Origin of the sequence: Microbulbifer sp. A4B17 (assembly GCF_003076275.1) — a bacterium.
Taxonomy (GTDB): domain Bacteria; phylum Pseudomonadota; class Gammaproteobacteria; order Pseudomonadales; family Cellvibrionaceae; genus Microbulbifer.
In genome coordinates, this window is the sequence record NZ_CP029064.1 from 2,536,443 (window position 1) to 2,651,785 (window position 115,343).

111 protein-coding genes and 2 pseudogenes (1 of these 113 only partly in view) are annotated in these 115,343 nt (G+C 47.1%); 48 read left to right on the top strand and 65 right to left on the bottom strand.

What is annotated here, in order from left to right:
* The first annotated feature begins 539 nt into the window (after window positions 1–539).
* On the top strand, window positions 540–1,826 hold the full coding sequence (locus BTJ40_RS11270; RefSeq protein ID WP_108733180.1) for a site-specific integrase: 1,287 nt from the start codon (window positions 540–542) through the stop codon (window positions 1,824–1,826).
* Window positions 1,827–1,954: 128 nt separating this feature from the next.
* On the opposite strand, the gene BTJ40_RS22305 is transcribed toward BTJ40_RS11270, so the two are convergent.
* Window positions 1,955–2,158, bottom strand: a complete 204-nt coding sequence (locus BTJ40_RS22305; protein ID WP_157954031.1) for a hypothetical protein — start codon at window positions 2,156–2,158, stop codon at window positions 1,955–1,957.
* Window positions 2,159–2,470: 312 nt separating this feature from the next.
* Window positions 2,471–3,208, bottom strand: coding sequence for an SDR family oxidoreductase (locus tag BTJ40_RS11275; RefSeq protein WP_202862798.1), 738 nt, complete (start codon window positions 3,206–3,208; stop codon window positions 2,471–2,473).
* A 109-nt stretch (window positions 3,209–3,317) separates the two neighbouring features.
* Between BTJ40_RS11275 and BTJ40_RS11280 the strand changes: the two genes are divergently transcribed.
* The gene (locus BTJ40_RS11280) at window positions 3,318–4,223 is read left to right on the top strand and encodes an AraC family transcriptional regulator (protein WP_108735247.1); all 906 of its coding nucleotides are present in this window, start codon (window positions 3,318–3,320) and stop codon (window positions 4,221–4,223) included.
* Between the two features lie 307 nt (window positions 4,224–4,530).
* On the opposite strand, the gene BTJ40_RS11285 is transcribed toward BTJ40_RS11280, so the two are convergent.
* Together BTJ40_RS11285 and BTJ40_RS11290 are read right to left on the bottom strand one after the other, a co-directional pair.
* Window positions 4,531–5,097, bottom strand: coding sequence for a carboxymuconolactone decarboxylase family protein (locus tag BTJ40_RS11285; protein WP_108733182.1), 567 nt, complete (start codon window positions 5,095–5,097; stop codon window positions 4,531–4,533).
* Window positions 5,098–5,233: 136 nt separating this feature from the next.
* On the bottom strand, window positions 5,234–5,896 hold the full coding sequence (locus tag BTJ40_RS11290; protein WP_108733183.1) for a peroxiredoxin-like family protein: 663 nt from the start codon (window positions 5,894–5,896) through the stop codon (window positions 5,234–5,236).
* Window positions 5,897–6,098: 202 nt separating this feature from the next.
* Here BTJ40_RS11290 and BTJ40_RS11295 point away from each other — a divergent pair, with 202 nt between their 5' ends.
* Window positions 6,099–6,992, top strand: coding sequence for a LysR family transcriptional regulator (locus BTJ40_RS11295; RefSeq protein WP_192879327.1), 894 nt, complete (start codon window positions 6,099–6,101; stop codon window positions 6,990–6,992).
* 118 nt (window positions 6,993–7,110) lie between these two features.
* On the opposite strand, the gene BTJ40_RS11300 is transcribed toward BTJ40_RS11295, so the two are convergent.
* The 3 genes from BTJ40_RS11300 to BTJ40_RS11310 form a co-directional block, all read right to left on the bottom strand.
* Window positions 7,111–8,007 carry a peroxiredoxin gene (locus BTJ40_RS11300; RefSeq protein WP_108733185.1) on the bottom strand — a complete coding sequence of 299 codons (897 nt, stop codon included), beginning with the start codon at window positions 8,005–8,007 and terminating at the stop codon, window positions 7,111–7,113.
* 381 nt (window positions 8,008–8,388) lie between these two features.
* Window positions 8,389–9,024 (bottom strand): hypothetical protein, encoded by a 636-nt coding sequence (locus BTJ40_RS11305; RefSeq protein WP_108733186.1) that lies wholly within the window; start codon window positions 9,022–9,024, stop codon window positions 8,389–8,391.
* A 536-nt stretch (window positions 9,025–9,560) separates the two neighbouring features.
* The gene (locus BTJ40_RS11310; protein ID WP_108733187.1) at window positions 9,561–10,460 is read right to left on the bottom strand and encodes an NmrA family NAD(P)-binding protein; all 900 of its coding nucleotides are present in this window, start codon (window positions 10,458–10,460) and stop codon (window positions 9,561–9,563) included.
* Window positions 10,461–10,874: 414 nt separating this feature from the next.
* On the opposite strand from BTJ40_RS11310, the gene BTJ40_RS11315 reads away from it, so the two are divergent.
* From BTJ40_RS11315 to BTJ40_RS11325, 3 genes are all read left to right on the top strand, one after another.
* Window positions 10,875–12,299, top strand: a complete 1,425-nt coding sequence (locus tag BTJ40_RS11315; protein WP_108733188.1) for a serine hydrolase — start codon at window positions 10,875–10,877, stop codon at window positions 12,297–12,299.
* A 600-nt stretch (window positions 12,300–12,899) separates the two neighbouring features.
* On the top strand, window positions 12,900–13,889 hold the full coding sequence (locus tag BTJ40_RS11320) for a hypothetical protein (RefSeq protein WP_108733189.1): 990 nt from the start codon (window positions 12,900–12,902) through the stop codon (window positions 13,887–13,889).
* Window positions 13,890–14,404: 515 nt separating this feature from the next.
* On the top strand, window positions 14,405–14,812 hold the full coding sequence (locus BTJ40_RS11325; RefSeq protein WP_108733190.1) for a DUF427 domain-containing protein: 408 nt from the start codon (window positions 14,405–14,407) through the stop codon (window positions 14,810–14,812).
* A 76-nt stretch (window positions 14,813–14,888) separates the two neighbouring features.
* Here the strand turns inward: BTJ40_RS11325 and BTJ40_RS11330 are convergent, their stop codons facing one another.
* The 7 genes and pseudogenes from BTJ40_RS11330 to BTJ40_RS22790 form a co-directional block, all read right to left on the bottom strand.
* Entirely contained in the window at window positions 14,889–15,440 is a 552-nt protein-coding gene (locus BTJ40_RS11330) for a dihydrofolate reductase family protein (protein WP_108735248.1), read from the bottom strand.
* A 158-nt stretch (window positions 15,441–15,598) separates the two neighbouring features.
* Entirely contained in the window at window positions 15,599–16,075 is a 477-nt protein-coding gene (locus tag BTJ40_RS11335) for a VOC family protein (RefSeq protein WP_108733191.1), read from the bottom strand.
* Window positions 16,076–16,317: 242 nt separating this feature from the next.
* Window positions 16,318–16,968 (bottom strand): dihydrofolate reductase family protein, encoded by a 651-nt coding sequence (locus BTJ40_RS11340; RefSeq protein ID WP_108733192.1) that lies wholly within the window; start codon window positions 16,966–16,968, stop codon window positions 16,318–16,320.
* Window positions 16,969–17,073: 105 nt separating this feature from the next.
* Entirely contained in the window at window positions 17,074–17,547 is a 474-nt protein-coding gene (locus BTJ40_RS11345) for an SRPBCC family protein (RefSeq protein WP_108733193.1), read from the bottom strand.
* Between the two features lie 221 nt (window positions 17,548–17,768).
* Complete coding sequence (locus BTJ40_RS11350) at window positions 17,769–18,113, bottom strand: helix-turn-helix transcriptional regulator (protein WP_108733194.1); 345 nt, start codon at window positions 18,111–18,113, stop codon at window positions 17,769–17,771.
* A 270-nt stretch (window positions 18,114–18,383) separates the two neighbouring features.
* Window positions 18,384–18,779, bottom strand: coding sequence for an NAD(+)--rifampin ADP-ribosyltransferase (arr, locus tag BTJ40_RS22785; protein WP_255422911.1), 396 nt, complete (start codon window positions 18,777–18,779; stop codon window positions 18,384–18,386).
* Window positions 18,780–19,202 (bottom strand): annotated as a pseudogene (locus tag BTJ40_RS22790) (NAD(+)--rifampin ADP-ribosyltransferase); the annotation flags it as partial.
* A 451-nt stretch (window positions 19,203–19,653) separates the two neighbouring features.
* Here BTJ40_RS22790 and BTJ40_RS11360 point away from each other — a divergent pair.
* The gene (locus BTJ40_RS11360) at window positions 19,654–20,142 is read left to right on the top strand and encodes an SRPBCC domain-containing protein (RefSeq protein ID WP_108733196.1); all 489 of its coding nucleotides are present in this window, start codon (window positions 19,654–19,656) and stop codon (window positions 20,140–20,142) included.
* Between the two features lie 184 nt (window positions 20,143–20,326).
* Here the strand turns inward: BTJ40_RS11360 and BTJ40_RS11365 are convergent, their stop codons facing one another.
* Both BTJ40_RS11365 and BTJ40_RS11370 read right to left on the bottom strand, forming a co-directional pair.
* A complete protein-coding gene (locus BTJ40_RS11365; protein ID WP_108733197.1) occupies window positions 20,327–21,151 on the bottom strand; it encodes an alpha/beta fold hydrolase in 825 nt (274 codons plus the stop codon).
* Between the two features lie 620 nt (window positions 21,152–21,771).
* Entirely contained in the window at window positions 21,772–22,629 is an 858-nt protein-coding gene (locus BTJ40_RS11370) for an urea transporter (RefSeq protein WP_108733198.1), read from the bottom strand.
* 434 nt (window positions 22,630–23,063) lie between these two features.
* On the opposite strand from BTJ40_RS11370, the gene BTJ40_RS11375 reads away from it, so the two are divergent.
* On the top strand, window positions 23,064–23,432 hold the full coding sequence (locus BTJ40_RS11375; protein ID WP_108733199.1) for a putative quinol monooxygenase: 369 nt from the start codon (window positions 23,064–23,066) through the stop codon (window positions 23,430–23,432).
* Between the two features lie 120 nt (window positions 23,433–23,552).
* Here BTJ40_RS11375 and BTJ40_RS22310 read toward each other — a convergent pair whose 3' ends face one another.
* Window positions 23,553–24,161: a hypothetical protein gene (locus BTJ40_RS22310; protein WP_157954032.1), complete on the bottom strand. Its 609-nt coding sequence runs from the start codon at window positions 24,159–24,161 to the stop codon at window positions 23,553–23,555.
* A gap of 402 nt (window positions 24,162–24,563) precedes the next feature.
* On the opposite strand from BTJ40_RS22310, the gene BTJ40_RS11385 reads away from it, so the two are divergent.
* The 4 genes from BTJ40_RS11385 to BTJ40_RS11400 all read left to right on the top strand — a co-directional run bounded on the left by BTJ40_RS11385 (window position 24,564) and on the right by BTJ40_RS11400 (window position 27,434).
* Complete coding sequence (locus BTJ40_RS11385) at window positions 24,564–24,974, top strand: thioredoxin family protein (RefSeq protein ID WP_238151981.1); 411 nt, start codon at window positions 24,564–24,566, stop codon at window positions 24,972–24,974.
* Entirely contained in the window at window positions 24,967–25,668 is a 702-nt protein-coding gene (locus BTJ40_RS11390) for a cytochrome c biogenesis CcdA family protein (protein WP_108733201.1), read from the top strand. The genes BTJ40_RS11385 and BTJ40_RS11390 overlap by 8 nt, the downstream gene beginning before the upstream one ends.
* A 169-nt stretch (window positions 25,669–25,837) precedes the next feature.
* Window positions 25,838–26,752, top strand: coding sequence for an SMP-30/gluconolactonase/LRE family protein (locus BTJ40_RS11395; RefSeq protein WP_108733202.1), 915 nt, complete (start codon window positions 25,838–25,840; stop codon window positions 26,750–26,752).
* A gap of 112 nt (window positions 26,753–26,864) precedes the next feature.
* Window positions 26,865–27,434 carry a carboxymuconolactone decarboxylase family protein gene (locus BTJ40_RS11400; RefSeq protein WP_108733203.1) on the top strand — a complete coding sequence of 190 codons (570 nt, stop codon included), beginning with the start codon at window positions 26,865–26,867 and terminating at the stop codon, window positions 27,432–27,434.
* Between the two features lie 256 nt (window positions 27,435–27,690).
* Here BTJ40_RS11400 and BTJ40_RS11405 read toward each other — a convergent pair whose 3' ends face one another.
* From BTJ40_RS11405 to BTJ40_RS11415, 3 genes are read right to left on the bottom strand one after another with little or no spacing between them, the layout of a single operon-like run.
* Entirely contained in the window at window positions 27,691–29,274 is a 1,584-nt protein-coding gene (locus BTJ40_RS11405) for a PepSY domain-containing protein (protein WP_108733204.1), read from the bottom strand.
* A 21-nt stretch (window positions 29,275–29,295) separates the two neighbouring features.
* The gene (locus BTJ40_RS11410) at window positions 29,296–29,568 is read right to left on the bottom strand and encodes a hypothetical protein (protein WP_108733205.1); all 273 of its coding nucleotides are present in this window, start codon (window positions 29,566–29,568) and stop codon (window positions 29,296–29,298) included.
* Between the two features lie 4 nt (window positions 29,569–29,572).
* A complete protein-coding gene (locus BTJ40_RS11415; RefSeq protein ID WP_108733206.1) occupies window positions 29,573–29,890 on the bottom strand; it encodes a DUF3325 family protein in 318 nt (105 codons plus the stop codon).
* 196 nt (window positions 29,891–30,086) lie between these two features.
* On the opposite strand from BTJ40_RS11415, the gene BTJ40_RS11420 reads away from it, so the two are divergent.
* Window positions 30,087–30,662: a hypothetical protein gene (locus BTJ40_RS11420; RefSeq protein ID WP_108733207.1), complete on the top strand. Its 576-nt coding sequence runs from the start codon at window positions 30,087–30,089 to the stop codon at window positions 30,660–30,662.
* Window positions 30,663–30,764: 102 nt separating this feature from the next.
* Here the strand turns inward: BTJ40_RS11420 and BTJ40_RS11425 are convergent, their stop codons facing one another.
* The 13 genes from BTJ40_RS11425 to BTJ40_RS11485 form a co-directional block, all read right to left on the bottom strand.
* Entirely contained in the window at window positions 30,765–31,397 is a 633-nt protein-coding gene (locus tag BTJ40_RS11425) for a LysE family translocator (RefSeq protein WP_108733208.1), read from the bottom strand.
* A 97-nt stretch (window positions 31,398–31,494) separates the two neighbouring features.
* On the bottom strand, window positions 31,495–32,532 hold the full coding sequence (gene hypE, locus BTJ40_RS11430; RefSeq protein WP_108733209.1) for a hydrogenase expression/formation protein HypE: 1,038 nt from the start codon (window positions 32,530–32,532) through the stop codon (window positions 31,495–31,497).
* Window positions 32,498–33,625 carry a hydrogenase formation protein HypD gene (hypD, locus tag BTJ40_RS11435; protein WP_108735250.1) on the bottom strand — a complete coding sequence of 376 codons (1,128 nt, stop codon included), beginning with the start codon at window positions 33,623–33,625 and terminating at the stop codon, window positions 32,498–32,500. The genes hypE and hypD overlap by 35 nt, the downstream gene beginning before the upstream one ends.
* An 11-nt stretch (window positions 33,626–33,636) precedes the next feature.
* Entirely contained in the window at window positions 33,637–33,861 is a 225-nt protein-coding gene (locus tag BTJ40_RS11440) for a HypC/HybG/HupF family hydrogenase formation chaperone (protein ID WP_108733210.1), read from the bottom strand.
* Entirely contained in the window at window positions 33,861–36,176 is a 2,316-nt protein-coding gene (gene hypF / locus BTJ40_RS11445) for a carbamoyltransferase HypF (protein WP_108733211.1), read from the bottom strand. Before hypF ends, BTJ40_RS11440 begins: the two co-directional genes overlap by 1 nt.
* The gene (locus tag BTJ40_RS11450) at window positions 36,166–36,438 is read right to left on the bottom strand and encodes a hydrogenase/urease maturation nickel metallochaperone HypA (protein WP_108733212.1); all 273 of its coding nucleotides are present in this window, start codon (window positions 36,436–36,438) and stop codon (window positions 36,166–36,168) included. The genes hypF and BTJ40_RS11450 overlap by 11 nt, the downstream gene beginning before the upstream one ends.
* Window positions 36,401–36,922, bottom strand: coding sequence for a hydrogenase maturation protease (locus tag BTJ40_RS11455; RefSeq protein ID WP_108733213.1), 522 nt, complete (start codon window positions 36,920–36,922; stop codon window positions 36,401–36,403). Before BTJ40_RS11455 ends, BTJ40_RS11450 begins: the two co-directional genes overlap by 38 nt.
* A complete protein-coding gene (locus BTJ40_RS11460; RefSeq protein WP_108733214.1) occupies window positions 36,900–38,222 on the bottom strand; it encodes a Ni/Fe hydrogenase subunit alpha in 1,323 nt (440 codons plus the stop codon). Before BTJ40_RS11460 ends, BTJ40_RS11455 begins: the two co-directional genes overlap by 23 nt.
* A gap of 43 nt (window positions 38,223–38,265) precedes the next feature.
* A complete protein-coding gene (locus tag BTJ40_RS11465; RefSeq protein ID WP_108733215.1) occupies window positions 38,266–39,084 on the bottom strand; it encodes an oxidoreductase in 819 nt (272 codons plus the stop codon).
* Window positions 39,060–39,869 (bottom strand): FAD/NAD(P)-binding protein, encoded by an 810-nt coding sequence (locus tag BTJ40_RS11470; protein ID WP_238151982.1) that lies wholly within the window; start codon window positions 39,867–39,869, stop codon window positions 39,060–39,062. The genes BTJ40_RS11465 and BTJ40_RS11470 overlap by 25 nt, the downstream gene beginning before the upstream one ends.
* Window positions 39,866–40,348 (bottom strand): cyclic nucleotide-binding domain-containing protein, encoded by a 483-nt coding sequence (locus BTJ40_RS11475; protein ID WP_108733217.1) that lies wholly within the window; start codon window positions 40,346–40,348, stop codon window positions 39,866–39,868. The genes BTJ40_RS11470 and BTJ40_RS11475 overlap by 4 nt, the downstream gene beginning before the upstream one ends.
* Entirely contained in the window at window positions 40,345–41,466 is a 1,122-nt protein-coding gene (locus tag BTJ40_RS11480; protein WP_238151983.1) for a 4Fe-4S dicluster domain-containing protein, read from the bottom strand. Before BTJ40_RS11480 ends, BTJ40_RS11475 begins: the two co-directional genes overlap by 4 nt.
* A 30-nt stretch (window positions 41,467–41,496) precedes the next feature.
* Window positions 41,497–42,423 (bottom strand): hypothetical protein, encoded by a 927-nt coding sequence (locus tag BTJ40_RS11485; protein WP_157954033.1) that lies wholly within the window; start codon window positions 42,421–42,423, stop codon window positions 41,497–41,499.
* 401 nt (window positions 42,424–42,824) lie between these two features.
* Between BTJ40_RS11485 and BTJ40_RS11490 the strand changes: the two genes are divergently transcribed.
* Window positions 42,825–44,168, top strand: a complete 1,344-nt coding sequence (locus BTJ40_RS11490) for an MFS transporter (protein WP_108733220.1) — start codon at window positions 42,825–42,827, stop codon at window positions 44,166–44,168.
* A 19-nt stretch (window positions 44,169–44,187) separates the two neighbouring features.
* Here the strand turns inward: BTJ40_RS11490 and BTJ40_RS11495 are convergent, their stop codons facing one another.
* On the bottom strand, window positions 44,188–44,742 hold the full coding sequence (locus BTJ40_RS11495) for a hypothetical protein (RefSeq protein WP_108733221.1): 555 nt from the start codon (window positions 44,740–44,742) through the stop codon (window positions 44,188–44,190).
* 584 nt (window positions 44,743–45,326) lie between these two features.
* Between BTJ40_RS11495 and BTJ40_RS11500 the strand changes: the two genes are divergently transcribed.
* Window positions 45,327–45,746 (top strand): hypothetical protein, encoded by a 420-nt coding sequence (locus tag BTJ40_RS11500; protein WP_238151984.1) that lies wholly within the window; start codon window positions 45,327–45,329, stop codon window positions 45,744–45,746.
* Window positions 45,747–45,754: 8 nt separating this feature from the next.
* On the opposite strand, the gene BTJ40_RS11505 is transcribed toward BTJ40_RS11500, so the two are convergent.
* Window positions 45,755–46,192: a hypothetical protein gene (locus BTJ40_RS11505; RefSeq protein WP_108733223.1), complete on the bottom strand. Its 438-nt coding sequence runs from the start codon at window positions 46,190–46,192 to the stop codon at window positions 45,755–45,757.
* 256 nt (window positions 46,193–46,448) lie between these two features.
* Between BTJ40_RS11505 and BTJ40_RS11510 the strand changes: the two genes are divergently transcribed.
* Together BTJ40_RS11510 and BTJ40_RS11515 are read left to right on the top strand one after the other, a co-directional pair.
* Entirely contained in the window at window positions 46,449–48,110 is a 1,662-nt protein-coding gene (locus tag BTJ40_RS11510; RefSeq protein WP_108733224.1) for a VRR-NUC domain-containing protein, read from the top strand.
* A gap of 2 nt (window positions 48,111–48,112) precedes the next feature.
* Window positions 48,113–50,545: an ATP-dependent DNA helicase gene (locus BTJ40_RS11515; RefSeq protein ID WP_238151985.1), complete on the top strand. Its 2,433-nt coding sequence runs from the start codon at window positions 48,113–48,115 to the stop codon at window positions 50,543–50,545.
* 9 nt (window positions 50,546–50,554) lie between these two features.
* Here BTJ40_RS11515 and BTJ40_RS11520 read toward each other — a convergent pair whose 3' ends face one another.
* From BTJ40_RS11520 to BTJ40_RS11535, 3 genes are all read right to left on the bottom strand, one after another.
* Complete coding sequence (locus BTJ40_RS11520; protein WP_202862799.1) at window positions 50,555–50,926, bottom strand: hypothetical protein; 372 nt, start codon at window positions 50,924–50,926, stop codon at window positions 50,555–50,557.
* Window positions 50,927–50,946: 20 nt separating this feature from the next.
* Window positions 50,947–51,555: a hypothetical protein gene (locus BTJ40_RS11525; protein ID WP_108733226.1), complete on the bottom strand. Its 609-nt coding sequence runs from the start codon at window positions 51,553–51,555 to the stop codon at window positions 50,947–50,949.
* A 563-nt stretch (window positions 51,556–52,118) separates the two neighbouring features.
* Window positions 52,119–52,811, bottom strand: coding sequence for an FMN-dependent NADH-azoreductase (locus tag BTJ40_RS11535; RefSeq protein WP_108733228.1), 693 nt, complete (start codon window positions 52,809–52,811; stop codon window positions 52,119–52,121).
* A gap of 122 nt (window positions 52,812–52,933) precedes the next feature.
* Between BTJ40_RS11535 and BTJ40_RS11540 the strand changes: the two genes are divergently transcribed.
* The 5 genes and pseudogenes from BTJ40_RS11540 to BTJ40_RS11565 all read left to right on the top strand — a co-directional run bounded on the left by BTJ40_RS11540 (window position 52,934) and on the right by BTJ40_RS11565 (window position 58,398).
* The gene (locus BTJ40_RS11540) at window positions 52,934–53,824 is read left to right on the top strand and encodes a LysR substrate-binding domain-containing protein (protein ID WP_108733229.1); all 891 of its coding nucleotides are present in this window, start codon (window positions 52,934–52,936) and stop codon (window positions 53,822–53,824) included.
* 188 nt (window positions 53,825–54,012) lie between these two features.
* A pseudogene (locus BTJ40_RS11545) lies at window positions 54,013–56,286 on the top strand (ribonucleoside triphosphate reductase).
* Window positions 56,279–56,908 carry an anaerobic ribonucleoside-triphosphate reductase activating protein gene (locus BTJ40_RS11555; RefSeq protein ID WP_108733232.1) on the top strand — a complete coding sequence of 210 codons (630 nt, stop codon included), beginning with the start codon at window positions 56,279–56,281 and terminating at the stop codon, window positions 56,906–56,908. Before BTJ40_RS11545 ends, BTJ40_RS11555 begins: the two are co-directional and overlap by 8 nt.
* A 334-nt stretch (window positions 56,909–57,242) precedes the next feature.
* Window positions 57,243–57,839, top strand: coding sequence for a ComF family protein (locus BTJ40_RS11560; RefSeq protein ID WP_108733233.1), 597 nt, complete (start codon window positions 57,243–57,245; stop codon window positions 57,837–57,839).
* Between the two features lies 1 nt (window position 57,840).
* Window positions 57,841–58,398, top strand: coding sequence for a hypothetical protein (locus BTJ40_RS11565; protein ID WP_108733234.1), 558 nt, complete (start codon window positions 57,841–57,843; stop codon window positions 58,396–58,398).
* A gap of 84 nt (window positions 58,399–58,482) precedes the next feature.
* On the opposite strand, the gene BTJ40_RS11570 is transcribed toward BTJ40_RS11565, so the two are convergent.
* Together BTJ40_RS11570 and BTJ40_RS11575 are read right to left on the bottom strand one after the other, a co-directional pair.
* The gene (locus BTJ40_RS11570; RefSeq protein WP_108733235.1) at window positions 58,483–59,118 is read right to left on the bottom strand and encodes an SDR family oxidoreductase; all 636 of its coding nucleotides are present in this window, start codon (window positions 59,116–59,118) and stop codon (window positions 58,483–58,485) included.
* Window positions 59,119–59,169: 51 nt separating this feature from the next.
* Entirely contained in the window at window positions 59,170–60,543 is a 1,374-nt protein-coding gene (locus tag BTJ40_RS11575; RefSeq protein ID WP_108733236.1) for an NAD-dependent succinate-semialdehyde dehydrogenase, read from the bottom strand.
* Window positions 60,544–61,071: 528 nt separating this feature from the next.
* Between BTJ40_RS11575 and BTJ40_RS11580 the strand changes: the two genes are divergently transcribed.
* From BTJ40_RS11580 to BTJ40_RS11590, 3 genes are all read left to right on the top strand, one after another.
* Window positions 61,072–62,385: an acetyl-CoA hydrolase/transferase family protein gene (locus BTJ40_RS11580; protein ID WP_108733237.1), complete on the top strand. Its 1,314-nt coding sequence runs from the start codon at window positions 61,072–61,074 to the stop codon at window positions 62,383–62,385.
* Window positions 62,382–63,242 carry a CoA ester lyase gene (locus BTJ40_RS11585; RefSeq protein ID WP_108733238.1) on the top strand — a complete coding sequence of 287 codons (861 nt, stop codon included), beginning with the start codon at window positions 62,382–62,384 and terminating at the stop codon, window positions 63,240–63,242. Before BTJ40_RS11580 ends, BTJ40_RS11585 begins: the two co-directional genes overlap by 4 nt.
* A gap of 82 nt (window positions 63,243–63,324) precedes the next feature.
* On the top strand, window positions 63,325–63,846 hold the full coding sequence (locus tag BTJ40_RS11590; protein WP_108733239.1) for a MaoC/PaaZ C-terminal domain-containing protein: 522 nt from the start codon (window positions 63,325–63,327) through the stop codon (window positions 63,844–63,846).
* Window positions 63,847–63,985: 139 nt separating this feature from the next.
* Here BTJ40_RS11590 and BTJ40_RS11595 read toward each other — a convergent pair whose 3' ends face one another.
* The 3 genes from BTJ40_RS11595 to BTJ40_RS11605 form a co-directional block, all read right to left on the bottom strand.
* On the bottom strand, window positions 63,986–64,285 hold the full coding sequence (locus BTJ40_RS11595; protein WP_108733240.1) for a putative quinol monooxygenase: 300 nt from the start codon (window positions 64,283–64,285) through the stop codon (window positions 63,986–63,988).
* 301 nt (window positions 64,286–64,586) lie between these two features.
* A complete protein-coding gene (locus BTJ40_RS11600; protein ID WP_108733241.1) occupies window positions 64,587–65,039 on the bottom strand; it encodes a DMT family transporter in 453 nt (150 codons plus the stop codon).
* A 60-nt stretch (window positions 65,040–65,099) separates the two neighbouring features.
* Entirely contained in the window at window positions 65,100–65,774 is a 675-nt protein-coding gene (locus BTJ40_RS11605) for a type 1 glutamine amidotransferase domain-containing protein (protein ID WP_108733242.1), read from the bottom strand.
* Between the two features lie 122 nt (window positions 65,775–65,896).
* Here BTJ40_RS11605 and BTJ40_RS11610 point away from each other — a divergent pair, with 122 nt between their 5' ends.
* From BTJ40_RS11610 to BTJ40_RS11640, 7 genes are all read left to right on the top strand, one after another.
* Window positions 65,897–66,778: a LysR family transcriptional regulator gene (locus BTJ40_RS11610; RefSeq protein WP_108733243.1), complete on the top strand. Its 882-nt coding sequence runs from the start codon at window positions 65,897–65,899 to the stop codon at window positions 66,776–66,778.
* 105 nt (window positions 66,779–66,883) lie between these two features.
* Window positions 66,884–67,687, top strand: a complete 804-nt coding sequence (locus BTJ40_RS11615) for a CLCA_X family protein (RefSeq protein ID WP_108733244.1) — start codon at window positions 66,884–66,886, stop codon at window positions 67,685–67,687.
* A 49-nt stretch (window positions 67,688–67,736) separates the two neighbouring features.
* The gene (locus BTJ40_RS11620) at window positions 67,737–68,093 is read left to right on the top strand and encodes a hypothetical protein (RefSeq protein WP_108733245.1); all 357 of its coding nucleotides are present in this window, start codon (window positions 67,737–67,739) and stop codon (window positions 68,091–68,093) included.
* Window positions 68,094–68,183: 90 nt separating this feature from the next.
* Entirely contained in the window at window positions 68,184–68,882 is a 699-nt protein-coding gene (locus BTJ40_RS11625) for a response regulator transcription factor (protein ID WP_108733246.1), read from the top strand.
* Window positions 68,879–70,237, top strand: a complete 1,359-nt coding sequence (locus BTJ40_RS11630) for a histidine kinase sensor domain-containing protein (RefSeq protein ID WP_108733247.1) — start codon at window positions 68,879–68,881, stop codon at window positions 70,235–70,237. Before BTJ40_RS11625 ends, BTJ40_RS11630 begins: the two co-directional genes overlap by 4 nt.
* Window positions 70,238–70,355: 118 nt before the next feature.
* Complete coding sequence (locus BTJ40_RS11635; protein ID WP_108733248.1) at window positions 70,356–72,347, top strand: TonB-dependent receptor; 1,992 nt, start codon at window positions 70,356–70,358, stop codon at window positions 72,345–72,347.
* Window positions 72,348–72,407: 60 nt separating this feature from the next.
* Window positions 72,408–72,968 (top strand): hypothetical protein, encoded by a 561-nt coding sequence (locus BTJ40_RS11640; protein ID WP_108733249.1) that lies wholly within the window; start codon window positions 72,408–72,410, stop codon window positions 72,966–72,968.
* Window positions 72,969–73,093: 125 nt separating this feature from the next.
* Here BTJ40_RS11640 and BTJ40_RS11645 read toward each other — a convergent pair whose 3' ends face one another.
* The 7 genes from BTJ40_RS11645 to BTJ40_RS11675 form a co-directional block, all read right to left on the bottom strand.
* Complete coding sequence (locus tag BTJ40_RS11645; RefSeq protein WP_108733250.1) at window positions 73,094–73,903, bottom strand: MipA/OmpV family protein; 810 nt, start codon at window positions 73,901–73,903, stop codon at window positions 73,094–73,096.
* Between the two features lie 86 nt (window positions 73,904–73,989).
* Window positions 73,990–75,243, bottom strand: coding sequence for a HAMP domain-containing sensor histidine kinase (locus BTJ40_RS11650; protein WP_157954034.1), 1,254 nt, complete (start codon window positions 75,241–75,243; stop codon window positions 73,990–73,992).
* Window positions 75,230–75,943, bottom strand: a complete 714-nt coding sequence (locus BTJ40_RS11655; protein WP_157954035.1) for a response regulator transcription factor — start codon at window positions 75,941–75,943, stop codon at window positions 75,230–75,232. Before BTJ40_RS11655 ends, BTJ40_RS11650 begins: the two co-directional genes overlap by 14 nt.
* 364 nt (window positions 75,944–76,307) lie before the next feature.
* Window positions 76,308–77,336, bottom strand: a complete 1,029-nt coding sequence (locus BTJ40_RS11660; RefSeq protein WP_108733253.1) for a serine hydrolase — start codon at window positions 77,334–77,336, stop codon at window positions 76,308–76,310.
* A 248-nt stretch (window positions 77,337–77,584) separates the two neighbouring features.
* Window positions 77,585–77,794 (bottom strand): cold-shock protein, encoded by a 210-nt coding sequence (locus BTJ40_RS11665; RefSeq protein ID WP_108733254.1) that lies wholly within the window; start codon window positions 77,792–77,794, stop codon window positions 77,585–77,587.
* 210 nt (window positions 77,795–78,004) lie between these two features.
* Window positions 78,005–79,126, bottom strand: a complete 1,122-nt coding sequence (locus tag BTJ40_RS11670; protein WP_157954036.1) for an NAD(P)/FAD-dependent oxidoreductase — start codon at window positions 79,124–79,126, stop codon at window positions 78,005–78,007.
* Window positions 79,127–79,237: 111 nt separating this feature from the next.
* Window positions 79,238–79,789 (bottom strand): MarR family winged helix-turn-helix transcriptional regulator, encoded by a 552-nt coding sequence (locus tag BTJ40_RS11675; protein WP_238151986.1) that lies wholly within the window; start codon window positions 79,787–79,789, stop codon window positions 79,238–79,240.
* A 1,071-nt stretch (window positions 79,790–80,860) separates the two neighbouring features.
* On the opposite strand from BTJ40_RS11675, the gene BTJ40_RS11685 reads away from it, so the two are divergent.
* The 6 genes from BTJ40_RS11685 to BTJ40_RS11710 all read left to right on the top strand — a co-directional run bounded on the left by BTJ40_RS11685 (window position 80,861) and on the right by BTJ40_RS11710 (window position 88,986).
* Window positions 80,861–82,291 (top strand): aspartate kinase, encoded by a 1,431-nt coding sequence (locus BTJ40_RS11685; RefSeq protein WP_108733257.1) that lies wholly within the window; start codon window positions 80,861–80,863, stop codon window positions 82,289–82,291.
* Between the two features lie 650 nt (window positions 82,292–82,941).
* The gene (locus tag BTJ40_RS22795; protein ID WP_238151987.1) at window positions 82,942–83,184 is read left to right on the top strand and encodes a tetratricopeptide repeat protein; all 243 of its coding nucleotides are present in this window, start codon (window positions 82,942–82,944) and stop codon (window positions 83,182–83,184) included.
* A gap of 534 nt (window positions 83,185–83,718) precedes the next feature.
* Window positions 83,719–85,182 carry a betaine-aldehyde dehydrogenase gene (gene betB / locus BTJ40_RS11695; protein WP_108733258.1) on the top strand — a complete coding sequence of 488 codons (1,464 nt, stop codon included), beginning with the start codon at window positions 83,719–83,721 and terminating at the stop codon, window positions 85,180–85,182.
* A gap of 12 nt (window positions 85,183–85,194) precedes the next feature.
* Window positions 85,195–86,868 (top strand): choline dehydrogenase, encoded by a 1,674-nt coding sequence (gene betA, locus BTJ40_RS11700; RefSeq protein WP_108733259.1) that lies wholly within the window; start codon window positions 85,195–85,197, stop codon window positions 86,866–86,868.
* Window positions 86,869–86,991: 123 nt separating this feature from the next.
* Entirely contained in the window at window positions 86,992–88,209 is a 1,218-nt protein-coding gene (locus tag BTJ40_RS11705) for a choline transporter (protein WP_108733260.1), read from the top strand.
* Window positions 88,210–88,272: 63 nt separating this feature from the next.
* Window positions 88,273–88,986: a TorF family putative porin gene (locus tag BTJ40_RS11710; protein ID WP_108733261.1), complete on the top strand. Its 714-nt coding sequence runs from the start codon at window positions 88,273–88,275 to the stop codon at window positions 88,984–88,986.
* Between the two features lie 55 nt (window positions 88,987–89,041).
* Here the strand turns inward: BTJ40_RS11710 and BTJ40_RS11715 are convergent, their stop codons facing one another.
* Window positions 89,042–90,709, bottom strand: coding sequence for a BCCT family transporter (locus BTJ40_RS11715; RefSeq protein WP_108733262.1), 1,668 nt, complete (start codon window positions 90,707–90,709; stop codon window positions 89,042–89,044).
* 290 nt (window positions 90,710–90,999) lie between these two features.
* On the opposite strand from BTJ40_RS11715, the gene BTJ40_RS11720 reads away from it, so the two are divergent.
* Entirely contained in the window at window positions 91,000–91,911 is a 912-nt protein-coding gene (locus tag BTJ40_RS11720; RefSeq protein WP_157954037.1) for a M15 family metallopeptidase, read from the top strand.
* Between the two features lie 27 nt (window positions 91,912–91,938).
* Here the strand turns inward: BTJ40_RS11720 and BTJ40_RS11725 are convergent, their stop codons facing one another.
* Together BTJ40_RS11725 and BTJ40_RS11730 are read right to left on the bottom strand one after the other, a co-directional pair.
* On the bottom strand, window positions 91,939–93,633 hold the full coding sequence (locus BTJ40_RS11725) for a BCCT family transporter (protein WP_108735253.1): 1,695 nt from the start codon (window positions 93,631–93,633) through the stop codon (window positions 91,939–91,941).
* Window positions 93,634–93,897: 264 nt separating this feature from the next.
* A complete protein-coding gene (locus BTJ40_RS11730) occupies window positions 93,898–94,956 on the bottom strand; it encodes a DNA-binding protein (RefSeq protein WP_108733264.1) in 1,059 nt (352 codons plus the stop codon).
* Window positions 94,957–95,148: 192 nt separating this feature from the next.
* On the opposite strand from BTJ40_RS11730, the gene BTJ40_RS11735 reads away from it, so the two are divergent.
* On the top strand, window positions 95,149–96,159 hold the full coding sequence (locus BTJ40_RS11735; protein WP_108733265.1) for a site-specific integrase: 1,011 nt from the start codon (window positions 95,149–95,151) through the stop codon (window positions 96,157–96,159).
* Between the two features lie 250 nt (window positions 96,160–96,409).
* Here BTJ40_RS11735 and BTJ40_RS11740 read toward each other — a convergent pair whose 3' ends face one another.
* The 5 genes from BTJ40_RS11740 to BTJ40_RS11760 form a co-directional block, all read right to left on the bottom strand.
* Entirely contained in the window at window positions 96,410–97,096 is a 687-nt protein-coding gene (locus BTJ40_RS11740; protein ID WP_108733266.1) for a hypothetical protein, read from the bottom strand.
* 717 nt (window positions 97,097–97,813) lie between these two features.
* Window positions 97,814–98,161, bottom strand: coding sequence for a low molecular weight protein tyrosine phosphatase family protein (locus BTJ40_RS11745; protein WP_108733267.1), 348 nt, complete (start codon window positions 98,159–98,161; stop codon window positions 97,814–97,816).
* Window positions 98,162–98,209: 48 nt separating this feature from the next.
* Window positions 98,210–98,713 (bottom strand): GNAT family N-acetyltransferase, encoded by a 504-nt coding sequence (locus tag BTJ40_RS11750; protein ID WP_108735254.1) that lies wholly within the window; start codon window positions 98,711–98,713, stop codon window positions 98,210–98,212.
* A gap of 649 nt (window positions 98,714–99,362) precedes the next feature.
* Window positions 99,363–99,953, bottom strand: coding sequence for a hypothetical protein (locus BTJ40_RS11755; protein ID WP_108733268.1), 591 nt, complete (start codon window positions 99,951–99,953; stop codon window positions 99,363–99,365).
* 186 nt (window positions 99,954–100,139) lie between these two features.
* Window positions 100,140–100,994: a NosD domain-containing protein gene (locus tag BTJ40_RS11760; protein ID WP_157954038.1), complete on the bottom strand. Its 855-nt coding sequence runs from the start codon at window positions 100,992–100,994 to the stop codon at window positions 100,140–100,142.
* Between the two features lie 458 nt (window positions 100,995–101,452).
* Between BTJ40_RS11760 and BTJ40_RS11765 the strand changes: the two genes are divergently transcribed.
* The 3 genes from BTJ40_RS11765 to BTJ40_RS11775 all read left to right on the top strand — a co-directional run bounded on the left by BTJ40_RS11765 (window position 101,453) and on the right by BTJ40_RS11775 (window position 105,215).
* The gene (locus tag BTJ40_RS11765; protein WP_108733270.1) at window positions 101,453–102,199 is read left to right on the top strand and encodes a flavodoxin family protein; all 747 of its coding nucleotides are present in this window, start codon (window positions 101,453–101,455) and stop codon (window positions 102,197–102,199) included.
* Between the two features lie 785 nt (window positions 102,200–102,984).
* The gene (locus BTJ40_RS11770) at window positions 102,985–103,686 is read left to right on the top strand and encodes an SDR family NAD(P)-dependent oxidoreductase (RefSeq protein WP_108733271.1); all 702 of its coding nucleotides are present in this window, start codon (window positions 102,985–102,987) and stop codon (window positions 103,684–103,686) included.
* A gap of 683 nt (window positions 103,687–104,369) precedes the next feature.
* A complete protein-coding gene (locus BTJ40_RS11775) occupies window positions 104,370–105,215 on the top strand; it encodes a mechanosensitive ion channel family protein (protein ID WP_108733272.1) in 846 nt (281 codons plus the stop codon).
* Window positions 105,216–105,295: 80 nt separating this feature from the next.
* On the opposite strand, the gene BTJ40_RS11780 is transcribed toward BTJ40_RS11775, so the two are convergent.
* Both BTJ40_RS11780 and BTJ40_RS11785 read right to left on the bottom strand, forming a co-directional pair.
* Window positions 105,296–106,489: a M12 family metallo-peptidase gene (locus BTJ40_RS11780; protein WP_108733273.1), complete on the bottom strand. Its 1,194-nt coding sequence runs from the start codon at window positions 106,487–106,489 to the stop codon at window positions 105,296–105,298.
* 278 nt (window positions 106,490–106,767) lie between these two features.
* Window positions 106,768–107,655, bottom strand: coding sequence for a LysR family transcriptional regulator (locus tag BTJ40_RS11785; RefSeq protein WP_108733274.1), 888 nt, complete (start codon window positions 107,653–107,655; stop codon window positions 106,768–106,770).
* 137 nt (window positions 107,656–107,792) lie between these two features.
* Here BTJ40_RS11785 and BTJ40_RS11790 point away from each other — a divergent pair, with 137 nt between their 5' ends.
* Window positions 107,793–108,521 carry an SDR family oxidoreductase gene (locus tag BTJ40_RS11790; protein WP_108733275.1) on the top strand — a complete coding sequence of 243 codons (729 nt, stop codon included), beginning with the start codon at window positions 107,793–107,795 and terminating at the stop codon, window positions 108,519–108,521.
* 76 nt (window positions 108,522–108,597) lie between these two features.
* On the top strand, window positions 108,598–109,095 hold the full coding sequence (locus BTJ40_RS11795; protein ID WP_108733276.1) for a DUF1097 domain-containing protein: 498 nt from the start codon (window positions 108,598–108,600) through the stop codon (window positions 109,093–109,095).
* Between the two features lie 347 nt (window positions 109,096–109,442).
* On the opposite strand, the gene BTJ40_RS11800 is transcribed toward BTJ40_RS11795, so the two are convergent.
* Window positions 109,443–110,270 (bottom strand): alpha/beta hydrolase, encoded by an 828-nt coding sequence (locus tag BTJ40_RS11800; RefSeq protein ID WP_108733277.1) that lies wholly within the window; start codon window positions 110,268–110,270, stop codon window positions 109,443–109,445.
* A gap of 405 nt (window positions 110,271–110,675) precedes the next feature.
* Here BTJ40_RS11800 and BTJ40_RS11805 point away from each other — a divergent pair, with 405 nt between their 5' ends.
* Window positions 110,676–111,140: a PhnD/SsuA/transferrin family substrate-binding protein gene (locus BTJ40_RS11805; protein WP_108733278.1), complete on the top strand. Its 465-nt coding sequence runs from the start codon at window positions 110,676–110,678 to the stop codon at window positions 111,138–111,140.
* 66 nt (window positions 111,141–111,206) lie between these two features.
* Here the strand turns inward: BTJ40_RS11805 and BTJ40_RS11810 are convergent, their stop codons facing one another.
* Window positions 111,207–112,130, bottom strand: coding sequence for a LysR family transcriptional regulator (locus tag BTJ40_RS11810; RefSeq protein ID WP_108733279.1), 924 nt, complete (start codon window positions 112,128–112,130; stop codon window positions 111,207–111,209).
* A 101-nt stretch (window positions 112,131–112,231) separates the two neighbouring features.
* Between BTJ40_RS11810 and BTJ40_RS11815 the strand changes: the two genes are divergently transcribed.
* Window positions 112,232–112,699, top strand: coding sequence for an FMN-dependent NADH-azoreductase (locus tag BTJ40_RS11815; RefSeq protein ID WP_108733280.1), 468 nt, complete (start codon window positions 112,232–112,234; stop codon window positions 112,697–112,699).
* Window positions 112,700–113,004: 305 nt separating this feature from the next.
* Here BTJ40_RS11815 and BTJ40_RS11820 read toward each other — a convergent pair whose 3' ends face one another.
* Window positions 113,005–113,277, bottom strand: a complete 273-nt coding sequence (locus BTJ40_RS11820; protein ID WP_108733281.1) for a hypothetical protein — start codon at window positions 113,275–113,277, stop codon at window positions 113,005–113,007.
* Here BTJ40_RS11820 and BTJ40_RS22590 point away from each other — a divergent pair.
* On the top strand, window positions 113,276–113,470 hold the full coding sequence (locus tag BTJ40_RS22590; RefSeq protein ID WP_202862800.1) for a helix-turn-helix domain-containing protein: 195 nt from the start codon (window positions 113,276–113,278) through the stop codon (window positions 113,468–113,470). The two genes, BTJ40_RS11820 and BTJ40_RS22590, sit on opposite strands and share 2 nt — an antisense overlap.
* A 286-nt stretch (window positions 113,471–113,756) precedes the next feature.
* Here the strand turns inward: BTJ40_RS22590 and BTJ40_RS11830 are convergent, their stop codons facing one another.
* Both BTJ40_RS11830 and BTJ40_RS11835 read right to left on the bottom strand, forming a co-directional pair.
* On the bottom strand, window positions 113,757–114,095 hold the full coding sequence (locus BTJ40_RS11830; RefSeq protein ID WP_108733282.1) for an urea transporter: 339 nt from the start codon (window positions 114,093–114,095) through the stop codon (window positions 113,757–113,759).
* A gap of 521 nt (window positions 114,096–114,616) precedes the next feature.
* Window positions 114,617–115,343, bottom strand: the 3' portion of a protein-coding gene (locus BTJ40_RS11835) for a hypothetical protein (RefSeq protein WP_108733283.1). It continues 467 nt past the right edge of the window; 727 of the gene's 1,194 nt are visible here — the last part of the coding sequence; its start codon lies beyond the right edge, outside the window — the gene reads right to left on this strand; the stop codon is at window positions 114,617–114,619.

Sequence of the window (115,343 nt, forward strand, 5' to 3'; positions counted from 1 at the left end):
CTAAAAAGCTAGATCTATAAGTGGCTATTCGAACGAAAGCCATAAGTGTACTTAGCTATAGGTGCTTTTTTGATCAGCTTCATCCACGTGAAGTTGCCAATGCATTTCATAGGTAGATTCACTTATAAACCTATTAGCACGGTTCTTTTTCGGCTCACTTGTCCAAATGTTTTTCAGAGTTGCGTGAGTAATTTGGTCTTAGGAAAAGGCTTTGATGCACTCCGATGATTGTATGCGAAAACACCTGGAATCCTGGAACCTTAGAGCGCTGTAACTTTGGAACGGTGGAACCTTAGAACACAGGAACACAGGAACACAAAATGGAGATTACTCGGCCGGAACTAGAGTAGATGGACGCACGATTAAGTGTTTTAGTTGGCAAAAATTAAGTACTTTAGTTGGACGTCCAAATAGACTCAAGAAGACGAGACCCAGGGTGGCTAAAATTTCCAATAGTGTCTACTATTGGAAATTAATATATAGTACAATTCCTTACTATATCTAAATCAATAAATTGGTTTTTGGTAACCAGGTTCTTTATGTCACAGCGCTTTGATGCGATACCACTATTTGATTCCTACCGTCCGTTCTACGCTATTGATCGAGGGGATCTATTCTCAGAAGACACTCCTGCAGTTAAAAGTTTCGTGCACTCAATCACAAATGCCGTGCCCGAGGCCATTACTGATTACCGACACGTAAAGGACTTTCTTTGGAGTAAATGTCGGCGCTCAGAAGCGACTTACAACGCGTTCAGGAGCGAATCTGAGCGTTTTTTGTTATGGGCCTGGTGCATACACGGCAAATCAGTTGCCATGATGAAAAAGCGAGACATTGAGGCTTACATTGATTTTGTAGTCACCCCTCCAAGAAGTTGGATTGGAACTCAGGTATGCCGAAGATTCTTGGTCAATAATGGTTTAAAAGAAACTAACAAGGATTGGAGACCCTTCGTAGCGAAGCTCAGTAAGGCGGAACGGAAAGAATCTCTTAGAAGTGCTTCCGTTTCAGATATCAAACCAGATATTGGTGATTATGCTCTAGCGCAGAAGTCTCTAAGAGAAGTCTTCTCAAACCTGAGTGTACTTTACAACCACTTAGTTGAAGAAGACTATGCTTTCGGAAATGTAATTGCAGCCGTCAAGAAGGCCTCCCCCCATCTAATTATCGATGTATCAAACGATTCAGTTAAACGTTTGTCTGCACTACAGTGGGAGTATGTTTTGGAAAGTACTCGGGCCAAAGCTGATGAAGATCCAACTTGGGAGCGACACCTTTTTATCGTTGCCAGCATGAAAAGTCTTTATTTGCGTGTTAGTGAGTTGTCATGCCGGCCGAAATGGAGTCCCAAAATGGGGGATTTTTACCGGGAGGAAGATGACTGGTGGTTTACTGCGTTTGGAAAAGGCAATAAAAAGAGAAAGGTCAGCGTACCGGTTGATTTTTTAGACTATTTACGGAGATATCGTATTAGTCGTGGGCTGGACGGGTTGCCAGCAGTTGGCGAGTCATCCCCCCTACTCCACCCAATTCGAAAACATAATCCGGGGCTAAGATCACGAACAATCGCGATATTAACTCAGGAAGCGTTTGACCTAGCCAGTGAAAAGATGGTGCAGGATGGCTTTGAAGATGATGCAAAAGTCCTCTTGGCTACTTCTACTCATTGGCTTCGTCACACAGGTGCATCAATGGATGTAGAAACTAGAGCTCTTAAAGACCTGTCGGCAGACCTAGGACATGGGAGGTTGAGTACTACCGATAAAGAATATGTCCATGCGGATGATAAAGAGCGGGCAGCGTCTGGGAGAACGAGGCAAGTTTGACCGACGAGTTGATGATTGCTTACTTTGTACTTTTGTATACTTATCCGTCAACGGGAAAGAAGCTCCGTTCGCAATCGTCGCAGCTGATATTCAAATTGGCTTTCCCATAAAGTATTACCCCACAGCCATCACAGACATATTTCTGTGCGTGTTGGCTTCTTGGCAGCTTCCTGCAAAACAAAAGTATCAGGTGCGAGAGAGGATAAGGTTTTCTGCCCTTCTTGATCGTTGTAGTACTCTGTCAACGAAACAATGCCGGATTGAGCAAAGGTTCGAAATAGAAATATGGAGTTGTTGTTGGAATGCGGCAAATTAAACGGGAAATAGCTCATTTATAAAATATCCGATATTCACAAATATCGGAAATAGTGGGAGCCCTGGTGGGATATAGGTTTGAACTTTTTTCTTGGCGGTTTTTTCCGATATCCATGTCTCGCCTTGGCCTGAGTATGAACGGTTTTTGTGTTCAGGTCGAACCTGGATGCAATCCAGCTCTCAAGATCCCAGCTCCTGCACATCCGTCGCAAACTCTACACTGTCGATCTATGCCTATCCCTGCAAAAGCCTCATTTCCATATATACATATTTTCTCATAAATGAAGACGACCCTGGCAAGCCAGTGCGGCCTGACTGGGTCTGTATATTCACACTGTCAGTGCGACGGCATCTTTACCCGCAGGAATGTGTATTGCGCTGTTGGTATCAGTTACAGCATTCCAGATTGCCTGTACGACATCGTCAGGTTCGGTAAAATCCTTGCCCAACGGATCCCTAAAGGCCTCCATGATACCCGTAACATAAGCCTGGTAGTCCTCTGGAGTGCAGTTGGATTCAGCCATCAGGGCCATTGCGTTCTGTCCGAAGCTCGTTTTCGGCGCTTGGCCAGGCAGCACGATATGAGTTCGGATACCCAAGGGTGCCAGCTCAAGCGCTAGACACTCTGTAAAGGCGTTCACAGCCGCTTTACTGGCCGTATAGATCGATGCAAGCGGTAAAGACTTAAGTGTCACGCTTGAGGAGATGTTGATAATCACACCAGCTCTTTTTGCACGCATTTGCGGTAATACGGCGCGGATCATTTCGAATGTGCCTAGTGTGTTGGTCTCGAAAACCCTACGAAGGTTGTCGTCGGAAGTACCTTCAAAAGGCGCCAGCCAGCCAACACCTGCGTTGTTGACTAACACATCAATAGGTCCTGCGTCCTCGATCGCGTTGGCGATGCTGTCCCGATTTGATATATCCAGTTGAATAATGTGCAAATGGTCAGAGCTGGGTAACTGTGCTGGGTCCGGTTTCCTCATGGTGGCGATGACCGTCCATCCTTTGTCCAGAAAGTGGCGGGCTGTCTGCAGTCCAAACCCCGAGGAACATCCAGTAATCATCACGGTATTCATAGGGAAGTCTCCTTTTTATTACGAGTAGTCAAAGATAGACTTGCAAGCAAGGACTTTCTATAATCTTGAGTCCAAAATTCTTTACTTAAAGTCCAAAATGTGTGACCCCTACTCCGAAATAATTTCCCTTCTCCAACCTCAGGCGTCCTATTCAAAGCTCGTCCATGCTTCGGGGGCATTTCGGGTACGACGGGATGATATGGACGATACATTCTATTGTTCGCTCTTATCTGGACAGGCATGTTTGAAGATCGACGGCAAGGAACCATTGATTTTGGTAGCCGGGGATTTCGTCCTTATCCCTGCAGCCAAGTCCTTCACTTTTTCCAGTGTTGACCCCCCACCATCTAAAGGACTGCTTAGTCAGCCTGTTGAAGGCGAAGACGGCATCTTCAGGCTTGGACCGCCTGATACAGAACCGAGCGTGCAGCAGCTAATCGGCCATTGCACCTTTGCAAGTCCGGATGCGGAGCTACTGGTTTCGCTTTTACCGGATATGGTTGTGGTTCACGGTGAAGGGAGACTCGCGGCATTAACTGGCTTTCTACGCGATGAAGCGCGCTCGGACCGCCCGGCGCGAAGTGCTGTCGTTGAGCACTTGTTACAAATTCTTCTGATCGAAGCATTTCGGTCTGCCGCTGAGCCCTGTGCAACGGCAGGCCTATTGCGAGGCTTGGCAGATTTACGCATTGGTCCAATATTGCGAGCCATGCATGCTGCACCCGACCGTTCCTGGACGGTGCCTGAACTCGCAAGAGAGGCAGGGTTATCGCGCTCCGCCTTTTTTGCACGTTTTAACCAGATTGTAGGGGTAGCTCCGATGTCTTACCTGCTGAATTGGCGAATGACGCTCGCAAAGCATATGCTACGTTCGGGTCAGCAAAGCATCTCCGAAATTGCCAACAGGATTGGCTATGGTTCTCCTAGCGCATTCAGCACTGCATTCACTCGATACGTTGGTTCTCCGCCCGCACGATACTCAAAAGCTATTGAGTGTGAGTGATTCCTGGGCCAATTTTTGATGGTACCGACTAACTCAATAGTATTCGCCTGACCAGAAGAATTTCCTGAACCTCTTTCGTAAGTACCGACGGAAGTTCGATCATCTAAACTGCAACTCTGCATGAAACCTTCCGGTCGCAGATGAATAAACCTAAATCCCTGCTTCTCTATGTAAGCTTCAATAGCAAGAAAATTCTCTAGATCATCAGTTTGATCCTTTTCACAACGAAGCTGCTACCTGTATCCAGAAAATTTTCTTTATAATGTGAAGATGGTGCGTGATGGTTTGTTTACTCTCAGATTATATCTTAGCCGGATGAATCCATATCCTTACTCCAAGCCATTGATGAAAATGCATCATCAAGACTGACATTTAGATTGTGAGTAGAATAATTAGAGAGTACTTTTAGACTGGTTCCAACTATCACCTCTAGAACCGTCTCTTTCGTATAACCCGCTGCAAGAAACGCCTCAACTTCCTCTTCTGTAGCCCATCCACGTTTCTCATTAATAATGACACTGAATTTTCGTAGTGCTTCGAGCTTAGGGTCATCAATTGTTTTTCCACTGCGCAGGGCCTTGATTACATCTTCATTTACACCGGCCATTTTGCAAACTGCAGTATGCGCAGCCATGCAGTAGGTGCAACCATTTAGGCGACTGTTTGTCATCAGAATTATCTCTCGCTCTGTTTCACTCAAGCGAGATTTATCAAATAGTCCCATAAGTGTTAGGTAGCTCTCTACCATTACGGGTGATTCGGCCATGGTTGCCATTAGATTGGGTACAAATCCCATTTTCTTTTTAGCGGCTTCTAGAGTTTTTTTAGAGGCTTCTGGAGCTGTTTCAATTGTGTAACGTGTAAAATTAACCATGAGTCTTACCATATAAGTTGGGTTTTACTGTGCTCGATATCGATTTACATTGAGTGTCTGCATCAAACTACTTTCACATTAGGCCTTGCACCTCTTTGGCACTTGCTTGTGTTAAAGAGGTGGAGGCGTTTACGAACTATGCAGTTGTAGACTGACTCAGCTTTTCAAGTACGGGAAATAAGTCGCTGGGTTCGGGGCGACGCGTGTAGTCAGGATTCACCTCTGCATATGCGATTGTTCCATCCGTATCTATGACATATCTTGCTGGCATAGGTAAGTTCCACGCGCCGTCACGATGGATGGTCGGGAGTTCGACTTTGAATACCTTGTGGAACTCAATTACATAAGATTGCAATGTCCAGCGGATACCAAACTTTTCAGCAAGCTTTCCACTTTGATCAGTCAGAATTGGGAAGCTTAGCTTGTTATCTCTCTGAGATTTGCGGCTTTCGGCGGGCCCTTGCATGGAAATAGCAACCAGGGTTGCGCCACGCGCTTTGATCTCTGCAGCAACTTCTTCTAACGCTTGCAGCTCAATATTGCAGTAAGGGCACCACACGCCTCGATAGAACGTTAGAATAACGGGTCCTTTGGCAAGGAGTTCTTCCAGGACAACGTCGTTACCTTCTGAATCTGGCAATGTAAAGTATGGGACTTTCTCTCCTACTTTAATCGAACGTTCAACTTGGCCACTAGCAGCCAATTCCTTGGATGATCTGGCAAAGGCTTCAAATGCTCCTTCCGGGGCCTGTTGCTTAAATACTTCTTTGAAAGCATCTAGTTTGTCTTGAAGAGACATAACCTATTCCTCTAATGGTTTAAAGTTTGGAAGCGCGAGCTTTGGGTAAGCCTTCGATGGACCAAGAGGCGACGTGCTTAACTCTCCAATTGGCCTCTATGCAGGTACTTACGCCAAACCACTATTGGGAAGATTAGTTACTTTGATTCGCGCTATAAACATGCTATTTTGAAACTCATTGTATCCATTAGGGACACAATCTGTGTTTCAGCAAGCCCATTTGAACGAAATAGTCGTATTTATTGCCGTAGCCGAACACGGCAGCTTTACAAAGGCGGCGGCATCATTGAACTCAACCAAATCAGGCGCTGGTAAGGCAGTTAAGAAGCTTGAGGAGGAATTGGGTCTTAAGCTATTCAACAGAACCACACGAAGTATCAGGCTTACAGAAGAAGGCAAAATATTTCTAGATGCCGCAAAACATGCGTTAGAAACAATTAATGAGGCCAGGCTTTTGCTGCATGCCAGGAAGGATGAGCCTGCTGGACGATTGCGTATCAATTTGCCAATAGGCATAGGCCGAAATATTGTCAGTGCTTTGAAGGGGTTCACGCAATTGCATCCCAAGGTTACGGTCGAGGTCTCTCTTTCAGATAGCCTGGAGGACGCTATTAAAGGTGAATGGGATGTCGTTGTTAGAATTGGCGAACTAGAGGATAGTTCTTTTATCGCAAAAACATTATGCGGATCCAGGCGTATCTTATGTGCTTCGCCTGAATATCTTTCACAGAAAGGTAAACCTAAGACTTTAGAAGAGTTGAGAGAGCATGATGCTCTTGTTTTCAGAGCGCCCACTGGAAAAGTAAGGGCCTGGTCATTTCGAGAAAATGATGACTCAATTACTGAATTCTCCCCTTCCCCACTGGCGATTTTTAGAGATGGGCGAACATTAATCGATGCAGTGGTCGCTGGTATGGGTATTGCTCAGGTATATGATACAGCTCTCGGTTCTTCTATTCAGAATGGCGAGGTTATTGAGTTGTTTCCTGAGAAAGTAGTATCTGGTCCACCCGTTAGCGCACTGATTCCCAGCGGTAGAGCGATGCCTGCGAAAACGAGAGTTTTTATCGATTTTCTACAAAGCGTGCTGAGTTAGGATTTAGGATGTCAGGTGGAATTGCAGGGTAATTTGATAGAAAGAACCCCCTTTCTAGAACTAGAGAGGGGGAGATTGGTTGACGAAAACCTTCTGATTGCTAAGTTTAGGCCTTTCGCTAAGCAATACTTTTAAGGGTTGGCTTGCCCTTTTCAAGCTGTGGTGATGAGTCTTCAAAAATATGCAAGAAAGTCGTAGGATTTGGGCGTCTGCGATAATTGTCGGTCTCGTCACCGAACAGAACCTTGCCACCTTTATCCAGTGCTATCACCGTAGCCATAACAGTATCCTTAGGGTACCCAGGCATTCCTGCAGGGGAACCGCCAATATCTTCAATACCTAGAGCTTTAGCCCCCATTAGGTTGTCATCTTGAAGAATTTCAAAATGACCAGGCAAGTCAAGTTTATCGGCTAGCTTTCTTGAGTTGTCGTAGCCTTGGTTAGAAATAAACTTTACTTTCACATCATGTTGCTTAAGTGTCTCTGCATACTTCTTCACTTCTTTTAACTGGTTCATACAAAATGGGCACCAGTTGGCTCGAAAGAAAACCAGTAGTGTTTTAGATTCGTCAAAAGAAGAGGAAGACACACCTGATTTATCTAACCGATTAAAGTGTATTTCAGGCAGTTTTTGGCCTTTTGATATGGCTTTACTCTTTTTACGGTTGTAGACGGAGAATGACCAGATATACCAGTGAAGGGATACGAAGCCCAGGGCAGCAGCTGCAATAGGAATGTACTGAGGCAAGGATATTGGAGCCTGGTTCGAATAAGTTGAATAAGCAACCAGTGCAACTCCTATAAAGTTAACGGCTTGAATAACTGGTAATCTTTCTGACGTTCTTGAAATGCTGAACACATTTGTTAAGACCATCAAGAAAAATGGTAAAGGCAGGGTCGCTAAAAGTGCGCCGACCCAAACCGGATCACCGCCAGATATATAGATCATGATGCCGGACCCTACTCCGCCAAGCATGTTTAATAGAATCATTGGTAAAATAAGTTTTGCTTTCATTTCAAGCTCCTGAAGCGTTGGGTTAATGTCCAAAACTTGCGATCTATCCTAGTACATCACATTGACTCAATAATCAGTTCAAATAGAGAAACAATGTTGCGAAAACGGATACAATTGAATTTATTTTATCGATCTATTAGTTGTGGCTGGCATGAGTAACTTACACTCAGTTCTAGCAGGAATTTAGTATTTCTTAACAAATAAAGGAGCTAGTAAGCTGGAAGAAGGTGTAAAGATGTAGACAAGATCAGACCACGATCTGACAGATCGTCTTGAATAAGAAGGGTTTACCGGTTTTGATGAAAGTGCCTAAACCTAAAAGCAAAACCAAGGATAAACCCCATGATCCATACTAATGATCGCATCATCAAACATTAAGTGCTAGGTGATTTCGATTGCAATACCACTCCAAACATAACTATGCCTTCCAGCGTTTTGATGACGCAACGTTCGCCATCCAATATCAGCCCTCCAAACTGGTTGATCTTCATTCGGGTTATAATATTTGACTGTGGACCCATCCTTGGCAACCAGGATATTATGGAAACCCATTTCATGAGCAGACCCAGGGGAAGGGCCTCGAAACATCATAAAAGCGCAATTGTAATAGGTGTCGGTAAGCAAGTTCCTCGGCATTCCCCCATTACTAGCTGGCTGTATGAGATTTGTAAACAACGCATTATAATCAACTCTATTGGCCGGCTGCGCGAATTGAAGGCACATGTCTTTCTGAGTCGCGTCATATAAAATCCGACCGGTACGCCCAGGGCACTGGGTATTCACATAGTTTCGCACACGCATCGGCGAACTATTGTTGGCCGCCACTAAGGGATGGTCAACACCGTTTGGCATAGGAGGTAGGTCCGCATTCTGCCATTTGATAGCGCGCCACAGAGTGTCTTCCACAAAACTCTGTGGCCTTGGCGCACGGATATCAAATCCTGATACTGCGATCTCGGTGCAGTGAGCGGCGCAAGAATTTCCATTCTGACTCGGTAAAGTTTTAAGATTCAACATCAAAATTTCCTTTTTTCGTTGTGCTTGACAGAGAGAGTAGTGAGTCCAATGTACCAATTTGATAGGCAGTAATATATAAAATGGAGTGTAAAATAATATTACGAGTTATTACGTAACCATCAGTAAAACCACGTACTTCCCTTTCCTGATTTAAAGACTTTTTTCAATGCGACTTTTAAGGGAGCTTGAAGCTTAAAAAGTTCTATCTGAGCAGCTATAAGGAGATGTGAGCTCTTGAATCAATCGCTATTGCAGCTTTAAGTTACGTTAGTAACCATAGGGATTTTATTAAGAAAAAAGGGTAATGTTTCCAGTCATCATTTTAATCTCTATATCCTCGGCATAATCGTATAAATTTAATAATGTGATTCAGGTTGTTTTTAAGCGGGTTTTATTGATGTAAAAAGATCGGTTATCCCTTGAGCCTCTTTATTCAGCATCACAGGTTATTGGCAGTAGTTCTTACAGCCTTTGTTGCCTTAGAAATCTAATATCCTTTTTTAGAGGCTCGAGCAACGGTATCTTTATTTAACGTTTTATGAGGATGCTGCGCTCTTCAAATCGTCAGAATTTCGTTGGATGAACTCTTTCCAAGTCGAGGGTAATCGCCCAACTGCTGCTTCAAAAGTTGTCTTGTCAAATGTTTCATCAGCATTGGGAATAGCACCCGCTGCATTCAGTCGAAACTGATCGCGAATACACGCCATGTAAGCTGGGTCAGCACCTGCAGCCACAGCTCTTTCAAAGAAAATTTGAGGATCTAACTGTTCTAACTTAACTGGTTGCTCCACCAGCTCACTAATCATCTCAGCAACTTCGATCATAGTGGCTGCGTCATAGCCAAGGCGCCAGGTTTGACCGCTGAACTTATCAGGGTGTTTTAGTGCCTCCGAAGCAATTGCTGCTACGTCACGTGCATCAACCCAGCTCCATCGTGCGTTACCGATCAAGTTGGTTAAGGCGCCAGGTTGCAACCATCCAAAACTGAGTAAGTTCTGCATGAATCCTTCCGGCCGCAGATGAGTAAATCTAAATCCTTGCTTCTCAATGTAGGCTTCAATCATCTGATGCCAGCCCCAGTGGGAGACCTCGGCAGTGTCAGCCCCGGAAGCACCAATGTGGACAATATGGCTGACATTGGCACGCTTTGCCGCATCAATAACCCGCTTGGAGTGCTTCATCATATCAACGGTATAACCAGTCATCAGAAGAATGCCATCAATACCATTTACAGATTTTTCAACGCTACTCACGTTATCAAGATCAAGCCAAACCGGTTCAGCGCCAATATCTAGCATTGATTGTGATTGGTCATCTCGGCGGATTGCTGCAACTGTCTGGACACTTGGATCCTTGACTAAATTAAGAACTACCTCCCTACCAACCTTTCCTGTGGCACCAATTACGAGAAGGCGTCTTTTTGTTTGCTTATTCATCAAGGAATCTCGCTCAATTTCTGACAGGAAGAAGTTATTCAGAATAGTTTAGGCATTAACCTATGCAGCACTATATGGACCTCATCGTTTAAAGGATAGTATTCAGCTTATGTGGCAGTAACGACCGAAAACTCGGCTGCCTCAGGCAATTGGACTTTATCAACAAATAGAGGTTAGGAAGGTTTGTGATATGTGCATAAAAATTCTTGTAAACGGTGCTCCCATGCTCAAACTTGTAATATCTACCCTCAACCTATTCCAAGTTCTGCTTATCCTCCATTAGGCTCCGTTTGCCCAAAATGCGTTTATCTCTGTTAGTGATCAGCGTATCCATCACAAGAACTTTTATTCCTTTCTGATAGTCAAAGTTTACCAACTGAACTCTGGAAAGTTTTTGAATAGGTGTTGACTGCCATGGAACGACGTGATTTCGCAAAATTATTTCTTGGGGTTACTTCTGTATTTGCTGTCCCTCGACCACTCATCGCTTTAGATACTTTATCAAGTCATCCAGTGAATGATGATAACGAGTTTCAACGTCTCATTCGCCATCGTATTCTTAAGCAACACGCAGCACATGCAGCAGTTGCAGGTACCCTAAATTCTTCTGGTCGTCGAATCATTACTGTTCGAGAGCCTGAAGCCAAGGATACTTATCAACTAGGGGGCGATACGATTTTTGAAATTGCGTCGTTAACTAAGATATTTACGGCCTTGCTATTGGCTGTTGAAGTTGTACATAAGAGAGTGAAACTCGATGATCCTCTCCAGGATTACGTACCAGCCGGTGTAAAAGCTCCAACTTTTGAAGGACAACAAATCACTCTCGCCGACCTGGCTACCCATAGTGCTTCTCTTCCACTAAGACCAAATAATCTTGCTGCATCGGCACCCGATGCGCCCAATAAGTACGCTGGTTATTCCTTTGAGCAGCTCTATGGTGGCTTGCCAAGCTATCATCTGAAAGCTAGCCCGGGTACTCAATTCAGCTATTCAAACCTGGCTTTTGGGCTCTTAGGTCAAGGACTTGCTTTGAAGGAAGGCCGCTCTTTTGCAACGATACTGCGAGAGCGTGTGACGGGACCTTTAGGGCTAAGTGATACCACTTTAGAGGATGATCCTAAGAAGTCTGCTCGGCGAGCTCAAGGCCATGACTTTTATCTCAGCCCGATCGGCCCAACAAGCGATGGAGTGCTCTCACCGGCTGGTGGTTTACGATCTACAGCCAGCGATCTCCTCACACTTCTCGACTTGTTTATCAACGGTCGAGGTCCTAAGGATTTGGTTGCAGCATCGCGGCTAATGCTGTCAATTGATAGGCCGGGAGGCAGTGATATCACTCGTATGGCCCTGGGTTGGCGCAGGACAACCACCAATGGAGAGACTTACTATTGGTCCAATGGCAGCAGTGATGGATCGCGTACATTTATGGGCTTTAACCCAGCGCGGAGAGCGGGTGTTGTTGCCTTGGCAGATACTGCCAGCGGTGAAGGGCTGGATGATATTGGCCATCACTTCTTGAACCCCGAGCAGACGGTATCTACCAAGGTTGTCTCTGCCCCAGATTTCATCACTTTACCAGAGGAGGTGCTTTTGAGAGGTGTCGGGCGCTATGGGCACGGAACAGATGATATTGTCGAAGTCAGCCGTGGCTATACAGGTCTTATTGTTTCAGCGGAATATGGAGAGTTCGTAATTCGACCTCAATCGTCCACAATCTACGCATCGAAGATGGTCCCAGGGTTGACTATTGAGTTTGAAGAGGGCGATACGAATCCTGCCCGCTCATTTACTCTTCGTCAAGGTGGAAAAGCTTATTCCTATAAGCGACTGCCCTAATTTGAATGGTCGGTTAGTTACTACTGGGGTGGAAGGAAAGAATACACCGCACTCGAGATACGCTGTGAATACATCCCTGTAAGCTCTTAATCGGCATCCATGCCTCATAGGGTCACATGCGCGGTGTATTTTTCCCTTCTCCCTTTTTAGCAAGTACAACCTAGGGGAATATTGGGCGAAACAGTTTTAACTTATTGATAAGTTGAGATTTTTTATATCAGTCAGGTCATTGCTGCAAATTGATTTATCAATACCACATCTTAATTGGGCTGGATTAGGCAGGGTTTCGTAGTGGCCGACGCTCAGTAATTACTAGCCCAGTTCAAAATCAGCAAAAATCAGTTAAAGTGACTCAAAATACTGCGAACTACCTCAATCCCTCCACAATATTAATCTATGAGTAATCTCCAGAAGAATTATTGCAAGACACTTTAATTCGAGGTGGATTGTTAAGAAGTGCTATTCCTGAATGATTTCAAGAATATTAATGTACAGTCGTGCTAAGTAATATTATATATTCTATTTTGCTCTGGTTTGGCATCAGAGCAAAAACAGTGAATTCCATCGCTGAAAGTAGCAGGAAAAGGCAGGAGAATAATTATGACAAAAATAGTGAGCCGCAGTATCAACCGGGAAGTGAGTTTTACCGTGTTGGTAGAGGATAATTCGCCGATACTTTTTCAAACGAAGGTCAAAAAATCACTCGAAAACTGGCTGGATGAAGCACAAACTATCTTAAAACGAGCGATAGATATGTGCACTGTAGCGATTACATACCCTGATAAGGTTCCTGATAAGTTTAAAAATTTAGTCTCCTACTACTTCGGCCTCCCTATGGATTGCCCGCCACAAAGATATTCAAATTGCGTAAATGCGATACTCCAAAAACTCAGTAAAACCCAGATAGGCTTGAGTGGTGATGTGGAGTGTGCGGATGTAAAAATGATGCCCACCTTGTGTAAAGTTCAATGCTCTACCATATCGACGATAGGATATCCATTTAGTATTGAGGACCCTTCGAAAAATGCGGCCGGGTTTGTGTTTGTGCCCTTTACGGAAAGTTGGGGCAGATCAATTTCAAACTTCTGTAAGTTGTCATGGGCTGGTGGAGGGCAACTTAAGGGGGGAAGCTTTATGAAGCCCAATCAAAATCCTATCTGCTTGAGTTTTAGTAAAATTTGGGAAAAAGGTGAGGTATTCTGCATTGTTACTCTAATCCATGAAGGAACACATAAATATGCGCAAACCGTGGATCATAAATATTTCAATGATGAAGGCATTGCGGATAAATTAGATCAAGCTATTAGTGAAGGTGGCGCTATATGGATGAAGTTCCATCAGGACAATGGTAAAACCCATGATCAAGCGTTCAAGCTTGTTGTACAGCAGGCATTCAATCAGTTACGCGGACAAGATGCAGCGGCAACACTTATGGCAGAGCTCACTGAAGTCAAAGCGGTGGAAAATGCAGACTCAGTGGCATGGTTCGCGTATGACGTAGCACAGCTTCCCTCTGAACAGGAAGTTGGGAGAATTGTTACCGGGATGGTAGGTAAACGAAAAGTACACCCAAGCCTACTTAATCATTAAAGGAAAACCCAGGGGGCAGTCTAATTAATTGAAACGATTACGTTTCCTGCAATTTGGGGTCCTATCCCGAAATCAGAGAACTGTCCCTGGAGACCCAAGGGTTTCTATGTTTGGGGTATAGATGCTCTGGCAAATCTGTGAGTGGTGAAGGATTGGTTGATATTGGTCACCACTTCCCGTACGCCTAGTACACACGGTACCAATTTACACTGTTACTAATCGCTGGAATTGGAGAGGTACTTTAGGAAGTTGGCTAACGCGTGCGAAGCAGGTGATACCATCAAAATCAGTCGTGACCATGCCACCCCTATTGTTTCAACGGGATCTGGAAAATTCGTAATTCGGCGGCAATCGTCCACAATTTATGCATCGAAGGTCGTATCAGCGCTAACTATTGAGTCCAAGTGAGGTGACATGAAGGCTCGCTGTTCGCTTACTCTTATAAGTGTGTATCTCTATTTGGGTAAATGCGGCCCGCTTATCGCTTCAGGCCAATACCTTGAAAGGAAAGATCAATGCCCTATCCAGAAGTTACGATGTCTAGTGACACAATCCACAACCCCAAAGAACCCCGACACCTTATGCGCGCCAAGATTGTGCCTAGGACAGTGCGTGTGCGTCGTGGTGGCAAGGTGATTGCCGAGAGTAGTAATGCTTTGAGAGTTACAGAACTCGCAAAAGATATGTTCGACCCCGTATTCTACTTCCCAAAAGAAGATGTTCTTGCTCCCCTCTCCCTTATAGAGGGAAAGACAAGCTATTGCCCACTGAAAGGCGATGCCAGCTACTTCTCAATCGATGATAGCGGAGAAGCTATTGCATGGGCCTATGAAGCTGCTTTTGACTTTGCCGGGGTGATCAACGGGCGTATTGCCTTCTATCCAGATCAAGTGGCAATCGAAGAGATTGGAACTTCATCGTGACCCACTTCCCATAGACTCTTTTAGGTTAATGATACAAACCATGCCTAGCAGCTGGTTGCAATAACATTTCGCCCCTTTATAGGCACTTGTAGCGAAGGACCACTCCGCCCGTTTCAAGGGTACCTGCCCGCATCAGCTTAAAATTTTTCTGGATACCGTCGGGCTTGAAGAGAGGTGAGCCAGCTCCTAGTACGATAGGTGCCAGGCATATCCGGTACTCGTCTACTAGACCCTCTCTGAGAAGAGTAGCTACAAGATTCGAACTACCAAATACGAAGATATCCCTCTTCCCGGTCTCTTTTTTGAGCGCGCGAACATGTTCGGCCGCCTCGCCTTTCAGTAGACGAGTATTTGACCAATTGGCGGTTTCTAGCGTGCGAGAGATCACGGCTTTTTCAAGCGAGTTCATCATGTCCGCAATCGCCCCAGTTTCGTTTTGCCAATAATCGGCCATCCCTTTATAGGTGCGACATCCGAATAGCAAGGTGCCGATTTCATCACCCTGTCGAAGAGAGAAGGCTTCTAATTCGTCGCCCCACACTGTTGCGTGATGGTCCAATGACCATGGGGCGGTGCCTTCAAAGCAGCCGTCCAACGACATCACATTCCAAACCACTAAGCGTCTCACTATCTGACCCTCATACATTTGGCTCTTGCATTGTCTAGTGGGACTGACCATGATGAGAGCAGTGTCACTCAGCTTGTTAGGGCCTTGCGCCATTAGTTCGGGGTTTGGCCATACCCAGTTTAAATACTCTTTCGTGATATCTATCCATTACTTCAAACCTAATTCGTAGCTGCTTGAATCGTCGCAATATCGATCTTTCTCATGGTCATCATCGCGGTAAAGGCGCGTTTTGCCTTGTCACGGTCGGAATTCGTTGTAAGGTCGAGTAGTAGTTTTGGCGTAATTTGCCACGAGTGACCCCAGCGATCCTTACACCAACCGCAGGCGCTCTCTTGCCCACCGTTATTTACAATCGCATTCCAATAACGGTCAGTTTCCTCCTGGTTTTCGGTGACAACCATGAAACTGACCGATTCATTCGGCGTTAGATTTGGGCCGCCGTTCAGACCTATAAACTTGCGCCCGAGGATAGTCAGTTCAACGGTTAGCTCACTGCCTTCATGGCCACCGGGGTAGTCGGCAGCAGCCGCATTAACACGATCGACATGGCTGTTAGGAAAAGTTGCTGCATAGAATTCCGCCGCTTTCTTTGCTTCGCCGTAGTCGAACCAAAGACAGGTAACGAGTTCTGTCATTTTGACATCTCCTTGGGGTTTGAACGGATCGAATGTTAACTCTGATGAAAGGCTCTGGCATTGATAGTTATGTCGGGATATCTGGCGAGCGCCCCAGATCTGGTCTTACTGCCGAGTGTATCGGCATAATGTGCCATCGCCTCTAGGCAGCTTCCCTTGAATATCAAGTCAATGATGGGCTCCATAACTTTCGAGTTCCTATCTCTATTTATCTATCTCAACTTGCGCTTAGAATGCAGGCTCTACTCTCGTTGAAGGGAGAAATCTCCAGTCGTGATACTTCCGCCTCGAACATAGATCACACAAATTACACCACTATCTGTCGTCATGGCTTGTTGTACATGGAACGCTGCAGGGATCACACCGGAACTGAAAAGGCGTTTCCCGTTACCCAGGACCAAAGGAAAAATCAGTAATTTAAACTGATCAACCAGATCTGCTTTGAGTAGAGTTTGAATAAAATCGGCACTGCCCGGAACCAGCAAGTCAGGGCCATTGCTAGCCTTGATTGCACGAAGCCTCAAGATTGGGTCATCCCCCAGCCACTCGCTGCCTTCCCAGGTAAACTCAGGTTTCGTGCGAGAAGCCACGTATCGTGTTGTACCGTCGATTTTTTTGGCCAGCTGGATTTCGCCTTTATCAACACCCTCAGGCGGAGGGTCAGCAGCAATTTTTGGCCAATGCGCAGCGAAAATGTCGTGAGTCCGATGGCCAAGCAGTAGCTCAAATGGAGCTGCAAACACTTTGCCCATAAATTCACCAACACCTTCATCAAAATAGGACGCTACCCATCCACCAAGCTCAAAGCCCCCTGTAGTGTCTTCTTCCGGACCGCCAGGGGCCTGCATCACACCATCCAGGCTAATAAACGTGTTTACAATTATTTTTCGCACAAGTTCTTCCCTGTTGGTTCTATTGGTCCAAATGATGCTGCGGGTTGTACTTGGACTGTTACTCAATGGCTATTGAAGCCCGAAGAGAAACAATATTGCCTTTCTCTATTCGGCTTCTACTTTTCTTGCTTCCAAGTATGCAGTCAGATTAGAAAGAGCGCGCTGCCATCCATTGCGAGTTCCCTCGATAATTCCCGAGCCGGCCAGGGAGGCGATTTGTATTGTTACCTTGAGTTCTGTCACGCTTTCACTATTGCCGATCTCCACGCTAACCAAAGAGATACTCAGTGGAGAGCCATCCGTAGTTACACGTTCGGTGAACAATAGCCGATGTGGCCTTCTGATTTCGTAATAGTGTGTTTCAACCCGGAATCGCAGATCGCTACTTTGACCGCATCGATGTACGTCAATGCCTCCTTCACGAAAGTCATTTTCGAGAAATTCGATTGCTTCATCTTCTGAGGGAGGCCCCCATATCGAGCGGGCTTGCGGGTCTTCCCATGCGGAAAATACCCGCTCTCTCGGTGCCTTGATCGTTCTACTGATCGATATGGTGTCGTGGGATAAATCTTGGCTCATGCGAATCCCTCTGCGATATTTGCAAAGCGTGAACGGCCGAGTACAAAAAATAATGATAGTTAGCTTTTTGGATAACTATAGTTAATAGTAATTGTTAGGTCAATGGATAACCGGCGAATGGCTCCGTGCGGTTAAAGCTTCAACTCTAGGTGGGATGGAGGGCGAGAAATTGGCTTATGCCCATGGGATCTGTATTGTTGGGTCATCTACCTCTGTTGTACTTAGTCATCCTGCTCTTCTGCATCGAGCGTTTCGACATAGCTCGCCATCCGAGCCATCCGGCCTTCCCATATGGCCGTTTGTGTATTGATCCATTTTTGTGCCGCTGTCAGTTGCTTAGGTTTTATCTCACAGGTTCGCACGCGACCGGTTTTCTTGGAGCGAATCAAGCCCGCATCCTCCAGCACACCAATGTGCTTCATGAACGAAGGGAGTGCCATTTCGAATGGTTCTGCGAGCTCGGTAATTGACGCTGGTCCTTCTATCAAATGCTGAATGACAGCGCGTCGTGTTGGATCAGCCAAAGCTTGGAAAACAGTATTCAGGTTGTCGTGATTTTTTTCCATCTTAATAAGTATATCGGTGAAAAATCGTTAGGCAATGGCTGGGGCTTTGGCGTGACCTTGATAATCATCCCAATCAACGTGTTAGGATTCGAGTCTATGGTGAGACAGTGTTGTTGCTTGTATCCAAGGTCAAGCACCCATATGTAAAGGCTGCCGTTTCTAGCTACGCATAAAAAACAGTTTCAGCATGTGCTCAGATCATCAAGGCTACTTTTATCTGAGTAAAACTTGTTCAGATTTTTGTTCGATTGAAATACCTGTAACACCCTGTCAGTTGTCAATAGGGCCCATACCCTGTTTAGCCAGCTCCGCAATACCTGTCTTCATGGCTTCCAGTGCTTCCTTTGGGTGGCTCTGCCAATCTTTCACCTCTCCTATTACACGTAAAGGTTTGAGAGACCGGAATGACTTTGTAGGGTTACCAGGAAACCGCTTATCAGTCACATTGGGGTCATCTTCGATTGGCCCTGTTGCCTCAACGATATAGATACGCTCCGGACCGTCCCCAAGTGCCAGTTCTGCCCCCCAAATTGCAGCATCGAGTGTCCGGGCCAGGTAAATATGGCTGAGTGCTTCCTGGCCGAAGTTTGGATTGCTTCCCGGCATGAGCATATCCCCTGTTTTTAGGTCCGCTCGTGTTCCGTGATAGTAAGTCCACTCCCGGATTTCCGATTTAACTCGTACCTGCCCCTTCGATCGATGTGACATATAAGGGTGGCGCGGTGCTTGCTCGCTTAAAAGTTCGGTCGCATCTTCAATATCACCTTCTGTCTCCACGACATAGACCCTCGGCGGGCCGTTACCCTCGGCGAGTTCTGCTGCCCAGATGGCTGCATCCAGGTTGGGTGACATATAGGTGAGCGACACGTCAGTCTTGTCACCCATAGCGCCAAATGGATCGCTGGCTGTGACGAGATCCCCAGGACTAAGATTCTTTCGAGAGCCGTGATAAAACTGCCTAATATCAGATTGAGCCATAGGGCTCTCAGCTCCGCTGCCTGGCTGGTTATCAACCATGTTATTGGAACCTCCATGAATTTTGAATTGGTTGTGAATGGCCCACCCTCTTAAGCATCCAGACTTCGCCATGCCGTGGGTAGCGGCACGGAGAATATTGGAGGCACGCTTACAGCTGAGTTCTTTTTACTGCCAATCAACTTTAGATAATTTCGAGAGCGGCAATGTCGACCTTGTTTGCTTTTATCCTGGTTTGGTAGGTGCTTTTCTGTCGGGCAAAGCAAGGAAACTCTTAGCACAGCCTGATTGCCTGGGCTTTAGACACCCAAGGATTACCGTTGATTATAGTTAGCCTTCTGGGTAACTGTATTGAGTGATAAAAATTAGGTCAATATGTCACTACTTATACACTGAATATAGAAAGATCGTGCCTCAAGTGGCAGCAACAATTTCTATCATAACTATCTAATTTCGATCATATAGGCTGGTAAACTCGATTGAATGGTACTGGAGGGCAGCAATAGTATGTTTCACTGTTGATAGACCACAGAAAGCCCCCTACTTAAAAGAATAAGGTGAAATAGTGATCGATTTTACTTCTCAAAGTGATGTTCGAACCGAACCTATCTCTTATACAGTTCGGGCAACGCCGGATAAGGTCTTTGATGCCTGGGTCATACCGAGCATGGTTGAAAAATGGTGGGGTCCTGACAATTTCACGACACGTGTACTCAATCTCACTGCCAAGGTTGGCGGGTGCTTTGCTTTTGAGATGAGCGCTCCAAATGGCAGTTCCTGCGTTATGTCCGGTATATATCGCGACGTTGACAGGCCAAAGCGTTTAATTTTTGAAGTCCATGAGCATTGTAATCTCAACCTGCCAAACGGCACTGAGCCGCAAGAGAATGCGTCTCTGGTCGAAGTTGTATTCAGGGACAGCGAGCTTGGTACCATCGTTACCCTGACACATACGCTCCTCAATACTGACTACGCAAAATTGGCAAAAGTCAGTTGGGCCCAGTCAATTCGCCAAATGGAAGCTGTACTGACCGAATCTGCTATTCCGACCTGAAAAGGTATATTGGCGGATGTCACTATTTTGGGCGTGGTTAGTACATATTCGAATTCTTGAGCTTCGAGGTTTTCCCAATACAGAGTTCGCTTGCCTTTGCTTTTGCAGCCCTTGTAAAGAGCTGCACTCAATATTTGTAGCCTTCAAGGTCCACAGAGACATTACGGAATTATTCAGAGGCTCCTTAGCTTTTTATAAAGGCGAGTAAGTCGGAATTAAGTATACTGGAATTGTTTGTGAGCATTCCGTGAGAATACCCAGTATAAACTTTTAGTGTTGAATTCTTGATAAGTTTGGCAGAAAGCATACTGGAAGTTTCTATTGGCACAAGCTGATCATCATCTCCATGCATTATTAGTGTTGGCGCATTTATCTTTTTTAAGTCTTCCGTGAAATCGGTTTCTGAGAATGCCTTAATACCTTCATAATGGGCCAGGGCACTACCCATCATGCCTTGACGCCACCAATTTTGGATAGCTCCCTGAGAAACTACTGCCCCTGACCGGTTGAAACCGTAGAATGGTCCGCTTGCAACATCAAGGTAAAATTGTGAACGATTTTCTAGAAGTTGTTTGCGGAAGTCATCAAAAACCTCTATCGGAATGCCCTCTGGATTTATATCACTTTTCACCATAATTGGCGGGACTGCCGCTACCAGGATCAGCTTTGCGACGCGCCCTTTGCCATATCGAGCGACGTAGGTAGCCGCCTCACCCCCTCCTGTGGAGTGCCCGATATGTATGGCGTTGCTCAGGCCTAAGTGTTCTGTAATCGCAGCTGCATCCAAGGCATAGTGATCTATGTCATGGCCTGTTGGAATCTGACTTGAGCGGCCATGACCGCGTCTGTCGTGAGCAATGACCCTATATCCTTGCTTTACGAAATAGAGCATCTGTGAGTCCCATTCGTCGCTACTTAAGGGCCAGCCGTGGTGGAACACAATTGGCTCCCCTGAGCCCCAGTCCTTATAGTAGATCTCGGCGCCATCCTTTGTGAGTATCATGCCCATTGAACTATTCCTCGTGAGTAAGAGTATGCCGCTGGCACTGACTGGTTCCACCGCTGACAGTCTGATAAATTATGCAGTGAAAAATTCTGAATCCGGGTAGAAAGTAAATGGCTCTCTTGTAGAGCTACCAAGGGGTTTGCAAATCAATTATATGAGTTTAGCTGGATTCGTCATGCCATAAACTTCAATTGTTATGTAGATCTACTTGTTGGCATAACCGGGTTCTTTATCTTCTGATAATGCCCAGTAGGCATCCAGGTATCCAACAGGTAATGAAAGACTCCAAGCTTGAAGCTTAGAATTGTCCACTCGCAGATTCGGAGGGCATGTTTTTATGACAGACGTTCAATATCTGGGTGCGATTTTGAAGGATTAATATATTTAATTCCGAATTATGACTTTAAGTCAGCTTTTATGTTTTTGCGGTCAGGTTTCTTACATCAAACAGTGGCCCCCTATTTTAATAAAGGTCTCTGTCGCGGTCAGGTACCTGGTGTTGAAGGATTTCATTGCTATCATTAGCTATTTTATCTCTAATACAGGATCAAAAATAATTAATTGGTGACTTATCATGGGGCACAATACCTGCATTGCGGCAAAGATTGCTCTAATTAGCTGGATTAATGAGTTAATGTAAGCTTCCTCTGTATCAATAATATGATCCAGCTAGCGATAACAAATGGCGAAGTTAATACAATAATATCAGCACTCATAAAAGCCATTGCGATTGGAACAGTTAATACACTTCCTGTAAGTGGGGCCAGCCACTGCTTACTTCCATTTGATAATGCAATAGCGCTCAGAGAAGCGTTGTAACCAAAGAGTCCTGCAAGGATTAATGTTGGTGATAAAGCTAGGAACATGGCCAGTAATGTGGCAAGTAATCCACCAATAATGCCCCAAAATGCATGAGACTTATTCGAGATAAAAATTCCAATTAAAAAACAAATACCTGTAATGGCATTGTTCTGAAAGATAATTTGGCCTATACCTTCGAATATCCCCCAGGTCGAAGTGTTTTCGTTCTCGAATGTTGCAGTTGGCACTACATCTAGCGTTAAAGCCAATATCCATATAGCCCATATCACCAGAATGTATGGTGCAGCATAAGGAGGAAGGACAAAGTGAAGCATCATAAAGCGCATGATCAAGACTGTTAAAGCGCTTCCACCGACAATCAATAAAACAGTCATTAGGGATGGTGCATATAATAAGAATATGACTACACCGATCAAAGCTCCATTGTACCCAAATAGTCCATCTTCAATTTGTTTTACGGGGTAATTTAGAATACTCGCACAGATAGTCGCGGTGGTAACACCAAGTATAACTCCAAGAGCCATTGCAGCTGAGTTAAGTGCTACACCAAGTAAGAATAAAAAGCCACTCAAAGCGTTTTTTTGAAGGATAACTTGGCTAATTCCTCTGAAGATGCTAACAAGACAATATTTGAGTTTTGTAAGTATCGGCTTTGTCATAATATCTTTAATACAGCCTTAATTCGGATAAGCTAGAGTGGCTGCCAGATTTTCGAGCCAAGTGTAAATAAAATGTGTTGCGTGTGAGCTTAACAAATGGGCTCTGCCCGCTCACTTGTTATCGGCCATACTTATACCCATAAGATGCATAGTAATCTCAGGTCATTCAGAATAAGCTATGAGCAAAGCCATAGTTACCAGTTAAGCTGATCTTTTTTCCATATATTGTAGTGCTACTTGGTTGACTGTCACGTTCTGACCAGAAGCCCATATCCTGCTTTAGCTAATTTGATTTTTTCCACTGCCTGTGACGGAATGAGTTTTCCCAAAAATCATCTACAATTCAACACACCACTTAAGCGCCTTGAATTGTACTTTAAAACTCTTCCGGTGTTATATGGTTAAACGATACTTTCGATAATGAGGTAGCAAGCATGTTTAATAACGTAGGTTGGATTATCGAAGGAAAGATAAGAAAGGGACATGAAGCGGAGTTCAAAGCTGTTGTGAATGAGATGGTCGCAGCAACTAAGAAAGAAGGTGGAACCCTGAACTACCAGTATTACGTAACCGATGATGGAAACGTGCTTATCTACGAGCATTTCAAGGATTCCAAGTCTGCCCATAAGCATATTGACTCGTGGGACAACTTCGCCGACCGTTGGATAGCGGCTGCTGAACCAACTCGCTTGGTCCACCTGGGAGATATGCCACAAGATCTTCGGGAGCGTCACTCAGGCCTGCAATCAACTCTATACCACCCTTATGCTGGATTTGAACGTTCAGGCGGTAAGGCTCACTAACCTTCAAGGGAAGACAGTAAAGGTGTAAGACTTTCACCAGTTGAGTTGATAACTACATGTTTCAAGACAGCTGGTGAAGGTTGGGTACCCTTTCATTTATAAAAAGTTACTCCAGCAGTTTCATGGAATCCCATATTTCTCAGCCAATCGATCGATTTCTGCTTGTGATCTGGAATTATCTGGACACTTCGCACCAAACCATGGGTTTAGATCACTATCTGTATTTGTAGCAGGTAGCTCTTTAACATCAAAACAGCGGTCTCCAACTTGAACAAAGGTTCCTGTCGAGGTCTGGTATCTGTTTTCTGTAGGCTGATATCGACGGACTTTGTTGCGTTCCCTGGCTATTTTTCTCTCAAGAGCGGGATTGAATACAGACGGTTGTCGCCCTGACCTTGGCGCAGTTGGGAGATCCTCGGAATGGGGCCTTGCCTCTAATGCTCCTTCCAATTTGGGTGGTGGCTCTTCTATTTTGGCTGGCTTCACCTTATTCAAACTATCAGGTATTGGCGGGCTAGTAACGGTTACTCCATCTGTCGGAGCGGTATCCTGCTTTGATACTGCGCTCGGTTCTTCAGCAGTTGGCGGAGACGTAGAAGGCAGAGGAGTAAATGGGGCCAGTAAATTGACTTCTAGCGACGTGTTGGTCCTAGGAGTTGGACCTGGAGCTATTGATACTGGAACAACTATCAGTGCTATATGGGTTCCAATAGCAATAAGTACTGACACTGCAAAGCACCAATTTTTGGTGGTTTTGATGTTGGAGAGTGCAGGTGTCGTCGTATTAAAATCCATCTACTTCGTAGACCATATCTCAATAGACCTGGCCAAAATCCTTTTCCGAAAAACTCTGTGATTAGTGCGATAACAGGTAGGACTCCCACAGATCTTATAAGTTCTTTGGAGCCTCCAACTTCACCTGGTTGTTACTTTATGACAATGAGGCCATCGCCCTCCTCCAGTTAGCCTTCTTCGTTCCTGAATACACAGAGAATCGCCCCAGGGTTCCTAGTCAAACAAATCCTCTTAGCCTTATTGTAAGAATTTGCACTCCAGTACGACCAAGGTGGGTATCTAAACAGATTGTCTTCAAATTGGGGCTTATACCCTGCCACTAAGGATATGGATTGTATGAAATTTATCCGCTTAGCTCTTCGCACCTTGATCGCCGCTACATTAGTTTTTTCTATGCCATTCGCTCTAGCATCAGAGCCATTTTCCGAAGAACGATTCAAGGAGTTACAAGCCGCCAAACGACCCATTTTGATCGATGTGAGAGCAGATTGGTGTCCAACCTGTAAAAAGCAGGGCGAGATTCTGGCGCAGTTTCAGAGGGACAATGCCCAGTGTGGCCTTACGATCCTGAATGTGGATTTCGACTCCCAGAAAATGTGGGTTAAGCACTTCCGCGCTCCTCGGCAATCAACGCTACTACTGTTTAATGGAGAGCAACAGGTGTGGTTCAGTGTTGCCGAAACTCGTGCCGATGTAATTCAGCAGAATATCTTCGATTCAGTTAAGGCTTGTACTGACAATGCTTGAGCTTAGCGCCATCCCCCTGGCTTTGATCGCGGGTACTCTCAGTATTCTCTCTCCCTGCGTTTGGCCATTGGTGCCAATGGTTGTCGGGGCTTCTAATAGTGCCGGGCGCTGGGGGCCGTACGCGTTAGCTATTGGGCTGAGCTTGTCATTTGCATTGGCAGGTACGGTGCTGAGCTTTCTATTGGTCTCCTTAGGATTAGACCCAGAACTCTTCCGCTATATTGCCGCGATAATGTTAGTGGCGGTTGCACTAGTCTTGTTGATCAAACCACTTTCCGATTGGCTGACCTTGCGCTTATCAAAAATCACCGCAGGGTCGAGCAATACCGGTGATGGAGCTTGGGCTGGGCAGTTTGGTATTGGCTTCCTTACCGGAATCATCTGGCTGCCATGTGTTGGCCCTACCCTGGGTGCAGCTATAGCTCTCGCCTCCATGGGCCAACAGTTGGGGCAGTCATTTATGGTGATGTTTGCTTTCGGGCTAGGTACCGGTGCAGCGCTTTTAGTGGCTGGGGGGCTATCGAGGCAGATTTACACTCGACTATCACCGTCAGTAGGGGCTGTCGCGATTGGGGGTAAAACAGTGCTGGGTCTTATACTATTACTGCTTGGGGTCCTGGTCTTGAGTGGGCTCGATAAAGTAATGGAAGCCTGGGCTTTAAATTGGATTCCCGAGTGGACTTTCAGTTTTTGATGACTCTTTAGCGACTAGTCGAGCGCTGTTGTTTTTTTTGGCTGGGTATTCTTATCCGGCCTTTTTTGTGAGCTCTTAACTTGCAAATACAGAGTTAGCGTTATTAATGATTAGGTATTCATTCCCGTCGTCGGCGTAAATACGCACTTTTCATTTTGGAGGATTTACGATGGTAGAAATCGAATGTCTATGGGAGTGCAATGATGGATTGGGCGAAACGCCAATCTGGTCAGCGGAAGATATGTCTATTTATTGGGCTGATCACGTTAACCCCGAGCCTGACCCCACTGATGCTCGGCCTCCAACCATAAAACGCTTCAGTATCGAGACAGGTGAATGCAAGACCTGGGAGATGCCTGAACAAATAGGCTCTTTTGGCTTCCGCCGTGGAGGTGGAATGATCGGAGGGGGGCGGTCCGGTTTCTTTGCGATCGACTTGGAAAACAGGCGTGTCGATACAATCGTTAATCCTGAACCCGGTAGGCCCCACAGTCGTTTGAATGATGGCAAAGTGGACCGCTATGGGCGTTTCTGGTGCGGTAGCATGGATGTGCGTTTTAAAGACAAATCTTCCTATCTCTATTGTTTGGAACCCGATCTAACCTACCGAAAGGCCGATAAGGATTTTCGCTTTGTTGTAGCCAACGGCATTGCTTTTGACCCTGAAGATACGCGAATGTATTTCGGGGATACCTTTGGACATATGGTTTACGTATTCGATCTGGATATCAGTGACGGCCGGATTAGCAACCGGCGCCCTTTCTTTTCCATAGAAGACCGACAACCAGGAATTGTCGACGGTGCAACGGTAGATACGGAGGGGTTTTACTGGTTTGCGTTGAACCTTGGGGGCAAAATCTTGCGAGTAGACCCTAAAGGAAGGCTTGATAGAGAGATCGACCTGCCGATTCGCAGCCCTACCTGCATCGCTTTTGGCGGTAAGAACTACGAGACACTGTTTGTCACATCTCAGCAGTCATTCCTTACTAAAGAAGAGCTGGCTCGGCACCCTCAGCCTGGCTGTATCCTGGCGATTCATGGGCTCGGTGTCCGAGGGCTTCCTGAACCAAAATTTGGTGGCTGATCTATCCTTGAATGGGTCTCCTCAGACAAGATTTCCCGAACTCACGCTTTGCGTAAGTAGGATCTTTGGAAGTGATAAATCTCAACAGTAGATTTTAAAAGAGAGGTGTCAATTGCGTATCCCCGCCATCCCGCCTGAAGAACTCGACGAAGAACAGAAACCTCTCTACGAAGATATGAGCACCGAGATGAAGAGTTATTTCTCGGGTTTTATCAAGAAGCGCAAGGATGGGGCTTTGCTAGGGCCTTGGGCTCCGGCTTTGCAATATCCCAGGTATGGGAAGCCTTGGTGGGACTATATCAAGGCCATTGCAGATAAGCCTGTTTTGCCCAAGACCTCCAGGGAGGTCGCGATTCTGGTGACCGGAGCCAGGTTTAAAGCGGGTTATGAATTGTACTCCCATACGATTATTGGGGAGAAGAGTGAGTTGGCGAGGAGTAAAATTGCCACTATCGCGGCAGGCCAGCGCCCAATAGACCTGACTTTTGAGGAGGCTGCTGCTTATGATGTCGCCGCATCACTTGCAGCCGGCGGCCGCTTGCCACAGGCTACTTGGGAGATGGCCGTTAGTGCTTTTGGTGATGAAGGTGCCGCTGAGCTGGTCTTTCTCGTGGCTGGCTATCATCAGGTCTCTGCTATTTTGAATGGTTTTGATGTTTCCATACCCGGCGACGGAAGTTAGGGAATATCTTGATTCGGGAGGGGGCAAGAACGTTTTGGGTTTATCCAGCTCAACTCCACACTCATCCTATATGTAAGTTGTGGAAAAAGTAGCGTCCTCTAAATGCTTGAAAGCAAATACCACTCTCTTCGAGAGTGATTGAGTGGAAGGAAGGTAAAGTGTGTAGTTGGGATAGGTTGCAGGGCCATATTCCAACGCCGTACAGATTCTATAGAGTTTACGAGATGGCATTCGCCATCTCGCAGGAAATAGCCCGTTATTGGGCGGCAACAACTTGGGGTATATCTGCAGACAGCTTTGACTGGGATACCTGCCTATAGATATATCGGCTCGTATAGAGGCAAATGCCCCCCATTACCAGGGCACCCAGGTCAGTGAGGACCACTGGCAAAGTGACGGACTTCCAGGGGACCAGCAGACCGTTCCCCGTTACCAGTGCATTCAGCATAGGGATACCGCACAGCAGCAGGCCTGCGCAAAGTGAGAGATCTGCTAATGCAGGTTTTATCTGGCGGCGCAATATCGCCCAGGCTATGGCCACCCCCCATACAGAGAGATACACCATTTCAATCCAGTGAAAGCGCTGATCGCCACCACTACCGGGAGGTAACAGCTTATTGGCATAGAAAGTGGCCGCGGTGGCGACAACCAAACCGGCACAAACCCCTACCGTGAGCAAACTGAGGAACCAGCCGGAACCTCGGGTATTGATATCACCAGAGGGGAGCTTTTGCCTCTGTGCCTTGCGAACCTGCCAGATAACGGTGCCCGTTACCATCATCAAACACAATGCCAATCCCAACACAAAGTACAGGGCTTTTATCAGGAAGCCACCGTAGAGTGCGTAGTGAAGTGGAGTCAGTGAAAAATACACCCGCATAAACGGACCTGAGTCCTGCACGGGGTTATTGATATTAACTACTTCGCCATCTTCACTGCGGTATTTGACATCTACAAAGCGCACCAGCGCCTCGTTTGTTTGGCCCGAGACTTGGACAACCTGATTTCGATCTCCGTAGGCCTCCACATAAATGGTTTGAGGTTTCGCATTAGGCACTTGGTTCTGGTAGCGCAGCAGTATTTGATTATAGCTACTGGACTCCAAAGGCTCGCCAGTTATCTCAGGATGTTCCCCCACTACCGAGGCGACTGCTGCTTCCACATTACCTTCAAAAGCAGAAAATGCAGCAACCTGGATCATAATGCCATTCAGGCCAAGTATTGCGCCGGTAAAAGCAATCACTATATGGAACGGTAGCGGCCAGACCCCTAATACTTTGTGCAGGTCTGTCCATTTGAGCCGCCTGCTGCGATCCACACGGAATTTAAACATCTCTTTAAAGATTTTCTTGTGAATGATGATGCCACTTAATATCGAGAGCAGCATCACCAAGCCCATCAGTCCAACCAGGTAGCGTCCAAAAGGCCTGGGAAACAGTAGATCAGTGTGCATATACGTCAATAGCTCAGCGAAATCAGAGCCGCTGGGCGGCAGCACTTCACCGGTATTGGGGTTTATATGGCGTACCTCGGTTTCCTCGCTTTCAGCATCAGTCCAGAGCACTTCCAGCATAGGATGGTAGTAGTCTGGCATTGAGATCATAAAAAAGCTGTCCTCACCGATATTTGCCTCGGCGAGCACCGGAGCGACCAGTCGATCTACATCCACAGGCGCTTCAGCATCGAAGGCAATACGATGCTCGGGGCGTTCCCATTGGGTCAGCTCGTGGCCAAATAGTGCGACCACGCCGGAAAAGGAAATTACGAATAGCAGGATAGAAAATAACACCCCAATCCAGGAGTGAATTTCGTAAAAAAGGATATTGCTACGCTGTTGCATTTAAGTTGGCTAGACCGAAAATTATAAAAAAGAAAGAGCGCTTAGTCCGAGCATGACCAGCAATAGAGACAACAGGTATGCCGCTGCGCGCCAAGTGGAGGCGGCGAGTAACCCCATACTCATATATCCGACCCATAAAAGTGTCGATAACATAGATCCCGCTGCCATCCGTTCTGTTGGCTCGGCGGACGGCCAGTAAATCGACAACATCACCGTGCTGGAAAACATCAAGATAATGCTCAGCACAATGGTCAGGGCGACCTGTTGCCAACTGATTTTTATTGAAGCAGCCATAGAGTTATCCGATAGTCAGAAGAGCCTGCTCTAATACCAACAAGCCCACTACTGACAGCGGAAAATGGCGAAGCAGCCAATTAGGTTTGATTGGGGCGAGCAGCGCTTGTAATAAAGCGCAGAACATCGCGACACAAAGCCAGATGGGTATTCCTACTTCCCAGCCATATAGGAATCCATAAGGAATTGAACTCAACGGAAGTACCCACCAGGCAATTCTTCGCAAGCGCTTAAAACTGCCGGGCTGTAGATCTTTATGTCTGGTTACAAAAACTAGTAGTACAGCAAAATAAGTAAGTAGGAAAGCCACCAGGTTAGACATTGAAGTTTTCCAGCCTTCTTTGCTTAGAGGTCGCGGATTTTTTGAACATTGCGCTTATTCTTTACAGAAATGGAGTTTCGTAGTTGCAAACATTGTCTTCAATACTGGGAAGCTTTGTATTTAGCGATCTACCGGGTTTAAATGTAAGCCACAAATAATAATCATTATCAGTTGTAGTCTATCTTAAGATACATGTTTGTTCAATTGGCTTGAAAATGCAGACAGACTGGAAGGTAGCAAGGAAGAGGCGCTAAGTTCTTTTACCTTTCTTCCATATCTTATCGTTCTTATCATGTGGATTATTGACTTCGAAGCCAGTGGCTTAGCCAAGCAGAGTTACCCTATAGAAGTTGGCCTCTACTCTGAAACAGTGGAATACCAGGCGCTAATAAGACCAGTGCCACACTGGTCTTATTGGTCCGATGATGCTGAATCGATACATAGCATTTCCCGATCAAAGCTAGAATCCGAGGGTATAGATCCAACTACAGTGGCTTATAGCCTAAACAGGATTCTTTCAGGGCAGATTGTCTATTGTGATGCCCTGCGCTGGGACAGTTTTTGGTGCAATGCCCTTTTTTCTGATACTGGTATTCACCAGGAGTTTGAACTCAGGGATATTCAGGAGCTAATTGGTGACTCTGAAAATCACTTAAGAGCATTCATGAATGAACGCGAAAAGCTGGAGGGCTCTGACAAATTCACAGTTCATCGAGCGCTGGATGATGCAAAAATAATCTGGAAGGCACTAAAAGTAGCATTAGCAGGCTGATATGAGTGAGTAGCTTTAAAGCTAAGTATAACGGCCGTCTTCCTTAGACTAACTAACAGAGAGTAGTAATTGGGCCTATTACTTCTACACCTTGTGGAGCCACTAACTTTTTGCCGCAATAAAAACACCACTTCCTATAAGTAAAGCCCCGGAGCCGTATTTTAGAGCTGGGGTCTTTCCTGATTGACTGATTGTTGACCGTGCTTTGCAGGCAAGGTACGCGTAACTGGCCATCACACCGCCTACGGCTAGCGTTGCAATTGCAAATATAATTGCAATGTCCAAAGAAGCAACTCGAGTTAGATCGAGAAATGCTGGAAAGAAGCTTACGTAGAAAAGAATAGCTTTCGGATTACCCAGCGTGGTGAGTAAGCCCAATAGAAAACTTGAAAAGCTGCTACGGGACTGGCTTGTTGCTATTTCGTTTTGGTTTTGGTCGACTTGGCTTCTCTTTGCTGAGAGAAAGAGATTCACTCCCAGCCAGATAAGAAAGGCAGCTCCAGCATATTTAATAACTATGAATAAGCTCCCCAAGGTTTCGGCTAGCGTTGCTAAGCCAAGCAGAGCTAACAAAATAAAGAAATAATCTCCTACAACAACTCCCACTACTGTAATTAACCCCTGGCGCAAGTCGAGTGTCACTGACCGGGAAACTACAGCTAATACTCCCGGCCCAGGTATCAGTGCTAGTACTAGCATTGAGATAAGCAGAACCAGGGATGTAGAGATTGTCATGGGGTACCCAATGTTCTTTAAGAATTTATTGCTTTGATTCTATATTCTCAAAAACTGTACATAAATTGTGCTTTTGAGGCTTCTTGCGGGCTCCTGCCTAGCAAATCCTTGGCAGCTGCTCCCCAGGCAAACGCTGCAATAACCGATCACATCCCAGATTGTTTTTTAAAATAACCTGGGAGCTATTTCCTCCCCCAACAGTACCAATAGCCGCAAAGCTGCTATCTGCTGTTGCTTTTCGGAGAATGGAAAGTGCCAGCCCAATATCTGCTTCGGGGACAAAAGCCACAAAACGCCCCTCATTCGCTACATAGAGTGGGTCCAGTCCCAATAACTCACAAGCGCCCTGCACGGCATCACAAACAGGTATCTTGCTCTCCTCCAAGAAGAAGGTCCGCCCGCAGTTTTCTGCTAGCTCCACCAATGCAGTGGCAAGCCCTCCCCGTGTGAGATCTCGAAGACAGTGGACTTCAATTCCGGCATTGATCATTTGTGCAACTACACCATTCAGTGGAGCACAGTCGCTGAGGAGATCACTTTCAAACTCGAGTCCCTCTCGGCTGGCCATTACCGCCATGCCATGGCGGCCGAGATCGCCAGACAGGATAATAGAGTCACCCTGGCAAATGCGGTTGGGATCAATGGGTTGTTCTCCTATTAGGGTACCGATGCCGCTGGTATTGATATAGAGCCCATCCCCCTTCCCTTTCTCTACTACTTTGGTATCGCCGGTGACTAAGGTAATTCCTGAGTTCCGGGCAGCCTCAGCCATCGAAGTCAGAACCCGTTGAAGAGTTTCCAGAGGCAACCCCTCTTCGAGAATCAAGCCACAGCTTAGAAACTTGGGTTCCGCGCCTGCCATGGCCAAATCGTTGACGGTGCCATAAACGGCAAGCTCACCGATATTGCCTCCAGGAAAGAAAAGCGGTGAGATAACAAAGGAGTCGGTGGTAAATACGAGCTGATCCGGTTTCCATGGAAGTGTTGCACTGTCATGGGCCTGGGAGAGCCAGGGGTTATCGAAGACAGGTTGAATATATTGATCGATCAAGCGTTGGGTCATCTCCCCACCGCTGCCGTGGCCGAGACGTATGATCTCTTCAGCGTTTGGTGGAATTGGACACTGTAGATTCATTCGATTCCACCTGATTCCGGTAGCGATAGTAGGCTGCGCAAGCGCCTTCAGTGGAAACCATTGGTGCTCCCAGCGGCTGCAGGGGGTGGCAGGTCTTGGCGAAATGAGGGCAGTCTCCGGGCTTCTTCAGCCCCAGCATAATATCTCCACTGATACAGCCATTGTTTTCAGAAATGCTAACTGCTGGCAGATTGAATGTTTGTTCTGCATTAAATCCTGAGTAATCGTCGTTCAATACCAGACCGCTAGCGGGAATCTCACCTATACCCCGCCACTGTTGTGTTGCTACTTTAAAGACCTGTTTAATCAAGTCCTGGGCAACGGTATTACCCGTTTTAGTAACCGCGCGCTGATATTGGTTTTCTACTTCACAGCGGCCACTCTCTAATTGACGGACACACCGGAGTACGCCTTCAAGGATATCCAGGGGTTCAAAGCCTGTAATCACTATTGGAACCTGGTGCTTTTGCACCAAGCTGCGGTATTGCCGATATCCGGTAATTGCGCAGACGTGACCCGCAGCAAGGAAACCTTGAATCCGGCAGTCTTCACGGGCACATATCGACTGAATTGCCGGTGTAACCAGGAACTGGGATATCAATGCGTAAAAGTTGTTGATTTGCTTTTGCTTGGCGAGGGAAAGCACCAGGGCATTGGCGGTAGCGGTCGTTTCAAAACCCACCGCAAAGAAAACGACTTGTTTACCGGGATTCTGCTCTGCCAAATTGAGTGCTTGAAGCGGCGAGTAGACGATACGGATATCGCCCCCGGAAGCTTTGACTTCTAGCAGGTCGCGGTCAGAGCCCGGTACTCGCAACATATCGCCAAAAGAGCAGAAAATCACATTCGGGATTGCTGCAATGGCGATAGCTCTATCAATGGTTGGCTGGGGAGTGACACAAACCGGACAGCCAGGGCCATGTACCAGTTGAATTCCGTCAGGTAGCAGCTGTTGCAAGCCATATTTTGCGATTGCGTGAGTTTGCCCCCCGCAGATTTCCATAAGGGTCCATGTATGAGAACTTATTTTCCGGATTTCTGCTGCCATTGCCCGGATAGTTTCGCTGTTGCGGTATTCCTTTAGGTATTTCATCACAGGCTGGCTCAACCCAGTGTTTTAAGAAATTCGAAAACTTTATTTGCTTCTTCTTCTCTCAACTTGCTGATCGCGACACCTACATGAACGATCACGTAGTCACCTACTTGCGCTTCAGGCACCAGCGACAGATTTACAGATTTACAGACATCCCCGAAGGAGACTCTACCAGTGCGCTCAAGAACTGACTCCTGCCCTATAGATTCAATTTTCCCCGGAATACCCAGGCACACTAGGAGCTCTCCTCCCCCAGAGATTGGCCCGCGGCATCCATGCAGTGAGCGTAATGGATTTGGCCAAGGGCAATTCCACCGTCATTCGGGGGGACCTCGCTGTGGCTGTGAACAGAAAAGCCCTGACTTTCCAGCAATTGGGTAACAGTTTCGGTGAGCCGTTTATTCTGGAAAACACCGCCGGAGAGAAAGATATTCCTTTCTCCCTGCTGCAGTGCCACCGCCAACGCCATTTGTGCAAGAGTATTGTGAAAAGCTGCGGCCCGCTGCGGCAGCGATCGGTTCTCATCATAGATCAAAGCGCTGATACAAGGCGCCCAATCCAGTTCCAACTGATCTGCTTTCTTTATGAGACTAAAGGGATAGCTGTCTTTAGAGCTGACTCCACGCGCGCAATGTTCCAGGGCCATAGCGGCTTGCCCTTCGAAACTGGTGTGTGCGGTCAGCCCCAAAAGTGCTGACACCGCATCGAATAGGCGACCGACTGAACTGCACGGTGGGCTGTTAATACCACCCTCCAGCATTGTAGCCAGGTTTTGGCGCTCACCACGGGTGAAGCATCGCTTCAATTGGCGGTTTTCCAGAGCGACAAATCCTGAAATCTCATACAGGAGGCCCGCGGCAGAGCGCCTGGGTTCCCGCACAGCTTTCTCCCCTCCCGGCAGGGGAAATGTCCGAAAACTGGCGATATGTTTAACGGGAGATTGAGCATCCCAGTGTAAGAACTCCCCACCCCGAACGATACCACTGCGGTCGTAGCCGGTTCCGTCCCAGCAGATTCCCAGCGCTGTTCCCGAGTAAGCGTGCTCTGCCATGCAGGAAAATAAATGCGCTACATGATGCTGGACCCCGATTCGCACGGCTTTCTGTTTCATTGCCCAGCGGTGGGAGGTATAGCCTGGATGAAGGTCGTGGATTAATTTATTCGGGTGACACTGCTGTAGTTTGGTTAGATCGCCAATGGTTTGATTAAAGTGCTTCAAGGTATTGGCACTACCTAAATCGCCAATATGTTGGCTGGGGTAAGCCCATCCGGCGTTGGATAGAGCGACCGTATTTTTTAGGTCTGCCCCCAAAGCCAGGAAGATTTCTCCCTTCTTCTTACTCTTTCGACTGAGGTCGGGCAAGGTAATCGGTAACGGAGCATAGCCACGGGCGCGTCTCAGCATCAGTGGACGATTATTGACCACCCTGAGTACAGAATCATCCAGTGGACGCAAAATTCTACGATTGTGAATCAGGAAATAATCAGCAATTTTACCGAGACGCTCAAAGGCTTCATCATTTTCTGTACAAATCGGTTCTTCAGCGAGATTGCCACTGGTAGCGACAAGAGGTCCACGATATTTGTGCGCGAGTAAATAGTGCAGAGGTGATGCCGGGAGCATCACCCCCAGGTCTGCGAGATTTGGTGCTACTAGCGGGTGTATCGAGGATTGACTGTTATCTTTCGCCTCCAGCAAGACAATGGGTCTTTCCCGGTTAGATAAAAGTTGCGCCTCCTGCTCAGAGACGCAGCAATCCTGGCAAACGCTTTTCAGCTCGTCATACAACAGCGCGAATGGTTTATGAGGTCGCTGCTTGCGTTGGCGCAGGTTTGCCAGGGCCTTACCGCTGGAGGCATCGGCCAACAGCTGAAACCCACCCACCCCTTTGAGGGCAATAATTTTTCCCTGGGCAAGGACGTCGAGGGCTTTGGATAGCGCCCGCTCCCGCTTGGCAATGGTGACTCCGTTAGTATTACAGAAGAGCAATTGGGGGCCGCATTGTGGGCAGGCATTGGGTTCGGCATGAAAGCGACGATTGAGGGGGTCCCGGTACTCCCCTGAGCATTTGCCGCACAGGGGGAAATGGTGCATGGAGGTGTTGACACGATCGTAGGGCAGCTTGTAAATGATGCTGTAACGGGGGCCACAAAGAGTGCAGCTGATAAACGGGTAGTCGTATCGACGATTTTTGGGATCTGAAAGTTCCTTCAGGCAATCATCGCAAGGGGCAAGATCGGGCAGGACGATAGTTGAGCTGCTGGCGTCCCGTACACTGGGTAAAATCCGAAAACCATATTCCGCCTGAAGGGCCACCGGATAGGATTCAATTTGGGTAATCCGGCTGTATGGGGGCTTGTCTGAAGACAACTTATCGATAAACTTTTCAATCTCCCGGCTTCTTCCCTGAGCTTCAATTCGCAAGCCACCGCTGTAATTGGCTACCCAGCCTTTTAATTGGAAGCTATCTGCCAGTCGATAGACAAAAGGCCGGAACCCTACCCCTTGAACCAAACCGGCAATTTCAATACGGCGGCGTTCAGTGGCCATCAGTCTCCTCGAACTTTAAGCTCTCCAGGATTACGTCCTGGGCTTCCCTGTGATTGATATCCTTGAGTTCATCAATCTCTAGCTTAATCCCTTCAAGTGAGGTGCCGAGTACCTCCCTGTCAAAATGCTCCCGCAAGTGCTTGGCAGATATATGCGCCAAAGCACCCAGACGCAATCGGACGCCGATCGGCTTGCCCGGCTCATCTGAGGCGAGTTCGTGTATTTTATCGATCAGGTTTTTGATGAGATTCATTTCGTGCATTGCGGTCTCCGCTATTTAGCGACAGGTGCGCGAGTATGACTTGTTCCGCTTGAATTACAGCGCTGGCAACCTTGGGGGATAGACACTCTCCTTTTGCCAGGTTCTCTGAATTGATGGCAAAGATATCCAGGCGTTCAGGCAGGGAACCGATAAGCTTTCCCAGAGACAGCGCTTCGCTCAAGCCAAATCCGTGACTCGATGTATTGCATAGTGATGGTGCAAGCGTGTTTCTCAGGCCATCAATCGCGATGATGTCCCCTACCGGGTGCTGATTACTCACCACAGCATCAACAAGGCAAACCCATCGATTTTTCCAATGCGTCAATAAATGCAGAATATCGCCACCGCTTTCGAGGTATTCCACCGATGCTCCGAGCTTGGGACGCAAACGAGCGACGACATGTGGCCCCACACCATCATCGCTACGCAGGGGATTTCCCAGACTTACCAGTAGCCACGGGTTAGGAACTCTGACCTTGCCCATTATTCAAATGTAGCTGCAGGAAATGTGTTGAGCAGGAAATACAGGGGTCGTAGTTTCTTATTGCCCGTTCACATAATCCTCGTAGCTTGTCCTCTGGAAAGTGCATAAAGCTCGGTAACATCAGGCGGAGGTCGTCCTCTATGGTCTTTTGGTTTTGTGAGGTCGGGGCGACGATTTTTGCCACTGTGATCTTTCCGTTCTTATCGATGTCGTAACGGTGATATAAAAGTCCGCGCGGAGCCTCGGTAGCTGCACAACCACTTGCGGCTTTGGGCTTCGTTGCCAGGTGGGGCTCCTCGGGTTTCTGGTACTTGCCAATAATCCGCAGGGCTTCTTCGAATGCGTGCAAGACCTCGAGGCTCCTGACCAGAATGCTCTGGAAAGGATTTAAACAGGGGGCCGCGACCTTGAGGCTCTCTGCAAGTTGCCGGGCTCTTGGCGACAGCTTGTCTCGATTGAGATTAAAGCGAGCGATGGGACCTACCAGATAGGCTCCCCTATTCTTCAGGGTGCAATGCAGCGCGGTGCTGTGGGCCAGGTGTTCTTCTTCAAAGTAATTCTCGTAGTCGCGGGCAGTAATATCGAGCCCCTTACTGGAAGTGATCCTGCCTTCATTCATTGGGTATTCTGTGGGGTGCTTCAGGGCAACAAATTCGTAGTGATTATCACGGCGCCACTCGTAATTGGGAAAAGGTAAGGTCGACGACCAGATCACCAGTTGCTCGGCGAGATCCCGGGCAGTTTCCAGCTGCTCTGCCAGGGCTGTGAGTTCGCGATTTTCCGGAACTTTGTAGAAACCCCCAACCCTGACATTGATGGGATGTACTTCCCTGCCACCGATCAATCGAACCAGAGCATTCCCCGCCTTTTTGATCTCCAGGGCATTCTTAACCACCTCTGGGTGATCCTTAGCCATTGCAACAGCATTGGGGTAACCGAGAAAGTCCGGTGCGTGGAGCATACTGATATGCAGCATATGGCTCTCGATCCATTCTCCGCAGTAGAGCAATCGGCGCAGCTCCCGCAAGGCACCACTCGGTTTAATCCCCAGTGCATCTTCCATTCCATGGACGGCGCTCATCTGGTAGGCCACCGGGCAGATTCCGCAAATGCGCGCGGTTATATCCGGGGCCTCCAGGTAATCACGCCCCCTGAGAAGTGCTTCAAAGAATCTGGGGGGTTCAAAAATCTTGAGTTGTACCTTCTGTACGCCGCTGTCGTCGTAGTCGATATGGAGGGCCCCCTCCCCTTCGACTCGGGCGAGATAGTCCACTTTAATCGTCTTGCTGTGACCCGCCATATAGACCGCCTTAAAGCCGAGTCAGTGTGTATAAGTGAGTATTCTAAGTGCGTCCATCCCTTTCCCTAACCTCACTTTCTACTTTAAATGCATCTGCTAATGGATTGAAATTTCGAAGGTTTTCTATAGTTAAAGTGTTTTCTACATTCAATTTTTCCAGCCACCAATGGCACAGAGATCCAGTGTTGGAGTTTTCCTTGGGGCCATAGCAAGCGTAGCAACCACGGTTGTAGCTCGGACAGATAGCTCCACATCCAGCGTGGGTAACAGGCCCCATACAGGGGGTGCCGTGGGCAACCCATATGCACACATTGCCCCGCAACTTACATTCCATACAGACCGAGTGATTAGCTACCTGGGGTGGCCTTCTATGCAGGAAGGCGCTGATGACCTCCAGAAGTTGATTCTTGTTGATGGGGCAGCCTTGTAACTCGAAGTCCACCGGAACATGTGCCGAGATCGGAGTGGAGTCCTTTAGCGTGGTAATGTATTCAGGGTGTGCATAAACCGCACGGGTGAACTCTTCTACATCGGCAAAATTTCGCAGAGCCTGTATGCCGCCAGCAGTAGCGCAGGCCCCGATACAGATAAGAACCCGGGATTGACGCCTGACCTCCAGAATCCTCTCTTTATCTGCCGGGGTAGTAATGGAACCCTCAACCAGGGAGATATCAAAAGGCCCCTCTTGAATTTCACTGGATGCCTCCATGAAGTAAGCAATATCCAATTGGTCCGCGAGAGAGAGAAGCTCATCTTCACAATCCAACAAACTCAGCTGGCATCCATCACAGGAAGTGAACTTCCAAACAGCCAGTTTGGGGAGAGATTTACTAGAGGCTACAGGCTGTTGATTTGGAACCACTGGCGAACATTCCGGTAGCAGAATACGGGACCGTCCTTACAAACAAAGTTAGGCCCCCATTGGCAGTGGCCGCACAAGCCGATAGCACACTTCATATTTCGCTCCATCGACAGGTAGATATTGGACTCGGCAACGCCCTTATGTCGAAGCACTTGAATACAAAATCGCATCATAATTTCCGGACCGCACAAAAATATCAGGGCATTACCTGTATCCAGTGTAGATATACGCAGGGGATCGGTAATTACACCAACATGACCTTCCCAAGTGCTGTCGGCATGATCTACCGATACCACTAATTCAAACGACTTTCCCCAGTCTTCCAACTCTTGCTGGTAAAGCAGTTCTTGTGGTCGCCGGGCTCCATAAAAAACCTGCAAGCTACGTGCCGGCAATTGCCCCTTGAGAAAGCTGTAGATCAATGGACGAAGTGGCGCCAGGCCGAGACCTCCGGCAATGACTATCAGCGGCCGCCGCTTAACCAGGCCAATTGGCCAGCCCTGCCCAAAGGGCCCCCGGACACCCAATTGACTGCCTTCTGGCAATCGGCAAAGGGCCTGGGTTGCGAGCCCCTGGCTTTTGATCGTGTGGATCAGGGGCTCATCACTTGAGGTGCCTGGTCCGCTTGAGGAAATCGCAACCTCTCCCGCGCCAAAGGCATAGAGCATATTGAATTGCCCTGGGTGTATTGAGTCTCGGGATTTGCCTTCCCGCGTGAGTGCCAGGGTTACGGTCCCAGGATACTCTTCACGGCGCTGCTCTATCCGCCATACCTGGGGTATCACGGCTGGCGATCTCCTTGTGAGGGGTGTGGCCCATAGAGGTCCAATAGCTGTATACGTGTTGCCTGTAGTCTATCTGTTGCGATCTTGGCAAACCGCTTCATCAGTTCAAAGCCGAGTCTTGGTTCTCTTTCGCACTTATCCCTGAGACACTTCCCCCCTAACCGCAGGCTGCGTACTGACGTTAGTGCGCGGGCATCGAAGGCCGTACGGTAAGGTGGATAGAGCCAGGACCAGCCAAAAATATCTCCGCCGTGGAGCGTCATCAGGCAAAGGGGGCCGTAGTTGGGCACAAAAGTTTCCACCGCCACACGCCCCGAGCGAATCAGAAAGAAATGATCGGCCGAAGTATTTTCCCTTGCTAAATATTCCCCTTCTTTATAGTGGCCATTTGAGGTGCAGCCGGAGAGGAATTGTAAGTCCTTCTCAGCCAGGCCGTTAAAGAATGGATGCTCATGCAAAAGATCCGTAATTGTTTTCACTTTTGCTCCTGGGCGCGAATTTTCTGCACCTCTTCAGTAATATCGATGCCCACCGGGCACCAAGTGATACAGCGGCCACAACCGATACAGCCGGAAGTATCAAACTGGTCGTACCAAGTCGCCAGCTTGTGAGTCATCCACTGCCGGTAACGAGAGCGGGTATCTGCCCTGACCGAGCCCCCGGACAAATAACTCAAATCAGCAGTGAAACAGGAGTCCCAACGCTCCCAGCGCTCCGCCTCTGCTCCAGTAAGATCGGTGGTATCTTCAACCGTTGAGCAAAAGCAGGTAGGACAGGCCAAGGTGCAATTGGCACAGGATAGACAGCGATCGGCGACCTGCTCCCAAATCGGGCTGTCATAGTTTCGGTAGAGTAGCTCCTTCAAATCTGAGCTATCGAACTGGCGCGGGCCGCTGCGAATTTTTTCAGCGGTACTTTCCACCGCCTGGTGGGCGTCAGAGGTTTCCTCTGGTGTGGCACTTTCTATGGGAAGCTGGTTCAATACTTGTTTGCCAGCGGGGGTACCACTTCGTATCAAGAAAAAGTGTTGCTTGATGTCAATCACTTCCGTCAATACCAGGTCACTGGCCAGTTGTACTTCTGGTCCGGTGTTCATAGAGGTGCAGAAGCAGGTGCTGGCCGCAGTGGTACACTCAACCGCTATGGTGAATAAACCGGCACGGCGTTTCTCATAACTGCTGTTTTTGTATTCACCATGGGTAAACACCTTGTCCTGTATGGCAATACCATGTAGTTCACAGCTGCGCACTCCCAGGAAAGCGTATTTAACAGGTGGTTCTTCGATCTCCAGAATCTGCAATTCCCCGCCAGTGTTGCTCGCCTTCCATATCGGTCGTCGAGGAAGTTGCAAAAACTGTTTCCAGGAGTGTGGTCCAACCGAGTATCCAAAATATGCAGAATCGGAACGGCGCTTTACCCGGTAGCGCCCTCCTTCCTGCTCATCGGTCCAGCCCTGAGGGAGATCTGTTGCTGAGGTTATTTCACCATAGGTAATGGCCCTGTTATGTAATACAGGGCCATGTAATTGATAACCTTCGGTGCGGACTGCCTGGATCAAGGTGTCCAGATCCTCCGCCCGTAGCTTGAGCGATTTCAAAAGACCCGATGACAATCTTTAGTAATAAGGCTACTGGGTAATACTGCCTATATTTCCGGTTCCAGATTGGAATGCAATTGCACTGGCATTACTATTGCCCTGGCTTGTTTCTTGCTGGTTTGTGCTGCCAAACTGAGTCACCATAGCCATATTTCCGGTACCGGATTGGGAAACCATAGTCATGTTTAAGTCGCCGGATTGCATAGTGATAATACTGTGTCCAGAACCCGCTAGCTGCTCTACGTCGGAGTTATTTTGCAAGCCAAATTGCTCAATTTGGATGCTGCTATCTGAAACATTCAGCTGGATGGCATTGGCTGTTTGCTCCAAGTCAAACTGGTCGATATCAATGATCATATTATCGCCATCGTTTTGGGCGCTTCCGGCAGTATGCAACATTCCGTCCTGGTCAATAGACAGGCTCTTTAGCGTACCGGTAGATTGAAATCCGATCCCACTATGCATTGTGCCATTTTGATTCACAGCAATGGAGCTGAACGAGGTCGATGTTTGCGTCGCTCCGGTAAGATTCATACTGCCATCTTGAAATACATTTACCACATCTGACGTTGAATTAAATTGTACGTAGCCTGCACTGTTTGCGTCGCCTGACTGACTTATCAGGACGCCACTTTGAATTGCCGATATCTGTGCTGTAGCAGCCTCATTAGCGGTACCTACCTGGGTATATTGAATTGACGCGCTTTCACTGCCATTCTGAAGTGCAGATAGTGTCATGTTTGCACTTCCCGTTTGCTCAATACTGATGGTGCTGGCTAGCGTTGTATTTGTCTGTTCTCCTTCAGACTGATTGTTATCACCGTCCTGCTCAATAACTATGGAGTTGGCTACGGATGCTGCATCAACCTGTGTGGCCAGCGCACTATTAGCGGTGCCAAACTGGGTGACTTGTGTAGTGTTGTTATTAGCCAGTACATGCCCGTTTATCGCAAGCATTAAAGCCGAACCGATTAGAACCTGAGCTTTCATAAGTACCTTGGATTTTAATTAGCTTGGAAAGAATTGCCGACATATTCCTACCTTACTATTGGACTATGAGTAATCATTGAAGCCTTATCGAACACGCCAATACTAGTGTTCTTATAATCCTGAAACGCTGATTTCTAGTGAGTCCAAGTAACAAAGTATCGAACAGAGTGTTACCGGTATATATGAGGTTGGCTATGGGATAAAAGTATCAATTTTCTAGGAATACAGTCTAAGAGTTACATACGCTAAAATACAATCCTGAAAACCCGATTACATTTGCCAGGCAAATATGTATTTATATACCCAGAGGGATATTGGGCATAACTCATGCGCTATCGGAATGTTCGGTTGTCTTTGGAGTAACCAGGTTGAACCTATCTGACCAGCATCGTCAATTCCTAATCATCTGCTCAATGGGGGCTTTATCGGGAATTGTTTTTCTGGATGAAACTGTTGTCGGGGTGGCCTTACCGGCCATTCGTGATGAGCTGGGATTGGCACACGATACGGCGCATTGGATAATAAACGCGTACTTCCTGACACTTACTTGCTTTGCAGCTTTGGGGGGTAAATGTATTGACATGTTTGGCTTGAGGGTCATATTGGCAATTAGCACACCAATATTTGTAGCCTCTTCCATTTGGGCTGGTTTTACGAACTCAGGTAGTGCACTTATCACAGCACGAGTGTTTCAAGGGGTTAGCGCCGCATTTATATTTTCCTTATCACAAGCGGGCACCTATCTTGCTTTTCCTAAAGACAAGCGCGGATATGCAATTGGCATTTACGCGGCAATTTCTACCGCTTTCTTAGCTGTTGGTCCCATCGCGGGTGGACTCATTACCCACTTTCTTTCATGGCGCTGGATCTTCTGGATTACGATTCCCGTAGTTCTTCTGTCCGCCATTTTTGCCTTACTGGTTTGGAGGCAGCCTGAGGAAAGCTCACTGTCCAGGTCACGACTCGATACTATGGGTGTGGCACTAATGCTCGTCGGTCTTACCGGGCTGGTTTATGCCTTGATGCAAGGAGCAAGGCTTGGTTGGTCCAGTTTCATAATTCTCGGAAGCGGCGTTGTAGGGCTTTTGAGTCTCTTTTTCTTCGGTCGATATGAGCTGCGACAATCTAAACCGCTCATTGATGTCTCACTATTGAGACACCGGCCTTTTATGTCGGCAATCTACCCCTATATTATCGCTGAATATTCTGTTATTGCTACAGCAGTGTTCTTTCCGATCTACCTTCAGGACATCTTGGATTTTACTACCGCTCAGGCCGGCCTGGCCTTGATACCAGCAGTATTACCCTTCCCTCTAGTTTCAATCTATATTGGCCGACTTGCAGACAAGATTGGTTCTCGTCGTATCGTATTAGTAGGTACATTATTGGGAGGTGTCGTAACTATTCTGCTGGCTGTATTGCTTCCCTTTAAGATCTACCCACCATTAGCTGTACTCTTATTGTTATGGGGGGTTGCAATGTCTTGTACTATTGGCCCTGCTCGGCGACTGGCTTCACACGTTGCAACACTAGACAACCAGGGACAGCTGAGTGGAACTATTGTCACTTTACGTCTACTTGGGGCGACTGCTGGTGTCGCAGCCTCCAGTGCTTTACTAACTAATGGTTTTCCAATACCGTCAGTATTCTTGTTAACAGGTATGCTTTTATTAACATCCTTTGTGTCCACCTATTTCTTAATGAAGGGGTAATAGCTAAAGATAAGGAGCTTTACTCAAAAAACTTCATCACTTTTTGATATTTGTATACGATATACCAGCCAAATAAAATTATTGGTACGCTAGTGGCGGCTGTAATCACGTTGCTCAACATCGATAAGTTCAAGCCGATAATAGTCAGTGTAAATTCAAAAATATCGATAAGTACAAGCACAGGGATATAAAAAATCCATAGCTGTTCAAATCCAATTCTTTTTCCAAACGCCAGGCCGAACAGGACTATATAGAAGAGAGAGGATATCAAAAGGCTGACCACTAGCCACCAAGTGGGTGAGCCACCGCTATCATTGGTAAAAGCAAAGTACTGATACAGTAATTCTAAGGGCAGCATGACAAAAAATAGAATCCTCCAAGCTACACTGGGACTGTAGATTGGGTGATTGTCATCGAGCGAACTTTCGGGTGCTTGATAGAGGTTTTGCAAGTCCTCCCCTTTATTGATTGCCTTTCCCATAATCTTTGGTATGCCACGTTTAGCTTCTGTTTGTGTTGTGGAAAAATTTACTAAGCACCAGTTTTCAGAGCCGGACCAGTTTATTGCGGCCATCATAGTGGCTCCTCGCTTTTGCAGGAAGCAGTATCTGCCAATTAACCACTAATCATCCGCTTTTCCTAACTTCTGGAGACTGCTAGATAGACACACAGCTTCTAACTTGTTGGTACTGTGGATTCAAAGATCCCAACTATACTCTCTAACCCGAGTGGTGAGCTGGTTCACACTATTGACAAAAACTTAGGCCGGGTGTTGACTTGACACTTGAGGCTTATTTCACATTGTTCAATTTTTGATAGCTCCAAGTCCTACTGATCTCAACACTGAAATTAAAATAACTTCAGATGGAAGCTAAACATTGACAATCAGGTCTCACTAATATTGCAAATTTGTAGGCTATATTGTCACATTCGAGCGATGAGCTGCCTCACATTATCGATAAACAGTTTTACCAAGTGTTGACTTTGAAGCTGCAAGCAATATGCTCGCTGTTCAAATTTTGATAGTCAAAGAGCCTAGCCGCTAAGCAATGATCATCTCAATTTAGCTCAGGGAATGGCGAGAAGTAACTTTCGGGTTGGTAATTGATACCTGTCCGATGTAGTGGTAAATAATAAGGACATTTCAAGATGCAGAATTTGTATCAGGCACCGGACAGCCCTCTTACAGACTCCATTCCACACTACAGACCCAGTATCGGCTGGAAGATACTCTTTTTAGTCCTCGCACCACTGGAGGTTTACTCACAGTACCTGGGTTTTACTGCTGAAGAGTGGGATCTTCCCATCTGGTGGATGCTTTTTAGCCTGTTGGTATATTTCGTATTTTTTGTCGCTCTTTTCGGCTTGGCCTTTTCGAAAAGAATCGCCTTTTCAAATGCATGGCGCTTCTATTTGCCCATTTTGATTTCTACTGACATATTTGAATTTTTCGACATCATAGGAGAGTTCAATATGTCGGTGCTACGAAACCAGATCATCATTATGATTTGGCTTTCGGTGATATTTTTTACTTGGTATGTCGTCTATAAATATCAAAAAGTAATGCGATATTTTTGATAAATACTTTATTGGAAGGTATTTCCCAAATTACCTGAGCCGGTTTGTGTGGTCAGTGCGATTTCACCACTGCCGACCTGGGATGTTGTTTGAATATTGGAGACGCCATTTTGCGTCACAAGAACACTACTGCTAGTACCGCTATGTTGATTAATCTGGGATGAATTCGAATTACCAAACTGATTAAGTACTAGGGAGCTTGAGAACAAAGATCCATCCTGTCCTTGATCTATTTCTGCCATATTCGCTGAGCCGTCTTGGTTGACCTGGGTAATACAGGAAACAACCTCTATCGCAACAATATTTTCGTTGCCTTGATCAAGATTTACGTTATTAGATGCTCCTGACTGGGTAACCTCGCCCACGCTAGAAGTGATATTTTCCTGGTCCATCAGCGTAAAGTTACTGTCTCCAATTTGAATAATAACGCCTGTTGCTGCAGACATATCGGTTTCCTGTTCTATTCGTCCAGTATTCGTATTGCCGATTTGAGTAACTGATGAGTATTTATGGAGCCGCCATAGGAAAAAATGGCTGAATAACTAAGAAGAAAGCTTGGGATTGTTGTTTGTTCACCGGGCCAACTTGCTGTATAACCATACAGCCCCAGAGTGACCTCTGCCTCATTGTTTGCATATCACGTCATAAGGAACTGGTGTGCGGTATCGACGATAGATAGATCGAAAAACTAGCGCTTGTGCCATGACCCAACCGATAGAATTGCCAACTGGCTACTACCTGGACAACTTCAAAGCGTTGATTGAATTTGTTAGCCAACATTATTCCTGGCTTATCACCACATCTGAGCAAAATTTTTTTAAAACCTTCCAAGAGTTGGATATTTATAGCCAGCGGCTCTATGTGCGTTTGCTATCCCGTAAAGGAGTACCTTCCTCTAGAGGATCGCTTTTCCGCCTGGGGAAGCTTAACTACGGTGAGATAGAGAGCATTGAAAGTGCTGCAGCTGTTTTGGATCGCTCCGGGCTACTTTGCTATAATCCAGTGTTAACGGTACAGGAATATCTACCACTATTTACCAAAGCTGAATTATTTGCGGTAGCCCCCTCAGGTTTACCCAAGTCTTTAAGCCGGCCTTCCCTCGAACAACTATTGCTCGAAGAACCCAGTTCGAGTGACTGGTTTGAGAAGTTGCTGTCTCAGCACAGGGTGCTAGCTGTCCACGGTGCCGAACATTTCCAGACTTTCAAACTGTGCTACTTTGGCAACTTGAACCAGGACCTTACCGACTATGTATTACGGGATCTTGGGCTTTATAGATATGAATCCTATCCGCTGGATAAGCAAAATCTCCCCTTTCAAAGCCGGGCACAAATTGACCAGTATCTGCTCTACTATCAATGCCTGGAGCTGTTAGAAGAGCCATTACTGGAAGATGCAGAAGCCATAATAGCCTTATCTGCTCAACTGCCAGAAGGTATTGATGGTGACTCAACCCTGGCTCGTCGGCTGGACAGGATACGTCTTAAGTTGGCACGGCAGCTTGAGCGGCTCAATGCCCTTGAGCAGGCCGATGCACTATATCAACTTTGTAAAACCCCTCCCGCCCGTGAGCGCCGCGCACGAATTGCCGTAAAGCAAGGGTACGACACTCTAGCATTGGAAATATGCGAGGAAATAATAGCTTCCCCTATGGACCAAGCAGAAAGAGAGTTTGCTCTTAGCTTTGGTTACCGCACAGCCAAACGAAGTGGAGGCCTCAACAACTGGCAGGCACCTCATAAAATCCAAGCCCCCACTGAAGTGATAAGTTTGGCGCAGGGGGAAAGCTGTGTTGAGCTACTGGTGGCAGAGCACCTTGAAGGTTCTAGCGGTGGTGAGTGTTTTTATGTAGAGAACACCCTATTCACCGGTGTGTTGGGCCTCTATATTTGGGACATACTGTTTGCACCTGTGCCTGGTGCTTTTTTCAATCCCTTCCAGGTGGCCCCAGCCGATTTTCGCACCGCGGATTTTTACTATTCCCGTCAAGCGCTATTCAGCCAGCGATTGGCCGAAATAGAGCATGAGTCCTTGAAGTCCCGTGTCCTCTCTACCTTTGCAGAGAAACAAGGTATTGCCAACCCTTTAGTTGCTTGGGAGGCTTTGTCTACAGAACTACTTGAGAAGGCGCTGGATAGAATCCCCCCAAGTCATTGGCGTTCAATTTTTAATCGCATGCTCAGTGATATCACACAGAATAGAAATGGGCTGCCAGACCTCATTTGCTTTACTCCCTTCGGTCACTATGAACTCGTGGAAGTTAAAGGTCCTGGGGATCGCTTACAAAAAAACCAAGAACGCTGGCTGGCGTTTTTTGCTGAAGAGGCGATCCCTCATCGGGTAATTCATGTGGAGTGGCACTAGCTTTGAATAGCTTAGAGTCGGCTGAGACTTTGAATCTTTCTGTGGGAGAGCTAGTCGCTTTTTCCTGCCGCAGCGGAGATTTGATTCGGGAGCCAACTTCAGGGCCCTCTGCCCAAGAAGGGATTCGGGCTCATCAGAAGCTACAAAATCAGCGGCCCAAAGGCGCTGAGGCAGAATACAAGCTCAAGATCCAAATAGATTGGATGAAACAGCAGGTTACTTTGGGCGGCCGGGTTGACATTTTTCACCCGAAAAGTGATTTGCATAAACCGGCTCAGCTGGATGAAATTAAGACCACTTATTTACCTCCATCGAAGTTGCCGGAAGCCGCCAAGAAATTGCATTGGGCCCAGCTAAAAATTTACGGCTATTGCCACTTGGTAAATGAAGGCGCTACAGGTGGTACAGATACAGTTGCCCTGCAAGTTGTCTGGTATAACCTCAAGGAGCGCAAGGCCTATCCAGAATGCATAGAGTACCGCTTTAGTGAGTTAGAGGCCTTCACTCTTGAGGCTCTCACAAAATATTTGTGTTGGCGCAGGGCTTGGCAGGAACATCGGCAACGGCTTATTGATACGGCGAAACAGCTCGCTTTCCCTTTCCCACAATACCGCCCCGGCCAGCGCCAACTGGCAGTGGAAGCCTACCGGTGTTTCCGGGACGGTGGTGGGCTGGTGGCTGAAGCTCCCACGGGAACCGGTAAGACAATCAGCACCCTATTCCCAGCCATAAAGGCAATTGGCGAGGAAAAGCTGGATCAGCTGATTTACCTGACAGCAAAGAATTCCGGTCGGCAAATGGTGCGGGAAACCATTGAGGCACTTCAGGCGAGTGGTTTGAAGTTATCTTTACTTGAAATTCAAGCAAAGGAAAAAACCTGTACCTGTAACCTGGGGCTTTGTACTCGTGATGATGACGGCATCTGTCCGAGAACAAGAGGGTTTTATGATCGACTTCCAGTTGCAATGGATGCCCTGCTCGGCCGACCCCAGTTAACTCCCAAAGAGATTGCTGATGTGGCGGATCAGCAGCAAATCTGCCCCTTTGAACTCTCCCTTCAGGTATTGCCTTGGGTAGACTTGGTGGTATGTGATTTCAATTATGTATTTGACCCTTTGGTACGCCTGACCACTTTTCAGGACCAGCGCAATCGCCGCGCACTGTTAATCGATGAAGCTCACAATTTGATCGACCGCGCCCAGGAAATGTACAGTGCAAAGTTATCCCGCCGTGATAGTCACCGCGCAGCTAATGCTTGCAAAGGGCACTCTCCTACATTGCGGAGAAGTATCCAGTCTCTGGTTCGGGCAATTGAAAATTGGATCAAGCGATTGCGAGAAGTTGGTGTAGCTCAACGCCGCAGTACTTTTGAAGGGGGTGAAGTTTGGGTCACTGCAGCAACAGGTGAAGCAGAGAATCCAGAATCGGTTTCCCGAGCAGTGCAAAAAGTGCTCTCCACGGTCAGCCAACTTATAGAAAGCTCTCAGTCGCCCCCGGAAGAAATAGCGGAGTGGTTAAGGTCTGTCTATCGTTACGCTGTTATTGAGCAGGAGCTTTCCGATCAGCATAAAGTCGTCACTCGGGTGATTGACCGGGATGCTCCCTGGCAGGAGCAGGAAATTAAGCTACTTTGTTTAAATGCTGCACAGTTTTTACAGCGATCCTATCAGCAAAACCAAGCCGCTATACTCTTCTCTGCGACTTTGCGCCCAGCTAGCTATATATATAGTCAACTGGGCGTAGAGCATGAGTCGCCCTACTTAAGACTGCCCTCGCCTTTTCAGCCGCAGCAACAGGGCGTTTTCCTGTGTCCATATATAGATACGCGCTACCAAGCCCGCGACCGCTCAATAGAGAACCTCGTCGACATTATTTCCCGTACCTTTTACAGACGAGCAGGAAATTACCTGGTATTTTTTCCCTCTTATCGTTACCTGGAGCAAGTTGCTGAGAGTTTTAAGGCGAGATTCCCGGAAGTGTGCTTGTTACAACAGCTGCCGGGACAGGGAGAGACAGAGCGCGCTGAGTTTTTGTCTGGATTCAACGAAGGTAACAAGAGCCTTGGGTTTGCCATTATGGGGGGCATCTTTGGTGAAGGCATTGACTATGTTGGGGAGAAGCTGGTTGGCACTATTATCGTCGGTACTGGGCTCCCGCAAGTTAATGTTGAGCGGGAGCTACAGCGCGATGCTGCGGAAACCACTGGCATCCATGGATTTGACATCGCCTACCGCTATCCAGGGATGACTCGCGTACTGCAAACCGCCGGTCGGGTTATACGTTCCGAATCTGATAAAGGTGTGATCATTCTGGTAGATAGCCGCTTTTCAGAACCTTTTTATTGGCAGCTTTTCCCCGAGCACTGGCAACCGGTGATTTGTCGCAACACCGATCAATTAACGGGCAAGTTGGAGCAGTTCTGGAGCTTGAGCTAATCCAGGTTTTTAGGATTTGCTCTCCCTCAGCCCAAATTTTCCCAGCACCCAAGCGATAAGCGTGCCGCTCAATATCCCTGCCGTATTGGCCGCGAAATCTAACCACTCACCCGTTCGATTCACGTAAGGTTGAAGTAACTCTATGCCACCGCTCCACAGCACAAAAAATAATCCTATTAGCCACCAGTAACTAGGCCTGCGCAGAGCGACGGGGAACATCAGTGCACTATAGGCAATTAAGTGATTGGTTTTGTCGGTGCCGGGTATATTGGGTACTTCGGGAAGCGGAAACAGGGATAGGCTCGTAATAATGCACAAAAATACCACTGTTAGCAGAATCCAGTAGTTGTAGACGAGCCTTAAGGGAAGTTGAATTATCATTTAAACCACGCAAGAGTACGTCAAAATGCCTGTATACTTCTTTTAATATTACTTCGAGCTTGAGCATCAAAGTGACTGTGAAAGTAATCGGTGTGATAAAGCCTTTTCTGAGACAAAAATTCCCTTAATAGTTCCCTGCGTTTCTTTTTGTAAATCATAATCGGTACCAGCCGATACTCTTTACGGACTTGTTTTTCATAAGCTTCGAAAACGCTTGTGCTGGCTCCCAGGATCGTTAAGTCAATGTCGATAATTAGCTTTTCATCAATACTAACTGGCGTGTAACTGTGGCAGGTTGCCATAATCAATTGGTACACCCTATTCACCCCTGCGGGACAATACCCGGAATCGACCAGGAACTTTTTTGCCCATAGAGCACTGTTTTCTTCATTCTTAGAGGAAAATGGCTTGTAAATCGCATCGTGAAACCAGATAGCGAGCTCGACCTCATGGGGGTGCTCAGCAAGCTCTGCAACTTTATCAAAGTGCTTCAGCATCGCATCAATGTGATGCCCTGTATGATAATGCCTGTGATTCTCTGCATACGAAGAAACTAACTTTTCGAAGCACTGAAGGGATTCAGAAAGATTGAGTGCCCCCATTAGGTTGAGCCATCTATTTTGGTTCATTGGCTAATCCTCGGAGCGTCATCTTTCCGAAAACCCGTAGCTTGTAAAATGTTTTTCCCTGCCAATACCAGATAAAGCCATGCCTTTCCCCATCGATTTCCCAATAATACGATATGAATATGCCAGCCTTTTTCCCGTCGAGCACTATAACCACTGTAAAGGAGAGTATGGGCTTCGGGATCACCGACTATTGATTCGGCAATGCTTCTTGCATGCTCAATGGCAAGTGAAACCGTCTCACTAACCTCCTCCTTACTTGGTCCTCCCTGGGATTTGGGAAAAACCAAGAGGTGGTAATTCGGTATTAGGTCTCTACGAACCCTGATCAACCGGCAATTGTTCCCAGAGGCTAAAGTAATATTCCCGTTGTCGTTCGATGAATTGCCAAATACCCGCTGCTTCATGAATCCTCAGATACTTATTTATTTTTTGTACCAGCGTACAAATTGAGAGTTGGCAAAGATGCTATTTGCGCCTATTCCGCATAGTAAGTATCGGGAGGCCACTCTGACAAGCCGCTGGCCACTTCATTGGGGAGACAAGCGAGCTTTGGCAGGCAAACTTTAAAGGCAGTTAGCCAACGTTGCGGTTAACTCCTGAGTTTTGAGGAAAGCTCGTTTAATCGAATCCCGATGCCTTTCATCAGCAAATTCCTGGTACTCCGCATTGATTTCATGAAACTCCTCAACCCCCAAATAGTGGCTTAAGGTTCGGATATGTGGCCCCAGGTGATTCATTTGCTCACGGATTCCTCCTTGTCCAAAGCCAAACTCCCCGGCAGAGGTGATTAGCACCAGCTTTTTGCCAGACATAATAGGCTCTAAGGGGAAGTCACCACGGTCTAAATCAAAGGTGAACGTCTTGTTGATACGAACAACTTGATCGAACCAGGCCTTGAGTGCGGCAGGCATGCCGTAGTTATACATCGAAGTGGACATAACAATGATATCCGCCTGGGAAAGCTCATCAATCAATGCATCAGAAAGCGCGACCAAGGACTGCTGCTCCTTGGTACGATCCGCATCAGGCGTAAAAACCGAGGCAATCCAATCTTGACTGATAAAGCCAGGTGGGTTTAAGCCGACATCTCTATGGATAACTTTATCTTGGGGTCTTTTTCCTAGCCAGCTGCTTACAAAACTCGCGGCAACTGCTTTGGAGATTGAGGTATGCTTGGGGATATTCGCACTTTCATGTGGTGCTGCTAAGCCGCTCCACTTCTGGGCACTAGCGTCAATATGTAATAGTGTTTTCATAGTCTGGAACCTTTACTGAACCGCCTGAAGGTTCATCTATGGTGATGCTGGGGAGTATCCTTGACAAACAAGTTATTTCTTCTTATAGATGAGGAAAACTCATCTACAAGAGATTCTGATCGGTGTACCCAAACCTGCCCTCCCTCAACGCCCTCAAAGTATTCGATGCCGCCGCCAGACTGGGCAGTTTCAAGAGAGCTGCGGAAGAACTCTTTATAACGCCGACAGCCGTATCACATCAGATAAAGGGTTTGGAGGAATCCCTGGGTACAACATTATTCGAGCGCAAAACCCGTGCCGTGCAGTTGACCAGTGAAGGGCAGATGCTCGCTCAAACTACCTCTCAAATTTTTCAGCAGCTCACTGAAACGGTGAGTGAAATAACGTGTTCAAAGAAAACACTGACCGTTAGTACGACTTCAAGCTTTGCTGCTATGTGGCTTGTGCCCCATCTGGAGAATTTTTATCAGAAATTTCCAGATATCATTGTTTCAGTAGTGACCGGGGAAGAAGTGAGTGATATCGAGCGAGATAGACGCATCGACATCGCTATTCGGTACGGGAAATATGATGAAAGTACAAAAAATGCTCTCCACTTGGCCACCGAAACAATCGGTGTCTACGCTGCACCAAGCTACCTGACTCAGATTAGGGATATTTCTGAAGCTCAACTTCTGGAAACAAAATGGGTCAACTCATCACTTCCACCGCTGAACTGGCAAACTCTCCTCAAAAGAAAACTTGATGGCATTCGCGTGCGGCAGTTTGACCAGGAGCATCATGTAATCCAGGCCGCCTTGGCTGGCCAGGGTATTGCGCTAGTAAGTTCGCTTCTTGTTCAAAATCCTTTGCGCAATCAATGGCTGGTCCCCTACAGAGGAGACTCCAAGTTTTCAGGGATTGAGGGATTTACCTATTCCGCATTAATACCTAGCCGCCATTCAAGAAATGGAAATGTGTTGGCTTTCGTAACCTGGCTGAAGGAAGCACTTCGCGATTCTCCCTATAGTTAGGTACATCCGACTGGCACTGAACTCGCCTTCGGACTTGCCGAGAGTAGGTATGTACCTAATCTAAGTCCACACCAAGAGCACAACATATTGTGTTCACCTATTAATCAATGCGCCATATATAGTGATCTGGATCAATTGGTGTTCCTGTCTCTTCGATATGCTCTCCCCACAAATTGTGAGGAAGTCCGATGACCAGTACCGCTATACCCGACAGCGAAGCCGCACCAGCTTCAGAACAGATTTCGCAGGTAAGTTCAGATCAACTGTTGGTGCGTAAGCGAGATGGCAGGACACTGGCTTTTGATGCTCGCAGGATCACTTTGGCTCTTCTCAGTGCTGGCCAGGCAACGGAATCTTTTGATCAACAGGAAGCGGAACAACTTACCGAATCTGTCCTAAAAGTGATCAAGCACCGCTTTGATAGTGGTGAGCCCATTGATATTGAAGAGGTTCAGAATATTGCTGAACAGGTATTGATCAATAACGATTACATTGATACTGCCCGCGCCTATATCGCTTATCGGGGGCGGCATGCGCAAATGCGCACTGATCGGCAAACACTGGTGGATGTCGGTGCTTCTATTGAAGAGTATTTAGAGCAAGCGGATTGGCGAGTTGCAGCCAATGCGAACCAGGGGTATTCCCTTGGGGGATTGATCCTGAACAGCGCAGGTAAGATGATTGCCAACTATTGGTTAAATCATGTTTATTCCCCTGAGATCGGCGCAGCACATCGGGATGGCGATTTACACATCCACGACCTGGATATGTTGGCTGGATATTGTGCAGGTTGGTCGCTGCGCACCCTATTACATGAAGGGTTGAATGGTGTTCCGGGAAAAGTCGAATCGGCACCGCCGGCCCACTTGACCAGCGCGGTCGGACAGATTGTTAACTTTCTTGGAACACTTCAAAACGAATGGGCGGGCGCACAGGCATTTAGCTCTTTCGATACCTATCTTGCGCCTTTTGTGCGCAAGGACCAGCTGGACTACGCGACCGTACGCCAGTGCATTCAGGAGCTGATCTTTAACCTGAATGTGCCATCCCGCTGGGGTACCCAGACCCCCTTCACTAATCTCACTTTCGATTGGGTTTGCCCCCAGGATTTGCGCGAGCAGGTGCCTGTGATTGCCGGTCAGGAAATGTCCTTCACCTATGGCGACCTGCAAGAAGAAATGGATCTAATCAACCGCGCCTATATCGAAGTCATGAGCGAGGGGGATGCACGCGGTAGGGTATTCACCTTCCCTATTCCCACATACAACATCAGTGAGGATTTCCCTTGGGAGAGCGAAAATGCTGAGCGGCTGTTTGCCATGACTGCTCGCTACGGTCTGCCCTATTTTCAAAACTTTATAAATTCAGACCTGAGCCCAAACATGGTCCGTTCCATGTGCTGTCGCTTACAGCTTGATCTACGCGAACTGTTAAAGCGCGGCAACGGCCTCTTTGGCTCCGCCGAACAGACAGGTTCACTCGGCGTAGTAACTATCAACTGTGCCCGCCTTGGATATCTCTATAAAGGAAACTGGCAGCTTCTGCTCTCCCAGCTGGACAAACTGCTGATACTTGCCCGTGATTCCCTTGAAGTGAAACGGAAAGTCATCCAACGGCATATGGATGCAGGTCTGTTTCCTTACACTCGCCGCTACCTGGGGACACTGCGCAACCACTTCTCCACGATCGGGGTGAACGGCATCAATGAAATGCTGAGAAACTTTAGTGGCGACAACGAAAGTGTGGTTACGGAAGATGGGAAAGAACTGGCCGAGCAATTACTCGACCATATCCGTATGCGCATGACTGAATTCCAGGAACAAACCGGGCATCTCTACAATCTGGAGGCAACTCCGGCAGAGGGCACTACTTATCGGTTTGCCCGCGAAGATCGCAAACGTTACCCGGATATTATGCAGGCAGGTAGTAGTGAAGCGCCCTACTATACCAATTCATCCCAGCTACCAGTGGGCTTTACCGATGATCCCTTCGAGGCCCTGGCCCGACAGGAATCCCTCCAATCCCGTTACACCGGTGGCACTGTGCTTCATCTTTATTTGGGCGAACAGTTGCCTGATGCCGATAGTTGCCGCCGCTTATTGCGGCGTGCGCTGGAAAACTACCGCCTGCCCTATATCACCGTGACCCCAAGCTTTTCTATTTGCCCGGTCCATGGATATCTGAGCGGTGAACACGAATTCTGCCCTCGCTGTGATGAAGCTCTCCTGGCCCGAGAGCAATCCTGTTGTAGCGACTAAACCAAACTTTCAAGGAGAAAGACCATGAGCCAACAAGACACTTTATTGAGAGAAGAAGATCGCACCCGCTGCGAGGTATGGAGCAGGGTTATGGGCTACCACCGCCCAGTTTCATTTTGGAATCCGGGAAAACAATCCGAGCACCGGGAGCGCCAATTCTTTGTGGCGGACAACAGCAGGAATGCACTAAAAACTTATGAGTAATAAGTTACGTGTCGGTGGATTCACGTCGTTTACGGCAATCGACTTCCCCGGCGAGTTGGCAGCGGTGGTTTTTTGCCAGGGATGCCCCTGGCGCTGCCGCTACTGCCATAACGGTGATCTACTACCTGCGCGAGCACCCAGTGCCTATGACTGGGATCAGATCCTCACATTTTTAGACTGTCGCCGGGGCTTGCTGGATGCCGTTGTGTTTTCCGGTGGAGAACCTACTGCCCAAAGTGCTCTGGAATCTGCTATCGCTCAGGTCCGGAAACTGGGATTCAAAGTGGGATTACATACAGCGGGAATTTATCCTCGCAGACTGAGCCGCCTGATTCCCAGTTTGGACTGGGTTGGCTTGGATATCAAAGCCATGCCGGAAAACTATCCATCTATTACGGGAGTGGCTGACAGCGGTGCCGCTCCCTGGCAGTGCGCTGAGCTTCTCGCTCGATCCATGATGCCACTGCAAATACGCCTTACCAGACATCCAAGCCTCACAACGGATACTGAGTTAAATCAGATCCGGAATAAACTCCACAACTTAGGAATTGAACACTTGGAGGTGCAGCGGTGTAATAGCGAGCAAGCTATTGATCAGACACTAAAGTTGTTACCCTGCTAAGATTGAGTATCTCCTGGAGAGATGCTCGATATTTAATCTTCTAATTTTACGTGAGCTTCTCAAGTGGAGACTTCACCTAAAATAGGTGAAATACCGCTGATTACTGTAGTCACAGCGGCTTTTATGAGCCACGGAGGTCATGAGAACTACTCAGCCTGATGCCTCCGAAATAGCGGCGAAACGCTCAATCGCCCGGTAATTATTCATCTTTTGAATAAAATAAAAATAACCCTACAACCCACTTAGCACAACCGTGCCTCCGCGCACCTATCCGAGCAGTATTAGGCAAAGGATTTTGCCTTAAAAATCAGAACTTAGTACAAGGAACGTTACTATGAATACTGATGTAAAGGAGATTATCGGCCTCTGGGACAAAGGCTACTCTCTTGACAAACATACTGAGAAAAGCACTTTTACAGGTAAAGACCAATTTGGAAGGCCTACTTTTGATACTACCAGGACTTATGTTGGGGAACTATTGTATCAACTAAAATATAAACAGGATTTTAAAAAAGTACACCCAATCGCACAATTGATGCATGAACAGATCGTTAAAAAATTCACTGACATTGATTTTATCATAGGAATGCCACCCTCTAAGAAGAGGGACAGGCAGCCAGTGACAGCAATTGCAGAGAGAGTTAGCGCACTTTCAAACAAACCATTGAGCAAAAACCTGTTACTTAAACCTCTAGCTACCCCACAAGTAAAGAATATTACTGTTAGGGAAGAAAGACTCAAGACATTAATGCACGCTTTCGCTTTACATAATGACGTAATTCAAAAATATCTAACGGCACATAGCTATAATGTTTTGATAATTGATGATTTATACGATACGGGAACGTCATTGGAAGCTGTAACGACAATTTTGAAGGAGTGTAGTAAAATAGACAAAGTCTATGTTGCTACTGTGACGAGAAAAAAATAGCATGACTAAGGTTTTCATATCGGGATCAATAACAATTAAGAAAATTGACCTCGCCGCACAGGAAAGAATCAATAGAATTGTAGAGTCTGGGTTTCTTATAATCCTTGGCGATGCAAGTGGCGCTGATAGAGCAGTTCAAAACTATATCGAACATGTCAATTACAGAAATGTAGTTGTTTATTGCAGCGGCAAAAAGGCAAGAAATAATTGTGGAAGCTGGGACATACACTGTATCAGCACCAGCCATAGGGCCGGTAGTCGCGAATTTTATCAAGCTAAAGACAGAGAAATGGCAAACGATTGTGACTATGGATTTATGATTTGGGATGGTTCAAGTACCGGGACCTTGTCCAACGTTATTGAACTAACCAAGCGAGGAAAATACTCTTTAGTCTACGCCAACAATACCAACGAATTTATTAAAATTAAATGTGTTGAAGATGTCGAAAAACTGAAATCATTAATGTCCCAATCGGGTATAGATAAAGCTAACAAAAAGATAAAATTTGAAGATAGTTTAACTCAGCTGAGGAACTCGCAATCTTCCTTATTTGGATAACAATATGATAGGCAACCTGAACTAATCCATCTAATCCAAATTTGACGAAGGTATCAAATTCAACTCAAAATGGACCACCCAAGGTTAACTTAATTGAGCCAACGCTTTGGCAATAGGCGTATTACCCTCGATAAACTCAAAAACAGTGCCGACAGTGTTAGGCTCCACTAGGCATGCAGCTATCACCTCCGCAACATCCGTGCGGCTGATCTCTATTTGGGGCCCTTCAAATGAATCCCCTATGCTGATCAGCCCGGTTCCTAAAGTGTCGGTAAGTGAGCCGGACCTTAATATGGTGTATTCAAGGCCACTCTTTTGTACATACTCATCCGCGATCTGTTTGGCTTTAAGGTAGGGTTGTAGCTTTTCAGGCCCTTGCTCTGGGCGCCCAGCAAAAATGGAACTTAATAGAATAAAACGCGTTATACCCGCCTTCTTCGTTGCATCACAAAGGTAAATAGCCCCATCCCGGTCTACAGACTCCAACGCTTTGCCCTTTGAACCCGCTACAAAAATGACCACATCCTGCCGCTTTACTACATCAGCCAGGGAATCTTTCTTCGTTAGGTCTGCGAGAATGGGGTGCGCACCTACCTTACGCAAATTTTCCTGTTGTGATTCCTTGCGGACCATAGCGGCCACCTCATAGCCCCTCTCGATAAGTTTGCCAACAAGGATTTGACCAATTGCCCCGTTAGCTCCGGCGATAAATACTTTCATTGCCCCGCCCTTTGGATATCCAGTTCGTTTACAGGGTAAAGCCTCACATATTCAATTGAAATACCGAATCAGCTTTTGATTCACAAACTCCTTAATCCCCAGCTCACCCAGTTCTCGACCATAGCCGGATTTCTTCACGCCTCCCATGGGCATACTCGCGTAGCTTGAAGCAGCATGGTTCACGAAGGCAGTACCACATTCCAACTGTTCTGCGACACGGCGCCCCCTTTCATGGTCCTGAGTATAGACAGAACCACCCAGCCCAAAGGGGCTATCATTAGCCAGCTTAACTGCTGCCTCCTCATCGGGAACCACCCAAACACAAGCGATGGGGCCGAACAACTCCTCTACGGCTGCCGGGGAACCAGCGGGTATTTCAGTTAATATACCCGGCTCAATAAATGCGCCATTGCGCTTACCTCCCACTAGCAATTGAGCGCCAGCCTTAACGGACTTGCTGACTTGATCCTCCAGTTGCTCAGCGGCCTTTTCAGTACATAACGGACCGTAATCTGTGCTTTCTACAAGAGGATCACCGGGTTTCAACGCTTGGAACAACTTGGTAGCTCGGTCCAGGAACTCTTCAGCAATGGGCTCAGTTAGAATAATTCTCTTCGCAGCCAAACATATCTGCCCGCAATTGCCCAGCTTTCCCTCCGCAAATCGCTGTATCGTTAAATCCATATCCGCATCTTCGAGCACGATAAATGGATCAACACCACCCAGCTCCATAACAGTTTTCTTTACATTGCGGCCAGCTTGCTCTGCGACCATTGCGCCGGCGGCATTGCTGCCAGTAAAGGAGATTCCTTTGACCCTATCGTCATCAATAATGGAGGCTGCTCCACCGGATGTTATCGGTAGATTGGTATAGACTCCTTCCGGTACCCCTGCGTCAAACAACAGCTGTGCGAAGGCTTCGGCACACTGGGGAACATTAGAGGCATGTTTAGTAAGTACAACATTGCCGGCGATCAAGTTGGCGGCGGTAAAGCGAGCCGGTTGGTAGAAGGGAAAGTTCCATGGTTGGATGCCGTAGACCACTCCTAAGGGCTGGAATACCAAAGTGCTCTCCCCTTCGCGGGTGGAAAGGTGTTGCGGAGCTAGGATTTTTTCACCCTCTTCAGCGTAGTAGTCAAAAATTTCAGCACAAAGTGCCAATTCACCTTGACCATCACTGAGCTTCTTACCCATCTCTAACGCCATTAGGCGGGCAAGTTCTTCGGATCGCTCCTCAAATAGATTACTTGCACGCTTTAGTATCACTGCTCGATCACTAAAACTTCGGTTTCTCCAGCTTACAAAGGCTTTGTCTGCGCGACCGATCGCCTTTTCGAGATCCTCTTGTGACATTTCTTGATAAGTCTTCAGGGTTTTACCGTTCAAGGGGTTGACGGAAATCAGTGGACGTTTTGACTTTGTCATAAATAGACTTCCAACGGTTGCTTTGGGAACCGCTAAAGAACTATTTGGAATAGTACCAGTGCGGCATCTACGAGTGTTTGCAAAAGTGTAGTTGCTGAGGTTTGGCATACCACTGCTTGATAGATCAGCTAAAGTCACATCATTCTTTCTTATAGACAGCTGATAGGCAGTAATCTTTGGTGAATAGCACTTAAAGCTAATGGAACACCATTAAGAGATTTAGGTACTTTACGAATACCACCGTGGCATAAAGATCAACAGCGGAGCTTTTAGAACATACCGACTGCATAGAATCGAATCTGCTCAAACAAGCTGCATGATATTCATCGTTAAGTCACTAGCCCTTTTGAAACAAGCTTTAATTCACAAACTATAATCGCAGGGCTTAGTAGCTCTTACTTCCTTTTCAGTGCTTGATTGCAGGTCTATGAACGTTTTCTGCTTATTAACGCCTTTGTAACAGGACCGTAAGAGCGACAGCAGCCGCTTCAAGGATCACAGTGTGGCCAAATAACCGGTTAATCTGCTATGGATAACAACGCCCTGTATAAAAAGAAACAGCTAACACCTGAAGAAGCAGTTAATTTAATCCCAGACGATAGCGTTATTTCTATCGGCATGCGCACTGCTAGCCCACCAGCCCTACTTTCAGCACTAGAGAAGCATATTCGAAATGGATTTATTACACATTTAAAAGTCTATTATATGCGTTGTGGGAAGGTCGCGACGGAAACTATTTTTCAAGAAGATCTAATGGACCGAGTAAGGCCTTACTCCTCAATGCTAACTAAAGACGAAGTTAAATTAGCAAATGCTGGATTTTCAAAAGGGGAAAAATATATTAACTATGTCCCTATATCTTTTAGTCGATATCCTCAAATAATCAGAGAGCAACTTAAAATAGATGCTTTCCTGGTAACTGTGGCGCCGATGGATAAGCATGGTTATTTCAATTTTGGTACTAATGGTGATTATGCTATTGAGTTGTCGCGCCATGCAAATCGATTAATTGTGGAGGTGAATGAAAATATGCCACGTACAGCGGGGGCCACCTTGTTGCACATTAGTGAAGTGGATGCCATTGTTGAAAACAATATGGAATTAGCGGAGGAATCTCCAAAAGAGATTACCGATTTAGATAGAAAAATTGGTGACTACATTGTTCCGTTAATACCTGATGGCGCAACTATCCAAATGGGTATTGGCGCTATTCCGAATGCAGTTTGTGAACAACTAACTAAAAAGAAAGATCTGGGCATTCATACCGAGGTAATAACACCAGGTATGATTAAGCTTATTAAGTCTGGAGCAGTAACTAATGCCCGAAAGACAATTAACCCTCATGTGAGCGTATTCACTTTTGCAGCTGGAGACAAAGAACTATTTGACTTTATAGATGGCAATCCATCAATGTTCTGCCTACCCGTGTCATATGTGAATGAACCCCAAATAATAGCCCAGATCGATAATATGATTTCAGTTAACTCATTTATTGAGATTGATTTCAGTGGGCAGGTCAATGCGGAATTCATTGGACATCAATTCTCCGGTGTTGGCGGACAACTGGATTTCGTGAGGGGAGTTTACTACTCAAAAAATGGGAAGACTATTCTGGCCAGTAGCTCAACGGCACAGCGTGGTAAAACCTCCAGGATAGTTCCACGTTTGAAATCTATAACCACAGACTCTCGGTTAGATATCGATTACGTGGTAACCGAGTATGGATCTTGCAGACTTATGGGAAAATCAACCACAGAGCGGACCCTTGCCTTGATTGAAATCGCACACCCTAAATTCCGTAAGAGCTTATTGGAGCAGGCCAAAGAGCAAAACTTTATTTGAGCGATAAAATGATCAATTTAAAGCTTTTCCCCGTATTGTTATTCACCCCTGGAAACCAACCGGAACGCTTTGCTAAGGCGTCTGAAGTTGGGGCAAATGGAATAATCGTTGATCTTGAAGATAGCGTACCAGTGGAGGACAAAGGTAGAGCCAGGGATATCGCGATCGATTTTTATTCAAGGCCAAGGTCGAATGGTGTTATAAGTGCAATTCGGATAAATAATTTGTCAACGATCAATGGAATAAAAGATTTGGCCGAAATTATTGATAAAAGGCCATTTATAGATATGGTGCTTTATCCGAAAACAGAATCTCAACATGATATCAATCTTATCAGTGAGCTCTTGAGCGAAGCCTATAAGGATATTTCGATTATTGCTTTAATTGAAAGCGCTCAAGGAACATCCAACTTACATGATATCGTTAACTGTAGTTCCGAAAAGTTGCAAGGCTTGATGTTTGGGGCCGCTGATTATGCAGCCGATCTGAATTGTGAATGCACCCCACAAGCACTCATATGGGCACGTATGAAAATGGTCGAGGCAGCTGCACTCAAACAGATAGCTTGCTATGACTCCCCCTATTTTGACTTTAAAGATGAAAGTGGACTAGTCAATGAGCTTAATGAGGTTCGATCGCTCGGATTTAGCGGAAAAGCTGCTATTCACCCTAAACAGGTCAAAACTATCAAGATATCTTTTAGACCCACACTAGACCAGTATAAGGAAGCAAAGGAAATCGTTCGTATCTACAATGAATCCTCAGGTAAAGCCTGCCAATATGAAGGCCGAATGATAGATATCCCGATCTACTCTAAGGCTCAGCAAATAATCTCAAAATTTAATAGTCTTAGCTAAAGGCTACTCCAGCGAAAGTCTACCAGTGCTCCGGGTATATCCAAGCGAACTTACAATCACTCAATCAAGGAGGCAATCTTAAATGGAATTTAACCCCTATAAACAGATTGACAACAATCGATATCGCGAAGATTTTGGCTTTTACTTCGAGGACTTTGTAGAAGGTATCATTATCGAGCACCGCCCAGGTAGGACACTGACGCGAACAGACAATACCTGGATGACCCTGTTAACTATGAATACGGCGCAACTCCATTTTGATGCCCATTACGCAGAGAGCACTGAATGGAACCTTCCATTAGTAGATAGTACTCTGACATTGGCTATTGTCACTGGTATGACTGTAAATACTATTAGCAAGAAAGTTGTTGCCAATCTTGAGTGGGACAAAGTTAAACTGCTCAAACCTGTTTTTGAAGGTGACACGGTTTATGCAGAAAGTGAGGTCATTTCTAAGCGTGAATCCAAGTCTAGGCCAACACAGGGTATTGTTAGCGTAGAAACCCGTGGTATTAATCAGCGAGGAGATACTTTTATGAGCTTTCAGCGAACAGTTCTAGTTTATAAGAAAGGCCGCGCTCCTAATTATGAGATCAAAAAGTAACCTAACAGGAAGGCTATCTCATTGGTATATATGCACTTCTTTAAGCCGATGCCCGATTAGACTCACTTCAATGAAAATGAAAATATTGAAGTTATAAAAGTAAGATTATAAAAAGTTACAATATGAAATAACAGTTGTGCTAGATAGTTTTTACCTCCGAATATTTTTCGATTCTTGCCTCCGTAGCAAGAAGTGGATTTAACTTTGCAATGATGGTTTTTAAGTGGTCTGTATTCCAATGCTGCATTTCAGCTTCAGAAGACTCCCAAACTTCTAGCGTAGTGAAAACATTGCCTTCATCCAGTGAGGGGAAAATTTTATAGGATAAACAGCCAGACTCTTGTTCTGACTTACATGCCAGCTCGATTAACAGTGCTGATGCCTGAGAAGTATATTGTGGGCGGACTGTGACTTTTGCCATAACGATTAAATTAGTCATATGATCTCAGTACATAACGATTAGTATTGTGAAATTAAGGAGCCTCTGAATAACTCTGTAATGCCTCTGCGGGTCTTGAAGGCTGCAGATGTTAGGCGTAGCTCGCCGTGAATGGCCGTAGCCCTTTGCAAGAGCGGCAACGCAGCAGCTGTGGCCTTCAAGGCCCGCCCTTCGGGGCTTACAGAGCGATGCACACTCCGCGTTGCGACTTCTTGAAAGGTCTAGACATTCCTGCGAAGCCGCGCCTTGATTGTGAACCGCTCTGCATGCCAGAGGTATCACGGAGTTATTCAGAGGCTCCTTAAGACGTGCGCTTTACTACCAACAGTACGCCAACAACCATCATGGCAAGACCGATAAGGCGCTTGGTATCCAAGCTGGTTTGCTGCGCACCCAGTAATCCAAAATGGTCGATAACGCTAATGGCGAGCAGTTGCCCAAGAAGAACGAAAGATACCGCATTACCCACACCATACCTTGGCGACACCCAAGTCACACTCAATATATAGAAAGCTACTAGAATCCCACCCAAGTAAAAGTACCAGGCAATATCTTTGCTAAAAACAGCACTGGGTAACCCCTCCGTTTTCAAGAGATAGGCCACGGAGATTACAAGTCCAACGAGAAATAGCAGTGTAGTTGCCAGGGCTGAACTACCAAGCTTAATACCGAGACCACTATTTAGCGTTGCCATTACCGGTATACCAATGCCTGCAATAAGCATTAGAGACGGGTAGATAACTGCATTTTGCACTACGGGACACCTCTACTTAGAATCACGAGCCGACCCCAAAGGGGCCGGCCAGGCCATGAACTAGCTGGCAAGCTGTTTGGCGATGGCAACACCAACACCGTGTGCACTTGCTGGGTTCTGGCCGCTAATCACTCGCCCATCTTCAATAACAAACTCCTGCCAAGGTTGTACTTTGTTGTAGCGGGCAGCGCCCCTCGCCAAAGATTCTTCCAGCAAAAATGGAATGTCATTAATGGTGCCGAAGTCAATCTCCTCCTCACGAGTGAAGCCGGTGACAGACTTGCTAGCCAAAAGCTTTTCGCCATTGCTCAGGGTGATAGGTAGGAAACCAGCGGGGCCGTGGCACACTGCGGCCAATGTACCACCCTCTTCGTAGATCTCGGCACTTAGCTTTGCGAAGTCTTCGTTAGTTGCCAAGTCAGAAAGCAGACCAAATCCGCCGGGGTAGAATACTGCATCATAGTCTGCAGTATTCAGTTGGCTCATAGGGATGGTGTTATTGGTACGGTTTTGGAAATCTGAATCATTGAGCACTTTCTGGTTGATGTCGTCACCCTCGATATCAGTGCCATAGAGTGGTGCTTTACCCCCTTTAATAGAGGCGATGTCATAGTCGAGCCCACTCTCCATAAATACGTGAATCGCGTGAGTCAACTCAGGTGAGTAGGTGCCATTTGCCTGGTCAGTTTCACCAAGGGTGGCGTGGTTGGTCACTGGAATAAGTACTTTCTTCATGTTTCTTTCCTCTGTTGGTCAGCATTCAGTGGGGAGGGATTGTAGATTGTCCCTCTCCTGCTGATAATGCGTAAAATCTGTTAAATACCTTTGCAGAATGGCAACAATTGAGATTGAGAAACATGGAAAATTTTGACGGCATAGTCGAGTTTGTAGCAGTGGCAGAAAGCCAAGGTTTCTCAGCGGCTGCCAAGCAACTTGGCTGCAGTACTAGCCATGTGAGTAGGCAGGTCTCCCGTCTGGAGGAGCGCTTGGGCTCATCCCTTTTGGCCCGCTCAACACGTCAGGTAAGTCTGACCCAGGCCGGGACCGCCTATTACCAGCGGTGTAAAGAGTTAGTGATTGGCCTGCAACAGGCGAATGAGCAGGTTAGTCAGCAACAGTTTCAGCTCAATGGAACACTAAGAGTTAGCGGTGCTGGTATCTTTGCTGAGCAATATGTTGCCCCTGCCCTGATGGAGTTTGGCTTGAAACACCCGGGGTTGAAAATCGACATGGACTTCAATAGCAGGATGGTCAATTTCGTCGAGGATGGGATTGATTTTGCCATACGCTATGGTCGCCTTGAGGATTCCGGCTTAGTTGCTCGTAAACTGGCCGACCGCCAAATGATGGCCGTCGCAAGCCCGAGTTACCTGAAAGAAAATGGTATTCCCAATCACCCCGATCAACTAAAAACGCAGAGTTGCTTGGTGGCTAACAATGATGAATGGGTTTTTGACCTGAATGGAGAGCCTGTAAGCGTAAAGGTTAGTGGGCGCTGGAGAACAAATAATGCCCATGCGATCGTGAAAGCTTGCGAGCAAGGCCTGGGTATAGCTTATATGCCCAAAAGCAGTTTCAGTGGTTCAATTCAACAGGGCTTACTGGAGCCTATCTTGGAATCTTTTTGTGGGCGCGGAGCCAGTAGCTGGATCGTGTATCAGAATCGTCGCTTTTTACCCATGCGAGCGCGAATGGCGATTGACTATTTGGTTGATTACTTTTCTGACTGGGTGGAATAGAAAGCGATTGGATTCGTTAAAAGGAATAGAAGCACTTCCCATTTCTTGCAAGCCTTCAATCCGGAGGATTAATATCCACCCTCCTCCAATCGACTGGCATTGATTATGGTCCTGACCAGGGCATTTTATCGCAGTGGTCACACTGCAACCCAGCAACGACAACCCGTTTCGTTTGTGGATGTCAGGAAGCGATTCGGCTTTCGCTCAATTGCTGTTGGCCGATGGGTCACTCGCGAAGAGCGCGATCGGGCCGCAGGGCTTTTTTATGATGCACTTGTTGATCTAATGGCCATTCTTCAAGGACCGGAAGCGTTGGTATCCTTACGAGGTACATTGTCTTTTCAATATGGAATCGGCGGGCGCCCGGGGATGGCTGCCTTTTATGACCCCTCTGCCCGGAGCTTTTCTCTCGCCAAAAACGCGGGGCCAGGCTCTATTGCCCATGAATGGTTTCATGCATTTGATCATTACTTGGCCCAAAAAGCGTTCAGTGATACGTCCAGTACCATGTATGCCTCAGAGGCGTGGTTGCGGAATGCAACTCCAGTGCCCCACCCGCTCAATGACTTACTTATTACGTGCTTTAAAACTGTGATGCTGGATGAGAGTGGTAATAACCCCAGTGACTTGGTGACTGCTTCCATCAGTGCCGATAAAGTAAATGGTTCTGTCTACTACAGTGAGCCTGTAGAGCTGAGTGCTCGGGCTTTCGAAGCATTTATTCAGGATGCCAGTATCAACAATAATTTTTTGGTTGCTGGCTCAAAGGCTAGCCAAGAGGCGAAGTTGGGACTGTATCCACAGGGGCAGCAACGTAGGAAAATTAACCAGGCTTTCACAGCCTATTTTTCCTATTTAGGACGAAGCCTTCGGGCTTCCACAGGTGGAGACAATAACGTCAACCCTTAGAAATACCTTTCTTCTGGGCACGGCCCTTCTCGCCGGTGTAGTCGCTTGGGTGTGGTCTGAATTTTCAAAAAGCTATGAATTGATTGCAATAGCCAGCGATCCCGCACTGTCAGCGGAGCGTGGATTCTCTGATGCGGAAGATGATTTCATTCATAACCGGGCTAAGTTCGTGGATGTTTATTCTCCAGGGGTTGGCCATGTAACGCCCGGGATACTAGAAGAAGACTTGCAAGGTAAGTATGCTGAGTTCAGGCCTCAGGAAATATTTTTCCTATGTGGAACCGGCTTCCATAAAGAAGGTTACGCTCTGGATAGCGGGCAGCACGAACACAATAAATTTTATGCTCAAGCATACAATGCCAAGTTATTGGAGCTCATCAGCAGTTCAGCCCAGCGCTATGACTGAACGAATACACATCTCTTCAACTAACTATATTAGGCATTGCTCATTGTGGTAATTTGCTCCACAACCAGTTTGCATACAGCTAATGTCTTCATGAGCCAAAAACCTCCCACACAATCCAACATCCTGATCGTTGAAGACGATCGTGGTCTCAACGACCAGCTCTGCGAAATGATCCAAAGCGCAGGATACCAGGTCAACGCCTGCTTTGATGGCAATACCGCATTGCTGGAGGCTGCCAAGCAACAACCTCAATTAATTTTGCTCGATTTGATGCTGCCGGAAATGGACGGTATTTCTCTACTCAAAATTTTACGCAAAACCAGTCAGGTTCCGGTCATCATCCTGACTGCCAAGGGCGCTGAAGAGGAGAGAATCGCAGGCTTTCGCCATGGAGCAGATGATTATGTGGCCAAGCCATTTAACAAGACCGAGCTGTTACTGAGAGTTGAGGCACTATTGCGCCGCAGTCAACCAGTGATGATGGAGGCAGTCCACCACACAGAAATCGACAACCTGCAACTCGATTTGAACGCTCAGCAAGCATTCACCGGCGATCTGGCAATTGACTTTACCGCGACCCAGTTTAAATTGTTGTGGGAGTTAGCGGTTCACCGGGGAGAGGTATTGAGCAAAGCCTATCTCTCACAACAGGTTCTCAACCGTACTCTGGGTGCCTATGACCGCAGTTTGGATATGCACTTGAGTCGAATCAGGCGCAAGCTGACCGGAGCAGGATGGCGTGGAGACCGGCTACAAACAGTACATGGCAGAGGGTACTGTTTGAAATGAACCGCAAACTTTTATGGAAACTATGCCTTCTAATTACTGCGGGCATTGTCACTCTCTTTTACCTGATCAATTCCCTGACTATTCGCACCGAGGAGCAGATGAGCATGCTGGAGGCATCTCATCGAGAGGAATTGAAACAGTGGGGCAAGGAGGCGGAAGCGCGGTTTCTCTCCAGCAACGAAGGTGAACTAGAGCAATGGTTAAAAGAATTACAGGAGAAGGAAAACACCTGGGCCACAGTTACCCAATATGAGTTAACCCATGTAGCTGGTAAGAGGGGTAATGAACATCGCTACATCGGCTATAACCTCGGTCGGGATGTGGACTGGAAGGTCCACCTGTATTTTAAAGAAAACCCGGTGATGGAAATTCCTTTTGCAACCAAGCAAACCAGTCTCTTGGTACTTCTTCCCGATAGGATGCGCCCCGGCAGCTACTGGAAAACAACGCGACTCCTGCTGCAAATACTCCTACCAATGGGAATCCTAGCTTTAGTTTCCGTGATGCTCTATCGCCATATTATGCACCCGCTGCGCAAACTTGAGCAGGCAACGCGGGAGTTTAGTCGGGGAAACTTTGATGTTCGAGTACACCACCAATTGGGAAATCGTGACGATGAGATTTCTGAATTAGCCAAAACTTTTGATCAAATGGCGACTCGGATAGGAGAGCAAATCGTCAACCAGCGCCAGCTAATCGCGGATCTATCTCACGAACTGAGAACTCCACTCACCCGACTGGATATTGCCATAGAGGGAGCTGGCGCAAGTCACGCTGATGATAAAAATATCCAGAGGATTCAGCGGGAGTCTGCTCATATCAGGCGCCTGGTAGATGATACCCTCACCCTTGCCTGGCTGGATAACGAACAGCCTTCTACAGGTATCGAAGACTTGGACCTGGTCGATCTTATCGATGTGATTGTTGAGGATGCCCGTTTCGAATTTCCCGATCGTACTATCTGCACTCATTTACCAGACTCGGCTGAAATAAGACAATCTAATCACAAGGCAGTAGGACAAGCCTTGGAAAATATCTTGCGCAACGCTATGCGCTATACCCCGAAGGGGCAAGCCGTTCATGTCCTTCTGGAAGGAAATACGAAAAACAGATTTGTTATTAATATTGAAGACTCTGGCCCCGGAGTTCCCGAAGCACTACTGGACAGTATCTTTAAGCCTTTTTTCCGCGCAGATCAGTCTCGCACATCAAAATCGAAAAATTTCGGATTAGGTCTGGCACTGGCGCAACGCCAGCTACATAGCGTGGGCGGAACCGTAGAAGCCTCCAACCGCTCTGTAGGAGGATTGTGTATGAGAGTAACTCTCCCCACTCAATCTTTGGAGCCTGCATAAGGTAACTCTCCAACACACTGATGCAACTAAATGTAACAAATGCAACACTGCTGTACTTCACAGTCGTCAATAGGAATAATTCGCATTTGCAAATAAGTAACTCTGTGAAGGACAGCCGATGGCCCGCAACATTTCCCACAATAAATACGCGTTACTCCCCTTGATGGTATCCAGTGCCCTGGCCTCTGGCATTAGCCAGGCACAGGAAGTGCAAAAGCAAGAAGACAACGCTGAAGCCGCGATGGAAACTGTAGTAGTTGTCGGCGTGGCGACTGATACCGAGATCACGCCAGAAGAACTCGATAAGCAGCAGGCAAATGATCTTAGCGATGTCTTCCGCCAGATTCCGTCTGTGTCTGTTGGTGGATCGCTGGGTATTGCACAAAAAGTCTATATCCGTGGCATGGAAGATACGCTCCTCAACGTTACCGTTGATGGCGCCCCACAAACCAGTACCCTCTTCCACCATATTGGCCGAGTATCCATTGAGCCTGAGTTGCTGCAGAAAGTTGAGGTGCAAGCTGGAGCGGGTGAAGCTACCAGCGGTGCCGGCGCCATTGGAGGTGCAATCCGCTTTAAGACCAAAGAGGCCGATGACCTGCTTGATGAGGGCGAGCAGTTTGGCGCAATAGTAAAAGGTTCTTATTTCAGCAATGATGGCGAAAAAGCCAGTGCTTCGGTTTACGGCAAACTCACTGACAATTGGGGACTGCTTGGGTCATTTGTGACCGTTGATCGCGATGATATGGAAGATGGCGACGGTGACACTATCTATGGCACAGCTTCCGAACAGGATTTCGCTTTCATAAAATTGAGTGGCGATTTATCTGAAAATCAAAAGCTGAATATCAGCTTTGAACAGCGGGAAGAATCCGGAGAGTTCAGCGCTCGTCCCAATTGGCCTGCCCTTCAGAATGAGACTCTATATCCGCTGGATGCTGAGCGCCAGACCTTTGTTGTCAACCACCAATATTCTCCCAGCGCACTGATTAATCTGGAGACAACGGTTTACCACACCAAGTCAGAGGTGTGGCGCGAGCTGTATGACTACAGCGCTTCTGTGGAATCCCTTGGCTTTGACTTGCGCAATACCAGCAGTATCGGCCAGCATACCCTCACCTACGGCATCGAAGCCCGTGAGGATGAAGTGGAAGGCCTGGAAGGCGGCCTCTACTCCTGGCTCGAAGAGGGGCAGGTTCGCAGTGCTTACGTTCAGGACCATTGGCAGGCAACAGACGCTCTGTTACTGAGTTTTGGACTGCGCTACGACGAGTATGAGTTAGAGCAGGTAACCCATGATGATGAGACCGACAGCCAGGGCTTCAGCCCCAATATTGGTATGAGTTATTCGCTTACCGATGCACTCACCTTTACTGCCGGTCATGCAACAGCGATGCGCGGCAAAGAAGTTGGAGATGGGTTTACTCTGTGGTCGGCAACTCTTGATCCTGACCTTGATGCTGAGACCGTCGACAACACCGAGCTTGGGTTAGAATATAGCCAGGGCGGCCTTGGACTGAAGGCTGCCGTCTACCGCAGCACTATCGATGATGTTATTTTCGATCAGGTAGGGGGCGATATTTACTACGAAAATGTTGGTGAACTGGAGACTGAAGGTTTCGAACTCAGCGCCTCTTATGCATGGGATCGGGTATTCATCAGCGCTGCTTTCAGTCACAATGATTCCGAACTCAACGGAAATACTGTAGAGGGTTATGAACACAATGGCCTGGCCAATGCCCGCGGCAACACCTGGAACCTAACCGGCAACTATGCCATTACACCTAAGTTAGAACTGGGTTGGAACTACACTCTGGTACAAGACCTGAATGATATTGAGGTCTTACAGCGTGCAGTAGAAATTGGCTGGATTGACACCACCCAAACAGTTGACAAGCCCGGTTATCAGGTACACGACATTTACCTGCATTGGGAACCCCTGGCAGATGACAGCCTGAATCTGAACTTAGCAATACAGAACGTGTTTAATGAGCACTATCGGGATCACTCCAGCGTTGCTGATTATAGCGATGTTCCCGGCTGGGGTAGCGTAGCCGGAATTTATGAGGCAGGCCGGGACATCCGACTGTCAGTAGACTACCGCTTCTAATTTGTTTAACTTGATTTATTATCAGGGCGCAATGCATTTGCATTGCGCCCTTTGTTGCCTATGAAATCCAGAAACCGTTTACTGTGGATCAAACTCCACACCTACTTTTCCTGCTTTTTTTTACCCATTGCGATTTTGTATATCGCTACTGGCGTGCTCTATCTATTCGATATAGAAGGCGGTGTCGATGAACAATTTGAGTACTCCGTTTCACTTCCCAAAGGCTTGCCCAGCAATGAGCAAGAGACCCTGAATATTATCTCTCCTATTGTTCAGCCCAAAGAGGTATCATTACCGGCAGATTTCTATTTGGAAGATGAGTGGATTGGCTGGTATGGCTACAAGCGCCAAGTCTATTTGGAGCCAAGCCAGGATAAGCAATCAGCGATACTCCATGTAAAAGAACACGATCTATGGCATCAATTTCTGCTGATACATAAAGGTCATGCCGGGCCACTTTTCTGGTTTTCAGCAATTATGCTTGGTGCAAGCCTGCTGTTTAGCCTGATTAGTGGGTTGGTGGTTGCCTTTGCGGTACCCAAATTTAGGAAGATATCCTTGCAATTTACCCTGCTGGGCTTTGTATTCCTGGTGGGTGCATTTTCTCTCGGTAACTATTGAGACAGGTTGTAGTTTCAGGCAGGGATTTAGATTCCTGCCTGAAACTTAGATTCGTCGCTGCTAACAGTTCCTAATCAGTCGTGGGCACCCAGCTATTACGCTCTAAACCATCATCCCCTGAAGGATTAAAATCTGTAACTCAACATCAATGACACACGACTGGAACTATCTGTCTCCACTATAGGGCTATTACTAATCTCATCGCCATACCAGGTTTGATACACTCCTCCCATCAGCATTAGCTTTGGACTGACGTTATAACCCACTTGCAGACCCAGCCGGGTAATAATATCCGCATCAGCTTCGTACGCTGCCCGATCTTGAGTTACTTCATCAAGATCTACACCATAGTAGTAATCCAACGCGCCAGCACTCTGCCAGCTAACTGTTAAATCGGGCTTAATAATCCATTTTTGATGCCTGTAAGGCAAGCTGTAGCCTGCTGAAAAGCTATAGCCATCGTGAGTGTTACTGACATCTTGTGCGATTCCAACCTTCCAAAGGCCTACTGGGCTTTTATAGTCCATTGATAAGTTAGCAAGAATCGCCAGATCCAACTCTTCCATATCACTGAGTTCATCGCTGTCACCTCTATCCCTATCGCCAGCGAAATCACCACCAACGCCCAACTTCACACGAAGCCGGTTATCCCGATACAAATCAGCACCAAGCTCAAAACCTTGAAGGTAAAAACGCTTATAACGGGCTGAAAGTATTGGAAATACATTATTCTGCTCTTCCCCTCCAACGTAGATCGACTCAACGCTGAAAGTCCCGACGCCGACAGAAAAGCTTGATTCATCCTGCCGCGGTGACTGCTTAATATCCTCATTCGCCAAAGACGAGCCAGATAACACTGCACCAAAAAGCGCAGCGCATACAGTCAGAGTTGGAGACAGGGAGTTCTTACTGTTTTGATTTTGCAAACTAGACATGTTTAATCCTAAGTTGAACTGGCTAAACTTCCGTTAATTCTGAGTGTGATTCTAAGGAGACAAAGGTAAACGTTAAGTAAACAAACTTATCCCCAGGCCAGATTAACTGTTAAGTATTGTTCATCTTGGTTAAAAGAAAATGTCCACTGCTGCTGATCAGCCACTTGCTTCAGGATATGAAGACCTAAACCGAAGCCCCGCCCTTCCCCTCTACCAAAGTGCACCTGCTGGTCTGGCAATATTGGGTTCTGAACCCGAATTCCATTTGCATCAAAATCAATATCGATACTTCCTTCCAGGGTGTGCTCAAAGGCATTCCGGAACAGATTGGTTATGGCGATATCCAATAAAACCTGTGCTTGCCTCAAGGTAATTGAGGAGTCCGAATTTAGATTAACCTGTACATCGCGCGGACCCAGAAGATATTTAAGCTGCTCAACACGGCTCTGAATCATACTGCTAAGGTCAAATTCTGTTGGTTCAAAATTTGCCTTACTTTGAGAAAGGAGCAGCAGAGCTTGTGTTAATTGGGTCATCTGTTCATAAGAGCGTTCTATTTGCTCCAGCTGTGTATCGATCGATTTACCATTATTTAGTCTCACCTTCACAACATGTAAGGCACTGCCAATAGTCGCCAGAGGCGTTCTCAATTCATGGCTCGCATTTTGTAAGAATTGCTTTTCCTGCTCTTGATGATTCCACACCTGCCTTAATGACTCCTGTAATACCAGCCCCACACGACCAAATTCATCCTTTCTTTGTTCTAAAGAGTCTGGAATCGGGATCAATTTATATCTACTACCCTGTGCAAATTTCTCCAGATCTTTTAATGGTGTTATTACCTGCCTTGCAAGGATGAGCGGCACACTTAAAGCGAAAATCAGGGTTAAAAAGATAGGGACGAGAATTTCAGCTTCTATTCTTTTATACTTAGTGGGTATCGCTGCTTCTTCTATTTTTATCACAAAGTAAGTTGTCTTCAGAGCATTTTCAGCATAGGGCATAATGGCCAAATAATATCTCTCGTCAATTAACTCCCTACTAAAGTGCACCCTTTCTTCTTCATTGGCGGTTTCCTTTAAAACCTGCTGCGCCATAACTGGCAATGAGCTGTAGTCGTTATATATTTGAAGCTGCGCAAAAAAAGGATCATCAATAACACCTCCAGCCTCAACAATCCGTTTCTCTGCGACCGAAATCAGAGTCGTCCCCAAGGCGCGCTTGATCGTTCTGACTTTGGATTTCTCGATAATTATTACACTACCCGCAATAACGATGGCAAGAATCCAAATATAGTGAAAGAAAAATTTCCTCCGGATGGAGCTGTCAATTGCCATCATCACGCTTCCCCAGAATAACACCCTTCCCTCTGATAGTATGAAGCAGTGGAATACTAAAACCCTTATCAATCCCCTGCCGCAGCCGATACAGATGAACTTTAATGACATCAGATTCAGGGGAAAGAACCTGCCATAAATGCTGTTCAATTTTTTCTTTAGTAACCAGTTTTGGGCTCTGTTGCATCAAAAACACGAGTAATTCCCAACAAATTGGAGGCAGGTTAATTCTCTTTCCTTGCCGTATGACTTCATGGGTTTCCAAATTAACTTCCAGGTCTTCAACTTTATATCGGGTCTGGATCACGCGTCGTTTTATTGAGAGAGACCGAATACGTGCGACAAGTTCAAGCATCTCGAAAGGTTTGACTAAATAGTCGTCGCCTCCAGATCGAAAACCTGTGATTTTATCATCCAGCTGATCTAACGCTGTCAGCATTAATATTGGTGTAGTTTTTCCTGCACTACGAAGTTTAGAACTCACCTCGAAACCACTTCTACCGGGCATTAGGACATCGAGAACTATCACATCGAAGTCCTGTTTTAAGGCCAGCTCAGTAGCCATAATCCCATTATCTGTGTAGTCACATCGAATATTGTACTCTTCGAGGCTCTCGATGATATTGGCTGCCAGAGCGTGATTGTCTTCAGCTAAGAGTATCAATAATGGCGTTTTGCAATCAGGTCCCATTGATTTCGTCACTCAAAAAGTTCTCAATTAATCTGGAATGATAAGGCTCAATGGGTAAACGGTAAGTAAACAAGTGTAAAAGTGACGAAATTTTAACCACCCGTATAAAGCTTGCCTACGAGTAGACCTGACTGCAAATACGTGATCTATAGATCCTCTCCCCAAAAGGCTATTCGATTACCGACTTGCAATTTTAGGGACTTTAGGAGCCTATGAATAACTCCATGATGCCACTGGCTTGCAGGGCGGGTCTTGAAGGCCACAGCAGCTGCGTTGCAGCTCTTGCAAAGGACTAAGGCCATTCGCAGCCAGATGCTGCCTAGCATCTGTAGCCTTCAAGACCCGCAAAGGTATTACGGAGTTATGCAGGATCTGTTTAAAACTCATTTTCGGCAATTGTTGCCGCCAGCTGCTTAAGTATTGGCTGCTGCCCCTCGATGTTGGAAAGCCCAATTATTAAGTGGTTTTCTTCAGGAAATATGACTATCAGGGCGCTAAAGCCATAGATTCCGCCAGATTGCGTATACACTTTTTTGCCAGCGACAGTGGAGGTAACCCAGCCAAAACCATATCCCCTCTCGGCAAAAACATCCTCTTTGTCAGCGGCAGAAATCAAAGAGCCTGTGGCAATGGATTCGGACCAGGTTTCCAAGTCGGCCAGGTTACTGGACAGGGCCCCCGCAGAATAAGGAATCGACATATCAATATAGTTTGCCGGTTCAGCCTGGTTAGCGGTCGTATAGCCCTGAGCATGGTTCGCTTGGGAGATTGTGCTCTCGCCATAACCTGTATGATCCAAGCCGAGCTCCTCCAGAATATGCTGGGACAAGTACTGCTTGTAGGCGTACCCGGAGATCAACTCAATAAGGTACCCCAGTAAAATATAGTTTGAGTTTGAATAGCTATATTTTTCACCAGGCTCGAACTCCAGAGGCTTAAACTTAGTCAGATTGACCAACTCCAGCGGACTAAAGGATTCACTGTGGTCAATACCGTTAAAAAACTCCGGGATACCTGAGCGATGAGTGAGGAGGTGTCTAAGAGTGATCTCATCTCCTCTTGGGTAGTCCTTCACAAAATGTGAAACAGGCGTGTCGTAGCTGGGGATTTTTCCAGTGTTTTTCAGCTGTACAACCGCTAATGCCGTCAGGGTTTTGGAGAGAGAGCCAATTCGATACTGGGTATCAATTCGGTTGGGTATCTTTTGGGCTACATTGGCAGAGCCAAACCCTTTCCTCAAAATATCGGTGCCATCACGCTTGACGAGAAATACCCCTATAAAACCTTCAGATTTAAGCAAACTTTCAGCGTCGGTGTAATTTGAATGGGGTGGATGACTGTAAACCCGTGGAGAGAGTACGCCAAAAGAAGCGATTAAAAAAACCGCAAGACAAACTGCTTTCATTCTTATATCCGAGAAACTGTAGATGAGCTGTAATCGGCTCCGGGTCTTGGGGCGAGAAATACCCTAAGTCCTTGACAAAAGCTAGTCAATTTTTGGAGGTTACCAGATTGACAATGCGTGACAGGCCTAAAGAGCTGGGCCGTCACTACATAAAAGATAGGGGCATGTAGCAAAGAAGGTACCTCCCCAGCACTTATCCGGCTGGGGAAGTGGACGGTCCCGCCCCTATTGGGGGCGAAGCCTAAAGTTTACAGGCAGACAATGTTTTCTGCTTGTGGGCCTTTAGCGCCCTGAGTCACGGTAAATTCTACCTTCTGGCCTTCGGCCAGGGTTTTAAAACCGCCACCGGAAATTGCGCTGAAGTGAGCAAAGACGTCGGGACCGGATTCCTGGGCGATGAAGCCAAAACCTTTCCCTTCGTCAAACCACTTAACGGTACCAGTAACTGTATTAGACATAATAGATATCCTTGATTGAACAATTGCGCTCCAATTGAATGGAGTTGTGCGGGCAAAAAGTATTATTTTAAACGAGACCGAACGAAGGATTATGACTAAAACTACGAGGTAAACTGCAATAAAAAATGGCTTTTAAACCGGCGGACGAATAGTAGCACTAGCCTGTCACCTATGTCCACTTTTGCCCAAACCCACCCTCGAGATTGGCACTCAGACCGCCGTCCACTGCCGCATAAAGGCGCGATGAACTGGCGGCACAGAGGCAATACAATGAGCCGACAGCCACAGGGCCGATTTTGCCAGAGGATTGCTCGATGAGATCAGCTTTCTCGCCAGCTCTGTCTTTCTGACGACCGATTCCGCCGCTTCATATCTTGAGGTGGAGTAGCTGTCGACACTTTCGGTGGCGATAGCTGTTGCCGCCACAATGGCATCGGCCATACCCAGGTTCATCCCCTTCCCACCCACAGGAGAGTGGCAGTGGGCTGCATCACCAGCCAATAATACCCGGTGTTTGCGATAAGTCTCGGCTTGCCGGATAGAGATCTTAAACGCTGCCGTCCTACGGATATTAGCGATTTTCATCGGTAGCCTGAGTGTCGCCAGTGCATCTTCGGTGGATGAGGCAATTCGGGCTCGGCGCCTTTCAATCGGCAAAATCAAGGTAAACTCACCCTCACCACCATAAAGGTCCAGCGTTATCTCTTCTGGATCGAAGTCCCCTTTCAAATCCACATCCGCTATTGACCATTTATTGGGGAGGTCAGTGCCTGGATATCGTATTTTCAACTGCTGCCGCGTAGCAGATTGTATGCCGTCAGCGGCAACCACCCAGTCAAAAGAGCCACTGGAGCTGTCTGAAAAGTTGACGTCAGCCCTGTCCGGCGTGGTCGTTATGTTGGTGACTGAGATTCCATATTCAACCTCAACCCCTCTCTCAGCAAGAATGTCCCTAAGGATACCTTCAGTTCGATTTTGCGGTAGCCCCAGAGGCACCCGATCCCGAAAATCATTGCCGCTGTTGTCGATATATGCCAGGGTCCTCTCATCGCGCAAAATATGTATTTTTCTTAGGGGCATAGCCTCCTCAAGAAACGGATCTGCAGCGTCCAGGGTCCGGAGCGCATCGATGGTGGCCGGCATAATACCTACGGCACGAGAGAGTTCAGAGGGGCTGTCTTTTCGCTCGACAATACGACACTTCAGTCCCCTGGATGTCAGGGCAGTTGCCGCAGTCAGGCCGGTCGGGCCGGCGCCGATAACCAAGATATCCATCTGTATGACCTGTAGCCGGAAAGCCCCCCGGTCGAGACAGAATACCTCGATCGCCACAGAGAGCCTGCTGCAAGCTTAGACAAATTCCTGCTCGCTGCTCCATCGGGGAGGGAGAGCATATCTATTCCAGTAAAGCCCTACTCTTCCTTTCTGCAATTTATGACCGCATCAACTGCTTTTATCCTTATCCGCAGAATCCGGTATATCGCTGTATCCCAGTGCCGAAGCAGGTTTATCCATGGCTGTCCCCTGGCGATCCAGAACGCCAATATCCAATACTGGTGAGGCGTCGATATGCTGGGCATCCATCATCTGCGCCACGCGCTGCAGCGAAGCAATAATCATGCTTTGCTCCCAGTCCTTCAGATCACCAAACTGCCGGGTAAACTGGTCCTGGAGGGGAATGGGGGCATCGCGTAAAGTTTCCGCGGCCTCCTCGGTCAGGTAGGCATGCACCTTACGTTTATCCGTTTGGGAGCGCTGACGATAAACCAGGCCCCGCTTCTCCAGGCGATCCAGGATATTGGTGACGGTTGCCTGACTCAGGCTCACCTCGTTGGCCAACTCACCAATAGTCACCTCACCCTTGTTACGAATAGCCTGTAGCAATAATACCTGGGGAGCGGTTAGTCCTGTGGTTTTCGCCAGGTGTTTGGAGTGCAAATCTGTGGCTCTTATTACTCTGCGCAGGGCCACTAGCACTTGTTCGATACTGTTCAAAGCTACCTCTTAATCTCGAAGCCACGGTAATTGTGCCGATTATATCCATGAGGGCTTTAATCGCTAAGTCCTTCTATTCTGAATGAAAAGTGGGTCCCAGTAATGCCTCAGTTCCAAGGACTACCAGCAATAATTTTTTACTTAGAAGTGCTCCCTAATTAATCCCGCAGATTTATTTTTTACCTCTAAGAAAACCTCGGGAGTAAACTCAGATAATAGCGAACACCTATCCACTGGGTGCAGTTTCCGGCTAATGAAACCTTCTCCAGTGTGGCCACTCGTCAGTGATTGCTAAAGCTGAAGGAAATACCCTGGGGTTTACCTCCGGATATTCCGGATATATAGTCCCCGACCGCCCAGACACCCGGTTCGATTAGCAAGCGGCCGAGCAGACCCGAAATACACCCCACCCTCATGGGCACTTTTCCATAGAGCAGTAGAAAACTGGTCACCTATCTATATTCTCACCCAGGATGGACTTGATGAAGCACATTGACGGGGCGCTATCTCCTAAAGCCCTTTTACGAATCAGGCCCCTTGCTCAATAAATATTTGTCTAAGCGTTGGGAGAAAAAGTCCCTTATGGTTTGAGGGGCTAGTGCGATCTGGATTTAGTAATGGGGGGAAACTGGTAAAAATTGCGAACCTGCTAGACTTAAGGCACCTCTGTACGGCTCCTTAGTTACACTGAAAAGATCGATTATTCAGGTCGCAAGTTAGAAGTATTAATGACCAGACATCCCCAGATACCAGAGAACATCTGTCCGAATATTGAATTCCAGTCACGCTATCAAATCCTGATGGGGCAGATATGCACCCCAACCTAAAGCAATTGTGTCGGAAAGCCGTCATGGCGGATGGCGACTCAGCTCTCCTGAAAGAAGTTATCCAGCCCTATTCACCGGGTCTCAGCACGAACTATCTGCAGCACAACATTGAAGGAGAAGCTCAGTCTATCAATAGACATCCTGAACACTCCCGCAAAAGAAAATCGACTTCGATCTCCCGACCCGGATTTTTCTTGATTCGCTCAGCCTTTTTTCAAGCAAGAGAAAGGAACGGTTAGAGACAATGCATACGATAGAAAAGATTGGCGGAACCTCCATGACGGACTACGAATCAGTCCGGGACAACATTATTAAAGGTGGCTCCAAGGGGCTCTATAACCGTGTTTTTGTGGTATCTGCCTACGGCGGCATTACTGACCTGCTTCTCGAGCAAAAAAAGAGTGGCCAGCCAGGTATTTATGCCCTCTTTTCCAGCAGCATTGAGGATGATAGCTGGCTTACTAAGTTTGCCGAGCTTCGCAAAGCACTGAGACAAATCAATAATCGGCTTTTTAAGTGCGGTGACCCCCTAGCTGAAGCTAACTTTTTCCTGGATGAGCGACTGGAGAGTGCCAAGAAATGCTTGCGGGATCTTCAGAGCCTTTGCCAACACGGCCATTTTTCTCTCGATGCCCACTTGTCCACCGTGAGGGAAATGTTAGCCAGCCTAGGCGAGGCCCACAGTGCCTGGAACACCGCAAAACTGCTCCAGCGGGATGGTGTTAATGCCTGCTTTGTGGACCTCACCGGCTGGCGAACCAACAGACACATCCCTTTGGATGAGCGCATTCGTGATGCCTTTTCCAATATCGACTTGAGCAAGCAGCTTCCCATCGTCACCGGTTATGCCCACAGCGACAAAGGGCTGCTGACTTCATTTGATCGCGGTTATAGCGAAATGACTTTCAGCCGCCTCGCGGTCCTAACCGGTGCAAAGGAAGCGGTGATTCATAAAGAGTTTCACCTGAGTAGTGCGGACCCTCACTTGGTGGGAAAGGATAACGCGGTACCAATCGGCCGAACCAATTACGATGTTGCAGATCAGTTAGCCAACCTCGGAGTGGAAGCAATTCATCCAAAAGCGGCCAAGGGACTACGCCAGCAGAATATTCCCCTGAGGGTAAAAAACACCTTTGAACCCGAGCACTCCGGCACCCTGATCACGGGTGATTATGTGAGCGACTCCCCACGTGTGGAAATCATTGCAGGCTGCAAAGGTGTCTATGCCCTGGAGCTATTTGATCAGGATATGGCTGGAACTATCCACGACTATGATCGCGAGGTGTTACTGGTTATCAAGCGCTTTAAGGCTCATATTATTTCCAAGGATACCAACGCCAACACCCTCACTCACTTTCTCTCCACCAATTTGAAAACTATCAAACGGATTCAGGCGGCATTAGAGGAACGCTTTCCCGAGGCAGAATTGAACCAGCGCAAAGTTGCAATCGTCTCCGCCATCGGTAGCGATATGCAAATCCCCGGTGTACTAGCCAAGGCAGTGCAATCGATGTCCACTAACAATATTCAAGTGCTGGCTATGCATCAGTCTTTGCGCCATGTGGATATGCAGTTCATTGTTAATGAGCCGGACTATGATGCAGCCGTTCGAACCCTGCATGAGGCCTTGGTTGAAATTTATGATCACGGGACGGCAATATGCCTCGCCTCTTGAGTGCGGGAACCCTGCTCCTGATATTTATTTCAGTTATATCTGCTTCACAGGAGGCAGGAGAAAACAAGCAGGATCAGGAAAATGCGCAAAGCGAAGTAGATACCCTCCAGAAACCCCTATACACCCCCTTTTGTCGAGCGCTATGTGCTCGATGAAATCAAGCAATTGCGTATTGACCAGGCTAAAGCCAAGCAGGAGTTAATACAGCAAATCGTCGATCGTGAGCACAAGTCTGTTGACCGCGCAGTGGCCTATGCCACCGATACGGTGACCTACTTCTTTTACTTGATCGCTGCAGCCACTTCGATTCTGGTATTAGTGGGCTGGCGATCTTTCCAGGATATTAAGGAGCGCGTACACTCCCTGGCCGATGAAGAAATATCCAAACTGGTCCAGGAGTACGAGAAGCGCCTGGAAGTTATAGAAAAGCAGCTCCAGCAGAAAACCCAGCACATCGAAGAAAACCGAGAGGAGATCGGGCTAACCCAGGAGGTTCAGTCCCTTTGGTTACGAGTACAGCAGGAATCCTCTATTGCCAACAAAATAGCGATCTATGATGAGACATTGCGCCTTCGCCACGAAGATGTAGAGGCGCTTACCTATAAGCTGATGCGGTATCCCAATGGGCCGCGAACCTTTGCCATCAGGCCTTGGGTATCGACCCGGATAACAGCCACGCCTTTTATCAGTTGGCCTGTGCCCATACCACCATGGGGCAATTTGATGAAGCGTTGCGCTATCTGGCTGAGGCAATTCAGCGGCGGGAGAGCTATCGAGAAGAAATCCTTAGCGATAGCGCTCTGCAACCCTTAGTTGAGAGCAAGGTCTTTAAGGATCTGGACCAAGCTATCGCAAATACCCCCTTCCCCCAGAGCAGTGGCAAAGGCTCATAAAACAGAATCCCAAGAGGTCGCTAATAAACGGTTCATAAAGCAGTCGCCAGGCACCAACTCGTGTGTTTCTTACAAGCAGGTCAGATTGAAACTCTATGCCGGCTAACAACCCGGCTTTGTCCTCCCCTGGATAGACTTATGACTTTTAAGCCTGGTCTTTTGTTCGATTTTTAAACAGAGATTTTATAGAGTTCAAATGAGATTTATGGCCCAATTCGAGCCCTACCTACCCCTCTAAAAATCAGTTTTACGCTGTATCCGCCGGGAAATAAATCCCCTACGAACCTACCGCTTTTGTTGCTTTGAATGCTAACAATTAGAGTTCAAATTAAAAATATGTTACATTTTGTGTCATATCGCTCGATAAACGACTATCGAGCCCGGGCTGGAATCTGACGATTAGGGACAAAAGTCTTCGTCAGACCGGCCCTTTTTTATGATGCCTGGACCTTCACGATCGGCCCATTGCGCCCTTCAAGTCCATCGCCAACGAACAACCGACTGACCCTCTGTTAAAGCAGTATGGAGAGACAGATGTCACTGGACAAACAACGGAATTTTGTAGACGGCCGCTACCTGTCGAATGAGAGCGGCGAGTGCTTTGATGTATATAACCCGGCGACCAACGAAGTCAGCTATCAGGTTGAGGTTGCCGACGAAAAGGTACTGGCAGAAACCATCGAGAGCGCCAAGCGCGGTTTTGCCCAGTGGTCAGCGATGATGCCGGTAGAACGCAGCCGCATCCTGCTGAAAGCAGTAGCACTGTTGCGCGAGCGCAACGACGAACTGGCAGCTATCGAAGTGACTGATACCGGCAAGCCCTGGCAGGAAGCCAGTGTTGTCGACGTGGTGACTGGGGCCGACTCCATCGAATTCTTTGCCGGCCTGGCTGCAGGCATTGAAGGCAATCAACAGCAAGTCGGTGAGGACTTCTACTACACTCGCCGCGAGCCCCTGGGCATCTGCGCCGGAATCGGTGCCTGGAACTACCCCTTACAAATCGCCTGCTGGAAAGCCGCCCCGGCCCTGGCCTGCGGTAACGCCATGATCTTCAAGCCTTCTGAAGAGACCCCTAAAGGTGCTTTGAAGTTGGCTGAAATCTTTATTGAAGCGGGCATGCCCCCGGGTGTTTTCAACGTAATCCAGGGCGATGGCGCCGTGGGTGCCTGGCTGACTAACCACCCGGATATCGCCAAGGTTTCCTTTACCGGCGAAGTGGGTACCGGCAAGAAAGTGATGGCCGCAGCGGCTTCCAACCTGAAAGAAGTAACCATGGAGCTGGGAGGCAAGTCCCCGCTAGTGATCTTTGATGATGCCGACCTGGAGCAAGCCGTTTCTGCTGCCATGCTGGGCAACTTCTACACCCAGGGTGAAATCTGCACCAACGGCACCCGGGTATTTGTACACCGCAGCATCCACGATCAGTTCCTCGCTCGCCTGAAAGAGCGCGTTGAGCAAAATATTATTGCCGGTGATCCGATGAATCCGGACACCAACTTCGGCGCGCTGATTTCTGCCAAGCACCAGCAACTGGTGATGGACTATATCAGCAAGGGTAAAGAGGAAGGCGCGACCTTGTTCTGCGGCGGCCACACCCTTTCACCAGAAAATTCCCCCAACGGTTACTTCGTTGCTCCCACCGTATTCACCGACTGTCATGACGATATGACCATTTGCCGCGAAGAGATCTTCGGCCCGGTAATGTCGGTACTGGTCTTTGATGATGAAGACGAGGTGATCCGCCGCGCTAACGATACCCGTTTGGGCCTCGCCGCCGGCGTATTTACCCGTGATATCACTCGCGCCCACCGCGTTATCAACCAGATGCAAGCGGGTATCTGCTGGATCAATGCCTACGGCGCTTCCCCGGCAGAAATGCCGGTGGGCGGATACAAGTTATCCGGAATCGGACGCGAAAATGGACTTGCGACCCTGAACCACTATACCCAGCTAAAAGCGGTGTATGTGGGTCTGGCACCATTGGAAAGTCCATTTTAAGCGGTACCCTGTATGAGTGAGTTTGACTACATCATTGTCGGCGCCGGCTCGGCTGGTTGCGTTCTGGCCAACCGCCTGTCTGCCCAGGAAGATAAAAAAGTCCTCCTGGTAGAGACCGGGGGTAGCGATCGCAGCATCTTTATCCAGATGCCCACCGCACTATCCATTCCCATGAATACTGACAAGTATGCCTGGCAGTTTATGACTGAGCCAGAGCCGTACCTGGACAACCGCAGCATGCATTGCCCCAGAGGCAAGGTGCTCGGTGGCTCTTCCTCGATTAACGGGATGGTTTACGTGCGCGGGCACGCCAAAGACTTTGATGAGTGGGCACAGCACGGCGCCGAAGGCTGGGACTACGCGCACTGTCTGCCCTACTTCAAACGCTCTGAGACCTGGGCTTTCGGCGGTGACGATTACCGTGGCGACGACGGTCCACTGGGGGTCAATAACGGCAATGAAATGGCCAACCCCCTTTATGGAGCCTTTATCGAAGCTGGCAAAGAAGCTGGCTACGACTACACCGCAGATTACAACGGTGAGCAGCAAGAGGGCTTTGGTCCCATGCATATGACGGTAAAAGATGGAAAGCGTTGGTCTACCGCCAACGCCTACCTGAAACCGGCAATGCAGCGTCCCAATTTGACGGTATTGACCCACGCCACTGTGCATAAGGTGATTCTGGAAGGTAAACGGGCAGTCGGAATCAAACTTGAACGCAAGGGAAAGATCCTGGAGTTCAAGGCGCGGCAGGAAGTCATCCTCAGCGCAGGTCCCATCGGCTCCCCTCACCTTCTTCAGCTCTCCGGAATCGGAGATCCCGACACACTGGCAGAAGCCGGTATCGAACTCCAACACGAACTCCCCGGCGTCGGCCAAAACTTGCAGGATCATCTGGAGTTCTATTTCCAGTTCCGCTGCAACCAGCCGATTTCCCTGAATGGCAAGCTCGACCCCTGGAATAAATTCCTGATCGGCGCTCGTTGGATACTGAAGAAGGATGGTCTCGGAGCCACCAACCATTTCGAGTCCTGCGGTTTCATTCGCTCCAAAGAAAATGTGGAGTGGCCGGACCTGCAATATCACTTCCTGCCGGCAGCCATGCGCTATGACGGCCGCGAAGCTTTCGATGGCCACGGCTTCCAGGTGCATATCGGGCACAACAAGCCTAAGAGTCGTGGCAGGGTCAAAGTGGTGAGCAATGATCCCAAGCAATCCCCTTCCATCCTGTTTAATTATTTACAGGAGAAAGAGGATATCGAGGGTTTCCGCGCTTGTGTGCGACTGACTCGAGAGATTATCAATCAGCCGGCTTTCGACGAGTACCGAGGCGATGAAATCCAGCCCGGCACCGATATCCAGACTGATGAACAAATTGACGCTTTCGTACGGGAATCCGTCGAGAGTGCTTACCACCCATCCTGCTCCTGCAAGATGGGCACTGATGCAATGGCAGTGGTAGACCCGGAAACCCGTGTACACGGATTGCAGGGCTTGAGAGTTGTAGATTCCTCCATCTTTCCGACCATTCCCAACGGCAACCTGAATGCGCCCACCATTATGGTGGCGGAGCGGGCTGCCGACCTGATTTTAGGGCGCCCCGTATTGGCGCCCTCCGAGGCACCGGTAGCGACCAAGGCTACCAGCACTCAGCGACCTGGCCGCCCTGCGCGCTCAGTGAGCTGATTTTTCGTCAGCGCTCTGGCAGAGATTTGACTGCCCCCTTCAACTGCGACGGGGATATTCAAATCTCGCACAGCAATGCCCTCTGGGGGCGCCGACATACCAATAACTAGCTGGAGACTCAGCATGACAGCTTGGCTTTCTGCGGGATTATTGTTTACCTTCACGGCAATAATTTTCTCGCTGATTAAATGGGGAAATGTGAAGATGGTCGGGGTGACCCCGGTTAAAACCTTCACTTTTATAGCGATCCTTTTCACCTCCGGCCTCGATGTAGGCCTTATCATGTTCCCCCTCACCGAGTTCGGTGGCTACGCAGACCTAACCGCAAACCCAGAATACGGCTTCACCAACGCACTCGCGATTGAGTTTGGTTTTTGGGCCTTCCTGATCTGGGGCTTCTACTTCCTCACCTGTTTTTACTTCTGCATTATCGAACCCAAAGTTAAATTCTTTGAGATAGGCCTGGTAAAACTAATCAACAATGTAGTGATTATCGGAACCTGTGCCTTTACCGCCTACTTGCTGCTCAGCAACCTGCCCTGGTACCTGCCGCAAGTTGGCGATGGCGAAACTATTGTTGGCACCTTCTACCTGATCGTCTTTGCAGTGATCGCCGCTGCGGTCTACTCATCTACCAGCCTGCGCTATGTACGATTCCTTAGCCTGGCGACTACCTGGATGTTTATTGGCCTGATCGCGGTAATGTGGGTAGGCGCCTTTACCGGTGAGAACGGTAGCGTTGGAGACTTTGCTTCCACCTTTGCGCTGCTCGGCGGTTACTTCGGCAATATCCACCAGTTCGTACTGCCGTTAAATGACTACCACGAGTTCTACCTGTTCTGGTGGTTTGCTTGGAGCATTATGATTGGCCAGTTTACCTCCCGCTTTGTGGGCGGCCTGCGCACCTACCAAGTACTAGCTGCGATGCTGATCTTCCCATCTATCCCCATCGCGCTGTGGTTTACCGTTCTGTACTACTACTCCAGCCAAGGCCTGGATACCAGCGGCTTCTACAACCTGGCTATGGTGATTGTGGGTATTACCTTCGTGATCAACTCGCTGGACTCCCTGATTCGCCTGTACACCGACAACCTGGGTATGACCGTTGCGCGTCTGGGCAAGTGGAAATACTTCGTGTTGAACCTGATTGCGATGAGCCTGCTGACCCTGCTGTTCAAGCTCGACTTCCTGCAAATCCAGTGGATCGGCGCCCTGGTAATTGGCATTTTCTTCTGCTGCCTGGGTTACATCCTGGTGAAACGCTTCAGGGCGGTAGCAGCTATTGACTCCTCGCCTAAAGAAAACAAGATCGACTTTAACAAGATCGAACTGGCGAGCTAACTGTTGAAATCCCCCGCCTGATTTGGCGGGGGCTACAAAATATAAATAAGTGGTAATTGAACAATGAAATCAACTTTGAAACTTTCTGCACTGACCTGTGCTTCTCTGCTGGTGCTTGCCCAACAATCCCAGGCAGAGCTGTCTTCTACTGTTAACCTGACTACTGACTACACCTTTAATGGTGTCAGCCAGACTCAAAACGACCCAGCACTGCAAGCCAGTCTGGACTATGGCTTTGAGAATGGTTGGTATATCGGTACCTGGGCTTCCAACGTGGACTTCGGTGGCGATGACGATACCAACCTGGAGTGGGATTACTACGCAGGTAAGTTTATGCAGCTTACCGATAAAGTAAGCCTGGACACAGGACTCGCTTATTACACCTATCACGGTGATGGTGACCTTTCTGAAGAGTACGCTTACCCGGAAGCTTATGCCAAGCTTGGCTACAGCTCTGCTCTAGGCGAATCAGAAGTCAATGGCTGGTATAGCTGGGATTACTTTGGCACGGGCGGTGGTCATTACATTATGATGCTGGCGCATACCTTTGAGTTTGCAGAAGGTCACAACATTCGCTTCAGTGTTGACCGCTCTACCAGCGTCAATAAAGACAAATGGACCTGGGATGGTAAAAAATCTTACAACCACTACCGAGTGGAGTATATGACTTCCCTGGAAGGTTTTGATTTCAATGTAGCCGCCGAGAATACTAATCTCGATGTGGGTACTGCTGACGAGCGAATTGTCTTCTCTGTTGCCCGCACTTTTAGCCTTTAAACTATAAGTGCAGCCGGGGCTTTAGATAGCCCCGGCATATCTTACTGGTCTGCTCTCAGGGTGTTTCTTCTTTTTCGTCCTGGCCAGTCTTCTCTGCAGATCTCAACACAACTTGTCCTGATTCAGTATTCCCACTCCAGGCACCTTTCTCAACCACCCCCTCCAAAACAATTTCCCTTTCAAGGATTACTGGGTGCAAACTCAAATCATGTCGGGCAACTTTAACCATTGAGATACAAAGCAAGAGGGCAATTAGCAGCAAAGGGACACCAGCGATAATGCTTGCCGCCTGCAATGCTTCCAGCCCTCCAATAAGCAACAAAGCAATAGGCATTACTGCCAGTGCGAAGGCCCAGAAAATTCGATTCCACCGAAGCGGCTCGCCATGGACCTCTTTCTGCACAACTGCGGCAAGAATATGAGATATGGAGTCAAAAGTAATGACCGTAAAAATCAGTGCGATCAGCGTATACAGCAACACAACTAACTGGCTCGCCGGCAACTTATCCAAAACGGCAAAGATCACGGTATTGGCCCCCTGCTGATTCAGTATTTGCACCAAGTCCAGCTCACCCGAAAAATGCAAGTAGACGCCGTAGTTGCCTAGCACCATAAAAAACAAGAAACAGCCAAAAGCTCCAAAAAATAGCGCCCCAAGAATCATCGCCTTGATAGTCCGCCCTCCAGAGATGCGCGCAATAAATAAGCCAATACTCGGCGCAAAAACCAACCACCAAGCCCAATAGAAGATGGTCCAGTCCTGAGGAAAACGAGTATTGGGGAACTGTTGAAAATGAGAGAAGGACTCAGTCCAAGTGGCCATTTGCAAGAAGTTATGCAGCGCTCTGCCCAGGGAATCCAACCCACTATTGAGCATAAATAGTGTTGGTCCCGTGATAAACACGAAGAGCAGCAAGGCGAGTGAGAGAAAAATTGTAAAGTTTGATAGGACGCTAAGGCCCCGCTTTACACCGACAAGAGCACAGTAACCAAACAATAGCGCACAAAATATCAGCACCCCAACCTGAAATCCCCCTCCAGTAGGAATTCCAAATAGCTTATGCAATCCCAAAATAATCAACGGCGCCGCAATACCAAGCCGTGTAGCCGCGCCTCCTAACATGCCAAATACCAGGGAAGTATCGATAAGCTTACCAATGGGCCCACCCACTCTACGATCACCCAATACTGGCGCGAGCGCTTGGCTTAACTTTAGCACCTTGCGTTTGCGCACATAGTAGTAGTAGGCAATTGGCAGTGCGGGGATCAGATAGATAGACCAGGCCAGCGGTCCCCAGTGAAAGATACCGTAGGAAACTGCCCAGCGCGCAGCTTCAGCTGAACTTGCTTGAACCTGGAACGGCGGCTGTTGGTAATAGTAGATCCATTCAACCATCGACCAATACAAAATAGAGGCGCCAATACCGGAAGAAAACAACATGGCAGCCCAGGATAGAGTTGAGAATTCGGGGCCTTCTCCCCCCCCTCCCAGCTTTATCCTGCCGATATCACTAAAGGCGATATACAGCACAAATAACATCGCACCTAGGCCAAGCAGGAGATAAAAGACCCCCAACTTCTCTGTCACCAGATCTTTAGCTGCCAATAACCATAAAGAACCCGCCTCGGGAAAGAGAATCAAGGGCACTGTCGCCACTAGTAGCAATGCAAAAGAGCCCCAAAAGGTGGGCTTGTCTATGAGGTCCTTTGATCCCCTATTCAATAAGGGTCCCCCCTTAAAAAGATTTTCTCGAAGAAAGTGGAATTAAGCCGACTGTTTAATCGATCACAGCTTGGTGATTTTATAACTCCCAAAAACAAAACCGTTGAAAGTAAAAGCGCCAATCTTTAACGCAAGCACTACACTGCCATTGACCAACGGTAGGCACGACGTGATTAGCACCCTTCCGATTGCTGATTTAACAGGCCGAATGCAATTCAAGTGTGAACAGGATGCGCATACTCAAATGCTATATAAAACGGGGCTTCCCCAAAGGAACACCGAGGAGCGATATGTATAAGAAGGCCATCGCCGCCATCGCGGGCTTGGTGCTATTTGCATGCACCAAGGACCAGGCCAGGAATATCGATATTAATGATTTTGAACCTGAACCAAAGGCAGGTATTTATGACATATCCCAAGAAGACTGTGAGCTGATGAGGCTCCGGCAGGTTCTTCGGAGCAACTCCCCTATTGGCTGTAAAAGGCTTAAAAGAGTCGTCTTCAACTATGCTTCTCTCTTGGATGCCCCTGCTCAGGAAAATGTTGGCATCGGAGCTGATCTAGACCGCAGAGGCGCTGTTGTTGTGCTTGATATCGTTGCCGAGAACGTCCTGTCTTTATTTAGCGAGATCTACCGATCTCGCTTTCCAATACAGTCAGCCATTCCTGTCGAATATTTTACTCTGCAAGAGCGAATGGCAGACGATCGAAACAACACGCTGGCCTTTGATTCGCGCCCCATTACAGGTGGGAGCAGATGGTCTGAGCACGCTTATGGTGTCGCTATTGATATTAACCCCCTACAAAACCCCTACCTGTATATTGATAAACACACCCGGGCCAAAGTAATCCCTAAGGATGCAACAGAGGGATATTTAAACCGGGCAAAGTTTCGCCCGGGAAAGCCAACCCGTATGGGGATGTCTGAAGATGTAACCACAATCTTTGCCAGGCATGGCTTCGCTGTCTGGGGTGGAGACTGGAATGTCCCGATTGATTATATGCACTTCCAGGTTGGTTCCCGTCAGTTCATTAACCGCCTTATAACTTTGCCAAAGGAGAGTGCAAAACAACTATTTAACCGATATACCCAGCAATTGAATCGCTGTTTTGAGGAGAGCAACTCGATAAAAAACGCTACCCACCTCAGAAAGCATTGTGTCGATAAAGTGGTGTCAGAATTTGATGGAGAGCAGGAGTGAAAACGGCCTCCTCCTGCTGCCCAACTATTAAAGTCGAGACGGATGGCTTCCCGGATCGCCTTCTATATGGGGTTTGTCATCGTGGGATACGCCGTGCTCTGCCTGGGCCGGAACCTCCCAATTCCCCTCTTCTGTCCACGGATCATCCTCTGGAAACTCTTCAATATAGATTTCCTTCTCTTCGTAGCTCGGCTGGTAGCGCAGGTCATAGTGAGCGGCTTTCACAATCGATATACACAGCAGCAAAGCAACAACTAAAAGCGGCACTCCACCGATCACGCTGGCAGTTTGCAGCGTATCCAGGCCGCCCAAAAACAGCAGCGTTATCGGCATCAGTGAAAGCGCAAATGCCCAGAACAGGCGGTTCCATCTAGCCGGCTCTTCATCAACCTCTTTCTGCACAACAGCAGCAAGAATGTATGAGATGGAATCGAATGTAGTTGCAGTAAAGATGAGGGCGAGCACCGTATACACCAGAATCACCAGCTTACTGCCGGGAAGAGTCTTGAGTGTGGCAAAAATTGCGGCTGTTGCGCCCTGCTCATTTAGCATCTCCACCACATCCAGCTCACCGGAAAACTGTAAGTAGACGCCGTAATTCCCCAGCACCATAAAGAACAGGAAACAGCCTAAGGTGCCATAGAAAATGGAGCCGACCACCATGGTCTTGATGGTTCTCCCCCGCGAGATGCGTGCAATAAACAAGCCGACACTGGGAGCGAAAACCAACCACCATGCCCAGTAGAAGATGGTCCAGTCCTGGGGGAAGTGGGTGTCCGGGAACTGTTCAAACTCTGCAAATGGCTCAGTCCAGGCGGCCATATGGAAGATGTTATCCAAGACACGACCCAAGGCATCCAGACCTGTATTCAGCATAAATAAGGTGGGGCCAACAAGGAAAACAAACAGAAGCAGTACAATAGACAACCACATATTCAGGCTGGAAAGTGCACGGATACCCTTCTTGAGCCCAACAAAAGCGCTATAACCAAAGATTGCTGTGCATATCATCAGCACTACAACCTGGGTCACCAGTCCAGTGGGCACACCCAAGAGCTCATGAGCTCCCTGAGTGATCAGCGGCGCGGCAATTCCCAGGGTCGTAGCGCCACCGCCCAACATGCCAAAGATAAACAGCACGTCGATCAGTTTACCGATCCAGCCCTGGGCGCGCTGCTCCCCCAAAACGGGCATCAGTGCCTCACTAATTTTCAGCACGCTGTGATTTCTAACGTAATAGAAGTAGGCAATTGGCAGAGCGGGAATCAGGTAGATGGACCACGCCAGCGGACCCCAGTGAAAAATACCGTAGGCAACAGCCCAGCGCGCAGCTTCGGGGGTGCCCCCTTCAACCTGGAAAGGTGGGGTTTGGTAATAGTAGATCCACTCGACCATAGACCAATAGAGAATCGATGCACCGATGCCGGCGCAAAACAGCATTGATGCCCAGGATATGGTGGAGAACTCAGGGTTTTCTTCAGGTGTTCCCAGCTTGATCTGGCCGATATCACTAAACACGATATAGACCATAAAGAGAATTGCCCCGACACCCAGTGCCAGATAGAAAACCCCCAGCTTGTCAGTAACGAAACCTTTAGCAGCTAAAACCCAGGCGGCGCCAACTTCGGGGAACAGCACCAGTGGGATTGTTACTGCCAACAGCAGCGCCAGTGAACCAAAAAAAGTGGGTTTATCGATGATTTCTCTGAAATGACTGGACAACACTTGCCTCCCAAATGCCTTGTGAACCGCGGCAAATAAAAGCAAGGGGGACTTTATATAAGGAACTTTATTATGCGGTGTTAGTGAGTAGGACTTATATAAGGATAGGTAGATCAACTACAACTAAATTTGCTCTTACTTATCTTTAATAGTACCAGCTAGTCAAAGTATTTCAATTTGACAGGTGTCACATCTGTTTAGGTGCGACAACCAACTGAACTGGGGCTATCAACTGACGACTGCCCCAGCCTACCGGGTTCCGAACTACTGCTTACCCAAAGATTTTTCCAGTTGAGCAAACTGTCCTTGCAGCATTGCCTTCTCCTGTAGAAGGATACGATTCTCGTCTGACAAGGTCTCTAGCCGGTCTTTTGTAGCAACCAGTTCCGCATCCAGTCTTTCCAAAGATACTTGCTGAAGTTGAATCTCTTTAGCTTTTCCTACACCGCTGCTCTGGAGGCGGGTAACCTCATCCTGTAATCGTGTAATTTCAGAAGATTGGAGTTCAGCGCTTGCTGCCTGCTCTTCAGCCTGCCGCTTGTAGTTTGCTGCTTCGGCTTGAGCGGCGCCTATATTTTCACGCAACCCCTGCTTTTCCCGATTGAGTTCAGTAATTAATGCCTGCCCTTGTTTATTCAGGAGATCCTGCTCCGAAATCCTCTGTTCCGCCAGCCCAAGTTGCTCCGTCAGTGAGGCCACCTGCCCCTTAAGCTGCTCACTGGAAGATCGAAACTGATCTCGCTCGTGCTGCCGGTCTGTAGCCGTTCGTTGCTGGAAGTGCTCAAAGTGCTCGCGTACATTGCGATTCTCCTGCTTCATCTCTTCAATTGAGGCCTTCTGCTCCTCAATTCGAACCGAGGCCTGCCCCAATTGAAACTCACTTTTTTCCAGTTCTGACTGAGCTTCACCCAGGGTAACTTTGAGGCGGCGCTTCTCACTTTCAGAAGCTGAAAGCTTCTGCTCCAGCTCGCGAATCAATGCGGCTTGCTTGCTACTGGTCTCTTGAGCTTCGTTTAGCCTCTCTGTTATCTCCAGATCTTTCGCTTCAAATTCCTGCTGAAGCTGCTCCACTCTTTGGTCCGCATCGCCCTGGATACGCTGATGAAGTCCTTTCAGTGCCTCCACCAAATCTTTAGGCAAGCCGCTGATATCAGTGCTACTGGAACTCTCGTTTTTCCACCGCTTTAGAAGCGGCGCAATTGTACTTTTACTCCCAGTCCCCAAGTGAGCGCGCACTCTATCAACTGTCGGCTCCTCCCCCCGGGCCTTAATCGCCTTTGCTGCTTCAAAAATGTCCAGATAGGTGACCCCTGTGCGCGCCATTAACCTTCCCTCAGATTATTTTGTACCAAATTACGTATTACGTAATAATACATAATATATAAAAATAAACCAATTCTTGAATTAACCTAAATAACCTTCGATAATGATTCTTATCGAAGGTTATAAAAGTAAGAAAGCCCTCATTTAACGTACCCTCAGTACAAATAGTGGTTTCCGGGTGACACAGAATTCATGACAAAGCAGCCTCTAGCCTCAACCAAAATCCAGCCTCAATCCCCGCTCAGCAGTACACCTACCGGGGGTGGAGCACTTCTGACTGAGGATGACATTCAGAAGTACCTGCGAGCAGCGACTTCAGACAGCACTCGCAAAGCCTATCGGTCTGCCATTCGCCAGTTCGAGAAATGGGGAGGTCGATTACCCACCGATAGCCATTCACTGGTTAGCTATCTATTGAGCCGGGCCGAGCAATTGAACCCACGCACCCTGGATTTGCACTTAACCGCCATAGGCCAGTGGCACCTCTATCAAGGCATTGCCAACCCAGTCGCTGAACCGCTGGTACAGAAAACCATGCGCGGTATTCGCCGCACCCACGGAAAGCCCAAGCAAAAAGCCAAGGCGCTGAGCCTCGAACACATTGCTACCCTCACCCGACAGTTACGCTCTCAGCCAGATTCCAAGAAGAAGGCCCGTGACTTGGCGTTGGTGCTGGTAGGTTTCTTCGGTGCCTTCCGGCGCAGTGAGCTGGTAGCGATCCAGGTTGAAGACCTGATATGGGAGGAGGAAGGTCTGATTATTCGCTTACAGAAATCAAAGACAGATCAAAGTGGCCAGGGAATGATGCGCGCCCTTCCCTACGGCACCCCTGAAATCTGCCCCGCACGAGCACTTAAGTCCTGGCTAGACGTCAGTGGCACTAGAGCTGGGCCAGTATTTCGGTCAGTCAATCGCTGGGATATGGTGCAAAGTCGACAGTTAAACCCCACAGCTATCAACGATCTACTGAAAAATCTCGGGGAAGCCTGCGGTTTTGACTTTGTTGCCGAGCTCAGCAGCCACAGCTTTCGCCGAGGCCTGTCTACTTCCGCTGCGCGAGAAAAAGTTGGCTTTGAGCTGATCAAGAAGCAAGGTGGCTGGAAGAGTGATGCCACTGTCTGGGAGTATATTGAGGAGGGGCAACAGTTTACCGACAATGCTTCCGCGATTTTAATGAAGAAGATGTCGGAATTGCTGACTTAGGGGCTTATTACGAATAGTGGTCAATACGGACTGATACAGATTTAGCAATAACTCCTTAATCCTAAACTTAACATACTAGAGTGCTTCTGAATAATTCCGTAATATCTCTGCGGGTCTTGTTAATCTATGAGTGTCCTGAACTCCAACTATTGAAAATCTAGTAAATTGAATTTGACGGATTGCCATCTGAAAACACGGCAATCCGTCAATTCAAGTTCGAACTACTACAAATTAAACACCAGTTTTATCATCACTCTAACTTACCATCCCACTCCTCTTCTATAGGATCTTCGATATCAACCTCTTCCCAGTCAGCGTCAGTTAAAAGTTTCTGTAAGGTGTCTTGTGTATAATGGGTAACTAGATGATTATCCCCCACTGGGTAAACAACTACTGAATCATTAGTTGAATTTATAACTAATTTAGAAACCATGTCCTTATTGATTTTTACAGGGTCTGCTAATTTACGATATTTACGTTCTTCGGTTTCTGCTGCAAAGCGAGGTGCAAATTTATGGTCACCTTTTTCAATCTGTGCAACATAAATCTGACCGGCAATACTAGCCTGACTATCCGGGGCAAAGACAAACAAAGACTCGGAGCCTTTCCAAGTCTCGATTCCTTTCCCACCCTCCATCCCAACATTAGCCACCAACACGCCGTCATGTTCAACGGGTTCTTCAACCCCGATTCCCAAAGGACCAATAGCTAATACAGCCTTTGCAACATTTTTCGCAGTGGCCCAAAGTTTTTCATCTTTACTTTCATGTATCTCACCCATTAGAATAATTGATGCTTTTGATTTAGAATTATAGAGAACATATGGATACCCCATAAAACGTCTCATTGAGTCATCAGCTGATTGTCTCATATAAAATCCATAGGCATGTACTGCTTTAGCAATCGCCATGCCATTATCCATATCTTTTAATTCCATGAGTATTTCCTTCTATACAATTTTAGGTTTTCCCATAAAGGGGGTGTAGATACTGCTTGAAATCAAGCGTACTTATGAATATAAATTCCAATAAAACAGCCAAGAACAACTGTTTAGGTGCATCATTGATACAACGTAAACAATTGTAAACCGAATTGATGGAAAAAATTTACTCTATGTTGCTCGCACTTTACTTTATGATTCAACATGTGAAATAACAACTGAGAGCGCCCCCCTAACTTTAAACTCTGTTGAGTATTCAATAACACGTTCTTCGCTCAATATTTTCGGCATTTTCTCCGTAAGCGGTACATGAACCACATTATTCAACTTGCTCTGATGGGGTTTTTCTTATTGAAAATGGGCTCATCAGAAACTACTAAGTCAACTAACTAAACGAAAATGAAGCTTACACCAATCTAATTGTTGGACTTAAAGCTGGCCAAACTTACATATTCTGTCAGCTAAATCTGGATAGGGGCATTTCGCACTGCCCCTCAATCAGCGTCGTCAGACTCACGGCTTATATACCATTTTTTGTGTTTATCACTTTTCCATTGATAACTGGCTCGGAATCACTAAGCATGATGCGCTAAATATCTTCTTTGAGCATCCAAATACACTGAGAATGAATAAGGGTATAATTATTAGAATTTTTTTCATGGGTAGTAAGTGCCTTTTGGATGAACTTAGCCAAGCATATTGCAAGTTAAATTGTTAAGAATTTGTCTGCCCCTCCAGGATTGCTGCGACCTTACACTGAAGTTCATCCACTAATTCTTGGTCCATATATTTGTATTCATCAGGAATGTCTAATACATACAGCTGCTTATAATTCATTATGCGAGAGAAGTCAGCTAACAGCCTATTCTTATGCTTCTTTTCCATGATAAATATATAATCAGCCCGACGAATATCCGCTGGCCCAACAGTTCTTCTAGCATTTGGGCTAGTCCCTGCTGAGCGGGATTTAAAGCCAGGCCGTTTTCTCCAAATTGCTTCGCCAGTGGGGCTGCGCCACTGATTGCGACTACAGATAAACAGCAGGTTCAAGTTGTCTTTCACTAAAATATAATTCCAGATCTAAAAAATGAAGTTGGATTAATTGGTGAATTAGTCGGGTTTGGGCAATACATAGATATCTCTACTAAATCCATCATTAAACATTTCCCGCCTGTCTTTTCTACCACCTAGTTTTTCTACTAAAGCACGCGCAGCAATATTTTCATCGTTCATATAAGTTTCAACTATATCCCATTTGAACTCATCATAAGCGTACGATAAAGCTGCTTTAGATGCTTCTGTTGCTATACCTCTTCCTCGCCCTTCCGGTATTACCCACCAAGTCAGTTCTCTAGGCCAATCTTTACCCTGCCAAAAACCACAGGTTCCTATATAGTTATTATTGGATTTTAACTGGATTACCCAAACTCCAAAGCCTAGTAAATGCCATGATCCTAGATCGGCTTTCAATCTAGCCCAAACTTGTTCTTTATTTATAGGCCCGCCATACATTTTTGATGCTACTTCGTCTGTATAAAACCTCTCATATGCACTAAAGCAATCTATTCTTGGTGGAACTAATTTGAGCCGTTCAGTTTCTATAGTTGGTAACATATTTTTCTCGCTCAGATAATATACAGCGACCTTCCTAATCGCTATTATCCTGATAACCATCCTGGAATCAATTTGGCGTAATGTAATATAAGAACCTTACTAATCAATGATCTTTACGATACTTATACGATCGTAAAAACTGCAAGAACGATTACTTCGCCTGGCCTTTTGATTATTGCGGCTTCCCTGATCCTTTGTAATATATAAGATCTTCTAACAAGCAAACTCATCAAAAAACCTCAAGCTGATCAAAAACCAATCTAACTATCGATCAAATAATCAGCATCGTATGATCCAATTCAGAAGCTTGGAGTCAAAATTTGATGCTTGAGAGAGTTTAGGTAAGTCGAAGCCCTCTTAAGCTTTGTAGGCAAGCCCAACAACCACAGCTCCGATCAAGAGCTGTTAATTTCTGCAGTAGGGGGCAAGTTGTATCTGAAGTGGTCAAAAGACATGATAACTTGAAAAATTATGGCACTAACCTGAAAGCACATTGAAAAGAGGCGGCAGTCTACTGACAGCGCCCCAGTATTTTGTCAAGGAGTATGTCAGAGCTGCCTGCTGAAAGAATCGTATCACAACTTGCGGTTAATTACTGAACAGCTCAGTTATCATACCAGGCTTAGCTTCACTCGAAAGATCTTCACTCCTACTGCTTGGTGTGGGTCTGATTGAAGATCGCCTCCCACTCCTGGTCAAAGGTTTCGGGTATTGCTTTAGAGGTCCTTCTGAAAAACAGTACCCCAACATGGGCTTCGTGTCCCTGTTCGGCTGAGTCATCAGCAGTGACCTCCTCAATAAAACCACGCATAGTTCCACTGCCATCCAGATTTAAATTGGTAACGCTCTCATCTGATACATCGACGGTCACCATCTGGATTTTGTTTCCACTCTTCATATAGGCAAAAATGCCGATGTCCTTCGCGAGGGTAGTCTCATTCACCTTTTCTTCAACCGCTGTAAGCTGGTGTTTAACGTCTGGTTTCTTTGTCACCTCAAGATAGCGCCCACCGCCACCCACACCCGTCTGCTTGAGAATTTTGAAGGTTCGGCAAACTTGGCCCTTCTCCAGAGTAAGAGCTTTCGGACTATGCTCATAAAAAATAAACGACTCCCCTTCGATCGCACACCAGACTCCCTCTAAGATATCTTTGGTTTCCGACTGTGCCCTGGCGTAAGATGACACAAGAACCAGAATTACTGACAGCAGTAACGGTGACGAATATTTGTTTATTTTCATAGTGGATTCCAAGTTGATTATCAGTCCACTATAGGCCCAGCTTTGAGATTGGATAATATATCTGAGTAATCTTCTACGCCAAAAATGCTATAAGTGTTATGGATAAAGTGCTAATCATTTATAAAGTAAACGATAAGAGAGCCCCACTATATGTTTTTATAGAGACTCTCTAATAAACAAGTACGATCATTCAAGGCAAGCTGGATCCGTGGTGGTTACTATATTGCCAAACCAAACGTTGCTAGAGGTGCAGGCGTCAGCATTTTGATCTAAAAGATCAAAATTGACACTTCCTGAAACAACATTAGAACTGATCACGTTATTTAATTGGCCGGACGCCGTCATAATGATCCCATCTTCAGCATCGACAACTTCATTCTGAATAATGCGACTGCCATTTGTAACATCAAGAATGATTCCTGCGTCCCCTCCATTAATATCGATTGCATTCCCCGATACTAACGCGCTATCACCATTTATATAGATACCAGTGCCTCCAAAGTTGAATAATACGTTGTTAACCAGAGAGTTATTCTCCCCCAGTATATTCACACCGTTGAATAAAGAATTTTGTAGATCATTAAAGCGAACGGAGTTGTAATCAGATATAACCTCTATACTTGCATTGGTATTTACAAAAGCAAATACTTCCTGAACAGTATGGAACCCTACCCCCTCAACAGATATGCCAACGGTACATTGTCTAACCTCACCATCACCGGATACAAACCCCGCGGTACCCTCCAAAAGTATCCCAGTGCCATCACCAAGATCACATTGAATGGTATGCCCATTCATGAATAAAATCCCTGTGGGCCCCTGAACAGTAACCGCTGGGTCAGCTGGACAGTCAATAAGGTCCTGATCCATTGTTTCGATAGTGGTAATAACGTCGCCACATTGGACATCGGCATAACCGAATATGGGTGCGCCTACAAAGCCGGTAAAGGTTATAAAGATTCCTTTTGATAATTGATTCTTGATAAGATACATGTGTGCATTCCCTGCTTTTAATTTGCCCCGCCTTAAAATAATATTCACTCCACCTCAAAAATATCGTTAATACATCGGGAGGGTAAGCAATGAAAAAGAAATATTTGTGATTATTAATTCATTCTCAGGCTAGCTACAAATCAGTATATGAGGCAATAAATTCAGATTCTAATTCAACATCAATTTTTCATAACTGCATCTTTTAGCCCCTCTAATCATTATTGAGTTCCAACAATACCATTAGAAATAAGAGGATTTGAATGTTCCTAACTCATTGACTTCCTTTTGCACCAGATTCATCCGGGAAAATTACTTCAGTAATTTCCAACTTAAAGGTGATACTTCATCCGCCAAAGACCTACCGACGCATAGATTTAGAACCTACGATGCACTCCACCAGCTTCGCACGCAAAACAGGCTTCAACTGAATCAACACAAATTGTACGATTTAAGCGATCTGTGCTTTAACTATTCCTATCCGAATCGCTGCGGCAAGGAAGCCAGCTATGTCCCTTAATGAAAAGCAAGTTGAGGAGTGCAACTCCAGTCAGTGGGATTTCTCAGATCTGAAAGCTTTATTTCTCAACTGTACACTAAAGCCATCTCCTGAACTCTCTCACACTGACGGCCTAATCAATATATCCAAGGAGATTATGGAGAGGAACAAGATCTCTGTGCGAGTTATACGTCCGGTAGATCACGATATTGCCTTTGGTGTTTACCCTGATATGACCGAGCATGGCTGGGAGAGTGATGAGTGGCCACAAATCTATAGCCAGGTCGCAGAAGCTAACATCCTGGTCATCACCACTCCAATCTGGCTAGGTGAAAAATCTTCTATCTGCACCCAAACCATAGAAAGGCTCTATGCGAACTCAGCTGACCTCAATTCAAAAGGCCAGTACGCATACTATGGTCGAGTGGGAGGCTGTCTTATCACCGGTAATGAAGACGGTGCTAAACACTGCGCCATGAATATCCTCTACTCCCTGCAACACCTTGGCTATGTTATCCCGCCCCAAGCCGATGCTGCATGGGTGGGAGAAGCTGGCCCTGGCCCCTCATATCTGGACCCGGGTTCCGGCGGGCCGCAAAATGACTTTACCAATCGCAACACTACATTTATGACCTGGAACCTGATGCATATGGCGCGAATGATAAAAGATGCGGGAGGCATTCCCGCCCACGGGAACCAGCGCTCAGCCTGGGACGCTGGCTGCAAGCCCGACTTCCCCAACCCTGACTATCGATAGAAGCACAATGCCGAGTCTGACCTTGCTCAGCTAAAGGAAGTTCTGTGCCCAAGCACACAAATTTATAACTGACCCAAATCGAGGTGCTGATTTTGCCTGTGCAAACCTCATTTTTGAGGGCGGTCCACAAACCCCTATCGCCGCAGCCCTACCCGAATGTGTGCGCCTTCCCCTGTCAGCTTTATCCAACTCAAAACCGATCCTGGATCTGCTTTTCGAAGAAGCTTTCGCTCACAACTGGCGGCCGGCAAGCAGTACTAAACCAGCTGTTTGAGATCATAGTGGTGCAGGTACTCCGGCACTTAATGGAGGTAGGTCACGCGTAAGCTGGAATGTCCCACCCATAACTGCGCCTTGCGCTTATGCGTACACGAACGGCCAGCATATGAGTGATCGGTACAAGAGTTAGCAGACTATTCAGGTATGTCATGTAGTGTATTTTCCAACACCTTTCGCGATCTGTTTGGGTTCGCGCCAGGCACATATCTCCAACAATAGAGAGTCTATCTGCTCCAGAGAGCGGTAAAAAAGGCTTACCGCTAAAACTGGCGACCGGTGAAATCGGCTATAGCAGCGAGGCCGCACTATCCCGAGCGTTCAGGGCTTGTGTTGAATATTCACCAAGAGAAAGTAAAAAACAATCCGATTAAAGAGGCAACCCTTAGCCTGATGCTAAGCCTTAAGATCCACCTGGGAGCTATGATTGTCTATAGTGCTCAATGCTTGGCTCCCCTGAATGTCAAGGAAATCCCTGGTTACTTAAAGTTTCACAGAAGGACTCAGTTATGCCTAAGCCCGTATGTGTTGTCGTTGGTGTAGGACCGGGAAATGGTGCAGCTTTTGCGCGTAAATTCCACCAAGAGGGATATCAAGTAGCTCTTCTCGCCAGGAGGGATACCTACCTTATTAAATTACAGGCAGAACTCGCTGATGCAAAGAGCTATATCTGCGATGTTACTCAACCTGACCAGATTATTGGTACCGTTGGACGTATTCAGCGAGATATGGGTGCTGTTAAAACTCTTATTTACAATGCAGGCTCAGGCCACTCATGCACTATTGAAAGTCTTGATATCCAAGACTACGAAACCGACTGGAAAATCAATGCCCGGGGGTGCGCGCTCTTCTGTCAGCTGGTGGCGGCCGATATGGTAAAGCAGCAGTCGGGAAATATTATCGTAATTGGAGCCACTGCATCTCTGAGAGGCGGTGCAAACTTTGTGTCCTTTGCCTCAGCCAAGGCTGCACAACGTAGCCTTACCCAATCAGTGGCGCGATATCTTTGGCCAAAGGGCATACACGTAGCCTATATCATCATCGGTGGCCCTATTGGAAAAGGCCAAACTCTAGGTGGCGCTTCAGGTAGAGATCAAAAGGCTTTTTTGAATGCCGAGGACATTGCGGATAGCGCATACTTTCTTACCACCCAGGATCATTCTGCCTGGACTTTCGAGCTAGACCTCAGACCATCAATTGAGAAGTGGTAAGAAAGCAATTCTGTCACCTTTGAAATAGAACATCTTACTGCCAGAGCCGGAAACAGTGTTATCGGCGAGAACTTTGTTCTTCCTCGGTTTATTCGAAGGCATTAAGATATTAGCATTGGCTTTTGTCTTAAAAACTCAGTGTCGCTATAACAGCGAAAAATAGTTGCTGAACTACAGTTTAATGGCCAACTCCTATAAGCCACTGAGAATAGCCTCTAAACCTTAAAAAGTCTCGCCTGACTCAGTGGGCAAAGGGTGGTCACAATCAGCTGCTACCAGTCATCCTCAGAGAGCGGTCGACAAAATAACTTCACCAGTTGTAACGCGCTCTTAATACCTGGAAGATAGGCTTTTTTGATATGTAGGATAAATGCAGCCTGGTGATCCCCCCAAAACAGCCCGAGGCCCTACAACCTCATCTGCCCGATTAACGATTTTCGATATAATCATCCTAAAATTACAGGCTGTCCAACCCAATAAACCTAAATATATAACTATTTAGCCAAACTTATCCGTTTTTTTCTCGACCTATTTACAGAATGGAAAAGTAGGGATAAATTGCCCGCCTTCGTAATTTTTACCAATCTCCACCACTCAGACTTTGCCCCCTCTTCCACCGAAGACTGCCGGGACCCGTCACAAGATGTGGTGGCTTAGCCATTTCCGCGAGGTCCCTTTTTCGAATGAAGCCAGAGTTCTTGGTGCATATCCTGGATAGCAAGCTATTTATCGCTGTATGCCTTATTTCCGTAGTTATGCTATTGCGCGGCCTGCTCACGCTCGTTATTGCGCGCAGCAGTTGGCAAAAGGCGGAGAAGCGTCGCCGTATCAATACCGTACACAATATCGGCAACCTTTTATTGGTAGTCGGCTTAATGGTGATCTGGGTAAGTGAGCTGCGGGATTTTGCACTGTCGATTGCCGCTTTCTCTGTAGCGATTGTCCTGGCCCTGAGAGAGGGTGTTCAATGCCTGGTAGGTGGTTTATACCAGGCTAATATGCGCTCATTTACAGTCGGGGACTGGATTAAAGTGGGTAATCAGTTTGGTGAGGTCACGGACAGTGACTGGCTGAGTACCACCCTATTGGAGATAGATCCTCACGGCTTGGGCAATGGCTATACAGGAACAACACTGTACATCCCTAACAATGCCTTCTTTACCCAACCGGTAAAGAACCTGAACTTTATGCGCAGGTATATCGAGCATACTTTTTCGATTACCCGGGAAAGTAAAGGGATGAACCCATTTGAAGCCAAAAAGTTCATCTCTGAGCGACTCAAAGAACACTGCGAGTCCTTCCGTGAAGTTGCCGAACGCTACTGCAACCTGATTGAGAATCGCATGGGTGTTGAACTCTCGGGGCCTGATGCCAAAGTGTGTATCACGACCAATGAACTCGGCCACGATGTGACTACAGTAACTGTTTTTTGTCCCCGAGAGGAAGCGACCAACATCGAACAGCTGGTTACTGAAGACTTCTATTACTTTTGGCTTGAAAAGACTAGGGCATTAGAGGCTAAAACCTGATCCCCAATAGGGAGTGTTTTCACTGACAGTAGCCGCTATCAATTCAATAACGCTAGCGGCTACTTTATGTGCTACTAGCGTTAACTTTCCCCATCAACCCTGAAGTTCGCAACATCCCAGGCACGTTCACGGATAACCCGGGCATTATCCTCCAGGTCGGCAGTACCAGTAGGATCTCCATCTATTGTGATGTCCGGGCTGGACCACTGCTGGATTCTCGGACCCCCAAGATTCGAAGGGCAGTTATACGCCATAACACTTCTCCAGGTTGAAGGTGTGCTATTGCAGTAACCGTGACCATAGGCAAAGGGTTCCATATTTGAGTCGCTGTAGATGATATGTCGAGCCCCTAACAAGTGGCCGATTTCATGGGCAAAGCTGAAATACCCCGTTGCACACGCTTCCTTGGCAAAAGCCAAGGCTGTTGACTCAGATGCGTAGATAGCCTTAGCCAAACCACATCCGCTGTATAAGTCATTGCCGGTTAAAACGATCATTACATCAGCGCTATAGAAATCCCTCAGTTCATATAACTCTTTGGTTTCCGGGTATTCATCGTTTGAGAAATAATCTCGATCGACATAGAAGCTACCACTTTCGGCGTAACTGGTTTTATAGGCATGGACAATTTCAACGGAAGTATCAATACCGCTATTAGTAAAAGAAACATTAGTTTCTTCTTCCAATAAATCCATGTAGGCTGAGACATCGCCGGCATCAGCCTCAAAGGCATCTGTATAAGTGACAATAACAGTTATTTTCCCACCAGAATCTGAAACTGCACTTACTGAAGAGCTACTTAGTGCGCTTTTTCGGGGAGTAAGGTCTATCTCTTCAAAGTAATTATCATCATGGTCGATCAGGGTGTTAGTGGGAACTTCCGTGATTGTTACTTCACCGTATCCGGCAGGCCTTACCTTATAGAGCCTTCCCTTCGATTGAATAGAGCCAACTATCTTGCCATTTTTCTCCGCAAGAGTAACAAATCCATTACCATCCCCGGAAAATGCCGACAGTGACTTCTTATTCCGCTTCGAGCGGATATTCTGGACGATAAACTGTTGACTTACGCCCTCCCCTGGGATTTCAAGGATACTACCAGCCTGCAGATTAAAAACTTCACGATTCAATTTTCTTTTCTTTATGTGTGATCTCGCCTGTACTTCAGCTTCAACTCTAGAGGACTCAAAGATAATAAAGGTTTTTTCTTGAGAAAAAGCACCTACCGTAGAAAATACTCCAACAACCAGCACCAAGAACTTAAAAAACTTCACAGACTTACTCCCTTTATCTGTATTTTAGAGAATCAATTTGAGAGACTGACAGTCAAGATAAAAATTATTCTAATATCGTAAGCTCATCAAAAATGAGTAGACTTACTTACTCAAACCTCAACTGCGGGGAAGCACTTTATATGATTTTTCTCAAAAAAACATTCAATCACCACTATTTAAATTTAGTCGTCATTCTTCGAGAAATAGTTACGTATTTTTAGTGAATGCTTACCCTTTTCCTAATTCCTCCTGTATCAGAATGTATGATTTAGTCAACATTATTTATCTGGAAATATTTCAGCCAACCATTTGACAAATACTCTAACTCTAGGGGAAAGAAAACGGTTTTGAGTAAATACTACAGATACAGGTTCGCTCGGTGGGCGAAAGTCGGGAAGTATTTCGACTAAACTTCCAGCTTCCAATTCTTTTTCTACATGAAACTTTGGAAACTGAGCTAGTCCAAGCCCCAATTTAACACTATCCAAATAACTCTCGGTACCAGTTACCGTCAAACGAGCCGGAACTTCCAGCGCCTCTATCCTATCTCCGATGCAAAATGACAGTGGTGTGGATTTTCCACTGGTTATTGAGCGAAGTGCTACAACACGATGCCCCTCTAACTCTTCCAGGGAGCTTGGCCAGCCGTATTGCTGTAAGTACTGCGGTGATGCACAAGTGAGCCGCTTTAACATAGTCAAGTGTCTTGCTATCAACTCGCTATCAGCCAGCTTTCCATAGCGAATTGCACAATCAACACCTTCCTGGACTAAGTCGACCCAACGATCACCCTCACTCATCACTAATGTGATATCGGGATACCTTTCAAAAAAGTCGGGGAGCCTGGGCAGAACGAAGTGGCGTGCGATAGTTCCCTGCACATCGACACGTACCTCACCCTTCGGCAGTGAACCCTTAAACGCGCCCTCAGCTTCTTCAACGTCCGCGAGGATTGAAAGGCAGCGCTGGTAATATAACTCCCCGTCCAACGTCGCCTTTACTTTGCGCGTCGATCGCTGTAACAACCTGACCCCAAGTTGTTTTTCAAGCTTATTAATGACCTGGGTCGAGGTTGATCTCGGTACTCCCAGATCTGTGGAAGCTGCGGTAAAACTACCTCGCTCCACAATCCGCACGTACAAGCGCATAGCATCCAGTCTATCCATAGCACCTCATTGTTTGTTTTTTTGGAACAATAGATTCCATTTTAGCGTGATTATCTATTTCAATAACATGATTAGTATTGACTCCAACCAAATCAAAGGCCTCAAAGAGCGGCCCAATTATCACTTTGGAGATCATTATGGAGAAAGTGGCACTCGTCACGGGCGCTTCCCGTGGTATCGGGGCGGCAATCGCCTCCCGTCTGGCAAAGGACGGATTCATAGTTCTGGTCAACTTTGCAGGCAATATTTCAGCTGCTGAGAAACTCGTAAATCGAATTGAAGCCAACGGCGGCAAGGCGGTTACCGCCCAAGCCGATGTAAGCGATCAACGGGCAATTTTACGTCTATTCGACTCAGCAGAGGCCACTTTTGGTGGTATCGACGTCGTGGTAAACAATGCGGGAATAATGAAGCTATCAACACTGGCAGAAAGTGAAGATGCCGATTTTGATCGCCAGGTAGCCATAAATCTAAAAGGCACTTTTAACATCATGCGTGAGGCTACTAAACGACTCCGCCTGGGTGGCCGAATAATCAACTTGTCCTCTAGTGTTGTTGGCCTGTATATGCCGACCTACGGGGTGTATGCCGCGACCAAGGCCGCCGTAGAAGCTATGACCCATGTAGTGTCCAAGGAGTTACGAGGGCGGGATATCACCGTCAATGCCGTTGCCCCAGGCCCCACCGCTACAGAGCTGTTCCTGTCTGGTAAAACTGATGAAATAGTGAGCAACCTTGCCAAGATGCCGCCGCTTGAACGACTGGGAACACCGGAAGATATTGCAAATACCGTTGCATTTTTAGCCAGTGAACAAGGTGGCTGGATCAATGGGCAGGTCATTAGAGCCAACGGTGGGATTGTTTAAACCTTGCCAATCGCCCCTCTACTCACAATACCGGGCTGACTGTTAAACAGCCTGAATCTTTCAAGGACTATAGCCAATGACAGCTCAACCCCAAGTACTGTCTCTTAAATACAGCAGGGATACCCTTATTGCTGCAACCATTGCCAGTACTGCAGCTTTCACCTGCTTTGTAGCAGATCTACCCCCCTGGGCCATGTTTGTTGGCTGGGTTGCATTCTTTACACAACCAGCCTCCCTCTCCAAAGCAGTCACCAGCGGAGTTTGTGTTGCTCTGGGAATATTAATGGGAATGGTCGCAGGAACACTTAATACAATATTGCTGCCAGTGGTGGGCAACATTGCCTTTGCGGCAATTGTCTTCTCTGTTGCATTTATTGTGGTATCACTAAGGGGAATGCCAATTATCGGCAACATCATTGCCTGGTTTTTAGGATTAATAACTTTCTTTGCAGCTCATCCGGATAATTTAGTCACTGGAGTGATTTCACTTATTGCCGTCACCTCCCTGGGCACTTTCGCTGGCTACTGCTGTTTCTACTTACAGTCTCTCACCAGGAAAAATGATTCTGATTGATTATTAATTCATCAATAGCGCAGGTAGATCTTCCACCGGCGCTAATTTCGAGGCCTTTAATTAACTACTTCATATCTCTGGCTTGCAAAGCATGCACAATAGAGGCTTGAGTTCGCAAATTGTCCAGCACTTTAAAGAAGTTACAACACAGCCCTGAAAACCCCATATAGTGAATCTTAAAGACCTACAGAGACATTGGGAATCACCCTGAGATTCCTAATGTCTGCAGCGGGATAGTAGATTTCAGGAGGTGTAAATTACAAGCTTGGAATTTATTATCAACACATTCATCAAGGCGATGTAACTTGTCTTATCGTATTCCAGCCTGCTAATAGATTAAACACCTTTCAATTGACACCGCAGATATCTAAAACTCTATTCGTTAGATCATTATTCCTATTACCTAACATACGCGACACCGTATAGTGATTTTTATTTTCTAAAAGAATATACTCATACGAGCTATCAATATCTCGCAACTTCCTGCAATACCTTTTTGACTGATCAATAAACTCTTCGGTCTCATATTCACCCACAGCGACAATAGTTTTCGGGAAACATCTAATATCCCTAAGAATTGGACTTAGGTTAGCAACGTCATCTTCTGATAAATGTAGAGACTCATTTAGATAAGATCGCCTCATCTTAGTCAGGTCATAAAGCCCGCTTAGCATAATAGCGCCATTAATTGATTCCCGAACTTCAGGTGGCCACTCAAACTCCAAAATTTTAGCAACCAGAAATGCCCCAACAGAATGGCCACAAATAACTAAATTATTGGGATTTCCGTTCCAGCGATCAATATTCTTATGTATCCATAAGAATGCCTTTATATTCTGGTCAATGATATCCTTTACACTGACCATTGGTGCCAAATCATAGTTGACCACACCTACCGTACATCCTGCTTTTGTGAATGGCTTGGCAATATAGCTATACTGCTTTTTGTCTAGTGACCTAAAATATCCACCATGAATAAAAACAAAGACCGGCGCATTGGAGTGCTCAGCAGGAAATATATCGACTTTCTCGCCTGGACTATCACCATAGCTAATATCTAATGAGCTCCTCAGAGTTTTCCTGGCAACATAACTTTGCAGTTCATTAACTAATAAGTGGACTCTACCAAATGGATGTCGCTTGCGCAGGTTAAACTGATCATCATATTCTGTCATTTCTTGTGTCGACCCAGTTAATACCGACCCAAGTTTAACACCTTACATCAAACTACCAGCGCCTAAGCATCATAGATCTATATCTAAAACCAATCATGCCATCTTGATGGGTACCGCATTCACATAGCCTAGTAATAGTTGACAGTGAAGCATCTGGTTGTTTTTTATGCACGCGAGCATAGATAGCAGATAATCATTCAGCTTCTTTTATATCAACGAAAGGGAAAAATCTTCCAATTTCACCGTGTATCGATATGTAGTGGCTATCTTTATTTCTTTAGTTCTAAGCGTATATATTGGCACCTGCTCCGCCGAGGACAAACTTAATGCTAAGGCGCTTAATCATACCCTTTTTAAGCCTGGCTATATTAGGCAGCATATCCCTTGCATTAGCACAAGAAGGGAATGAAGTTTACTTTTGGCTCAAAAGACTCAACTTCTGGGCGCCTAATGCCAGAATATTTTATACGTGAAGCTTTTGACAAACCCTCTAGTGATATATTTCAGGGCGTGGGTTACTGTGGTGACCACTCCAATACCCTGGATCTAGTTCAGTCCGGTAAATATCAGGTGGGCGTTCTGAATTACAAAGTATGGGAGGATGAAAAGAAAGCCGGCAAAGTGGATGAGAACAAAGTTCAGGTAATTTGGAAAGCCCCTGGCTACCCGAATTACAATTGGACAATTCGTGGAGATGTCGGTGAGACCTGGGGCCAAGGATTCTCAGATAAGTTGCAGCAGGCGATTCTGGATATGCGAGCCTCCAAACTGCTGGCCGCATTCTCTCGCAAAGGTTTTATTAAAGCTGATAATTCTATGTGCCAGCCAATTGTAGAGACCGCTTACGAGCTTGGTATCTTGCAACAGTGACTAAGCGTATTAGGTTCAAGTTGCCTCTACTCAGTAAGGCATTGAATACTACAAATCCTATTCGCTCTATTGCGAAACAAGGTCCTGCAAACGCCCCCGAATTATATCCGCCAATCTCCGAGCACCGGGGCCAATATCATCCCTGTTAGGAAAAATCAGGTACATAGGGACCTCCCTGCTACTTCCTCCTTGCAGTGGCAGAGGTTTTAAACTCCCCTCAGACAGCTCTTGGAGAATTTTGTCTTCTGGCAACCATGAAAAACCATAGCCTTTGCAAGCAGCTCTGATTAAAGAGGACATGCTGCTCAACGTCCACCGCTTGGCAACTTCAACAGTGAGAGTTTTACTGTCACTCTGAGGGTTAGTATCCCGAACCACCAAGTGACGGTACTTGCGAAGATCATTCATTGTCAGAGGGCGGTCCAGTCCATGTAGGGGATGATTGGGGTTAGCTACCGGGATTAAACGCGCAGGGGCCGGCAGTAGCTCACCGTTATAGCCCACAGGAATCCTGGGGCTGATCGCGAAATCTACCCGTCCCTCGTTTAAAGCCTCTGAAGTTCCGCTAATCACCATTTCATGAACTTCAACACGGGTCTGAGGGCTTTCTTCGCCAAACAGTGCAAGGCAATCCAGCAACAACCAAATTGGAAACAGTACTTCCACAGAAATCGCAATCTGGGCTTCCCATCCGGCAGAAGCCCTATTGGCGGCCTGCTCCAGAGCAGACGCATCCTCCAGCAACTGCTTTGCATGACGGTAGAGCATCTCACCAGCTGCCGTCAGCACCGCCTTCCGCCCACTAATAGTGAAGACGGCTACAGCCAATAGTGACTCTAACTTCTGCACCGAATAGCTGACAGATGACTGGCTCTTGTCCAGAAGCTCAGCTGCATGGGCATAACCTCCTCCTTCAACCACCGCTATCAAGCAGCGCCACTGCTCTAGGGTGATCTTTGGGTTGGATAGTTGCGACAACTGTTGATTCATGATCGATTTTTTAGATAGATATAAACAGATTATTCTATTTTTCAATCAATTTAATGGATGCTTCAATAGCTTCATACAAAGTTAGTTTCGAGGAAGCAATCATGGCAAAGGTACTCCATATCACGTCCAGCCTCTTTCAAGAGAACGGCCAGTCATCCCAACTTGCAGACAGTTTTGTAGCAAGCTGGAAAGACAAGAACCCAAATGATGAAATCATCCATCGTGACTTGGTGAGTGAACCAGTGCCACACCTCAGCCTGGAACACTTTCAAGCTCACAACACGCCGATCGAAAACCGCTCGGAAAAGCAGCGAGAGATTGCGGAACTTTCAGACCTATTGATCGAGGAGATTTCATCGGCAGACCTGCTTGTATTAGGTATTCCGATGTATAACTTCAATATCCCCTCAAACTTACACACCTACTTTGACTTTATTGCTCGTGCCGGGGTGACATTCCGATATACCGAAAATGGCCCTGAAGGCTTATTAAGGAACAAGAAGGCCGTGGCCTTTATTTCACGGGGTGGTGTTTATGGTGATGATAATCCCCAGAGTAATTATCTGTAATCGGTACATGAACCACATTATTCATCAAAGTATGTAGTTTGCGTACCGCTTACGCAACGCGTAGGTTGTTCAGCCCGCTTTTTTTTGCGGGCGAGGTTGCCCAAACTTGTTATACTATTTCACTGCCACACTTTGGGCAAAAGCCTTGAGTTGATTTTTTACCTAACTGCATTAACACTGCCCTAAGCTCATACTTACAAGATTCACACTCTATAGCCCTAGTGAATGATTGTGCCAATAGCCAAGCGATACAAAGAACTGTGACTGCAACAAAAACAATCCAGTTCTTTGGAAAACCCACCTCACTAATTAGAAACATAGAGCCAAGCGCGAGTGATGAGTAAACCACATATAAGCTTTGTGTCCGGTTGGAGTTGACCACAACATTCCAGGATGGCTCGGTCGCGCAGGGCGCGGGTTTCGCTTAAGTCCGGCTGCTGCATGACCCGTTCGATAGCCTCTTCGCTGAGCACGCTGGGCAGGCGGCTCGGGTCTCGGGGCAGTTCGATGTCCGCCGCCGGGTTGAACAGGATATGGTTGGCCCGGCTCAGCCACACAGTCTTTTGGTTGCTCACCATGGAATTTGTCAAACGCTTGGCTACCCTACGCAAAGAGCGCGGCCTGACCCAGCAAGCCCTGGCTAACGCCATCGACTTACACGTCAACCAGATTAAACGGTACGAGGCAGGGACAGCACAGCCTACCCTGGAGACCCTGGCCAGGCTCGCCAAGGAGTTGCACACCACGCTTCTTCGGCGAGGATCACCGTAGCCCCAGCGACGACCTGCGCTTGCAGTTCGAGGCGCTGGGCCAGTTTGACGAGGAAGAACGGAAGATCGCCAAAGCGCTGCTGGAAAGCCTGATTCTCAAGCACAACGCCCGGCGCGCCTTTGCGGGTTACCGGTGCGATTTGGGATGTAGATGGTGGTGTAATAGCTGGAAGAAACTAACAGATATCTATTAAGTTATTCTTTGTGAAGATAAAAAGCTCAAGTATGCCTAGTTAAATGCTGTGGCCGAATCAGTCATAAGATTTGGCCACACTCTGACCTTTCTATTAGTAAGTTAATGAAAACCTTTTCTTAAGCAATAATATCGCCCAACTGGAAAGTACAAATGGTGCTGTTAATACAATGATGCCAGTATTGATAAAAGCCATTGCGATGGGCACGGTTAATGCAACCCCCACAAGTGGAGCAAGCCATTGCTTACTTCTACTTGTTAAGGCAATAGCACAAAGTGATGCATTGTAGCTAAAGGTTCCGGCAAGAATGAATGTTGTCGATAAAGATAGGAGCTCAGCCAATAATGTAGCAAATAGCCCACTAATGATGCCCCAAAGGGCATGTAACTTATTGGAAATGAAAATCCCAAGCAAAAAACAAGCCCCTGTAATGGCATTATTTTAGAAGATAATCTGGCCTATGCCTTCGAATATCCCCCAAGTTGAAATTTTTTCACTCATCGATGTTGTAGGTGGGTGGTTTCGACGCAAATTCGAGAGCACTGATCGACGCAACTTGCTGCCTGGGAATCTCAAAACAATATCCGAGATGCTCCGTGAAGGTACTTGAAGCAATTCCTTACTGCCAGTGTGTTGAAGATTATGAGGCATTATTACCCTGGAATATCCAACTTGAGAAAGTTGGGATGGCCGCAGTCGCATGATATGGCGATGCTGCTCGCAAGAAGGCAGACGTCTGTTGATGACACAGCCCTTCAAGCCTTCCATGACTTGGCATTCAGCGATGCTATCCCAGTCCTCTAAATACAACCCTTGCATACGATCTGGTAAGATCGCTTACGTTGGTAGCGCTGGTACAACCAGCGTGCTCTATTTGAGTTGGCGCGCCAAAGTCGCTGCGAAGCGGCCTACCTTGACGCTGTACTCGGCTTCGGCGAAGGTGAGTTGGTCCTCTAGACCTTCTTAAACAACAGCTTCTTCATGTCGTAAAGTTTCATTACTTGGGTTGTCATACTTTCCACAAAGGGTATCTTTTCTTCGCCCTGTGCCGTAGCTATGTTTGGAATTGGCGTAATAAAGGGGTCAAGTACCGCATGAACAGCCATGCGCTCCTGCAAAAAACTTTTTAGGTTCGGGTACTCGTCCAGATACACCAATGGAACACCCAGGAAATAAGGACCATGTGACCCTCCTGTTCGTGAGGGGCAAACCATAAATCGCGCATCACATACCAAAGCGCTGTAATACTCCGTATACCACTGATAAAACAGGTTACCCTGGAGTGTGGCATCCATATCATCGGGTCGTAATTTCAAAAACTTAGGCCTCCATTTGCCGCCGGTTACAATCACCAAATTGTCGGCAGTCTGACCTTCATCCTTTTTTTGTTGGACTGTCCCACCACCTCTCAGGTTGAAATCTAGTGTTTTGTTAAAAGTATCGCCCATCAAAATAATGACATCGGCGCCGTAACTTTCCAGTGCGTTGTAGACGTGCTCCATACGCCCTTCATCATCCTTTTTTTTCGGATTTTTATACCAGAGAATGGCGACTTTTCCCTCGTCCATATACTCTTTGATCGATGTGTGCAGACTGACGGCTATATCTGCAGCACGTTTTTTTATCTTCTTCGAGAGCAAGTCCTCGCGTTCTTCTATATAACTCATCAGCTGCTGACGA

What these genes read in the sequence shown, in the direction of transcription:
- BTJ40_RS11270 (WP_108733180.1), top strand. Translation starts at nt 540, where the DNA reads ATGTCACAGCGCTTTGATGCGATACCACTATTTGATTCCTACCGTCCG.
- BTJ40_RS22305 (WP_157954031.1), bottom strand. Translation starts at nt 2,158, where the DNA reads ATGAGCTATTTCCCGTTTAATTTGCCGCATTCCAACAACAACTCCATA.
- BTJ40_RS11275 (WP_202862798.1), bottom strand. Translation starts at nt 3,208, where the DNA reads ATGATTACTGGATGTTCCTCGGGGTTTGGACTGCAGACAGCCCGCCAC.
- BTJ40_RS11280 (WP_108735247.1), top strand. Translation starts at nt 3,318, where the DNA reads ATGTGTGACCCCTACTCCGAAATAATTTCCCTTCTCCAACCTCAGGCG.
- BTJ40_RS11285 (WP_108733182.1), bottom strand. Translation starts at nt 5,097, where the DNA reads ATGGTTAATTTTACACGTTACACAATTGAAACAGCTCCAGAAGCCTCT.
- BTJ40_RS11290 (WP_108733183.1), bottom strand. Translation starts at nt 5,896, where the DNA reads ATGTCTCTTCAAGACAAACTAGATGCTTTCAAAGAAGTATTTAAGCAA.
- BTJ40_RS11300 (WP_108733185.1), bottom strand. Translation starts at nt 8,007, where the DNA reads ATGAAAGCAAAACTTATTTTACCAATGATTCTATTAAACATGCTTGGC.
- BTJ40_RS11305 (WP_108733186.1), bottom strand. Translation starts at nt 9,024, where the DNA reads ATGTTGAATCTTAAAACTTTACCGAGTCAGAATGGAAATTCTTGCGCC.
- BTJ40_RS11310 (WP_108733187.1), bottom strand. Translation starts at nt 10,460, where the DNA reads ATGAATAAGCAAACAAAAAGACGCCTTCTCGTAATTGGTGCCACAGGA.
- BTJ40_RS11315 (WP_108733188.1), top strand. Translation starts at nt 10,875, where the DNA reads ATGGAACGACGTGATTTCGCAAAATTATTTCTTGGGGTTACTTCTGTA.
- BTJ40_RS11320 (WP_108733189.1), top strand. Translation starts at nt 12,900, where the DNA reads ATGACAAAAATAGTGAGCCGCAGTATCAACCGGGAAGTGAGTTTTACC.
- BTJ40_RS11325 (WP_108733190.1), top strand. Translation starts at nt 14,405, where the DNA reads ATGCCCTATCCAGAAGTTACGATGTCTAGTGACACAATCCACAACCCC.
- BTJ40_RS11335 (WP_108733191.1), bottom strand. Translation starts at nt 16,075, where the DNA reads ATGACAGAACTCGTTACCTGTCTTTGGTTCGACTACGGCGAAGCAAAG.
- BTJ40_RS11345 (WP_108733193.1), bottom strand. Translation starts at nt 17,547, where the DNA reads ATGAGCCAAGATTTATCCCACGACACCATATCGATCAGTAGAACGATC.
- BTJ40_RS11350 (WP_108733194.1), bottom strand. Translation starts at nt 18,113, where the DNA reads ATGGAAAAAAATCACGACAACCTGAATACTGTTTTCCAAGCTTTGGCT.
- BTJ40_RS11365 (WP_108733197.1), bottom strand. Translation starts at nt 21,151, where the DNA reads ATGGGCATGATACTCACAAAGGATGGCGCCGAGATCTACTATAAGGAC.
- BTJ40_RS11370 (WP_108733198.1), bottom strand. Translation starts at nt 22,629, where the DNA reads ATGACAAAGCCGATACTTACAAAACTCAAATATTGTCTTGTTAGCATC.
- BTJ40_RS11375 (WP_108733199.1), top strand. Translation starts at nt 23,064, where the DNA reads ATGTTTAATAACGTAGGTTGGATTATCGAAGGAAAGATAAGAAAGGGA.
- BTJ40_RS11385 (WP_238151981.1), top strand. Translation starts at nt 24,564, where the DNA reads ATGAAATTTATCCGCTTAGCTCTTCGCACCTTGATCGCCGCTACATTA.
- BTJ40_RS11390 (WP_108733201.1), top strand. Translation starts at nt 24,967, where the DNA reads ATGCTTGAGCTTAGCGCCATCCCCCTGGCTTTGATCGCGGGTACTCTC.
- BTJ40_RS11395 (WP_108733202.1), top strand. Translation starts at nt 25,838, where the DNA reads ATGGTAGAAATCGAATGTCTATGGGAGTGCAATGATGGATTGGGCGAA.
- BTJ40_RS11405 (WP_108733204.1), bottom strand. Translation starts at nt 29,274, where the DNA reads ATGCAACAGCGTAGCAATATCCTTTTTTACGAAATTCACTCCTGGATT.
- BTJ40_RS11410 (WP_108733205.1), bottom strand. Translation starts at nt 29,568, where the DNA reads ATGGCTGCTTCAATAAAAATCAGTTGGCAACAGGTCGCCCTGACCATT.
- BTJ40_RS11415 (WP_108733206.1), bottom strand. Translation starts at nt 29,890, where the DNA reads ATGTCTAACCTGGTGGCTTTCCTACTTACTTATTTTGCTGTACTACTA.
- BTJ40_RS11425 (WP_108733208.1), bottom strand. Translation starts at nt 31,397, where the DNA reads ATGACAATCTCTACATCCCTGGTTCTGCTTATCTCAATGCTAGTACTA.
- hypE (WP_108733209.1), bottom strand. Translation starts at nt 32,532, where the DNA reads ATGAATCTACAGTGTCCAATTCCACCAAACGCTGAAGAGATCATACGT.
- hypD (WP_108735250.1), bottom strand. Translation starts at nt 33,625, where the DNA reads ATGAAATACCTAAAGGAATACCGCAACAGCGAAACTATCCGGGCAATG.
- hypF (WP_108733211.1), bottom strand. Translation starts at nt 36,176, where the DNA reads ATGGCCACTGAACGCCGCCGTATTGAAATTGCCGGTTTGGTTCAAGGG.
- BTJ40_RS11450 (WP_108733212.1), bottom strand. Translation starts at nt 36,438, where the DNA reads ATGCACGAAATGAATCTCATCAAAAACCTGATCGATAAAATACACGAA.
- BTJ40_RS11455 (WP_108733213.1), bottom strand. Translation starts at nt 36,922, where the DNA reads ATGGGCAAGGTCAGAGTTCCTAACCCGTGGCTACTGGTAAGTCTGGGA.
- BTJ40_RS11460 (WP_108733214.1), bottom strand. Translation starts at nt 38,222, where the DNA reads ATGGCGGGTCACAGCAAGACGATTAAAGTGGACTATCTCGCCCGAGTC.
- BTJ40_RS11485 (WP_157954033.1), bottom strand. Translation starts at nt 42,423, where the DNA reads ATGCTTGCGATAAACGGGCATGTACTGGCTAATAACAACACTACACAA.
- BTJ40_RS11495 (WP_108733221.1), bottom strand. Translation starts at nt 44,742, where the DNA reads ATGGCCGCAATAAACTGGTCCGGCTCTGAAAACTGGTGCTTAGTAAAT.
- BTJ40_RS11505 (WP_108733223.1), bottom strand. Translation starts at nt 46,192, where the DNA reads ATGTCTGCAGCAACAGGCGTTATTATTCAAATTGGAGACAGTAACTTT.
- BTJ40_RS11510 (WP_108733224.1), top strand. Translation starts at nt 46,449, where the DNA reads ATGACCCAACCGATAGAATTGCCAACTGGCTACTACCTGGACAACTTC.
- BTJ40_RS11520 (WP_202862799.1), bottom strand. Translation starts at nt 50,926, where the DNA reads ATGATAATTCAACTTCCCTTAAGGCTCGTCTACAACTACTGGATTCTG.
- BTJ40_RS11525 (WP_108733226.1), bottom strand. Translation starts at nt 51,555, where the DNA reads ATGAACCAAAATAGATGGCTCAACCTAATGGGGGCACTCAATCTTTCT.
- BTJ40_RS11535 (WP_108733228.1), bottom strand. Translation starts at nt 52,811, where the DNA reads ATGAAAACACTATTACATATTGACGCTAGTGCCCAGAAGTGGAGCGGC.
- BTJ40_RS11555 (WP_108733232.1), top strand. Translation starts at nt 56,279, where the DNA reads ATGAGTAATAAGTTACGTGTCGGTGGATTCACGTCGTTTACGGCAATC.
- BTJ40_RS11560 (WP_108733233.1), top strand. Translation starts at nt 57,243, where the DNA reads ATGAATACTGATGTAAAGGAGATTATCGGCCTCTGGGACAAAGGCTAC.
- BTJ40_RS11565 (WP_108733234.1), top strand. Translation starts at nt 57,841, where the DNA reads ATGACTAAGGTTTTCATATCGGGATCAATAACAATTAAGAAAATTGAC.
- BTJ40_RS11570 (WP_108733235.1), bottom strand. Translation starts at nt 59,118, where the DNA reads ATGAAAGTATTTATCGCCGGAGCTAACGGGGCAATTGGTCAAATCCTT.
- BTJ40_RS11575 (WP_108733236.1), bottom strand. Translation starts at nt 60,543, where the DNA reads ATGACAAAGTCAAAACGTCCACTGATTTCCGTCAACCCCTTGAACGGT.
- BTJ40_RS11580 (WP_108733237.1), top strand. Translation starts at nt 61,072, where the DNA reads ATGGATAACAACGCCCTGTATAAAAAGAAACAGCTAACACCTGAAGAA.
- BTJ40_RS11590 (WP_108733239.1), top strand. Translation starts at nt 63,325, where the DNA reads ATGGAATTTAACCCCTATAAACAGATTGACAACAATCGATATCGCGAA.
- BTJ40_RS11595 (WP_108733240.1), bottom strand. Translation starts at nt 64,285, where the DNA reads ATGACTAATTTAATCGTTATGGCAAAAGTCACAGTCCGCCCACAATAT.
- BTJ40_RS11605 (WP_108733242.1), bottom strand. Translation starts at nt 65,774, where the DNA reads ATGAAGAAAGTACTTATTCCAGTGACCAACCACGCCACCCTTGGTGAA.
- BTJ40_RS11610 (WP_108733243.1), top strand. Translation starts at nt 65,897, where the DNA reads ATGGAAAATTTTGACGGCATAGTCGAGTTTGTAGCAGTGGCAGAAAGC.
- BTJ40_RS11615 (WP_108733244.1), top strand. Translation starts at nt 66,884, where the DNA reads ATGGTCCTGACCAGGGCATTTTATCGCAGTGGTCACACTGCAACCCAG.
- BTJ40_RS11625 (WP_108733246.1), top strand. Translation starts at nt 68,184, where the DNA reads ATGAGCCAAAAACCTCCCACACAATCCAACATCCTGATCGTTGAAGAC.
- BTJ40_RS11630 (WP_108733247.1), top strand. Translation starts at nt 68,879, where the DNA reads ATGAACCGCAAACTTTTATGGAAACTATGCCTTCTAATTACTGCGGGC.
- BTJ40_RS11635 (WP_108733248.1), top strand. Translation starts at nt 70,356, where the DNA reads ATGGCCCGCAACATTTCCCACAATAAATACGCGTTACTCCCCTTGATG.
- BTJ40_RS11640 (WP_108733249.1), top strand. Translation starts at nt 72,408, where the DNA reads ATGAAATCCAGAAACCGTTTACTGTGGATCAAACTCCACACCTACTTT.
- BTJ40_RS11645 (WP_108733250.1), bottom strand. Translation starts at nt 73,903, where the DNA reads ATGTCTAGTTTGCAAAATCAAAACAGTAAGAACTCCCTGTCTCCAACT.
- BTJ40_RS11650 (WP_157954034.1), bottom strand. Translation starts at nt 75,243, where the DNA reads ATGATGGCAATTGACAGCTCCATCCGGAGGAAATTTTTCTTTCACTAT.
- BTJ40_RS11660 (WP_108733253.1), bottom strand. Translation starts at nt 77,336, where the DNA reads ATGAAAGCAGTTTGTCTTGCGGTTTTTTTAATCGCTTCTTTTGGCGTA.
- BTJ40_RS11665 (WP_108733254.1), bottom strand. Translation starts at nt 77,794, where the DNA reads ATGTCTAATACAGTTACTGGTACCGTTAAGTGGTTTGACGAAGGGAAA.
- BTJ40_RS11685 (WP_108733257.1), top strand. Translation starts at nt 80,861, where the DNA reads ATGCATACGATAGAAAAGATTGGCGGAACCTCCATGACGGACTACGAA.
- betB (WP_108733258.1), top strand. Translation starts at nt 83,719, where the DNA reads ATGTCACTGGACAAACAACGGAATTTTGTAGACGGCCGCTACCTGTCG.
- betA (WP_108733259.1), top strand. Translation starts at nt 85,195, where the DNA reads ATGAGTGAGTTTGACTACATCATTGTCGGCGCCGGCTCGGCTGGTTGC.
- BTJ40_RS11705 (WP_108733260.1), top strand. Translation starts at nt 86,992, where the DNA reads ATGACAGCTTGGCTTTCTGCGGGATTATTGTTTACCTTCACGGCAATA.
- BTJ40_RS11710 (WP_108733261.1), top strand. Translation starts at nt 88,273, where the DNA reads ATGAAATCAACTTTGAAACTTTCTGCACTGACCTGTGCTTCTCTGCTG.
- BTJ40_RS11720 (WP_157954037.1), top strand. Translation starts at nt 91,000, where the DNA reads ATGTATAAGAAGGCCATCGCCGCCATCGCGGGCTTGGTGCTATTTGCA.
- BTJ40_RS11730 (WP_108733264.1), bottom strand. Translation starts at nt 94,956, where the DNA reads ATGGCGCGCACAGGGGTCACCTATCTGGACATTTTTGAAGCAGCAAAG.
- BTJ40_RS11735 (WP_108733265.1), top strand. Translation starts at nt 95,149, where the DNA reads ATGACAAAGCAGCCTCTAGCCTCAACCAAAATCCAGCCTCAATCCCCG.
- BTJ40_RS11740 (WP_108733266.1), bottom strand. Translation starts at nt 97,096, where the DNA reads ATGGAATTAAAAGATATGGATAATGGCATGGCGATTGCTAAAGCAGTA.
- BTJ40_RS11750 (WP_108735254.1), bottom strand. Translation starts at nt 98,713, where the DNA reads ATGTTACCAACTATAGAAACTGAACGGCTCAAATTAGTTCCACCAAGA.
- BTJ40_RS11755 (WP_108733268.1), bottom strand. Translation starts at nt 99,953, where the DNA reads ATGAAAATAAACAAATATTCGTCACCGTTACTGCTGTCAGTAATTCTG.
- BTJ40_RS11765 (WP_108733270.1), top strand. Translation starts at nt 101,453, where the DNA reads ATGTCCCTTAATGAAAAGCAAGTTGAGGAGTGCAACTCCAGTCAGTGG.
- BTJ40_RS11770 (WP_108733271.1), top strand. Translation starts at nt 102,985, where the DNA reads ATGCCTAAGCCCGTATGTGTTGTCGTTGGTGTAGGACCGGGAAATGGT.
- BTJ40_RS11775 (WP_108733272.1), top strand. Translation starts at nt 104,370, where the DNA reads ATGAAGCCAGAGTTCTTGGTGCATATCCTGGATAGCAAGCTATTTATC.
- BTJ40_RS11785 (WP_108733274.1), bottom strand. Translation starts at nt 107,655, where the DNA reads ATGGATAGACTGGATGCTATGCGCTTGTACGTGCGGATTGTGGAGCGA.
- BTJ40_RS11790 (WP_108733275.1), top strand. Translation starts at nt 107,793, where the DNA reads ATGGAGAAAGTGGCACTCGTCACGGGCGCTTCCCGTGGTATCGGGGCG.
- BTJ40_RS11795 (WP_108733276.1), top strand. Translation starts at nt 108,598, where the DNA reads ATGACAGCTCAACCCCAAGTACTGTCTCTTAAATACAGCAGGGATACC.
- BTJ40_RS11800 (WP_108733277.1), bottom strand. Translation starts at nt 110,270, where the DNA reads ATGACAGAATATGATGATCAGTTTAACCTGCGCAAGCGACATCCATTT.
- BTJ40_RS11805 (WP_108733278.1), top strand. Translation starts at nt 110,676, where the DNA reads ATGAAGTTTACTTTTGGCTCAAAAGACTCAACTTCTGGGCGCCTAATG.
- BTJ40_RS11810 (WP_108733279.1), bottom strand. Translation starts at nt 112,130, where the DNA reads ATGAATCAACAGTTGTCGCAACTATCCAACCCAAAGATCACCCTAGAG.
- BTJ40_RS11815 (WP_108733280.1), top strand. Translation starts at nt 112,232, where the DNA reads ATGGCAAAGGTACTCCATATCACGTCCAGCCTCTTTCAAGAGAACGGC.
- BTJ40_RS22590 (WP_202862800.1), top strand. Translation starts at nt 113,276, where the DNA reads ATGGAATTTGTCAAACGCTTGGCTACCCTACGCAAAGAGCGCGGCCTG.
- BTJ40_RS11820 (WP_108733281.1), bottom strand. Translation starts at nt 113,277, where the DNA reads ATGGTGAGCAACCAAAAGACTGTGTGGCTGAGCCGGGCCAACCATATC.